The organism is Streptomyces sp. NPDC000404, assembly GCF_040300365.1.
In the GTDB taxonomy this organism is placed as follows: Bacteria; Actinomycetota; Actinomycetes; order Streptomycetales; family Streptomycetaceae; genus Streptomyces; species Streptomyces ramulosus.
Map to the genome: position 1 here is coordinate 1 of NZ_JBEPDN010000014.1, position 113115 is coordinate 113115.

The 113115-nt window shown below is 74.3% G+C and carries 102 protein-coding genes, 1 rRNA gene and 1 pseudogene (1 of these 104 only partly in view); 75 read left to right on the plus strand and 29 right to left on the minus strand.

The annotated features are described in order from the left end of the window. The 3 genes and pseudogenes from rrf to ABT345_RS25605 form a co-directional block, all read left to right on the plus strand. Positions 1 to 85: ribosomal RNA gene (rrf, locus tag ABT345_RS25595) — 5S ribosomal RNA — on the plus strand; the annotation flags it as partial. A 344-nt stretch (positions 86 to 429) separates the two neighbouring features. Beyond that, positions 430 to 927 (plus strand): annotated as a pseudogene (locus ABT345_RS33280) (hypothetical protein); the annotation flags it as partial. Positions 928 to 1329: 402 nt separating this feature from the next. Further along, positions 1330 to 2217, plus strand: coding sequence for a tetratricopeptide repeat protein (locus ABT345_RS25605; protein WP_345093577.1), 888 nt, complete (start codon positions 1330 to 1332; stop codon positions 2215 to 2217). A gap of 294 nt (positions 2218 to 2511) precedes the next feature. Here ABT345_RS25605 and ABT345_RS25610 read toward each other — a convergent pair whose 3' ends face one another. Continuing rightward, the gene (locus tag ABT345_RS25610; protein ID WP_345093538.1) at positions 2512 to 3777 is read right to left on the minus strand and encodes a DUF1015 family protein; all 1266 of its coding nucleotides are present in this window, start codon (positions 3775 to 3777) and stop codon (positions 2512 to 2514) included. A 106-nt stretch (positions 3778 to 3883) separates the two neighbouring features. On the opposite strand from ABT345_RS25610, the gene ABT345_RS25615 reads away from it, so the two are divergent. Beyond that, entirely contained in the window at positions 3884 to 4909 is a 1026-nt protein-coding gene (locus ABT345_RS25615; RefSeq protein ID WP_345093535.1) for an HAD-IIA family hydrolase, read from the plus strand. Between the two features lie 106 nt (positions 4910 to 5015). Here ABT345_RS25615 and ABT345_RS25620 read toward each other — a convergent pair whose 3' ends face one another. Beyond that, positions 5016 to 6041 (minus strand): ABC transporter substrate-binding protein, encoded by a 1026-nt coding sequence (locus tag ABT345_RS25620; protein WP_345093533.1) that lies wholly within the window; start codon positions 6039 to 6041, stop codon positions 5016 to 5018. 70 nt (positions 6042 to 6111) lie between these two features. Between ABT345_RS25620 and ABT345_RS25625 the strand changes: the two genes are divergently transcribed. Genes ABT345_RS25625 through ABT345_RS25635 form a run of 3 tightly spaced genes read left to right on the plus strand, consistent with a single transcriptional unit; the run spans position 6112 to position 9097 of the window. Then, complete coding sequence (locus ABT345_RS25625) at positions 6112 to 7158, plus strand: FecCD family ABC transporter permease (RefSeq protein ID WP_386461286.1); 1047 nt, start codon at positions 6112 to 6114, stop codon at positions 7156 to 7158. Further along, entirely contained in the window at positions 7155 to 8231 is a 1077-nt protein-coding gene (locus tag ABT345_RS25630) for a FecCD family ABC transporter permease (RefSeq protein ID WP_345093528.1), read from the plus strand. The genes ABT345_RS25625 and ABT345_RS25630 overlap by 4 nt, the downstream gene beginning before the upstream one ends. Next, entirely contained in the window at positions 8228 to 9097 is an 870-nt protein-coding gene (locus tag ABT345_RS25635; RefSeq protein WP_345093525.1) for an ABC transporter ATP-binding protein, read from the plus strand. Before ABT345_RS25630 ends, ABT345_RS25635 begins: the two co-directional genes overlap by 4 nt. Here the strand turns inward: ABT345_RS25635 and ABT345_RS25640 are convergent. Then, the gene (locus ABT345_RS25640) at positions 9081 to 9428 is read right to left on the minus strand and encodes a sterol-binding protein (protein WP_345093522.1); all 348 of its coding nucleotides are present in this window, start codon (positions 9426 to 9428) and stop codon (positions 9081 to 9083) included. The genes ABT345_RS25635 and ABT345_RS25640 overlap by 17 nt on opposite strands. Positions 9429 to 9555: 127 nt before the next feature. On the opposite strand from ABT345_RS25640, the gene ABT345_RS25645 reads away from it, so the two are divergent. From ABT345_RS25645 to ABT345_RS25675, 7 genes are all read left to right on the plus strand, one after another. Beyond that, positions 9556 to 9999: a hypothetical protein gene (locus ABT345_RS25645; RefSeq protein ID WP_345093519.1), complete on the plus strand. Its 444-nt coding sequence runs from the start codon at positions 9556 to 9558 to the stop codon at positions 9997 to 9999. Positions 10000 to 10006: 7 nt separating this feature from the next. After that, positions 10007 to 10822: a TlyA family RNA methyltransferase gene (locus tag ABT345_RS25650; protein ID WP_345093515.1), complete on the plus strand. Its 816-nt coding sequence runs from the start codon at positions 10007 to 10009 to the stop codon at positions 10820 to 10822. Then, a complete protein-coding gene (locus ABT345_RS25655; RefSeq protein WP_345093512.1) occupies positions 10819 to 11760 on the plus strand; it encodes an NAD kinase in 942 nt (313 codons plus the stop codon). The genes ABT345_RS25650 and ABT345_RS25655 overlap by 4 nt, the downstream gene beginning before the upstream one ends. A gap of 137 nt (positions 11761 to 11897) precedes the next feature. Next, complete coding sequence (gene recN / locus ABT345_RS25660; protein WP_345093575.1) at positions 11898 to 13625, plus strand: DNA repair protein RecN; 1728 nt, start codon at positions 11898 to 11900, stop codon at positions 13623 to 13625. A gap of 31 nt (positions 13626 to 13656) precedes the next feature. Further along, on the plus strand, positions 13657 to 14439 hold the full coding sequence (locus ABT345_RS25665; protein ID WP_345093509.1) for a hypothetical protein: 783 nt from the start codon (positions 13657 to 13659) through the stop codon (positions 14437 to 14439). Positions 14440 to 14737: 298 nt separating this feature from the next. Further along, a complete protein-coding gene (locus tag ABT345_RS25670; RefSeq protein ID WP_345093506.1) occupies positions 14738 to 15886 on the plus strand; it encodes a glycosyltransferase family 4 protein in 1149 nt (382 codons plus the stop codon). A 71-nt stretch (positions 15887 to 15957) separates the two neighbouring features. Beyond that, positions 15958 to 16611 (plus strand): LysE family translocator, encoded by a 654-nt coding sequence (locus ABT345_RS25675; protein WP_345093503.1) that lies wholly within the window; start codon positions 15958 to 15960, stop codon positions 16609 to 16611. Between the two features lie 188 nt (positions 16612 to 16799). Here the strand turns inward: ABT345_RS25675 and ABT345_RS25680 are convergent, their stop codons facing one another. Beyond that, entirely contained in the window at positions 16800 to 18431 is a 1632-nt protein-coding gene (locus ABT345_RS25680) for a PucR family transcriptional regulator (RefSeq protein WP_345093500.1), read from the minus strand. A gap of 61 nt (positions 18432 to 18492) precedes the next feature. After that, entirely contained in the window at positions 18493 to 19536 is a 1044-nt protein-coding gene (locus tag ABT345_RS25685; protein ID WP_345093497.1) for a LacI family DNA-binding transcriptional regulator, read from the minus strand. 140 nt (positions 19537 to 19676) lie between these two features. Here ABT345_RS25685 and ABT345_RS25690 point away from each other — a divergent pair, with 140 nt between their 5' ends. The 3 genes from ABT345_RS25690 (at position 19677) to ABT345_RS25700 (ending at position 23263) form a co-directional block, all read left to right on the plus strand. Beyond that, positions 19677 to 20618 carry a glycoside hydrolase family 16 protein gene (locus tag ABT345_RS25690; RefSeq protein ID WP_345093494.1) on the plus strand — a complete coding sequence of 314 codons (942 nt, stop codon included), beginning with the start codon at positions 19677 to 19679 and terminating at the stop codon, positions 20616 to 20618. Positions 20619 to 20628: 10 nt separating this feature from the next. Further along, the gene (locus ABT345_RS25695) at positions 20629 to 21789 is read left to right on the plus strand and encodes a beta-1,3-glucanase family protein (RefSeq protein ID WP_345093491.1); all 1161 of its coding nucleotides are present in this window, start codon (positions 20629 to 20631) and stop codon (positions 21787 to 21789) included. A gap of 127 nt (positions 21790 to 21916) precedes the next feature. Next, the gene (locus ABT345_RS25700) at positions 21917 to 23263 is read left to right on the plus strand and encodes an MFS transporter (protein ID WP_345093488.1); all 1347 of its coding nucleotides are present in this window, start codon (positions 21917 to 21919) and stop codon (positions 23261 to 23263) included. A gap of 94 nt (positions 23264 to 23357) precedes the next feature. On the opposite strand, the gene ABT345_RS25705 is transcribed toward ABT345_RS25700, so the two are convergent. After that, positions 23358 to 25169 (minus strand): glycoside hydrolase family 15 protein, encoded by a 1812-nt coding sequence (locus ABT345_RS25705; protein ID WP_345093573.1) that lies wholly within the window; start codon positions 25167 to 25169, stop codon positions 23358 to 23360. Between the two features lie 408 nt (positions 25170 to 25577). Here ABT345_RS25705 and pyrG point away from each other — a divergent pair, with 408 nt between their 5' ends. The 14 genes from pyrG (at position 25578) to der (ending at position 42162) form a co-directional block, all read left to right on the plus strand. Then, complete coding sequence (gene pyrG, locus ABT345_RS25710; protein ID WP_345093570.1) at positions 25578 to 27281, plus strand: CTP synthase; 1704 nt, start codon at positions 25578 to 25580, stop codon at positions 27279 to 27281. 93 nt (positions 27282 to 27374) lie between these two features. Continuing rightward, on the plus strand, positions 27375 to 28001 hold the full coding sequence (locus ABT345_RS25715; RefSeq protein WP_345093486.1) for an NUDIX domain-containing protein: 627 nt from the start codon (positions 27375 to 27377) through the stop codon (positions 27999 to 28001). A 180-nt stretch (positions 28002 to 28181) separates the two neighbouring features. Then, a complete protein-coding gene (locus ABT345_RS25720; protein WP_386461276.1) occupies positions 28182 to 30473 on the plus strand; it encodes a tetratricopeptide repeat protein in 2292 nt (763 codons plus the stop codon). A gap of 158 nt (positions 30474 to 30631) precedes the next feature. Next, positions 30632 to 31756, plus strand: a complete 1125-nt coding sequence (ald, locus tag ABT345_RS25725) for an alanine dehydrogenase (protein WP_345093483.1) — start codon at positions 30632 to 30634, stop codon at positions 31754 to 31756. Between the two features lie 498 nt (positions 31757 to 32254). Next, positions 32255 to 33271 (plus strand): ParA family protein, encoded by a 1017-nt coding sequence (locus ABT345_RS25730; RefSeq protein WP_345093481.1) that lies wholly within the window; start codon positions 32255 to 32257, stop codon positions 33269 to 33271. Further along, the gene (locus ABT345_RS25735; protein ID WP_345093564.1) at positions 33268 to 33810 is read left to right on the plus strand and encodes a hypothetical protein; all 543 of its coding nucleotides are present in this window, start codon (positions 33268 to 33270) and stop codon (positions 33808 to 33810) included. Before ABT345_RS25730 ends, ABT345_RS25735 begins: the two co-directional genes overlap by 4 nt. Before the next feature lie 85 nt (positions 33811 to 33895). Then, on the plus strand, positions 33896 to 34993 hold the full coding sequence (locus tag ABT345_RS25740) for a segregation and condensation protein A (protein WP_345093478.1): 1098 nt from the start codon (positions 33896 to 33898) through the stop codon (positions 34991 to 34993). Next, a complete protein-coding gene (gene scpB, locus ABT345_RS25745) occupies positions 34990 to 35670 on the plus strand; it encodes an SMC-Scp complex subunit ScpB (protein WP_345093475.1) in 681 nt (226 codons plus the stop codon). The genes ABT345_RS25740 and scpB overlap by 4 nt, the downstream gene beginning before the upstream one ends. Then, positions 35670 to 36770, plus strand: a complete 1101-nt coding sequence (locus tag ABT345_RS25750) for a pseudouridine synthase (RefSeq protein WP_345093472.1) — start codon at positions 35670 to 35672, stop codon at positions 36768 to 36770. Before scpB ends, ABT345_RS25750 begins: the two co-directional genes overlap by 1 nt. 67 nt (positions 36771 to 36837) lie before the next feature. Further along, positions 36838 to 37842: an ADP-ribosylglycohydrolase family protein gene (locus ABT345_RS25755; protein ID WP_345093467.1), complete on the plus strand. Its 1005-nt coding sequence runs from the start codon at positions 36838 to 36840 to the stop codon at positions 37840 to 37842. A 206-nt stretch (positions 37843 to 38048) separates the two neighbouring features. Continuing rightward, complete coding sequence (locus ABT345_RS25760) at positions 38049 to 39134, plus strand: prephenate dehydrogenase (protein ID WP_345093464.1); 1086 nt, start codon at positions 38049 to 38051, stop codon at positions 39132 to 39134. A 98-nt stretch (positions 39135 to 39232) separates the two neighbouring features. After that, positions 39233 to 39955, plus strand: coding sequence for a (d)CMP kinase (cmk, locus tag ABT345_RS25765; RefSeq protein WP_345093461.1), 723 nt, complete (start codon positions 39233 to 39235; stop codon positions 39953 to 39955). Continuing rightward, a complete protein-coding gene (locus ABT345_RS25770; RefSeq protein ID WP_345093459.1) occupies positions 39952 to 40608 on the plus strand; it encodes a lysophospholipid acyltransferase family protein in 657 nt (218 codons plus the stop codon). Before cmk ends, ABT345_RS25770 begins: the two co-directional genes overlap by 4 nt. Positions 40609 to 40698: 90 nt before the next feature. Further along, positions 40699 to 42162: a ribosome biogenesis GTPase Der gene (der, locus tag ABT345_RS25775; protein WP_345093456.1), complete on the plus strand. Its 1464-nt coding sequence runs from the start codon at positions 40699 to 40701 to the stop codon at positions 42160 to 42162. Between the two features lie 63 nt (positions 42163 to 42225). On the opposite strand, the gene ABT345_RS25780 is transcribed toward der, so the two are convergent. Continuing rightward, positions 42226 to 42561 carry a hypothetical protein gene (locus ABT345_RS25780; RefSeq protein WP_345093453.1) on the minus strand — a complete coding sequence of 112 codons (336 nt, stop codon included), beginning with the start codon at positions 42559 to 42561 and terminating at the stop codon, positions 42226 to 42228. A 118-nt stretch (positions 42562 to 42679) separates the two neighbouring features. Next, a complete protein-coding gene (locus tag ABT345_RS25785) occupies positions 42680 to 43471 on the minus strand; it encodes a DUF8842 C-terminal domain-containing protein (protein ID WP_345093450.1) in 792 nt (263 codons plus the stop codon). Positions 43472 to 44039: 568 nt separating this feature from the next. Here ABT345_RS25785 and ABT345_RS25790 point away from each other — a divergent pair. Beyond that, complete coding sequence (locus ABT345_RS25790) at positions 44040 to 45296, plus strand: glycosyltransferase family 4 protein (protein WP_345093448.1); 1257 nt, start codon at positions 44040 to 44042, stop codon at positions 45294 to 45296. Beyond that, the gene (locus tag ABT345_RS25795; RefSeq protein ID WP_345093445.1) at positions 45293 to 46189 is read left to right on the plus strand and encodes a hypothetical protein; all 897 of its coding nucleotides are present in this window, start codon (positions 45293 to 45295) and stop codon (positions 46187 to 46189) included. Before ABT345_RS25790 ends, ABT345_RS25795 begins: the two co-directional genes overlap by 4 nt. Positions 46190 to 46196: 7 nt before the next feature. On the opposite strand, the gene ctaD is transcribed toward ABT345_RS25795, so the two are convergent. Next, on the minus strand, positions 46197 to 47879 hold the full coding sequence (gene ctaD, locus ABT345_RS25800) for an aa3-type cytochrome oxidase subunit I (protein WP_345093442.1): 1683 nt from the start codon (positions 47877 to 47879) through the stop codon (positions 46197 to 46199). A gap of 546 nt (positions 47880 to 48425) precedes the next feature. Here ctaD and ABT345_RS25805 point away from each other — a divergent pair. Further along, positions 48426 to 48641: an I78 family peptidase inhibitor gene (locus ABT345_RS25805; RefSeq protein ID WP_345093439.1), complete on the plus strand. Its 216-nt coding sequence runs from the start codon at positions 48426 to 48428 to the stop codon at positions 48639 to 48641. Positions 48642 to 48747: 106 nt separating this feature from the next. On the opposite strand, the gene ABT345_RS25810 is transcribed toward ABT345_RS25805, so the two are convergent. Both ABT345_RS25810 and ABT345_RS25815 read right to left on the minus strand, forming a co-directional pair. Next, the gene (locus tag ABT345_RS25810) at positions 48748 to 49767 is read right to left on the minus strand and encodes a phosphatase PAP2 family protein (RefSeq protein WP_345093436.1); all 1020 of its coding nucleotides are present in this window, start codon (positions 49765 to 49767) and stop codon (positions 48748 to 48750) included. Positions 49768 to 50094: 327 nt separating this feature from the next. Next, positions 50095 to 51285, minus strand: coding sequence for a hypothetical protein (locus ABT345_RS25815; protein ID WP_345093433.1), 1191 nt, complete (start codon positions 51283 to 51285; stop codon positions 50095 to 50097). A 214-nt stretch (positions 51286 to 51499) separates the two neighbouring features. Here ABT345_RS25815 and ABT345_RS25820 point away from each other — a divergent pair, with 214 nt between their 5' ends. Together ABT345_RS25820 and ABT345_RS25825 are read left to right on the plus strand one after the other, a co-directional pair. Then, positions 51500 to 53122 (plus strand): MFS transporter, encoded by a 1623-nt coding sequence (locus ABT345_RS25820; RefSeq protein ID WP_345093430.1) that lies wholly within the window; start codon positions 51500 to 51502, stop codon positions 53120 to 53122. A 137-nt stretch (positions 53123 to 53259) separates the two neighbouring features. Beyond that, positions 53260 to 54456 carry an acyl-CoA dehydrogenase family protein gene (locus tag ABT345_RS25825; RefSeq protein ID WP_345093427.1) on the plus strand — a complete coding sequence of 399 codons (1197 nt, stop codon included), beginning with the start codon at positions 53260 to 53262 and terminating at the stop codon, positions 54454 to 54456. Positions 54457 to 54625: 169 nt separating this feature from the next. Here ABT345_RS25825 and ABT345_RS25830 read toward each other — a convergent pair whose 3' ends face one another. After that, complete coding sequence (locus ABT345_RS25830; RefSeq protein ID WP_345093424.1) at positions 54626 to 55072, minus strand: cell division protein SepF; 447 nt, start codon at positions 55070 to 55072, stop codon at positions 54626 to 54628. A gap of 462 nt (positions 55073 to 55534) precedes the next feature. Here ABT345_RS25830 and ABT345_RS25835 point away from each other — a divergent pair, with 462 nt between their 5' ends. From ABT345_RS25835 to ABT345_RS25850, 4 genes are read left to right on the plus strand one after another with little or no spacing between them, the layout of a single operon-like run. Next, positions 55535 to 58054 (plus strand): sensor histidine kinase, encoded by a 2520-nt coding sequence (locus tag ABT345_RS25835; protein WP_351323439.1) that lies wholly within the window; start codon positions 55535 to 55537, stop codon positions 58052 to 58054. After that, positions 58051 to 58476, plus strand: coding sequence for a roadblock/LC7 domain-containing protein (locus tag ABT345_RS25840; RefSeq protein WP_345093419.1), 426 nt, complete (start codon positions 58051 to 58053; stop codon positions 58474 to 58476). The genes ABT345_RS25835 and ABT345_RS25840 overlap by 4 nt, the downstream gene beginning before the upstream one ends. Further along, positions 58473 to 58811 (plus strand): DUF742 domain-containing protein, encoded by a 339-nt coding sequence (locus ABT345_RS25845; protein WP_345093416.1) that lies wholly within the window; start codon positions 58473 to 58475, stop codon positions 58809 to 58811. Before ABT345_RS25840 ends, ABT345_RS25845 begins: the two co-directional genes overlap by 4 nt. Continuing rightward, on the plus strand, positions 58795 to 59397 hold the full coding sequence (locus ABT345_RS25850) for a GTP-binding protein (RefSeq protein WP_345093413.1): 603 nt from the start codon (positions 58795 to 58797) through the stop codon (positions 59395 to 59397). Before ABT345_RS25845 ends, ABT345_RS25850 begins: the two co-directional genes overlap by 17 nt. Before the next feature lie 101 nt (positions 59398 to 59498). On the opposite strand, the gene ABT345_RS25855 is transcribed toward ABT345_RS25850, so the two are convergent. From ABT345_RS25855 to ABT345_RS25865, 3 genes are read right to left on the minus strand one after another with little or no spacing between them, the layout of a single operon-like run. After that, positions 59499 to 60461 (minus strand): ABC transporter substrate-binding protein, encoded by a 963-nt coding sequence (locus ABT345_RS25855; protein ID WP_345093410.1) that lies wholly within the window; start codon positions 60459 to 60461, stop codon positions 59499 to 59501. Then, positions 60458 to 60955, minus strand: coding sequence for a GNAT family N-acetyltransferase (locus tag ABT345_RS25860; RefSeq protein ID WP_345093407.1), 498 nt, complete (start codon positions 60953 to 60955; stop codon positions 60458 to 60460). The genes ABT345_RS25855 and ABT345_RS25860 overlap by 4 nt, the downstream gene beginning before the upstream one ends. Then, on the minus strand, positions 60952 to 62043 hold the full coding sequence (locus ABT345_RS25865; protein ID WP_345093404.1) for an LLM class flavin-dependent oxidoreductase: 1092 nt from the start codon (positions 62041 to 62043) through the stop codon (positions 60952 to 60954). Before ABT345_RS25865 ends, ABT345_RS25860 begins: the two co-directional genes overlap by 4 nt. 530 nt (positions 62044 to 62573) lie before the next feature. Between ABT345_RS25865 and ABT345_RS25870 the strand changes: the two genes are divergently transcribed. The 11 genes from ABT345_RS25870 (at position 62574) to ABT345_RS25920 (ending at position 75348) form a co-directional block, all read left to right on the plus strand. Then, positions 62574 to 63452 carry an amino acid ABC transporter permease gene (locus ABT345_RS25870; protein ID WP_345093401.1) on the plus strand — a complete coding sequence of 293 codons (879 nt, stop codon included), beginning with the start codon at positions 62574 to 62576 and terminating at the stop codon, positions 63450 to 63452. Continuing rightward, complete coding sequence (locus ABT345_RS25875; RefSeq protein ID WP_345093399.1) at positions 63449 to 65359, plus strand: FAD/NAD(P)-binding protein; 1911 nt, start codon at positions 63449 to 63451, stop codon at positions 65357 to 65359. Before ABT345_RS25870 ends, ABT345_RS25875 begins: the two co-directional genes overlap by 4 nt. After that, a complete protein-coding gene (locus ABT345_RS25880) occupies positions 65343 to 66227 on the plus strand; it encodes an amino acid ABC transporter permease (protein WP_345093395.1) in 885 nt (294 codons plus the stop codon). Before ABT345_RS25875 ends, ABT345_RS25880 begins: the two co-directional genes overlap by 17 nt. Continuing rightward, a complete protein-coding gene (locus tag ABT345_RS25885; protein WP_345093392.1) occupies positions 66224 to 66994 on the plus strand; it encodes an amino acid ABC transporter ATP-binding protein in 771 nt (256 codons plus the stop codon). Before ABT345_RS25880 ends, ABT345_RS25885 begins: the two co-directional genes overlap by 4 nt. A gap of 1 nt (position 66995) precedes the next feature. After that, a complete protein-coding gene (locus ABT345_RS25890; RefSeq protein ID WP_386461264.1) occupies positions 66996 to 68006 on the plus strand; it encodes an ABC transporter substrate-binding protein in 1011 nt (336 codons plus the stop codon). Positions 68007 to 68034: 28 nt separating this feature from the next. Beyond that, entirely contained in the window at positions 68035 to 69093 is a 1059-nt protein-coding gene (locus ABT345_RS25895; protein ID WP_345093386.1) for an LLM class flavin-dependent oxidoreductase, read from the plus strand. Further along, a complete protein-coding gene (locus ABT345_RS25900) occupies positions 69090 to 70466 on the plus strand; it encodes an NtaA/DmoA family FMN-dependent monooxygenase (RefSeq protein ID WP_345093383.1) in 1377 nt (458 codons plus the stop codon). The genes ABT345_RS25895 and ABT345_RS25900 overlap by 4 nt, the downstream gene beginning before the upstream one ends. Continuing rightward, positions 70463 to 71254 (plus strand): DUF1684 domain-containing protein, encoded by a 792-nt coding sequence (locus tag ABT345_RS25905; RefSeq protein ID WP_345093380.1) that lies wholly within the window; start codon positions 70463 to 70465, stop codon positions 71252 to 71254. The genes ABT345_RS25900 and ABT345_RS25905 overlap by 4 nt, the downstream gene beginning before the upstream one ends. Before the next feature lie 301 nt (positions 71255 to 71555). After that, entirely contained in the window at positions 71556 to 72461 is a 906-nt protein-coding gene (locus ABT345_RS25910; RefSeq protein WP_345093377.1) for a S1 family peptidase, read from the plus strand. 223 nt (positions 72462 to 72684) lie between these two features. Next, positions 72685 to 73746 (plus strand): slipin family protein, encoded by a 1062-nt coding sequence (locus tag ABT345_RS25915; protein ID WP_345093561.1) that lies wholly within the window; start codon positions 72685 to 72687, stop codon positions 73744 to 73746. Positions 73747 to 74280: 534 nt separating this feature from the next. Then, the gene (locus tag ABT345_RS25920) at positions 74281 to 75348 is read left to right on the plus strand and encodes a S1 family peptidase (protein ID WP_345093374.1); all 1068 of its coding nucleotides are present in this window, start codon (positions 74281 to 74283) and stop codon (positions 75346 to 75348) included. A gap of 105 nt (positions 75349 to 75453) precedes the next feature. Here the strand turns inward: ABT345_RS25920 and ABT345_RS25925 are convergent, their stop codons facing one another. The 3 genes from ABT345_RS25925 to ABT345_RS25935 form a co-directional block, all read right to left on the minus strand. Beyond that, positions 75454 to 75939, minus strand: coding sequence for a subtilase-type protease inhibitor (locus tag ABT345_RS25925; protein WP_345093371.1), 486 nt, complete (start codon positions 75937 to 75939; stop codon positions 75454 to 75456). 358 nt (positions 75940 to 76297) lie between these two features. Then, positions 76298 to 77359, minus strand: coding sequence for a DUF3533 domain-containing protein (locus tag ABT345_RS25930; RefSeq protein WP_345093368.1), 1062 nt, complete (start codon positions 77357 to 77359; stop codon positions 76298 to 76300). Between the two features lie 128 nt (positions 77360 to 77487). Then, positions 77488 to 78141: a TetR/AcrR family transcriptional regulator gene (locus tag ABT345_RS25935; RefSeq protein WP_345093365.1), complete on the minus strand. Its 654-nt coding sequence runs from the start codon at positions 78139 to 78141 to the stop codon at positions 77488 to 77490. A 123-nt stretch (positions 78142 to 78264) separates the two neighbouring features. Here ABT345_RS25935 and ABT345_RS25940 point away from each other — a divergent pair, with 123 nt between their 5' ends. Next, positions 78265 to 78657 carry a VOC family protein gene (locus tag ABT345_RS25940; protein WP_345093362.1) on the plus strand — a complete coding sequence of 131 codons (393 nt, stop codon included), beginning with the start codon at positions 78265 to 78267 and terminating at the stop codon, positions 78655 to 78657. Positions 78658 to 78723: 66 nt separating this feature from the next. Continuing rightward, a complete protein-coding gene (locus tag ABT345_RS25945) occupies positions 78724 to 79380 on the plus strand; it encodes a CatB-related O-acetyltransferase (protein ID WP_345093360.1) in 657 nt (218 codons plus the stop codon). 49 nt (positions 79381 to 79429) lie between these two features. Here the strand turns inward: ABT345_RS25945 and ABT345_RS25950 are convergent, their stop codons facing one another. Next, positions 79430 to 80713, minus strand: a complete 1284-nt coding sequence (locus tag ABT345_RS25950; protein ID WP_345093357.1) for an APC family permease — start codon at positions 80711 to 80713, stop codon at positions 79430 to 79432. An 81-nt stretch (positions 80714 to 80794) separates the two neighbouring features. Here ABT345_RS25950 and ABT345_RS25955 point away from each other — a divergent pair, with 81 nt between their 5' ends. Beyond that, on the plus strand, positions 80795 to 81262 hold the full coding sequence (locus ABT345_RS25955; RefSeq protein WP_345093354.1) for an Lrp/AsnC family transcriptional regulator: 468 nt from the start codon (positions 80795 to 80797) through the stop codon (positions 81260 to 81262). 46 nt (positions 81263 to 81308) lie between these two features. On the opposite strand, the gene ABT345_RS25960 is transcribed toward ABT345_RS25955, so the two are convergent. Then, on the minus strand, positions 81309 to 82250 hold the full coding sequence (locus ABT345_RS25960; protein WP_345093351.1) for an NADP-dependent oxidoreductase: 942 nt from the start codon (positions 82248 to 82250) through the stop codon (positions 81309 to 81311). Positions 82251 to 82319: 69 nt separating this feature from the next. Here ABT345_RS25960 and ABT345_RS25965 point away from each other — a divergent pair, with 69 nt between their 5' ends. Both ABT345_RS25965 and ABT345_RS25970 read left to right on the plus strand, forming a co-directional pair. Further along, positions 82320 to 83315, plus strand: a complete 996-nt coding sequence (locus tag ABT345_RS25965; RefSeq protein WP_345093348.1) for a GlxA family transcriptional regulator — start codon at positions 82320 to 82322, stop codon at positions 83313 to 83315. A 27-nt stretch (positions 83316 to 83342) separates the two neighbouring features. After that, the gene (locus tag ABT345_RS25970; RefSeq protein ID WP_345093345.1) at positions 83343 to 83819 is read left to right on the plus strand and encodes an NUDIX hydrolase; all 477 of its coding nucleotides are present in this window, start codon (positions 83343 to 83345) and stop codon (positions 83817 to 83819) included. 98 nt (positions 83820 to 83917) lie between these two features. Here the strand turns inward: ABT345_RS25970 and ABT345_RS25975 are convergent, their stop codons facing one another. Next, the gene (locus ABT345_RS25975) at positions 83918 to 84280 is read right to left on the minus strand and encodes a hypothetical protein (protein ID WP_345093342.1); all 363 of its coding nucleotides are present in this window, start codon (positions 84278 to 84280) and stop codon (positions 83918 to 83920) included. Between the two features lie 350 nt (positions 84281 to 84630). Here ABT345_RS25975 and ABT345_RS25980 point away from each other — a divergent pair, with 350 nt between their 5' ends. After that, the gene (locus ABT345_RS25980; protein WP_345093339.1) at positions 84631 to 86850 is read left to right on the plus strand and encodes an NADP-dependent isocitrate dehydrogenase; all 2220 of its coding nucleotides are present in this window, start codon (positions 84631 to 84633) and stop codon (positions 86848 to 86850) included. Positions 86851 to 86950: 100 nt separating this feature from the next. Here ABT345_RS25980 and ABT345_RS25985 read toward each other — a convergent pair whose 3' ends face one another. After that, positions 86951 to 87874, minus strand: coding sequence for a GNAT family N-acetyltransferase (locus ABT345_RS25985; RefSeq protein WP_345093336.1), 924 nt, complete (start codon positions 87872 to 87874; stop codon positions 86951 to 86953). A gap of 235 nt (positions 87875 to 88109) precedes the next feature. Between ABT345_RS25985 and ABT345_RS25990 the strand changes: the two genes are divergently transcribed. The 7 genes from ABT345_RS25990 to ABT345_RS26020 all read left to right on the plus strand — a co-directional run bounded on the left by ABT345_RS25990 (position 88110) and on the right by ABT345_RS26020 (position 95258). Continuing rightward, positions 88110 to 88760 carry a class I SAM-dependent methyltransferase gene (locus ABT345_RS25990; RefSeq protein ID WP_345093334.1) on the plus strand — a complete coding sequence of 217 codons (651 nt, stop codon included), beginning with the start codon at positions 88110 to 88112 and terminating at the stop codon, positions 88758 to 88760. Positions 88761 to 89034: 274 nt separating this feature from the next. Next, a complete protein-coding gene (gene asnB / locus ABT345_RS25995) occupies positions 89035 to 90885 on the plus strand; it encodes an asparagine synthase (glutamine-hydrolyzing) (protein ID WP_345093331.1) in 1851 nt (616 codons plus the stop codon). Between the two features lie 136 nt (positions 90886 to 91021). After that, positions 91022 to 91414 (plus strand): GntR family transcriptional regulator, encoded by a 393-nt coding sequence (locus ABT345_RS26000; RefSeq protein WP_345093328.1) that lies wholly within the window; start codon positions 91022 to 91024, stop codon positions 91412 to 91414. Between the two features lie 83 nt (positions 91415 to 91497). After that, the gene (locus ABT345_RS26005) at positions 91498 to 92460 is read left to right on the plus strand and encodes a pirin family protein (RefSeq protein WP_345093325.1); all 963 of its coding nucleotides are present in this window, start codon (positions 91498 to 91500) and stop codon (positions 92458 to 92460) included. A gap of 140 nt (positions 92461 to 92600) precedes the next feature. Beyond that, positions 92601 to 93116, plus strand: a complete 516-nt coding sequence (locus ABT345_RS26010; RefSeq protein ID WP_345093322.1) for a 2,4'-dihydroxyacetophenone dioxygenase family protein — start codon at positions 92601 to 92603, stop codon at positions 93114 to 93116. A 130-nt stretch (positions 93117 to 93246) separates the two neighbouring features. Then, positions 93247 to 93699: an Rrf2 family transcriptional regulator gene (locus ABT345_RS26015; protein ID WP_345093319.1), complete on the plus strand. Its 453-nt coding sequence runs from the start codon at positions 93247 to 93249 to the stop codon at positions 93697 to 93699. A gap of 86 nt (positions 93700 to 93785) precedes the next feature. Next, on the plus strand, positions 93786 to 95258 hold the full coding sequence (locus ABT345_RS26020; protein ID WP_345093316.1) for an MFS transporter: 1473 nt from the start codon (positions 93786 to 93788) through the stop codon (positions 95256 to 95258). A gap of 118 nt (positions 95259 to 95376) precedes the next feature. Here the strand turns inward: ABT345_RS26020 and ABT345_RS26025 are convergent, their stop codons facing one another. After that, on the minus strand, positions 95377 to 96324 hold the full coding sequence (locus ABT345_RS26025; protein ID WP_345093313.1) for a phosphotransferase family protein: 948 nt from the start codon (positions 96322 to 96324) through the stop codon (positions 95377 to 95379). 199 nt (positions 96325 to 96523) lie between these two features. On the opposite strand from ABT345_RS26025, the gene ABT345_RS26030 reads away from it, so the two are divergent. The 4 genes from ABT345_RS26030 (at position 96524) to ABT345_RS26045 (ending at position 100982) form a co-directional block, all read left to right on the plus strand. After that, positions 96524 to 97324 carry a class I SAM-dependent methyltransferase gene (locus ABT345_RS26030; protein ID WP_345093311.1) on the plus strand — a complete coding sequence of 267 codons (801 nt, stop codon included), beginning with the start codon at positions 96524 to 96526 and terminating at the stop codon, positions 97322 to 97324. 292 nt (positions 97325 to 97616) lie between these two features. Beyond that, positions 97617 to 98195 carry a hypothetical protein gene (locus tag ABT345_RS26035; RefSeq protein ID WP_345093309.1) on the plus strand — a complete coding sequence of 193 codons (579 nt, stop codon included), beginning with the start codon at positions 97617 to 97619 and terminating at the stop codon, positions 98193 to 98195. Positions 98196 to 98421: 226 nt separating this feature from the next. Further along, positions 98422 to 99534, plus strand: coding sequence for a trypsin-like serine peptidase (locus ABT345_RS26040; protein ID WP_345093307.1), 1113 nt, complete (start codon positions 98422 to 98424; stop codon positions 99532 to 99534). 152 nt (positions 99535 to 99686) lie between these two features. Next, positions 99687 to 100982 carry an alpha/beta hydrolase gene (locus tag ABT345_RS26045; protein ID WP_345093305.1) on the plus strand — a complete coding sequence of 432 codons (1296 nt, stop codon included), beginning with the start codon at positions 99687 to 99689 and terminating at the stop codon, positions 100980 to 100982. A 16-nt stretch (positions 100983 to 100998) separates the two neighbouring features. Here ABT345_RS26045 and ABT345_RS26050 read toward each other — a convergent pair whose 3' ends face one another. Further along, a complete protein-coding gene (locus tag ABT345_RS26050) occupies positions 100999 to 101706 on the minus strand; it encodes a nucleotidyltransferase family protein (RefSeq protein WP_345093303.1) in 708 nt (235 codons plus the stop codon). A gap of 186 nt (positions 101707 to 101892) precedes the next feature. Between ABT345_RS26050 and ABT345_RS26055 the strand changes: the two genes are divergently transcribed. Continuing rightward, positions 101893 to 102594 carry a L,D-transpeptidase gene (locus ABT345_RS26055; protein WP_351323460.1) on the plus strand — a complete coding sequence of 234 codons (702 nt, stop codon included), beginning with the start codon at positions 101893 to 101895 and terminating at the stop codon, positions 102592 to 102594. Positions 102595 to 102662: 68 nt separating this feature from the next. On the opposite strand, the gene ABT345_RS26060 is transcribed toward ABT345_RS26055, so the two are convergent. Next, entirely contained in the window at positions 102663 to 104579 is a 1917-nt protein-coding gene (locus ABT345_RS26060) for an N-acetylmuramoyl-L-alanine amidase (RefSeq protein WP_345093298.1), read from the minus strand. A gap of 489 nt (positions 104580 to 105068) precedes the next feature. Between ABT345_RS26060 and ABT345_RS26065 the strand changes: the two genes are divergently transcribed. The 3 genes from ABT345_RS26065 to ABT345_RS26075 all read left to right on the plus strand — a co-directional run bounded on the left by ABT345_RS26065 (position 105069) and on the right by ABT345_RS26075 (position 109023). Beyond that, a complete protein-coding gene (locus tag ABT345_RS26065; protein ID WP_345093295.1) occupies positions 105069 to 106544 on the plus strand; it encodes an amidase in 1476 nt (491 codons plus the stop codon). Positions 106545 to 106624: 80 nt separating this feature from the next. Further along, on the plus strand, positions 106625 to 107299 hold the full coding sequence (locus tag ABT345_RS26070; protein ID WP_345093292.1) for an HAD family hydrolase: 675 nt from the start codon (positions 106625 to 106627) through the stop codon (positions 107297 to 107299). Positions 107300 to 107322: 23 nt separating this feature from the next. Further along, positions 107323 to 109023, plus strand: coding sequence for an MFS transporter (locus ABT345_RS26075; protein ID WP_345093289.1), 1701 nt, complete (start codon positions 107323 to 107325; stop codon positions 109021 to 109023). A 152-nt stretch (positions 109024 to 109175) separates the two neighbouring features. Here the strand turns inward: ABT345_RS26075 and rpsR are convergent, their stop codons facing one another. From rpsR to rpmG, 4 genes are all read right to left on the minus strand, one after another. Beyond that, positions 109176 to 109412 carry a 30S ribosomal protein S18 gene (gene rpsR / locus ABT345_RS26080; protein WP_345093284.1) on the minus strand — a complete coding sequence of 79 codons (237 nt, stop codon included), beginning with the start codon at positions 109410 to 109412 and terminating at the stop codon, positions 109176 to 109178. Positions 109413 to 109861: 449 nt separating this feature from the next. Then, a complete protein-coding gene (locus ABT345_RS26085; RefSeq protein ID WP_345093281.1) occupies positions 109862 to 111028 on the minus strand; it encodes a CobW family GTP-binding protein in 1167 nt (388 codons plus the stop codon). After that, positions 111025 to 111291: a type B 50S ribosomal protein L31 gene (locus ABT345_RS26090; RefSeq protein ID WP_345093277.1), complete on the minus strand. Its 267-nt coding sequence runs from the start codon at positions 111289 to 111291 to the stop codon at positions 111025 to 111027. Before ABT345_RS26090 ends, ABT345_RS26085 begins: the two co-directional genes overlap by 4 nt. A 114-nt stretch (positions 111292 to 111405) precedes the next feature. Beyond that, a complete protein-coding gene (gene rpmG / locus ABT345_RS26095) occupies positions 111406 to 111570 on the minus strand; it encodes a 50S ribosomal protein L33 (protein ID WP_345093274.1) in 165 nt (54 codons plus the stop codon). Positions 111571 to 111634: 64 nt separating this feature from the next. Here rpmG and rpmB point away from each other — a divergent pair, with 64 nt between their 5' ends. From rpmB to ABT345_RS26110, 3 genes are all read left to right on the plus strand, one after another. After that, positions 111635 to 111871: a 50S ribosomal protein L28 gene (gene rpmB / locus ABT345_RS26100; protein WP_345093271.1), complete on the plus strand. Its 237-nt coding sequence runs from the start codon at positions 111635 to 111637 to the stop codon at positions 111869 to 111871. Next, positions 111871 to 112176: a 30S ribosomal protein S14 gene (gene rpsN / locus ABT345_RS26105; protein WP_345093268.1), complete on the plus strand. Its 306-nt coding sequence runs from the start codon at positions 111871 to 111873 to the stop codon at positions 112174 to 112176. Before rpmB ends, rpsN begins: the two co-directional genes overlap by 1 nt. Before the next feature lie 319 nt (positions 112177 to 112495). Further along, a protein-coding gene (locus tag ABT345_RS26110; RefSeq protein ID WP_345093265.1) for an SGNH/GDSL hydrolase family protein crosses the window boundary here: on the plus strand, positions 112496 to 113115 show its 5' portion. Its footprint extends 190 nt past the window's final position; the window shows 620 of its 810 coding nt (coding positions 1-620); its start codon is at positions 112496 to 112498; the stop codon falls past the right edge of the window.

Consider the following 113115-nt stretch of genomic DNA (forward strand, 5'->3'; position numbering starts at 1 on the left):
TTACATTCCGAACCCGGAAGCTAAGCCTTTCAGCGCCGATGGTACTGCAGAGGGGACTCTGTGGGAGAGTAGGACGCCGCCGAACAATTTTTCAGGACCCCTGGTCCCAGCGTTCATGCTGGGACCAGGGGTCCTTTTTGTTTTGCCGAAGCGCGCCGAAGTGGTCGGTGCGTGAGAATGAATGCAGTGCCGAAGACAGGAGTCACGTCGATGTCCACCAACTCTTCCGACGATCGTTCGGAGCGTCGTCCGCAGCGGCGCGACGACGGCGACCGCGGTGGTTTCCGGCGTGACGACCGGGGTCCGCGACGTGACTTCGACCGTGGCGGGCGCCCGTCCGGTGGCGGTTACGGCCGGCGGGACGACCGCTCGTCCGGTGGCGATCGGGGCGGGTTCCGTCGGGACGACCGTCGGGACGACCGTCGGGACGACCGTGGCGGCGACCGCGGTGGGTTCCGCCGCGACGACCGTCGTGATGACCGTGGCGGCTTCCGTCGCGATGACCGTTCGTCCGGGGGCGACCGTGGCGGCTTCCGTCGCGATGACCGCGGGGGCGACCGTGGGGGCTTCCGTCGCGATGACCGTCGCGACGATCGTGGGGGCGATCGTGGCGGGTTCCGTCGGGACGAGCGTCGTGATGACCGTGGCGGCGACCGCGGTGGGTTCCGCCGCGACGACCGTCGTGATGACCGTGGCGGCTTCCGTCGCGATGACCGTTCGTCCGGGGGCGACCGGGGCGGCTTCCGTCGTGATGACCGGCGGGACGATCGTGGTGGCTTCCGTCGGGATGACCGTCCGTCTGGTGGTGACCGGGGCGGGTTCCGCCGCGACGATCGTCGCGACGATCGTGGGGGCGACCGTGGTGGTTTCCGTCGCGACGACCGCGGGGGCTTCCGCCGCGATGACCGTCCGTCGTTCCGTCGGGATGATCGTCCCTCTGGTGGTGACCGGGGCGGGTTCCGTCGCGATGACCGGCGGGATGACCGCGGCGGCGACCGGGGCGGCTTCCGTCGCGACGACCGCCGTGACGAGCGTCGCGACGATCGTGGTGGCGAGCGCGGCGGGTTCCGTCGGGACGACCGTCGTGATGACCGCGGCGGCGAGCGTAGTGGTTTCCGCCGTGACGATCGCCGTGATGACCGTGGTGGCGACCGTGGCGGGTTCCGTCGTGACGATCGGGGCGGCGATCGCGGCGGCTTCCGTCGTGATGACCGTCGCGACGACCGCGGTGGCTTCCGGCGGGAGGATGAGCGTGGGCGGTGGCCTTATGGGGCCGGGCGTGGGCGTGATGAGCGGCGGGATGACCGGCGGGACGAGCGTCGGGAGCCGATCAAGCGGCTGCCGATTCCCGATGACGTCACCGGTGATGAGATCGACAAGGATGTGCGGCAGGAGCTGCTGAGCCTGCCGAAGACGCTTGCCGAGGACGTCGCCAGGAACCTCGTCATGGTGGCGAAGCTGCTGGACGAGGACCCGGAGCGGGCGTACGGGTACTCGCGGGTCGCGCTGCGGCTGGCGTCCCGGGTCGCCGCGGTGCGGGAGGCGGCGGGCTTCGCCGCGTACGCCGTCGGCAAGTACAGCGAGGCGCTGGCGGAGTTCCGGGCGTCGCGGCGGATGACCGGCAGCGTGGAGCTGTGGCCCGTCATGGCGGACTGCGAGCGCGGTCTGGGCCGCCCCGAGAAGGCGATGGCGATGGCCGGCGAGCCCGAGGTGGCGAAGCTGGACAAGGCCGGGCAGGTCGAGATGCGGCTGGTGGCCGCGGGGGCCCGCCGGGACATGGGGCAGGCGGAGGCCGCGGTGGTGACGCTGCAGAGCCCCGAGCTGGCGTCGAGCGCCGTGCACCCGTGGACGGCGCGGCTGCGCTACGCGTACGCCGATGCGCTGCTGGCCGTCGGCCGGGAGGACGAGGCGCGCGACTGGTTCGCCAAGGCGCTGGAGGCCGACCAGGGCGGGACGACCGACGCGTCGGACCGGCTGGCCGAGCTGGACGGCGTGGAGTTCACCGACGCGCTGGACGAGTCGGCGGACGACGACGAGGAGCCCGCGGCCGAGAAGCCCGCGGCGGACCGGGGCGCGGCCGAGGCCGGTGCCGGGGTCGTCGACGCGGCGGTCGACGTGGCGGACGAGGACGCCGGTGAGGTCGTCGAGGCCGGTCGGGACGGTGCCGATGAGGCTCGTCGGGACGGTGCCGAGGGCGGTGAGCCCGAGAAGGGCTGAGCCGGTGCCGCGTCGCGGATGACGTGAAGGACGGAGGGCGGGATCCCGTGGGGGGTCCCGCCCTCCGTGCGTGGTGCGGTCGCCGGGACGCTGCCTGGGACGGGTGGCGCCCCGGCCGCTCGTACGACGCCGGGCCCCCTCTCCCGGTGGGCGCTCGCCCGGGCCCGTATCGGGGCGTCTGCCGGGCGGACGGCATGCGGCGGAGTGCGGAGACGGTGGCCGGCGTGCCTCCGTCCGTGGTCGCGTCCGATGCGGCGGACCGTCCTCGTCAGTCTCGCCGGCGCACCGTCCTCGTCAGTTGCCCGTCGTCGTGTCCAAGGTGCGCAGGACCAGGCCCGTTGCCGGTTTGGGGCCGAAGGAGGTGGACTTGCGGGGCATGGTCACGCCCTGGCGGGCCAGGTCGCGGACGGTTTCCTCGGTGGCGGCGCGCATCAGGACGGCGGTGCCGCCGTGGCGGGCGGCCTGGGCGAGGGCGGCCTCGGTGTGGTGCAGGTAGCTGATGTGGGTCGGGTGGTCGGGGATCTGCCAGACCGTGTCGAGCAGGACGGAGTGCAGGACCGTGGCGTCGAGGGTCCGCCACAGCTCCGGGCGGTCGGCGCGTACCGCTTCCGCCAGCAGTTGCGGGTCGGGCCGGTCCAGGAGGTGGTACGTGCCGGTGCCGTCGGTGAGGACGAAGGCGTTGCCCGGGGTCTTCTCCAGGGTGGCGAGGGCGGCGGCCGCGTCGCCCGGCAGCGGGCGGGCCCGGAAGGCGCCGCCGAGCCGGGCCAGCGCCTCGGCGGGCGTCAGATGCGGCAGCACCCGGTGGATGGCGCGGACCTGGAGCGGATGGCGGGCGGTGTCGACGAGCAGCACCAGTCCGGAGGCCCAGGGGGAGTCGGGGTCGGCACCGGTCTGCTCGTGGAGGCGCTGGTAGGTGGCCCAGCGGTGGTGGCCGTCGGCGATCAGCGCCTGCTGGCCGGAGAGGTCCGCGTCGATCGCGGCGAGCTCGTCCGGGTCGGTGACGGCCCAGAGCCGGTGGGTGAAGCCGTCCTCGGTGGTGGTGGCGAGCAGCGGGGCGCGCCGGACGGCGGTCTCGATGACGGCGGCGGCGCCGGTCACCGAGCCGTCGCCGCGGTAGGCGAGGAGCAGCGGCTCGAAGTTGGCGGCCGCGGCGCGCATCAGCGCGGCCCGGTCCTCGACCACCTCGGGGATGACGTCCTCGTGCGGCAGCACCGGCCCGTCCAGCCGCAGGGTGCCGATCAGCCCGCGCTGGAGGACGTCGCCGCTGCGTTGCTCGTAGACGTAGAGCGCGGGGCGTGGGTCCGTCACCAGGACGCCCTCGGCGCGCCAGCGGGCCAGGGTGGTGGCGGCCCGGCGGTGGCGGGTGGCCGGGTCGGCGGCCTGGGGGAGGATCAGCCGCACGATGTTGTACGGGTCGGCGGTCTCCAGCAGCCGGACGCCGTCGGGCCGGACCACGACGTCGTACGGGGGAGAGGTGACCGCGGTGAGACTGCTGATCCGGTTCGGGGCGTAGCGCAGCCCTCGGAACGGGAGGAGGCGGAGGCCGTCGGTATCGGTCATTGGGGAATGTTACGGCGCTCAACCTGTGAGAGATGATCGGGGGAGAGCCAGGACATGGCTGGATCTTTCGGTGGTCCGCGGCGCGGGCGGTGAGGAGCGGAGCGGCATGACGGAGCGGATGCGCGGGCGGCCCGACGGGTGTGACGGTGCGCTGTGCGCGGAGTACGACACGGCGTTGCTGGATCTGGACGGGGTCGTCTACGCCGGGGGCGTGGCCGTGCCGTACGCCGTCGAGGCGCTCACCGCGGCGCGGGCGGGCGGGATGCATCTGGCGTATGTGACGAACAACGCCGCCCGGACCCCGCAGGCGGTCGCCGCCCAACTGACCGGATTCGGTCTGCCGACCGGTGCCGGGGACGTGATCACCTCGGCGCAGGCGGTGGCCCGGCTGATCGCCGAGCAGGTGCCGCCGGGCTCCCGGGTGCTGGCCGTCGGAGGCGAGGGGCTCCGGGTGGCGCTGCGCGAGCGCGGTCTGGAGCCGGTGGGGTCGGCCGACGACGGTCCGGCGGCGGTGGTCCAGGGCTATGACGCGGGGATCGACTGGGGGCAGCTGGCCGAGGCGGCGTACGCGGTGCAGCGCGGGGTGCCGTGGTTCGCGTCCAACACCGATCTGACGATCCCCCGGGAGCGGGGGATCGCGCCGGGCAATGGTGCGCTGGTCGAGGTGGTGCGGATCGCGGCGGGCGGGGCGCCGCAGGTGGCGGGGAAGCCGCAGCCGCCGATGCACCGCGAGACGGTGCTGCGCACCGGTGCGCGCCGGCCGCTGGTGATCGGCGACCGGCTCGACACGGACATCGAGGGCGCCTTCAACGGCGGTGTGGATGCGCTGCTGGTCCTCACCGGCGTGACCACGCCGGCCGATCTGCTTCTCGCGCCGCCGCCGCACCGGCCCGCCTATGTGGACGCCGACCTGCGCGGACTGCTGGTGGCGCAGCCCGCGGTGGTGCCGGACGGGGACGGGTTCCGGTGCGGCGGTCTGCGGGCGGTGGTGCGCGGCGACCGGCTGGACGTCGAGGGCGACGGCGCGCCGCTGGACGGGCTGCGGGCGCTCTGCGCGGCGGCGTGGACGGCGGCGGGCGACGGTGTCTTTGCGGGGGATGCGGTCAAGGCGCTGCGGACGCTGGGGATGTGAGGGGGCGGGGCCGGCTGCCGCACCGGGCGCCGGGCCCTGCCGCCCGCCCGGGGCGTACCCCGCGTTCCGGCTCGGGCGGGCCCGGCTCCGTCCGTGGCGGTCCCGCTCAGCGCACCTTCTTCGCGTCCCGGATGGCGCGGGTGAGCTGTTCGATGAGCGGGGTGGCGCCCGCGTAGGAGAAGCGGGGCTCGCTGGACCAGGGGGTGATCTGGTCGGCCTTGACGGCGGGGAGCTGGGCCCAGGACGGCTTGGTCGCCAGGTCCTTGGGCTGGAGGGTGGCGGTGCGGTTGTCGAGCAGCAGCACGTCGGCGCGGTACTTGTCGGCGTTCTCCCAGCTCAGGGACTCGAAGTAGCCGCCCTTGTCGAGGTGGTCGGGGACGATCAGGTCGACGCCGAGCGACTTGTAGTACATGAGGTCGGCGTTGATGCCGGGGTTGGACGCGTAGAAGAGGTCGGCGCTGCCGGAGCAGGCGAGGACCTTGACGGGGTTGGCCTTGGCGGCGGCGCGCAGTTCGGCGCTGGCCTTCTCGAAGCGGGCCTTGGCGTCGGTGACGCGCGGGGCCTTCAGGTCGGCGCCGAGGGCTCCGGCCAGCTCCGCGTACCGCTCGATGATCTTCACCAGCGGGGTGCGGGAGGCGGTCAGGGCGACGCTCGGGGCGAGCTGGGCGATCTTGCTCTTGCGGTCGTCGGGCACGAACCAGAGGGCGCCCGGCTCGTACATGTTGGTGATCAGCAGGTCGGGGGAGAGGCTTGCGTACTTCTCGACGTTGAACTGGTTGTAGGCGTTGCCGAGGACGGTGACCTTGTCGACGTCGAGGCCGCCGGCCTGCGGGTCGGGCTTGCCGCTGGGCAGCTTGGTCGGGCCGAAGACGCCGACGATGTGCGTGTCCGCGCCGAAGTCGTGCAGGGCGGCGGCGGTGCCGGTGAACGCGACGATGCGCTGCGGCCGGTGAGCGAGCGACACCTTCTTCCTCCGGTCGTCGGTGAACGCCCAGGCGCCGCCGCCCGCCGACCCGGAGCCCTTGCCGCCGCTGCCGCCGCCGCAGGCGGCGAGGAGCGCGCCGATGCCGACGGCGCCGCCGGTGGCGAGGATGCCGCGTCGGGACGGGGTGAGGGCGGTGAGGGTGCGCATGGGTGGTGCTTCTTCCTGGTAGGGGCGGGGAGCCACGAAGTGTGAGGGTAGGCTAACCTAACTCTTCGTGTTGGTAGACAGTCCCCCCGAAACCCCCACGGATCCGGCGCAGGTGAATCCGTCGCGGCGTCACCTCGTGCGCCTCGCGGGGCTGATCGCCGCCGCCGGTGCGCTCGCCGTCCTCACCGCGCTCGGCCTCGCGGTCGGCGCCAAGCAGATCCCGCTCGACCAGGTCTGGCACGGCCTCGTCCACTACTCCGGCACCGACACCGACGTCATCGTCCGCGACGTCCGGATGCCCCGTACGCTGCTCGGCCTCGCGGTCGGCGCGGCCCTCGGCCTCGGCGGCGCCGTCATGCAGGCGCTGACCCGCAACCCCCTCGCCGACCCGGGACTGCTCGGCATCAACGCCGGTGCCGCGGCCGCCGTCGTCACCGCGATCAGCGTCCTCGGCGTCACCTCGCTCACCGGCTACGTCTGGTTCGCCTTCCTCGGCGCCGCGGTGGTCTCCGCCGCCGTCTACGTCCTCGGCGGCACCCGCGGCGCCACGCCCGTACGGCTCGCGCTCGCCGGTACCGCGCTGACCGCGGTCCTGACCGGTTACACCAACGCCGTCAACCTCCTGGACTCCGCGGCGCTGGACAAGATGCGCTTTTGGACGGTCGGTTCGCTGGCCACCGCCACCCTGCCGACGTTCGCGCACATCGCGCCGTTCCTCGCGGCGGGGGCGGTCCTCGCGCTGCTGCTGGCCCGGCCGCTCAACGCCGTGGCGCTCGGCGACGACCAGGCGCGGGCGCTCGGCGCCCGGCTGACCCGGACCCGGATCCTGGCGATGTGCGCGGTGACCCTGCTGTGCGGCGGCGCCACCGCCGCCTGCGGCCCGATCGTCTACCTCGGCCTGATGGTGCCGCACGCGGTCCGCGCGCTGACCGGCCCCGATCTGCGCTGGATCCTGCCGTACTCCGCGGTGCTCTCGCCGGCGTTGCTGCTCGGCGCGGACATCCTCGGGCGCGTCGCCGCCCGGCCCGGCGAACTCCAGGTCGGCATCGTCACCGCGGTCCTCGGCGGCCCGGTCTTCATCCACCTCGTACGGCGCCGGAGGATGGCCCAGCTGTGAACACCCCCGTGACCCGCGCGCCGCACGCCCCGCGGACCCGGCGCACCACCACCCTCCGCACCCCCGGCGGCCTGTCGCTGCGGCTCGACGTGCGGGCGGTCGCCGCCGGGACGGCGCTGCTCGCGCTCGCCGGCGCCGCGGCCGTCGCGCTCATCGGCTCCGGGGACTTCCCGCTGACACCAGGTGAGGTGCTGCGGGCGCTGACCGGTGGCGGCGAGGCGGGCCAGCGCTTCATCGTGCGCGAACTGCGGCTGCCGCGCGCCTTGGTGGGGCTGCTGGTCGGCGCCGCCTTCGGCATCGCCGGCGCCGTCTTCCAGACCGTCTCGCGCAATCCGCTCGGCAGCCCGGACGTCCTCGGCTTCGGCCAGGGCGCCTCCGTCGGCGCGCTCTTCGTCATCGTGTACCTGCACGGCGGCACCTTCGCGGTCGCCGCCGGAGCGGTCACCGGCGGCGTCGTCACCGGGCTGCTGATCTTCCTGCTGGCCTGGCAGCGCGGCATCCACGGCTACCGCTTCGTCCTCGTCGGCATCGGCGCCGCCGCGATGCTCTACGCCCTCGTCCTCTACCTGCTGACCAAGGCGAACATCGTCGAGGCCACCGGCGCCACCACCTGGATGACCGGCTCGCTCAGCGGCCGCGACTGGGGCCAGGTGTGGCCGCTCGCCGCCGTCTGCGCCGTCCTCGTCCCGCTGACCCTGGCGTACGGGCGGCCGCTGCGGATGCTGGAGATGGGCGAGGACGCGGCCGGCGCGCTCGGCGTCCGCACCGGGCGGGTCCGCGCCGTCACGCTGTCCGCCGCCGTCGTGCTGGTGGCCGCCGCGACCGCCGCCGCCGGGCCGATCGCCTTCGTCGCGCTGACCGCGCCGCAGCTCGCCCGGCGGCTGACCCGGGCGCCCGGCCCCAACCTGCTGCCGTCCGCCGCGATGGGCGCCGCGCTGCTGGTCGGCGCGGACTGGGCCGGGCAGCGGCTCTTCGGCGCCGACCAGCTGCCGGTCGGCGTCCTGACCGGCGCGCTCGGCGGCGCCTACCTCGTCCGGCTGCTGATCACCGAGCGCCGCGGCGGACGGATATGAGCGCCCCGCGCCCGGCCCCCGACCCGAAGACCACCCCCAGGAGCCCTGAAGTGAGCCGTCTCGCGGCCGAGCACCTCACCCTCGCCTACGACCGCCGGGTCATCGCCGACGACCTCTCGGTGGAGATCCCCGACCACTCCTTCACCGTCATCGTCGGCCCCAACGGCTGCGGCAAGTCGACCCTGCTGCGCGCCCTGTCGCGGATGCTGCGGCCCACCGGTGGCCAGGTCCTGCTGGACGGCGCGGCGCTCTCCTCGTACCCGGCGAAGCAGGTGGCGCGCACCCTCGGGCTGCTGCCGCAGTCGTCGGTGGCGCCGGACGGCATCACCGTCGCCGACCTCGTCGCCCGCGGCCGCTATCCGCACCAGGGCGTGCTGCGGCAGTGGTCGCGCGGGGACGAGCGGATCGTGCGGGAGTCGATGGCGGCGACCGGCATCGGCGACCTCGCCGACCGCTACGTCGACGAACTCTCCGGCGGCCAGCGCCAGCGGGTGTGGATCGCGATGGCGCTCGCCCAGCAGACGCCGCTGCTCCTCCTCGACGAGCCCACCACCTACCTCGACATCCAGCACCAGATCGAGGTCCTCGACCTCTGCGCCGCCCTCCACGAGGAACAGGGCCGCACCCTCGTCGCCGTCCTCCACGACCTCAACCACGCCGCCCGCTACGCCAGCCATCTCATCGCGCTGAAGGACGGCCGGGTCGTCGCCGAGGGCGCGCCGGGCGACATCGTCACCGCCGAGCTGGTCGAGTCCGTCTTCGGGCTGCGCTGCCAGGTCATCGACGACCCGCAGACCGGCACCCCGCTGATCGTCCCGGCGGCCCGCGCGGCGCGGCGCCCGGCCGTGCCTACAGCAGCTTCCTGAGCCGCAGCAGATCGAGCACCCCGGCCTCCAGCCGCACCCGGCCCCGGCCCCAGGCACGCGCGAAGTCCAGCCGCCCGTCGACCAGCGCGACCAGATCGTCCCCGGACATCGCCAGCCGGATCTCGGCCCTGTAAGGCGGCGGACCCGGCACGCAGGTCACGTCCTCGATGGTGCCGTGGGCCAGCCGCCCCAGGAACGTGACGTCGAGGTCGGTGAGGCGGCAGCTGAGCGAGCGGTCGAGGGCGGCGGCGCTGCGCACCTCGCCGTCGGCGCCGGACATGTTCCGGGCCAGCCGGTCGAGCGCCGCGCGGCACTGGTCGAGGGTTGCCATCGCCGCCGACGATAGCCCGGCGGTGCGCCGCCACGCCGTCGCCGCGGCGCCCCGGACGGTGGCGTGGCGGCCCCGCCCACCGGCCTGACCGGCGAGCCGTCCGGCCGTACGCGGTAGCGTCGGGGACATGCACCAGCCGACGCCGGGCCCGCCGCCGCACCGCCCGCCCCAGCCCCCGACCGCGGAGACCGGCGGCCCCGCGCCCGACGGGTCCGGTGTGCCCGCCGCACCGGACGGCACCACGGAGCCGGCGGCCGGAACCGGGCCCGCCGCCCTCGCCGCCCCGGAGCCCGGCGCGCCCGAGGAGCCCGCCGCACCGGACGAGGCGGCCGCCCCCGCCGCCCCGCGGCCGCTCGGCGTCGCCGTCACCCCGACCGGCGAGCCCGCCGTCGACACCCCGCTGCGCCGTCTCGCCGACGCCGACCACCTCGCCGTCGGCGCGCACCTCGCGGTGTACGAGGATGTGCACCGTGGGCTGCGTGACGCGCTGGCCGCCCTCGACGGGCAGAGCGGGCCGCCCGCCCCCACGCCGGCCGGACACGGCACGGCGACGAACGACCTCAGGAGCTGAACCACAGGTGGCAGGAGTGGCACGACGCCGACTCGACGCGGAGCTGGTGCGCCGCAAGCTGGCCCGCTCGCGCGAGCACGCCGGTCAGCTGATCGCCGCGGGACGGGTGACCGTCGGCGGCACGACCGCGACCAAGGCCGCCACCCAGGTCGCCACCGGCGCCGCCGTGGTCGTCCGCGAGGACGCGAACGATCCGGACTACGTCTCGCGCGGCGGACACAAGCTCGCCGGCGCCTTCGCGGCGTTCGTCCCCCTCGGGCTGCGCGTCGAGGGGCGCCGCGCCCTCGACGCCGGGGCGTCCACCGGCGGCTTCACCGATGTCCTGCTGCGCGCCGGGGCCGCCCACGTCGTCGCCGTCGACGTCGGCTACGGGCAGCTCGCCTGGTCCCTGCAGAGCGACGAGCGGGTCACCGTCAAGGACCGCACCAACGTCCGCGAGCTGACCCTCGAAGCGATCGACGACGTCCCCGTCGACCTGGTCGTCGGCGATCTCTCCTTCATCCCGCTGGGCCTGGTGCTGCCCGCGCTGACCGCCTGCACCGCGCCCGGCGCCGACCTCGTCCTGATGGTCAAGCCGCAGTTCGAGGTCGGCAAGGAGCGCCTGGGCAGCGGCGGCGTGGTCCGCAGCCCGGAGCTGCGCGCCGAGGCCGTGCGCGCCGTCGCCGCCCGCGCCGCCGAACTGGGCCTGGGCGTCCTCGGCGTGACCGCGAGCCCGCTGCCCGGGCCCTCCGGCAACGTCGAGTACTTTCTGTGGCTCCGCGCCGGGGCGCCCGCACTCGACCCGGCGGATGTCGACCGTGCAGTGGCGGAGGGGCCGCGTTGACCACCACACAGGCAGTTCATCAGAGCGCACCGCACCAGGGCGAGCAGCAGGCACGGACGGTGTTCCTGCTCGCACACACCGGCCGCCCGGCGGCGATCCGCAGCGCCGAACGCGTCGTTTCGGGCCTGCTGCGCCACGGCATCGGCGTCCGCGTCCTCGCCGAGGAGGCCGCCGACCTGCCGTTGCCGGACGCCGTCGAACGCGTCGCCTCCCGGCAGAGCGCCGCGGAGGGCTGCGAACTGCTCGTCGTCCTCGGCGGCGACGGCACGCTGCTGCGCGGCGCCGACTTCGCCCGCACCTCCGGGGTGCCGATGCTCGGCGTCAACCTCGGCCGGGTCGGCTTCCTCGCCGAGGCCGAACGCGACGACCTGGACAAGGTCGTCGACCGCGTCGTCACCCGCTCCTACGAGGTCGAGGAGCGGATGACCCTCGACGTGCTGGTCCGCAACAACGGCAGCGTCGTGCACACCGACTGGGCGCTCAACGAGGCGTCCGTCGAGAAGGCCGCCCGGGAGCGGATGCTGGAGGTCGTCACCGAGGTCGACGGCCGCCCGGTCTCCCGGTTCGGCGGCGACGGCGTCGTCTGCGCCACCCCGACCGGCTCCACCGCGTACGCCTTCTCGGCGGGCGGGCCGGTCGTCTGGCCCGAGGTGGAGGCGCTGCTGATGGTGCCGATCAGCGCCCACGCCCTCTTCGCCAAGCCGCTGGTCACCTCCCCGAAGTCGGTGCTGGCGGTCGAGGTGCAGCCCAAGACGCCGCACGGCGTGCTCTGGTGCGACGGGCGCCGCACCGTGGAGCTGCCCGCCGGGGCGCGCGTCGAGGTCCGCCGCGGCGCCGTCCCGGTCCGGCTGGCCCGGCTGCACCACGCCTCCTTCACCGACCGGCTGGTCGCGAAGTTCGCCCTGCCGGTGGCCGGCTGGCGCGGCGCCCCGCACTGACGGGCCCGGTACCGGGGTGTACCGGGACGATCCCGGGCGCCCCGGGGAGCGGGCGGCCACCCCGGCGGGTGGCGGGGGCGGGAGTCCGTCGCGAGGGGGCCGGTGGACCTCGTAAGGTCGTATCCGTGTTGGAGGAGATGCGGATCCGGTCCCTGGGCGTCATTGACGACGCCGTAGTCGAGCTGTCCCCGGGCTTCACGGCGGTGACGGGCGAGACGGGCGCGGGCAAGACCATGGTCGTCACCAGCCTCGGCCTGCTGCTCGGCGGGCGCGCCGACCCCGCGCTGGTGCGGATCGGCGCCAAGGCGGCGGTCGTCGAGGGCCGCCTGACGATGGACGCGGACGCGCCCGCCGCGGTCCGCGCCCAGGAGGCGGGCGCCGAACTGGACGACGGGGCGCTTTTGATCAGCCGCACCGTCTCCGCCGAGGGCCGCTCCCGCGCCCATGTCGGCGGCCGGTCCGCCCCGGTCGGCCTGCTGGCGGAGCTGGCCGACGAACTGGTCGCCGTGCACGGCCAGACCGACCAGCAGGGGCTGTTGCGCCCGGCCCGTCAGCGCGAGGCCCTGGACCGCTACGCCGGGGAGGCCGTCGCCGCCCCCCTCGCCCGTTACGCCGCCGCCCACCGGCGGCTGCGCGCGGTCGCCACCGAGCTGGACACCCTGACGACGCGGGCCCGCGAACGCGCCCAGGAAGCCGACCTGCTGCGCTTCGGGCTGGACGAGATCGCCGCCGTCGAACCGCAGCCCGGCGAGGACGCCGCGCTCGCCGCCGAGGCCGAACGCCTGGGCCACGCCGAGGCGCTGGCCGCCGCCGCCGGCGTCGCGCACGCCGCGCTGGCCGGCGACCCCGAGGACCCGGAGGGCGTCGACGCCGCCACCCTCGTCGCCGCCGCCCGGCGCGCGCTGGACGCCGTGCGCGGCCACGACCCGCAGCTGGCCGCGCTGGCCGAGCGGGTCGGCGAGATCGGCATCCTGCTGGCGGACGCCGCGGGCGATCTCGCCGGGTACGCCGACGGGCTGGACGCCGATCCGCTGCGGCTCGCCGCCGTCGAGGAGCGCCGCGCCGCGCTGACGCATCTGACCCGCAAGTACGGCGAGGACATCGACGCCGTCCTGGCCTGGTCCCAGGAGAGCGCGGCGCGCCTGGCCGAACTGGACGGCGACGACGACAAGATCGCCGAGCTGACGGCGGAACGCGACGCCCTCCGCACCGAACTGGGCGCCCTGGCCCAGGAGCTGACCGACGCCCGGACCGCCGCCGCCACCCGCTTCGCCGCCGATGTCACCGCGGAGCTGGCCGAACTCGCCATGCCGCACGCCCGGGTGAGTGTCGACATCCGCCAGACCGAGGCCGCCGAGGAGAGTGACGGCATCGAGGTCGGCGGCCGGTCCGTCGCCTACGGGCCGAGCGGCGCCGACGAGGTCGAACTGCTCCTCGCCCCGCACCCGGGCGCCCCGCCCCGCCCGATCTCCAAGGGCGCCTCCGGCGGTGAGCTCTCCCGCGTCATGCTCGCCGTGGAGGTCGTCTTCGCCGGCTCCGACCCCGTCCCGACGTACCTCTTCGACGAGGTCGACGCGGGCGTCGGCGGCAAGGCGGCGGTGGAGGTCGGCCGCCGCCTCGCCCGCCTCGCGCAGTCCGCGCAGGTCGTCGTCGTCACCCACCTCCCGCAGGTCGCGGCCTTCGCCGACCGGCAGCTGCTGGTCGCCAAGACCCACGACGGCTCGGTCACCCGCAGCGGCGTCACCGTCCTGGAGGGCGAGGAGCGCATCCGGGAGCTGTCCCGCATGCTGGCCGGCCAGGAGGATTCGCAGACGGCCCGGGCGCACGCCGAGGAGCTGCTGGAGACGGCCCGTACGGGACGGTGACGCGCGCCACCCGGTGGCGGAGGGGAGCGGGATGAGCGGGGCACACGGGCCTTTCACGGACGGCCGGGCGGCGCTCCTCGCGGGCGCGGCGGTCGCCACCCGCGCCGTGCACGCGGCGCTGCGCCGCAGACCGCCCGGCGGCGCCGCGCGCTGGCGCCGCACCAACCACGCCGGACGCCCGGTGACGCTGTACGCCGGGCCCGCCACCGCCCTCGGCACCGCCTGCGCGGTGGCCGCCGCCCCGGGGACGCCGCGCGCCCGCACCGCCGCGGCGCTGACCGTGCTCGCCGCGGGCGCCTGCGGGGCGTACGACGACCTGCGCGCCGCGGACGACCCGCGGCGCGGCTTCCGGGCCCACCTCACGGCGCTCGCGCACGGTGAGGTGACCTCCGGCACGGTCAAGCTGTTCGGGATCGGCGGCGCCGGGCTCGCCGCGGGGGCGGCGTTGCGGCGGCGGCCGGTCGATGCGCTGCTCGCGGGTGTCGTCGTCGCCGGGAGCGCCCATCTGGTCAACCTTCTCGACCTGCGGCCCGGCCGTGCCGTCGGCGCCGTCCTCGCCCTGGGCGCGCCGGGGCTGCTTGGCGGCGGCGCCGCGGGGCGGGCGGCGGCCGCTCCGGTGGGCGCCGCGGTCGCCGTCCTCGCCGATGACGTCGCCGCCCGCACCATGCTCGGCGACGCCGGCGCGCATGCGCTCGGCGCGGCGCTGGGCCTCTCCGTCGCGGCCCGGTACGGCCGGGCGGGGCTCGCCGCGCACGCCGCCGCGCTGGTGGCGGCGGCGGTGATCGGCGACATCCGGGGCCGGTCGCCGGGGTAGGCCCCGACCGGATGTCGGGGAACGGATGTTCTGTCCCCCATGGGGGTGGTCCAGCCGTCGGGCGGGTGAGACATCCCACCTGAACGGCGGGCGAACGGTGCGGAATTGACGCGTGCGGCCTGGCATCCTGGTGCGCGGTGCCGCGGCGGACGCCGCACACACTCCCCGCGTACGCCCCCGGCGCCCGCAGGCGCCCCGCGCGCCCCTCGGTGTGCAACTCCCCGCGCCCCGCCGGTGTTCGATCTACACGACCGTCCCGCCGTACGGACCTCAGCCCGCCGACCCAGGAGCCCACGCCGTGACCCGTACGCCGCCCCCGCCGCACGGCCAGGCGCCACTGCGCACGGTCCAGGTGCTCGGCCACGGCGCCACGGGCAGCGCCGCCCACGTCCGCTCGCTCACCGCCGGGCTGATCGCCCGCGGTGTGCAGGTCACGGTCTGCGCCCCGCCCCCGGCCGAGGAGGCGCACGGCTTCACCGCGGCCGGGGCCCGCTTCGTCCCGGTGGCGGCCCGCCCGGACCCGGTCGCGCTCGCGGCGCTGCGCGGCGCCTTCCGCGACGCGGACGTGGTCCACGCCCACGGCGTACGGGCCGGGCTGAGCGCCCTGCCGGTGCTGCGCACGGTGCGCGGCCCGCGCGGCGGCCGCCTCCCGCTCGTCGTCACCTGGCACACCGCGGCCCGGGCGGCGGGGGCGCTGGTGCGGCTGCGGGAGCGGCAGTTGGCGCGTGCCGCCGCCGTCGTCCTCGGTGTCTGCGCCGGGCTCGTCGACCGCGCCCGCGAGCGCGGCGCCCGCGACGCCCGGCTGTCCCCGCTCGCCCCGCCGGGCCCCCGCGCCACCGGCGACGGCGCGGCCGACCGTACGTGCCACAAGGTCCGGGCCGAACTGGGCGCGGTGGACCGCCCGTTGGTGCTCGCCGCGGCGCCGCTGGAGGAGCGGCACGAGCACGATCTGCTGCTGGACGCCGCGCACGCCTGGGCCGCGCACGAGCCCCGGCCGCTGCTGGTCGTCGTCGGCGAGGGCAGCCGCCGCGCCGCCCTCCAGCGCCGGATCGACGCCGAGGAGCTGCCCGTCCTCCTCGCCGGGCACCGCACCGACCTGCCCGAACTCCTCGCCGCCGCCGATGTGGTGGCCGTCCCCGGCCGCTGGGAGGCCCGGCCACCGCTCGCCCAGCAGGCCCTCGCCGCCGGGGCGCCGCTGGTCGCCGCCGCCACCGGTGAGCTGCGCGAACTCCTCGGCCCCGCCGCCGAGCTGATCCGTCCCGGCGATGCGGTCCGCCTCGCCCGCGCGGTCCTCGGCCTCCTCGCCGACCCGGCCCGGCGCACCGCGCTGGCCGCCGCCGGTCCGCTCCAGGCCGCCGGCTGGCCGACCGAGGACGCCACGGTCGCCCAGGTCCTGAGCGTCTACGACGAGGTGGCCCGGCCCGGCGGCTGCTCGGCCCCGCTCTGATCCCGCCGCGTCCGGGGCCGCTACGGTGACCCGGACGGCACGGTGCGGGGCGCGGAAGGCGGGCGGACGGTATGACGGCAGCGATGGCGGGTTTCGCGCTCTTCGCCCTGATGATGACGGTGGTGCCCGGGCCGGACACCCTGCTGGTCCTGCGCAACTGCCTGCGCGGCGGCCGCCGGTCGGGCGCGGCCACCGCCCTCGGCGCCGCGGCGGGCTCGCTGGCCTGGGCGGTGGCGGCCGCCTTCGGCCTGGCCGCGGCCCTCCAGCGCTGGGACGCCGCGTTCACCGCCGTACGCCTCCTGGGCGCCGGATATCTGGCGGTGCTGGGCATCCAGGCGCTGTGGGCGTGCCGCCGTGCCGCCGCGCCGGGGACCGGGGCCGCGGGGGCGGAGCCGGCGCCGGCGCCCGAGGCGGCCGCCACCGCGCTGCGCGGCTTCCGGCAGGGCCTGCTGAGCTGTCTGCTCAACCCCAAGGTCGGGATCTTCTTCGTCGCGGTGGTCCCGCAGTTCCTGCCCCAGGGCCGCTCGGTCCTCGGCGCGACGCTGCTGCTCGGCGCCGTCGACGCGGTGATCGCCGCCGGCTGGCTGCTGCTGATCGCCCTCGGCGCCGGCCGCCTCTCCACCTGGCTGCGCCGCCCCCGGGTGCTCCGCGGCCTGGAGGGCACGACCGGCGGCGTCCTCGTCGCGCTCGGGGTGGGGACGGCGGTGGAGACGGCCGCGGGGTGAGGGGGCGGGGGAACGCGGACCGGCTCCCCGCCGCGGTCGGCTTCCGCCGGAAGCGAGCGGACCGGCTTTCGCAGCAAGCGGCTCCAGCAACCGGCTCCCGCCGCAACCGAGCGGGCCGGCTCCCGCCGGAAGCCGGAGCCCCGGCCCCGGCCCCGGCCCGGAGCCCCGGCCCCCGCCCGAAGGCCCGGCTACCCCTTCTCCGCATGCCGTCGCGCCCGCAGCGCCAGCCGCAGTCCCAGCACCGTCTGCGGATCGTCCAGATCGGTGCCGAGGAGATGGGCGATGCGGGCCAGCCGGTCGTAGAGGGTCTGGCGGTTGACGTTGAGGGCGCGGGCCGTCTCCGCCTTGCGGCCGGCGCTCGCCAGGTACGCCTCCAGCGTCGGCAGCAGCGGCTGGCGGGCCGCCTTGTCGTGGTGGAGCAGCGGGCCGATGGCGCGGGTCACGAAGTCCGCGAGGACCTCCTCGCCGCCGTGCTCCCGCAGCCGCCACAGCAGCAGTTCGATGTCGAGGCGCCGCGCGTCGTACCACGGCTGGTGCGGCAGTCCCTGGGCGGCGGCCGCCGCCTGGGCCGCGTGCCGCAGCCCGGGCCCGGCGGCCGCCCACTCGCCCGCCGTGCCGACCACCACCACCGGCCGGGCCGCCGCCGGACGGTCGAGACCGGCCCGCGCCACCCCGGTGTGCAGCGCCTGCGCCACCCGGTCGGCGAGCGCCTCCCGGGCCCGCCCCGCGCGCAGCGCCACCAGCAGCGGCACCCGGCCCTCCACCGGCCGTACGCCCAGCAGCACCGGCACGCCCAGCGCCGTCAGCTCCTCGCGCAGCGCCTGGGCGAGGACCGCCCAGCCGCCGTCCGACACCAGCCCCGACGGCAGCCGCATCACCACCGGCAGCACCGGGTCGCCGCCCGGCCGGAACCCCAGCAGCCGCGCCTGCCCCGGCGCCTCGGCGGCCGACACCCGGCCCTCGGCGAGATCGGCCAGGAAGTCGCCCCGGCCACGCGCCGCCAGCACCTCCTCCTGGCGGGACTGGAGCATCACCACCGCCAGCAGATCGGCCGCCCGCGCCGCGGCGATCCGGTGCACCGGCGCCGCCGGGGAGTTGACCGGCAACAGCACCAGCCGCGCCCGTACCGCGTCCGGCCCCGGACCGCCCCCGGGCACGTCGACGCGGACACCGGTGTCCCGCAGTCCCTCCCAGGCCAGCAGCGGATCGGCGTCCGCGGGCCCGTCACCGCCGCCCTGCGGCCCCGCCGCGTACAGCGGGCCGCCGTCGGCCGACTCCAGGCAGAGCGGGTTGCCGGTGAAGTCGGCCAGCAGCCGCAGCACCTCCGGGGCGCCGCCGCCGCGCAGCAGCGCGTCCGTACAGCGCCGGATGAGGGCGTCGGCGCGGCGCAGCAGCGTGTAGTGGCTGTTGACGATCTCGGTGTGGATCTCCTCGGTGACCGTGACGTACGGGACCTCGCGGTGCAGCTGGATCAGGGTCAGCCCGCACTCGCGGGCCGCGTCGACCAGCGCCGCGGGCAGGGTGGTGAACCGCGCGCCCAGCTCGACCACGAGCGCGGCGATCCGCCGGTCGGCGAGGTCGCGGACGAAGGCGCGCAGCTCGGCGGGGCGGACGCCCAGCCCCAGGCCCGTGGTGAGCAGCAACTCGCCGCCCTTGAGCAGCGAGGCGATGTTCGGCACCTCCCCGGCGTGCACCCAGCGCACCGGACCGTCCAGCCCCTCGGCGCCCGCCACCACCTCCGGCAGACCGCGCCGCAGCGCGGGCAGCTCCAGCGCCCTGCGTACGGTGATCTCCGCTTCGATCGTCGTCTCCGGCCCCATGCGACCGACGGTACCCGCCGCGCGTCGTCCCACGTCACAGCGGTCGAGGCGGCCGCCGCCGTCAGCCCGACGAGGCGCGGACCACCAGTGTGGCCGGGGTGACGACGCACGCCGGGAGCGCGCTTTCCGGATCCGCGGGGCCCGCCACCTCCTGCAGCAGCATCCGCGCCATCAGCCGCCCCATCTCCGTGACGTCCTGCCGCACCGTGGTCAGCGGCGGCTCGGACCGGGCGGCCGGCTCCAGATCGTCGTAGCCGACCACCGCCACGTCCTCGGGCACCCGCCGCCCCCGCGCCCGCAGGGTGCGCAGCGCCCCGGACGCCATCAGGTCCGAGCAGGCGAACACCGCGTCCAGCTCCGGCGCCGCGTCCAGCAGCCGGGCCATCGCCGCCGCGCCGCCGCGCGCGGTGAACCGGCCGTCCGCGACCAGCCGGGGATCGTACGCCCCCGGCGCCAGCGCCTCGCGGTAGCCCGCCAGCCGGTCGGCGGCCGACGTCTGGTCGAGCGGCCCGGTGATGACGGCGACGGTGCGCCGCCCCCGCTCCCGCAGATGCCGTACGGCCTGCCGGGCGCCGTCGCGGTTGTCGGTGTCGACGTACCGCACCCCCGGGTCGTCCGCGGCGCCCGCCCAGCCGGGCCGTCCGCCGTAGACCACCGGCAGCCCGGCGCGCACCGCCACCGACGGCAGCGGATGGCCGTGGTGCAGCGAGAACAGCAGCGCGCCGTCGACGTGTCCGGCGGCCAGATACCGGCCGATCCGCGTCCAGTCCGCGTGGCTCTCCACCAAAAGCAGCAGCAACTGCGTGTCCGCGGCGGCCAGTTCCCGGCCGATGCCGCGCAGCTGCCGTCCGAAGAACGGATCGCTGAAGACCCGCTCCTCCGGTTCGCCGATGACCACCGCGACCGCGCCGGTGCGCCGGGTGACCAGCGAGCGGGCCGCGCTGTTGGGGACGTAGCCCAGCTCGGCCACGGCCCGCGCCACCCGCTCCCGCACCGCGGGCCGCACCCCGGCGCCGCCGTTGACCACCCGCGAGACCGTCGCCCGCGAAACCCCGGCGCGCGCGGCGACCGCCTCCAGGGTCGGCCGCCGTCTGTTCGACTCCATCACCGCACAACTCCTTTTTCTCCAGGGCCTGTTGACGCGGCACCCGCCGAGTCGGCAGGGTGCCAACCACGCATTGAGAGCGCTCTCATGAGCGCAGGCGAAGGCTCCTCCTGTACCCCCACCGTGTCGAGGAGAATGTCATGATCATGAAATTCAGGGCGCGGGCGGTCACGCTCGTCTGCGCCCTGGCGGCCACGGTCCCCTTCTGGGCCGGCTCGCCCACCGCCGCCGCCCGGGAGGCGGCCCCCGCCTTCCAGGAGGTCTGGCGCACGGACTTCGACGGCGCCGCCGGCTCCCGGCCCGCCGCCGACGACTGGATCACCGACACCGGCACCGGCTACCCCGGCGGCCCCGACCGCTGGGGCACCGGCGAGGTCCAGACGTACACCGACGCCCCCGAGAACCTGCAGCTCGACGGCGCCGGACACCTCAAGATCACCGCGCTGAGGAAGGACGGCGGCTGGACCTCCGGCCGCATCGAGACCAAGCGCACCGACTTCGCCGCACCCGAGGGCGGCGCCCTGCGCATCGAGGCGCAGATCAAGCTCCCGGCCGTCACCGGGGACAAGGCCCTCGGCTACTGGCCCGCCTTCTGGACGCTCGGCGCCGACTTCCGCGGCACCTACACCAACTGGCCCGGCATCGGCGAGTTCGACATCCTGGAGAACGTCAATGGCGCCGACACCCTCTGGGGCACCCTGCACTGCGGCGTCAGCCCCGGCGGACCCTGCAACGAGACGCAGGGCAAGGGCAACTCCCGTCCCTGTACCGGCTGCCGGGACGCCTTCCACACCTACGCCCTCGAACTCGACCGCACCGACCCCGCCCACGAGAAGCTGACGTGGTTCCTCGACGGCGCCGCCTACCACACCGTCGCCGCCTCCGACATGGACGCCGACACCTGGGCCCGCGCCACCCACCACGGCCACTTCCTGCTGCTGAACCTCGCGATGGGCGGCGGCTTCCCGGACGGCGTCGCCGGCCGCGCCACCCCCACCGAGACCACCGCGCCCGGCGCCTCTCTGCTGGTCGACAACGTTGCCGTCTCCGTCGCCCGGCCCGCCTTCGCCCGCACCCCGTAAGGAGTCACCCGTGATCAGCCGCCGTACCCTGCTCGGCTCCCTCGCCGCCACCACCGCCGGACTCGCCCTCGCCCCCCGGGCGTTCGCACGGTCCGCGCCGCTCGGCCGGGCCGCCGCCGGGATGCCGCTGCACCTCGTCAACAAGACCGGCGCCTACGACAACGCCTCGATCCGCGTCTACATCGTCGGCAACGACGGCACCCAGCAGGTCCGCGTCACCCCCGACGGCCAACTGGCGCCCGTCGCCCTCGCCGACAACGGCCCGGACGGCTTCACCGACTACGCCATCCCGCTCGCCGGCAGCGGCACCACCACGCTGAACCTGCCGCAGATGTCCGGCCGGATCTACGTCGCGCTCGGCGACCCGCTGAAGTTCAAGGCGGTCGAGGACGGCAACGGCAAGGCGGCGCTCGCCTACCCGGCGGGCTGGGTCGAGGGCGACCCCAACTACCCGGTGCTGCACGACTGCGCCGAGTTCACCTACAACTCCGGCGGCATGTACTGCAACACCACCATGGTCGACATGTTCAGCGTGCCGCTGGAGATCAAGCTGGGCGGCGCGAAGGAGCAGACCACCGGCACCCTCAAGGACGGCGCCCGCGCCAAGGTCTTCGCCGACGTCAAGGCGGCCGACGGCTTCGGCAAGCTGGTCGTCGGCGACAAGCGCGTCATCGCCCCCGGACACGGCCTGGACAGCGGCCTGTTCGCCGCCGACTACCTCGCCCCCGCCATCGACGAGGCGTGGTCCACGTACGCGGGCAAGGACCTCAAGGTCACCACCGACGCCGGGACCTTCACCGGCCGGGTCTCCGGCGGCAAGTTCGCCTTCACCGGTCCCGGCAACGTCTCCTTCGACAAGCCCTCCACCCGTGACGTCCTCTTCTGCGACGGCACCCTCGCCGCCCCCAACGACGGCACCCTCGGCCCGGTCGCCGCGGTCCTCGGCGCCGCCCTCAACCGCTCGATCCTCACCACCGCCGACGCCCAGCCCGGCACCGACCCGGCCACCTTCTACCAACAAAAGCTCACCAACCACTACGCCAAGGCCATGCACGAGGCCACCCGCGACGGCAAGGCGTACGGCTTCGCCTTCGACGACGTCGCCGGGTTCGCCTCGTACATCGAGGACGGCGCCCCGAAGGAGATCACCCTGACCCTCACCGCCTTCTGACGGCCCGCCGGTGGCCGCCCCGCGGACACCGGGCGGCCGCCGCGCCCCGGGTGCCGTTCCGGCCGCCGGCCCGTCCCTGGCCGGAATCGGCTGGGCCGCGCCGCGCCCGCCTCCTACGCTGTGCCGCATGTCAGGTACCGCACACACGTCCGACGGCCCGGCCGACCGCCGCACCCTGTCCGGGCCGTTACCGTCCGGCCCGGACCCCGCCACCGTCGCCACCGCCCAGCGGCGCACCGTCCGGGTCCTGATGTCCGCCCAGGTCGTGGCCGGCATCGGCATCGGCTCGACGCTCTCGGCGGGGGCGCTGCTGATCGGGCGGCTCAGCGGCTCGGAGGCGCTCGCCGGGCTCTCCACCACCTCCGCCACGCTCGGCGCCGCCCTCCTCGGCATCCCGCTCGCCGCGCTCTCCCGCTCCCGGGGCCGCCGCACCGGTCTGGGCACCGGCTGGCTGATCGCCGCCCTCGGCGCGCTCGTCGTGCTCCTCGGCGCCCGCCTCGGCCGCCCCGAACCGGTCCTCCTCGGCACCCTGCTGCTGGGCGCGGGCACCGCCACCAACCTCCAGTCCCGGTACGCCGCCGCCGACCTCGCCGACGACGGCAACCGCGCCCGCTCCCTCTCCCTCGTCGTCTGGTCGACCACCGTCGGCAGCGTCATCGGCCCCAACCTCACCGGCCCGGGCGAGCCCCTCGCCCGCGCGCTGGGCCTGCCCGAGGAGGCCGGGACCTTCCTCTTCTCCACCGTCGCCTTCGTCGGCGGCTGGGCCCTCAACCACTTCCTGCTCCGCCCCGACCCGCTCCGCCTCGCCGCCGAAGTGGCCCGCGCGGAGCGCGGCCGGATACCCGGGGCGGCCGCGGCCACCCCGGACGCGTCCGCCGCCCCGCGCTTCACCGCCCGCTTCGCCGAGGCGCTCCGCGTGGTCCGCGCCGTGCCCGCCGCCCGCCTCGGCCTGGTCACGGTCGTCCTGGGCCACGCGGTCATGGTCTCCGTGATGACGATGACCCCGATCCACCTCGCCCACAACGGCGCCGGCCTGAGCGTCGTCGGCTTCAGCGTCAGCCTGCACATCGCCGGGATGTACGCGCTGTCGCCGCTGGTCGGACGGCTCGCCGACCGGATCGGCCGGATCCGGGTGATCCTGCTGGGCCAGGCGCTCTACCTGCTCACCGCCGCCGTCGCCGGGCTCGCCGGCAGCAGTCACGCCGCCGCCGTCGGGGCCCTGTTCACCCTCGGCCTGGGCTGGTCCTTCGTCACCATCGCCGGATCCACCCTGCTCACCGAGTCGCTGCCGGCCGCACAGCGCTCCGAGATCCAGGGCCTCGCCGACACCCTGATGAACCTCGCGGGCGCGGCCGGCGGCGCCGTCGCCGGCGGGCTCGTCGCCCTCATCGGCTACGGCGGCCTCAACGCGGCCGCCGCCCTCTTGACCCTGCCCGTTCTCGCCCTGGCCCTCGCGCCCCGCACCCGCGCCTGACCACCGTCGACGCACGCGGAAGGGGCCGCCCCACCCGGGACGGCCCCTTCCCTACGCCTGTGACCTGCGGCTCAGCACGTCCGTGACCCGCGGCTCAGCCGCCGCCGTACGCGCCGCTCGCCGTCAGCCGCAGCGCGGTGTCGATCAGCGGGACGTGGCTGAACGCCTGCGGGAAGTTCCCCACCTGCCGTTGATTGGCGGAGTCCCACTCCTCGGCCAGCAGCCCCAGGTCGTTGCGGAGCGCGAGCAGCCGCTCGAAGAGCGTGCGCGCCTCCTCCACCCGCCCGATCATCGCCAGATCGTCCGCCATCCAGAACGAGCAGGCCAAGAACGCGCCCTCGTCGCCCTCCAGACCGTCCACGCCCGCCTCGTCACCGGAGGTCGGGTAGCGCAGGATGAAGCCGTCCTCGGTGGACAGCTCCCGCTGGATCGCCTCGATCGTGCCGATGACGCGCTTGTCGTCCGGCGGCAGAAAGCCCATCTGCGGGATCAGCAGCAGCGAGGCGTCCAGCTCCTGGGAGCCGTAGGACTGCGTGAAGGTGTTGCGCTCCTTGTCGTACCCCTTCTCGCAGACGTCCCGGTGGATCCGCTCGCGCAGGTCCTTCCAGCGCTCCAGCGGGCCCTCGACGTCGCCCGCCTCGATCAGCTTGATGGTGCGGTCCACCGCGACCCACGTCATGACCTTGGAGTGGACGAAGTGCCGGCGCGGCCCGCGGACCTCCCAGATGCCCTCGTCCGGCTCGCTCCAGTGCTTCTCCACCCAGTCGATCAGCTTCAGCTGGAGCAGCGAGGCGTAGTCGTTGCGGGCCAGCCCCGTCATGTGCGCCAGGTGCAGCGCCTCGATGACCTCGCCGTACACGTCCAGCTGGACCTGGCCGGCGGCGCCGTTGCCGACCCGCACCGGCCGGGAGTTCTCATACCCCGGCAGCCAGTCCAGCTCGTTCTCGCCCAGCTCCCGCTCGCCGGCGATGCCGTACATGATCTGGAGGTTCTCCGGATCGCCGGCGACCGCGCGCAGCAGCCACTCGCGCCAGGCGCGGGCCTCCTCGCGGTAGCCGGTGCGCAGCAGCGAGGAGAGCGTGATGGCGGCGTCGCGCAGCCAGGTGAAGCGGTAGTCCCAGTTGCGGGAGCCGCCGAGGTCCTCCGGCAGCGAGGTGGTCGGCGCGGCGACGATCCCGCCGGTCGGCGCGTACGTCAGCGCCTTCAGCGTGATCAGCGACCGGACCACCGCGTCCCGGTAGGGCCCGTGGTACGTGCAGTGCTCGACCCACTCGTGCCAGAACTCCTCGGTGGCGACGAGCGCGTTCTCCGGCTCGGCCACCGCCGGGGGCTGGTGGTGCGAGGGCTGCCAGCTGATCGTGAAGGCGATCCGCTCGCCCGGCGCGACGGTGAAGTCGGAGTAGGTGGTCAGCTCCTCGCCGTACGTCTGCGCCGTCGTGTCCAGCCACACCGAGTCGGGACCGGCCACCGCGACCGTCCGCCCGTCGACCTTGTGCACCCACGGCACCACCCAGCCGTACGCGAACCGCATCCGCAGCTCGGAGCGGACCGGGACGGTGCCGCTGACGCCCTCGACGATGCGGATCAGCTGGGGCGCGCCGTCGCGCGGCGGCATGAAGTCGATCACCCGGACGGTGCCCTGCGGGGTGTCCCACTCCGACTCCAGGACCAGCGAGTCGCCGCGGTAGCGGCGCCGGTCGGCGGGGAGCGGGCGGGTGCCCTCGGAGTGGGCGGGGCCCATCCGCCAGAAGCCGTGTTCCTCGGTGCCCAGCAGCCCGGCGAAGACCGCCGGGGAGTCGAAACGCGGCAGGCAGAGCCAGTCCACCATGCCGTCCCTGCACACGAGTGCGGCGGTTTGCATATCGCCGATGAGTGCGTAGTCCTCGATGCGCCCGGCCACGTGCATCTCCTGTCGAACTGGAGTCACGCCCCCTCGGGACGTGATAGCTGTCCGTCCTGCCCATGAAACGTTGTCGAGCAGCGGGACCGGAAATCGGGCGGGGGTGGTGCCTCACCGGACGGCTCGTAACGAGTGTCCGTGCAGGATACGACGGCCCACGGGGCGCTGCGCGACGCCCACGAAGAGGGGCGTCACTCGTTCGAGTGACGTGGGGCGGAGAGCCCGCGGCGGACGCCGCCGGGCGCGACCATCCCCGGTCGCTGATAGCCTGGTATCCCGTGGACCGGTGGGCCCCACAAATGTCACGGCAGATGTCACGGCACCCCCGAGCCGCAGCGAAGGCACCCCTCGTACCCCGGGGACGGCGCCGCATCGCACCTCTCCACTCGCGACCACGGGAGCCCCCTCTTGGCCATGCCGCCCTCTGCTTCTCGACAGAACGCAGCCACGACGACCAAGCACATCTTCGTCACCGGGGGCGTCGCCTCCTCGCTCGGCAAGGGCCTCACGGCCTCCAGCCTCGGCGCGCTCCTCAAGGCGCGGGGTCTGCGGGTCACCATGCAGAAGCTCGACCCGTACCTGAACGTCGACCCCGGCACGATGAACCCGTTCCAGCACGGTGAGGTCTTCGTCACCAACGACGGAGCCGAGACCGACCTGGACATCGGCCACTACGAGCGCTTCCTCGACGTCGACCTCGACGGCAGCGCCAACGTCACCACCGGCCAGGTCTACTCCACCGTGATCGCCAAGGAGCGCCGCGGCGAGTACCTGGGCGACACCGTGCAGGTCATCCCGCACATCACCAACGAGATCAAGCACCGCATCCGCCGGATGGCGACCGACGACGTCGACGTCGTCATCACCGAGGTCGGCGGCACGGTCGGCGACATCGAGTCGCTGCCGTTCCTGGAGACCGTCCGCCAGGTCCGCCACGAGGTCGGCCGGGACAACGTCTTCGTCGTGCACATCTCGCTGCTGCCCTACATCGGCCCCTCCGGTGAGCTGAAGACCAAGCCGACCCAGCACTCCGTCGCCGCCCTGCGCAACATCGGCATCCAGCCCGACGCGATCGTGCTCCGCGCCGACCGTGAGGTCCCCACCGCCATCAAGCGCAAGATCTCGCTGATGTGCGACGTGGACGACCAGGCCGTGGTCGCCGCGATCGACGCCCCGTCGATCTACGACATCCCCAAGGTGCTGCACGCCGAGGGCCTGGACGCCTACGTCGTCCGCAAGCTGGACCTGCCGTTCCGCGATGTCGACTGGACCCAGTGGGCGGACCTGCTGGAGCGCGTCCACAACCCCGACCACGAGGTCAAGGTCGCGCTGGTCGGCAAGTACATCGACCTGCCGGACGCCTACCTCTCGGTCACCGAGGCGCTGCGCGCGGGCGGCTTCGCCAACAAGACCCGCGTGAAGATCAAGTGGGTCACCTCCGACGACTGCACCACCCCGGCGGGCGCCGCCGAGCAGCTCGGCGACTGCGACGCGGTCTGCATCCCCGGCGGCTTCGGCGACCGCGGCGTGGACGGCAAGGTCGGCGCGATCACCTACGCCCGCGAGCACAAGCTGCCGCTGCTCGGCCTCTGCCTGGGCCTGCAGTGCGTGGTCATCGAGGCGGCCCGCAACCTCGCCGGCATCGAGGGCGCCAACTCCACCGAGTTCGACCCGGCCGCCGCCCACCCGGTCATCTCCACGATGGCCGAGCAGATGGACATCGTCGCCGGTGAGGGCGACATGGGCGGCACGATGCGGCTCGGCATGTACCCGGCCAAGCTCGCCGAGGGCTCGATCGTCCGCGAGACCTACGACGACCAGCCCTACGTCGAGGAGCGCCACCGCCACCGCTACGAGGTCAACAACGCCTACCGCGGTGAGCTGGAGAAGAAGGCCGGTCTGCTCTTCTCCGGCACCTCCCCGGACAACAAGCTCGTCGAGTACGTCGAGTACCCGCGCGAGGTGCACCCCTACCTCGTCGCCACCCAGGCCCACCCGGAGCTGCGCTCCCGCCCGACCCGCCCGCACCCGCTCTTCGCGGGTCTGGTGAAGGCAGCCGTTGCGCAGCAGCAGACGGCGAAGGCGGCCGCGGAGCCGAAGAAGGCCGCCGGTAAGTAAGCGACACCCGGCCGTTACGGTGGACCGGGGCAGGGATCTCGTACGGGATCGCTGCCCCGGTTTCTGCGTTGACCAGGACGATCAGGAGGACGTATGGCGATCGAGGACACCCCCGAGGAGTGGACGGTCACCGCGACCGTGACGCCGTTCACCGGGAACAAGACGAGCGTGCGCACCGACGACGTCGTCATGCCGGACGGCTCCACGGCCCGCCGCGACTACCAGGTCCACCCCGGCTCGGTGGCCGTCCTCGCCCTCGACGACGACGGCCGGGTCCTGGTCCTGCGCCAGTACCGCCACCCCGTGCGCCACAAGCTGTGGGAGATCCCCGCCGGACTGCTCGACGTCCCCGGCGAGAACCCGCTGCACGCCGCCCAGCGCGAGCTGTACGAGGAGGCGCACGTCAAGGCCGACGACTGGCGGGTGCTGACGGACGTCTACACCACGCCGGGCGGCTGCGACGAGGCGGTCCGGGTCTTCCTCGCGCGGGGGCTGGCCGAGGCGGAGGGCGAGCGGTTCGAGGTCTCCGAGGAGGAGATCGACCTGGAGCTGGCGCGGGTGCCGGTCGATGAGCTGGTGCGCGGGGTGCTCGCCGGGGAGCTGCACAACAACTGCCTGGTCGTCGGCGTGCTGTCGCTCGTCGCGGCGCAGCAGGGGCCGGGCCTGGAGTCGCTGCGCCCGGCCGACGCGCCCTGGCCGGCGCGCCCCTTCGGCGCCTGATCCGCCGCCGGTCCGCCGCCGGCCCGCCGCCGGTCCGCCGCGCCGCCGCACCGTCCCGGTCAGATCATCCGCTGATCCGGCGGAGTGACCCGGACGTCAAGCTCCGCGCGGAGCACGGGGCATGACGGGGCGTGAACTACGCTCGGCAGCGTTCCCGTCCGCGACCGGCGGCGGGCTCGTATGCGCAGGTGGACGGGAGAGTGGCCCGTGGCGGACCAGGCGGTGGGTACAGGGCACCTCCCACCGGAGGCGGCGGGATGCGCCGCGCCGGCGGGGGGCGGGCGGGCGCCGGAAGGCGGCGGTGGCGACGCGGCGGCGGGCCCGCAGCCCGTGGCCGCGCCGGCCGTACCGGCTGTGTCGCCCGTACCGGCTGGGTCTTCGGCCACCGCACCGTCACCCGAGGTGCCCGCGCCCGCCGCGCCACCGGCCGCCGCCCCCGTGCCCCGTCCCGTCGCCCCGCCCCGCCCCGCCGCCGACACTCTGCCGTCCCGCGGCCTGCTCGGTCGTTCCCGGGAGCTGAAGGCGCTCCGCGCCGACATCGAGCGGGCCGGTCTCGACACCCTCTCCGGCCGGAAGAGCCCCCGCAGCCGGGTGCTGCTGATCGCCGGGCGGCCCGGCTGCGGCCGCACCGCGCTCGCCGAGGAGCTGCTGCGCACCCTGTCCGGCGCCTACCCGGACGGGGTGCTGCGGGCCCGGCTGTCCAGTCCGGGCGGCACGCCCGTGCCCACCGGCGACGTCGCCCGCGGGCTGCTCACCGCGCTCGGCGCCGCCGTCCCGGCGGGCTCGGACGACGACGAACCGGCCGCGGCGCTGCGCGCGGAGCTGGCGGCCCGCCGCGCGGTCCTCCTCCTCGACGACGCACCCGGCGCCGACCACGTCGATCCGCTGCTGCCCGACGCGCCGGACTGCCTGGTCGTCGTGGTCTCCGAGGGCCCGCTCACCGGCATCCCCGACGTCCGGCCGTGCACCCTGGGCGGGCTGGACGGCGCCGCCGCGGTCGCGCTGCTGGCCCGGTTCGCCGGTCCGGTACGGATCACCGTCGACCCGCGGTCGGCCGACTCCGTCATCGAGGAGTGCGGCGGGCAGCCCGCGGCCCTGGTGCTCGCGGGCGGCTGGCTCGCCGCCCGCCCCAAGGCCTCCGTCTCGGATCTGCGCACGGCGCTGCGCGAGGTGCCGGTCCCGCACGAAATCCCCGTCGGCGAACGGCCGTTGCACCGCGCGTTCCACCTCGCGCACGACGGGCTGGCCCCGTCCGCGGCCCGGATGCTGCGGCTGCTCTCCCTCGCGCCGCCCGGCCTCGTCGACGCGCACACCGCGTCCGCGCTGGCCGGCTGCACGATGGAGACCGCGAAGACGACCCTCGTCGATCTGGCCGCGCTGGGGCTGCTGCACCAGGAGGCGGAGCCGGACGACGGACCGTCCTCCCCGGGCACCGCCACCGGCCCCCGCTACCGGCTCCCCGGCTGCCTCGCCGCCCGGGCCGGGGAGCTGCTGCGGACGCACGAGCGCCCGGCCGAGGTCAAGTTGGCCCGTGCGCGGATGCTGGAGCGCACCGTCCGGCTGCTCCAGTCCTGCCGGGGGAGCGGCGAGCCGGCCGGGTCGCCGGCGCGGGAGCGGGCCGAGGCGCTGCCGTTCGCGCTGCGCTTCCCCTCGCGCGCGGCGGCCGCCGCCTGGCTGCGCCGCCGCCGCGCCGCGCTGCTGGACGCCGCCCGCCTCGCGGTCTGTGACGGTGAACTCGACACGCTGGACCGGCGGTTGATCGCCACCCTGGTCCGCGCGCTGATGGCACACGAGGGCCCGGACGCGGCCGCCGGTGACCTCTACGCCCTGCACGAGATGGTCCTGGAGGTCGCCGAACGCCGGGGCCTGGGGCGGGAGATGGCGGCGGCGCTGCTCAACCTCGCCGATCTGGACGGCGGCGCCGGACGCACCGAGGCGGCGCTCGGCCGCTACCGCGGCGCGCTGGAGGCGGCCCGTTCGGCGGGTGACGCGGTGGCGACCGGCCGCGCCCTGGAGTCGCTCGGCGGTACCTACAGCGAGCTGGGGGACTGGCAGCGCGCCGCCGACTGGTACGGCCGGGCGCTGGAGCTGCGGCTGAGCCGGGGCGAGAGCGCGGACGCGGCGCGGCTGCACGGCCGGATCGGCGGGGCGCACGGCCGGGCCGGACGGTGGCCGGAGGCGCTCAAGGAGTGGCGGGCGGCGGCCCGCACCTCCCGCAGGCTCGGTGATCTCGCAGGTCAGGCGCGTGCGACGGCCGAGGTGGCGCATGTCCAGGAGCGCGTGGGGCGGCCCGGGGAGGCGCTGCGGACGGCCCTGGAGGCCCTGCACACCGCCCGCGGCGCGGGCGACGCGGCGCTGGAGGCGGGGCTGCAGCTGCGGATTGCGGACCTCCTCGACGGGCTCGGCGACCCGGCAGCGGCAAGGCTGCACCGCGCCGCCGGGGAACAACTCCTCCAAGATCACCGCAAGTGACCTACGAAATCGGTGGTGGTCTTCGAAACAATTAATGCTTTGCAAGGCTAGACAAGAGGGGATCCTTCAATAGACTGGGTTCGCCGCGTCGCTCGCGGTCAGTTCCGTCATGTGTCACATGAGGGATAATTCTCCTGTAAGCACTCTTTTCAAGGACCGTGATCGACGTGAAGGTCGGCATCCCCCGCGAGGTCAAGAACAACGAGTTCCGGGTGGCGATCACGCCCGCCGGTGTCAACGAGCTGGTCCGCAACGGCCACCAGGTCGTCATCGAGAAGGACGCCGGTGTCGGCTCCTCCATCCCCGACGCGGAGTACGTGGCCGCCGGCGCGAGCATCCTCGACACCGCCGACGAGGTCTGGGCCACCGCCGACCTGCTCCTGAAGGTCAAGGAGCCGATCGAGGAGGAGTACCACCGCCTCCGCAAGGACCAGACCCTCTTCACGTACCTGCACCTCGCGGCCTCCCGCGAGTGCACCGACGCGCTGCTGGAGTCCGGCACCACCGCCATCGCCTACGAGACCGTCGAGACCGCGAACCGCGCGCTGCCGCTGCTCGCCCCGATGTCCGAGGTCGCGGGCCGGATCGCCCCGCAGGTCGGCGCGTACCACCTGATGCGCCAGGCCGGCGGCCGCGGCGTGCTGCCCGGCGGCGTTCCCGGCGTCCAGGCGGGCAAGGCGGTCGTCATCGGTGGCGGCGTCTCCGGCTGGAACGCCGTGCAGATCGCCGTGGGCCTCGGCTTCCACGTCACCCTGCTCGACAAGGACATCAACAAGCTCCGCGAGGCCGACAAGATCTTCGGCACCAAGGTGCAGACGATCGTCTCCAACGCCTTCGAGCTGGAGAAGGCCGTCGTCGAGGCCGACCTCGTCGTCGGCGCGGTCCTGATCCCCGGCGCCAAGGCCCCCAAGCTCGTCACCAACGAGCTGGTCGCCAAGATGAAGCCCGGAAGTGTCCTTGTCGACATCGCGATCGACCAGGGCGGCTGCTTCGAGGACTCGCACCCCACCACGCACGCCGACCCGACCTTCCGGGTCCACAACTCGGTGTTCTACTGCGTCGCCAACATGCCCGGCGCGGTGCCCAACACCTCCACCTACGCGCTGACCAACGCGACCCTCCCGTACATCGTCTCGCTCGCCAACAACGGCTGGGCCGAGGCGCTGCGCCGGGACGCCGCGCTGGCCAAGGGCCTCAACACCCACGACGGCAAGGTCGTCTACCGCGAGGTCGCCGAGGCCCACGGCCTGGAGTCCGTGGAGCTGAGCGACCTGCTGGGCTGAGCGTCAACTCCGCGCGTCCGTGCGGAACAACCGGCCGGGTCCCGTCTGCGGGACCCGGCCGGTCGCGTGTGGGACGCGCCGGTACCACGCCGTCGGTGCGACGCCGGCACGGGGGCGCGCAACGCGCCTCGTACGTAACCCTTGAGGTGATTCGCGTACCCCCGAAGCCTCATGTGCGCGCGGCTTGCACCCTTGACATGGGCGGGTTTCTTATCCGTCACATCGCGCCGGGTCGGGTGGATTGTGTTGCTGCGGACGCCCGACACGCCATAGAGTCGCCAACCGTCGGCATGGTGTCACGCTGACCTATCGATAAGTTTCCTGGTTCCATCCAAGGAGGTACGACGACTTGTGAATGAGTCGACAATTACTCCCGGAGGTGCTCAGCCAGGAGCAGTTGCGCGGGGCCAGGCCCCCTCGGGGTTCGAGGCTGTCGGCTCCGCAGCGGTCCACACCCCCGCAGTCCACCCGAGCACGACCTCGACAGCCCACCAGAGCATGGACGGCCATTACGTGAACGCCACGGCCGGCGACCGGGGCAGTGGAGATCCCACCCGTCTCGCCGACTACGAAGACCTGCCCCAGGGGCACTTCTACGATCCGGACGCGGAGTACGAGCCGGACCCCGAGTACGCGGCCACGCTCGCGCCGGACGCTGCCCGCCAGCGCCGCGAGCGCGTCGGCCCGACCGGCCGTCCGCTGCCGTACTTCCCGATCCCTGGACCGTTGTCGGAGCACGGCCCCGCCAAGATCATCGCGATGTGCAACCAGAAGGGCGGGGTCGGCAAGACCACCTCGACCATCAATCTGGGCGCCGCGCTCGCCGAGTACGGGCGCCGGGTGCTGCTCGTCGACTTCGACCCGCAGGGCGCCCTCTCGGTCGGCCTCGGCGTCAACCCGATGGAGCTCGACCTGACGGTCTACAACCTGCTCATGGAGCGGGGCATGTCGGCCGACGAGGTGCTGCTCAAGACGGCGGTCCCCAACATGGACCTGCTGCCCAGCAACATCGACCTCTCCGCCGCCGAGGTGCAGCTGGTCAGCGAGGTGGCCCGCGAGTCGACGCTGCAGCGCGCGCTCAAGCCGCTGATGAACGACTACGACTACATCGTCATCGACTGCCAGCCCTCGCTCGGTCTGCTCACCGTCAACGCGCTGACCGCGGCGCACAAGGTCATCGTGCCGCTGGAGTGCGAGTTCTTCGCGCTGCGCGGTGTCGCGCTGCTCACCGAGACGATCGAGAAGGTCCAGGAGCGGCTCAACCCCGAGCTGCAGCTGGACGGCATCCTGGCGACGATGTACGACTCCCGCACCGTGCACAGCCGTGAGGTGCTGGCGCGCGTCGTGGAGGCGTTCGACGACCACGTCTACCACACCGTCATCGGCCGTACGGTCCGCTTCCCCGAGACGACCGTCGCGGGCGAGCCGATCACCACGTACGCCTCCAACTCCGTGGGGGCCGCCGCCTATCGTCAGCTCGCCAGGGAGGTGCTCGCCCGGTGTCACGCCGAGTGAGTCTGCCGGGCGCCGACGAGTTGTTCCGCACCACCGGGGGCACGGGCCTGCAGTCCTCACCGCCCCGTCGCACGGGCGAATCCGGCGACGAGGCGCCCCGGGTGCCGTCGCCGGGCGGTGAGCCGGAGGTGGCGCCTGCCGGTACGGCGGACGCCACCGCGGCGCGCGCCGTCCCCGCCGAGCACGGCGGGCGCGGCGCGGACCAGGAGGCCGCGGGCGGGCACCGCCGGCCGGAGAGCCGCGCGGTGCCGGAGGCGGCCGCCGTGGCCGGGCAGCCCGGCCAGGCGGCCCGGCGCCGCGGGGGCCGGGGCGCCAACCGCCGCCCCAGCGGCCGCGAGCGCCACGACGAGAAGATCACCGTCTATGTCTCCGCCGAGGAGCTGATGGACCTGGAACACGCCCGGCTGGTGCTGCGCGGCGAGCACGGGCTCGCCGTCGACCGCGGCCGGATCGTCCGCGAGGCGGTCGCCGTCGTCCTCGCCGACCTGGAGTCCCGCGGCGACGCCAGCATCCTGGTACGGCGGCTGCGCGGCAGATAGCCGCCCGATAGCCTGCCGCCTACGCGGGCCCGCCGTCCGCGCGCCAGCCCGCCCGCGCGCGGGGCCCGCAGCACCCTGGACCACGATGCCGACGACCCAGCACGACACCGCCTCCCCGCGGCCCCCGCGCCGTTCCCTCGGCCGGGGGCCCGAGGACGGCACGGCGGACCCGGGCGGAGCCGCGGCGGCACCCGGGGCCGGAGCGTCGGAGCCTGGAGCCCCCGAGGCGGCGCCGGAGCCCGCGGCGCCCGGCAGCGGCGAGCGGACCCCCGGGCCCGCCGACGGCGCCCCGGAGCCCAGCGAGGAGTCCGCGGACGCCCCCGGCGACGGCCGCTTCACCGTCCGGCTGGACAACTTCGAGGGCCCCTTCGACCTCCTCCTCCAGCTGATCTCCAAGCACAAGATGGACGTCACCGAGGTCGCGCTCTCGCAGGTCACCGACGAGTTCATGGCGCACATCCGGGCCATGGGCGCGGACTGGGACCTCGACCAGACCACCGAGTTCCTGGTCGTCGCGGCCACCTTGCTGGACCTCAAGGCCGCCCGGCTGCTGCCCGTCGCCGCCGTCGAGGACGAGGCGGATCTGGCCCTGCTGGAGGCCCGTGACCTGCTCTTCGCCCGGCTGCTGCAGTACCGCGCGTACAAGCGGATCGCGGACATCTTCGGCGACCGGCTCGCGGACGAGGCGCGCCGCCACCCGCGCACCGTCGGCCTGGAGCCCGAGCACGCCGAGCTGCTGCCGGAGGTGGTGCTGGGCATCGGCCCGGAGGGGTTCGCGCGGCTGGCCGTCAAGGCGATGCAGCCGCGGGCGCGTCCGCAGGTCTACGTCGACCACATCCACGCACCGCTGGTCAGCGTCGCCGAACAGGCCGAGGTGGTGGCGGCGCTGCTGCGCGAGGCGGGCGCGCGCACCTTCGCCGAGCTGGTGGCCGACGCCCCCGACACCCTCACCGTCGTGGCGCGCTTCCTGGCGCTCCTGGAGCTGTACCGGGAGCGGGCGGTGGCCCTGGACCAGCCGGAGGCCCTGGGCGCCCTCACGGTCCGCTGGACGGGCCCCGATGACGCGACGCCGCAGGTCACCGACGGCTACGAGGGACATCCCGAGCCCGCCGGGAAGGCGGACGAGGGGCTGGAGGAAGCGGCCGGCGAGGCCGACGGGAACGACGAGGGAGAGCGCGCGTGAGCGGGGCCGGCGGGGCGTACGACGTCACGGAGCAGGGCGGGCCCGCGCGGTCCGGGGAGCCGGCCGGGGCGCCCGGCGCGGCGGAGCTGGAGCTGAAGCCCGCGCTGGAGGCCGTCCTCATGGTCGTCGACGCCCCGGCGACCGAGGAACACCTGGCCCGGGTGGTGCAGCGGCCCCGCCGCGCGGTCGCGCTCGCGCTGCGCGAACTGGCCGACGAGTACACCCGCCAGGGCCGCGGCTTCGATCTGCGGCTGGTCGCCGGCGGCTGGCGGTTCTACGCCCGCGCCGCCTACGCGGACGCCGTGGAGAGCTTCGTCCTGGACGGCCAGACGGCCCGGCTGACCCAGGCCGCGTTGGAGACTCTGGCCGTGGTCGCGTACCGTCAGCCGGTCAGCCGTTCCCGGGTCTCCGCCGTACGTGGGGTCAACTGCGACGGCGTGATGCGCACCCTCCTGCAGCGCGGGCTGGTGGAGGAGGCGGGGACGGAACCCGAAACAGGTGCGATCCTGTACAGGACGACGACGTACTTTCTGGAGCGGTTGGGCCTGCGTGGCCTGGACGAGCTCCCGGAGCTCGCACCGTTCCTCCCGGAGGCGGAGGCGGTCGAGCGCGACTCCCCGGAAGGTATCCCGTCGTTCGAAGTGGACGACAGCGGCGACTCTCAGACGGATCATTGATGCGAAGCAGCGGCAGGAACAGCACGGGCAACGGCGGCGGCGGTAGGGGCAACTACCGGGGCGCCGGCAACAAGCGCGACGAGAAGCAGCAGCGCGCGGGCCGGCCCCGTCCCGAGGAGCGCCGCTACGACGTGGGCGAGTCCGGCGAGGGACGCGGGTCCGGCCCCAGGAGCGGTGGCGCCCGGGGCGCCGCGGCCCGGGGCGGCGCCAAGGGCGGCCCCCGCACCGGCGCGAAGCAGGGCGGTGCCAAGGGCGGCCCGCAGCGCGGCCGGGGCCAGGCGCCCTCGCGCCCCCGCGAGCTGGACGCCAAGATCGAGGAGCGCAACCGCGCCCGCCACAACAAGCCGCAGGTCAAGACCCCGAAGACGTTCGGCGAGCAGGAGGGCGAGCGGCTGCAGAAGGTGCTGGCGCGCGCCGGTATGGGCTCGCGGCGGGCCTGCGAGGAGCTGATCGAGCAGGCGCGGGTCGAGGTCAACGGCGAGATCGTCCTGGAACAGGGCGTCCGCGTCGACCCGGAGAAGGACGAGATCAAGGTCGACGGCCTCACCGTCGCCACCCAGTCGTACCTCTTCTTCGCGCTGAACAAGCCCGCCGGCGTCGTCTCCACGATGGAGGACCCGGACGGCCGCCAGTGCCTCGGCGACTACGTCACCAACCGTGAGACGCGGCTCTTCCACGTCGGGCGGCTGGACACCGAGACCGAGGGCATCATCCTGCTCACCAATCACGGCGAGCTGGCCCACCGCCTCACGCACCCGCGCTACGGCGTCCAGAAGACCTACCTCGCCGCGATCCAGGGTCCGCTGCCGCGCGAGATCGGCCGGATGCTCAAGGACGGCATCCAGCTGGAGGACGGCTACGCCCGCGCGGACCACTTCCGCGTCGTGCAGCAGACCGGCAAGAACTACCTGGTCGAGGTCACCCTGCACGAGGGCCGCAAGCACATCGTGCGGCGGATGCTGGCCGAGGCGGGCTTCCCCGTCGACAAGCTGGTGCGCACCGCGTTCGGCCCGATCGCCCTGGGCGACCAGAAGTCCGGCTGGCTGCGCCGCCTGACCAACACCGAGGTCGGCATGTTGATGCGCGAGGTCGACCTGTAACGGACACCGCTTGCCGGTCGTGATCACCACCCCTTATTGTCATCATGACGATTAAGGGGTGGTTTTCATGGGGTCCGCAGCGACCGGCGCACTGATGGGGCTCGCACTGGGGGACGCGCTCGGCTATCCGACCGAGTTCCAGGGCGTACCGGAGATCGTGGCCGCACACGGCGACTGGCGCGGTCTCCCGCTGCCGGAGCCCGCGCTCATCACCGACGACACCCAGATGACGCTGGCCCTGGGGAAGGCCCTGGAGAGCGCGCGCCGGGCCGGGCCGCTCACCGTCCGGACCCTGGAGCCCCCGGCCCGCGCCGAGTACATCGCCTGGTGGCGCTCCCCGGAGAACAACCGCGCCCCCGGCACCACCTGCCTCACCGCCTGCGCCCGGCTCGCCGAACCGGGGACGCACTGGAGCGAGGCCGCGCCGATGCGCTCCAAGGGGTGCGGCGCCAACATGCGGGTCGCGCCCGTCGGCCTCGTCCCGGGCCTCACCCCGGACCAGCGCTCCGGCGCCGCACAGTTCCAGGCCGCCCTCACCCACGGCCACCCCACCGCGCTCGCCGCCTCCGACCTCACCGCGTACGCCGTGCGGGCCCTCGCCGATGGCGCGCGTCCGCACGAGCTGACCGCCCTGCTGCGCGCCTACGCCCACGCCTCCCGCACCGTCTACCGGGAGGACTGGCTCGGCGACCTGTGGCGGCGCTCCGCGGACGCCGGGCCGCAGGCGTACCTCGCCCGCGGCTGGGACGACTGCCTGGCCGCCCTGGACCGGCTGGACGCCGCGCTGCGCACCCCGGACCGCGAGGCCGACCCCTGCGAGGCCACCGGCGCCGGATGGATCGCCGAGGAGGCGCTCGCCACCGCCCTGTACTGCTTCCTGCTCTTCCCCGACGAGCCGGTCACCGCGGTGCGCCGGGCCGCCGTCAGCTCCGGCGACTCCGACTCCCTGGCCTGCCTCGCCGGCGCGTTCGCCGGGGCCCGCCTCGGCGCCGGGGCCTGGCCGCAGGAGTGGACCGGCCGCATCGAGCACCGCGCAGTCCTGCTGGCCCTGGGCTCCGCCTGGGACGCCTGACCCGCCGGCGGCCGTCCGCCGGGCGGTCGCCGCACACGGCTGCCGGTGGTCCTGGCTACCCTTGATCGTGTGCGTACGGGGTGTACGCACCGAGGCAGGCAGCAGGAAGTGGGCGGACGGGCGGCCGGTGGGGCCGCCGGTGCCGGCCCCGGCGCCGCGCCTGTGCACCACGGCGCCGCCGCGGCGCCGCGAAAGGACATCGCCCAGTGAGATCCGCACTCGTCATCGGCACGGGCCTGATCGGCACCTCCGTCGCGCTCGCCCTCCGGGCCCGCGGCGTGCAGGTGTACCTGGAAGACCACGACCCGACGCAGGCCCGCACGGCCGCGGCGCTCGGCGCGGGCGTCACCGAGGAGCCGCCGGGCCCGGTCGACCTCGCCGTCGTCGCGGTCCCGCCCGCGCACGTCGCGGACACCCTCGCCGGGGTGCTCGGCCGCGGCGCCGCCCGCGCCTGCATAGACGTCGCCAGCGTCAAGGGCGGCCCGCACCGCCGGCTCCGGGAACTGGGCTGCGATCTGACCGCCTACCTCGGTACGCACCCGATGGCCGGCCGGGAGCGCTCCGGCCCGCTCGCGGCCACCGCCGACCTCTTCGAGGGGCGGCCCTGGGTGCTGACCCCGTCCCCGGGCGGCGACACCGAGGTCCTCAACCTCGCGCTGGAGCTGGTCGCGCTCTGCCGCGCCGTCCCGGTGGTGATGGACGCCGATGCGCACGACCGCGCGGTCGCCCTCGTCTCGCACACCCCGCAGCTGGTCTCCAGCCTCGTCGCCGCCCGCCTCAAGGACGCCGACGAGACCGCGGTGCGCCTGTGCGGCCAGGGCATCCGGGACGTCACCCGCATCGCCGCCTCCGACCCGGCGATGTGGCTCGACATCCTCTCCGCCAACCCCGGCCCGGTCGCCGACATCCTCGCCGACCTCGCCGCCGACCTGGACGGCACGGTCCGGGCGCTGCGGGTCCTCCAGTCCGCGGACGCGCAGCAGCGGGCCGACGGCGCGGAGGGCGTCGAGGACGTGCTGCGCCGCGGCAACGCCGGACGCGAGCGGGTCCCCGGCAAGCACGGCTCCGCCCCCGCCGCGTACGAGGTCGTCGCCGTCCACATCGGTGACCAGCCCGGTGAGCTGGCCCGGATCTTCGCCGACGCTGGCCGCGCCGGGGTCAACATCGAGGACGTCCGCATCGAGCACGCCACCGGCCAGCAGGCCGGTTTCATCCAGCTCACCGTGGAGCCGGGCGCGGTGCCGCAGCTCACCGCGGAGCTGAAGGAACGGGGCTGGTCGATCCGCCGCTGACACCGTGGACCACGGGCCGCGGGGGAGCCAGTAACCTTGACGGAGGCCACTCGGCCCGTGGACCCCCGCCCCGTGTAACCAGAAAGGTGTTCACCACCGTGGAAACCGCCGCCCGGACCGCCCCGGCTGCAGTGATTGTCGCCATCGACGGCCCCGCTGGCACGGGCAAGTCCAGCACGTCCAAGGCGGTCGCCGCCAAGCTCGGCCTCGGCTACCTCGACACCGGCGCCCAGTACCGCGCGATCACCTGGTGGATGCTGAGCAACGGCATCGACGTGAACGACGCCACCGCCGTCGCTGAGGCCAGTGGCAAGCCCGCCATCGTCTCCGGCACCGACCCGGCCGCCCCGACCATCTCCGTCGACGGCCTCGACGCGGCCGGCCCGATCCGCACCCAGGAGGTCACCTCCGCGGTCAGCGCCGTCAGCGCCGTGCCCGAGGTGCGCTCCCGGATCACCGAGCTGCAGCGCACCATCGCCGCCGAGGCGCCGCACGGCATCGTCGTGGAGGGCCGCGACATCGGCATCACGGTGCTGCCCGACGCCGACCTCAAGGTCTTCCTCACCGCCTCCGCCGAGGCGCGCGCCGCCCGCCGCAGCGGTGAGCTGAAGGGCAAGGAGGCCGGCGACCTGGCGGCCACCCGCGAGGCCCTGATCAAGCGCGACGCCGCCGACTCCTCCCGTAAGACCTCCCCGCTGGCCAAGGCCGACGACGCCGTCGAGGTGGACACCACCGAGCTGACGCTGGAGCAGGTCATCGAGTGCGTCGTCACCCTCATCGAGGGCGCGGGCGCCGCGAAGGCGGGGCGGGACGCCCGGTGACCACCAGCGACGCGGCCCCGAGCGAGTCGGGTGCCGCGGTCGGCCGGCGGATCGGCATCGGCCTGATGTACGGCCTGTGGCGGCCGCGGGTGCTGGGCGCCTGGCGGGTGCCGTCGGCCGGCCCGGTGATCCTCGCGGTCAACCACGCGCACGGCCTCGACGGCCCGATGCTGATGGGCACGGCGCCCCGGCCGGTGCACTTCCTGATCAAGAAGGAAGCATTCGTCGGCCCGCTGGATCCGTTCCTGCGCGGCATCGGCCAGCTGAAGGTGGACCGCGCCACCACCGACCGCAGGGCGATCACCGACGCCCTCGCGGTGCTGGAGCACGGCGGCGTGCTCGGGATCTTCCCGGAGGGCACCCGGGGCGAGGGCGACTTCGCCTCGCTGCGGGCCGGTCTCGCATACTTCGCGGTGCGCTCCGGCGCGCCGGTCGTCCCGGTGGCGGTGCTCGGCTCCGCCGACCGCCGCAGCCGCCTCGCCCCGGCGGTGCCGCCGCTGCGCTCCCGCGTCGACGTCGTCTTCGGCGACGCCTTCGAGGCGGGGGACGGCTCGGGGCGGCGCACCCGCAAGGCGCTGGACGAGGCGACCGTGCGGATCCAGGGCCGGCTCACCGCCCACCTGGAAAACGCCAGGCGCCTGACCGGGCGCTGACCGACACTTGAGCGGCGGACCGATGCGGCCCGCCGATGACGAAGCCATGCGGCCCACGCCGCGCTGTGAGCAGGACGAGGAACGGACTTCATGAACGACCAGATCGACACCGGCGACGAGCACGGTGCGCTTGGCGACGCCGAGTACGCGGAGTTCATGGAGCTCGCCGCGCAGGAGGGCTTCGACCCCGAGGAGGTCGGCGGGGACATCGCGGCGGCCGGGCACGGCCCGCTGCCCGTCCTCGCCGTCGTCGGCCGCCCCAACGTCGGCAAGTCGACGCTGGTGAACCGCATCATCGGCCGCCGCGAGGCGGTCGTCGAGGACCGGCCGGGCGTCACCCGCGACCGCGTCACCTACGAGGCCGACTGGAACGGCCGCCGCTTCAAGGTCGTCGACACCGGCGGCTGGGAGCAGGACGTCCTCGGCATCGACGCCTCCGTCGCGATGCAGGCCGAGTTCGCCATCGAGGCGGCCGACGCGGTCATCTTCGTCGTCGACTCCAAGGTCGGCGCGACCGACACCGACGAGGCCGTCGTCAAGCTGCTGCGCCGCGCCGGCAAGCCCGTCGTGCTCGTCGCCAACAAGGTCGACGGCCCCTCCGGCGAGGCCGACGCCGCGATGCTCTGGTCGCTGGGCCTGGGCGAGCCGCACCCCGTCTCCGCGCTGCACGGCCGCGGCACCGGCGACATGCTGGACGCCGCCCTCGACGCGCTGCCCGAGGCGCCCGCGCAGACCTTCGGCACCGCGCTGGGCGGCCCCCGCCGCATCGCCCTGATCGGCCGCCCGAACGTCGGCAAGTCCTCGCTGCTCAACAAGGTCGCCGGGGAGGAGCGCGTGGTCGTCAACGAACTCGCCGGCACCACCCGCGACCCGGTCGACGAGCTGATCGAGCTGGGCGGCACCACCTGGAAGTTCGTCGACACCGCCGGTATCCGCCGCCGGGTCCACCTCCAGGAGGGCGCCGACTACTACGCCTCGCTGCGCACCGCCGCCGCCGTCGAGAAGGCCGAGGTCGCCGTCGTCCTGATCGACGCCAGCGAGTCGATCAGCGTGCAGGACCAGCGCATCGTCACCATGGCCGTGGAGGCCGGGCGCGCCCTGGTCATCGCGTACAACAAGTGGGACACCCTCGACGAGGAGCGCCGTTTCTACCTGGAGCGGGAGATCGAGCGGGATCTCGTGCAGGTGCCGTGGGCGATGCGGGTGAACGTCTCCGCGCGCACCGGCCGCCACATGGAGAAGCTGGTCCCGGCGATCGAGACGGCGCTGGCCGGCTGGGAGACCCGCATCCCCACCGGCCGGCTGAACGCCTTCCTCGGCGAGATCGTGGCCGCCCACCCGCACCCGATCCGCGGCGGCAAGCAGCCCCGCATCCTCTTCGGCACGCAGGCGGGCACGAAGCCGCCGCGGTTCGTGCTTTTCGCCTCCGGCTTCCTGGAGGCGGGCTACCGCCGCTTCGTCGAGCGCCGCCTGCGCGAGGAGTTCGGGTTCGAGGGCACCCCGATCCACATCTCCGTCCGGGTGCGCGAGAAGCGCAACCAGAAGAAGAAGTGACGGCGGGGGCCGGGCCGCACCGCGGTCCGGCCCCGGTCCGGGCCCGGCGCCCGGTCGCACGGATCAGTGATCGTGCGGCCGGGCGCCGCGCGTTCCCGGCGGCAGCGCGGGCAGCGCGCCGCGCGGCCGGTAGGGCTGGCGGGCGACGCGCTCCCACTGGCCGGGCGAGGCCGCGGCACGGCTCCAGCTGCTGCTGCCGTGCCCCGGAGCCGGGCCCTCCTCCTCACCGGTCCGGTCGCCGGGCAACGCCCGGAACGCCCGCCGGTACTCGGCGTAGAGCGCGTCGTAGATCGGGGTGGCCGAACGGCCGGTCGTGGCGGCCCCGGGATCCTGCGACGGGCGCATACCGGGGATCTGCTGCGGAGGGCGGGAGCGGGAGAAGGGGTCATATGGGTGCACGTCTGCACCAACGAACCCGAAACGCCGGGGATGCGGCTTGGGTCCGGAAATGACGGATCGCGGGGGCGTTCCCGTGCGGTGCGGCGGGAACACCCCCGCGATCGCGGGGTTTTGGGGCTCAGGTGCCGGCCAGCGGCATCTCGCCGGCGACCAGCACGCCCTGGGCCGCGGCCTTCTCCATCGCCTGGCGCATCAGGTCCTCCCGCGGCTGATGGCCGATGGCGCCGGACGGCGCGGCGTACATCAGCACCGACTGCGACTTGCCGGCGGCGGCGCGCCAGCCGTCGGACACGGCCAGCGGCTGGTGCGCCTGCCACCAGGCGGCCTGGCTGCCGGTGTTGCCCGGCTGCAGCACGGCGTGCAGCTTGCCCATGGCCAGCAGCGCCGACCAGCCCGGGTTGGGCGCGGGCAGCACGTCCACATCGGTGACCCGGTGGAAGCCCTGCTCCAGCAGGAGCGGCAGGAAGTCGTCGTCCAGGCTGACCGAACCGGGGCGGGCGATCGGGCCGTCGGGCTCGACGACCAGCGCCGCCCGCAGCTCACCGGCCACCAGCACCAGCCCGCAGGTGATCCCGAGCGTCGCCTGACGCTCGCTCACCGGGACCGGGCGGGTGGGCGCCGTCCCGGACTGCTGGGCGGCGTTGATGGACTGGACGGCGCCCTTGAGCTGCTCCTCCGAGACCGATACGACCTGCGAGGGGATGCAGGTGGCGTGGGCGAAGGCGAGCACCGCGGTCTCCTCGCCGACGAACAGGACGGTGCTGGTGCGCTCCTGCTCGCTGTCGCCCGGGGTGCGGCAGGAGGTGCAGTCGTAGTTGCCGGGGGCGTCTCCACCGGCCAGCAGGCGGTCGGCCTCTTCGTCGCCGATCTCGGCGCGAACGTCGTTGCTGACGTCGAGCATGCGCGGCACGGGTGGCTCCTCGATCTGTCTGTGGGTGCCGGGGGACCCCGGCTCGTACGGGGCCGGGTGTCGTCCCGGCTCGCCGACATGGACAACGGGTGAGCGGTGGCCGGAGTCACGCGCGGACCGGCACGGAATCGAACCGATCACCGCACACGGGAATGGAGTACCGAAAACGGTCGCCGGGCGCCAGCCCTCCGGCCTGTTGAGGTGCCCCGGGGCGGGACGGGAGCGCCGTGCCCGCCCTGCCGCGGGCGCCCCCGGAGCCGAGGTGCGTCCCCGTGGCCATCCCGGACCGCGACCCCCGGAGATGCGGAATCCGCGCCGCAGGTTCCGTCATATCGCTACCGATGGCCTAACTTTCGCGGAACAAGTTGGCATAAGCCCTCAACCCGGAACCGTTCCGCTCGGTCCAACCGTTCAGGAGTCGGATGCACGACGACCTCCTGAAGGATGCGCGGGCCCCGGTGCCCGGGCGGGAGCGTCGCCGTGGCGGTGCCGCCCGCCCGGTGGGGCGGGACCCTCGACGACACGATCAGGCACAAGGGCGACCGGGAAGCCAGGGGATACGGGACGGATGCAGATCTCATTCCTGATTCACAACGCGTACGGCATCGGCGGCACGATCCGCACGACGTTCAACCTCGCCCACGCCCTCTCCGCGCGCCATGACGTCGAGATCGTCTCCGTCCTGCGCCACCGCGACACCCCCGTCCTCGGCCTCGGCCCCGGCGTCCGGCTGCGCCATCTCGTGGACCTCCGCGAGGACAGCCCCGCCTACGACGGCAAGGACCCGGCCTTCGCCCGGGCGGCCAAGGTCTTCCCCGCCGCCGAGGGCCGCTTCGGCCAGTACAGCGAGCTGACCGACCGGCGGATCGCCCGGCATCTGCGCCGGATCGAGGCGGACCTCGTCGTCGGCACCCGCCCCGGTCTCAACGTCCACATCGCCCGGCAGACCCGCCGCGGCGTGGTCCGCGTCGGCCAGGAGCACCTCACGCTCGACTCCCACAGCCGGGCGCTGCGCCTCGCGCTGCGCGGCGTCTACCCGCGCCTGGACGCGCTCACCACCGTCACCGAGGCGGACGCCGCCGCCTACCGCCGCCTGCGGCTGCCCGGCGTCCGCGTCGAGGCCGTGCCCAACAGCGTGCCCGCGCCCGGTCTCGCGCCGGCCGACGCGAGTGGCAAGTGGGTCGTGGCGGCCGGGCGGCTGGCCCGCGTCAAGCGGTACGACGTGCTGATCCGCGCGTTCGCCGAGGTCGCGGCCGCCCGCCCGGACTGGCGGCTGCGGATCTACGGCGGCGGCTCCGAGAAGGCCGCGCTGCGCGCGCTCATCGACGAGCTGGGCCTCTACAACCACGTCTTCCTGATGGGCCCGGCCAACCCCCTGGAGACGGAGTGGGCCAAGGGCTCGATCGCCGCGGTCTCCTCCAGCCTGGAGTCCTTCGGCATGACGATCGTCGAGGCGATGCGCTGCGGTCTGCCCGTCGTCGCCACCGACTGCCCGCACGGCCCCGGCGAGATCATCGACGACGGCGTGGACGGCAGACTCGTCCCGGTGGGCGACCCCGGCGCGCTGGCCGGGGCCCTGCTCTCCCTGATCAACGACGACGCCGGGCGCCGCCGGATGGGCCGCGCCGCGCTCACCGCCGCCGCCCGCTTCGACCCCGCCCGGATCGCCGCGCGCTACGAAACCCTCTTCGGGCAGCTGCTGGAGGAGAAGCGGAGCAACCGCCTGCGCTGCGCGCTGCACCGGACCCGCGGCGCCCTGCTGAGCGGCGCCTACGCCACCAAGGACGCGGCGAGCGCCGCGCTGAGAGGGGTGCGGACGGTATGAACACCTCGACGCGACCGCCCGCCGCGGGCTCCGGCCGTCCGCCGGCGGCCTCCGGCACCGACGACGCCCCGCCCGGGCTGACCGCCGACTGCATCGCCGACTCCGCGGGCGGCCTGACCTTCGATCTGGCCGCCCCGCCGGACGTCCGCACCACCTGGAGCGCGGCGCTGGTGCTGCGGCTGCGCGGCGCGGACGCCGAGGAGGTGCGGCTGCCGCTCGGGCCGGACGGCGCGGGCGGGCTGCGCGCCGTCCTCCCCAGCACCGTCGCGCTCGCCGAGGGCCGCTGGCAGGTCTACGCCGACCTCGGCGACGGCCACGCCCCGCGCCGCCTGCTGCCCGGTCTGAACGATCTGCGCTCCCTGGTGGACCGCCGCCCGCTCGCCGGCATCGGCCGCCTCGGCGTCCGCATCCCGTACACCACCAAGCTCGGCAATCTGGCGCTGCGCAGCTGGCTGCGCGGGCCGCACGCCGAGGCCGGGGACATCCTGGTGGAGCGCGCGGGCATGACCGTCGAGGGGCGGCTCTACGGCGCGCTGCCCGGTGCGGGCGCCCATGTGGAGGCCCGGGCCCGCCGCACCGCGGGCCCGGGCGCCACCGTCACCGTCCCGCTCACCGCCGACGGCGCCCGCTTCTCCTTCACGCTGGACTACGCCGGCCCCGCCGGACACTGGCGCGGCGGCGCCGAGCCGTGGGATCTGTGGCTGGTGCCCGCCGAGGGCGCGCCGCCGGTGCGGATCGGCCGGTTGCTGGACGACGTCGCGGACAAGAAGCAGATCTTCGCCTACCCCGCGAAGCCGGTCCCGGTGGCCGGCACGGAGGTCCACGTCGGCCCGTACTACACGCTCGACAACGATCTGGCGCTGCGGGTCGCGGGCCCGGAGACCACCGACTGACGCTGCGTCAGGCCTCGGTCCCGCCGTGCCGGGCCGGGTCCCGCCGGGCGGCTTCGGCGGCCACCTCCGGGTGGTGCAGGTCGAAGGCGGGCGACTCCGAGCGGATGCGCGGCAGGGTGGTGAAGTTGTGCCGCGGCGGCGGGCAGGACGTCGCCCACTCCAGGGAGCGCCCGAAGCCCCACGGGTCGTCCAGCGCGGTGCGGGTGCCGTAGCGGGCGGTGTGCCAGACGTTGTAGAGAAACGGCAGCGTGGAGGCGCCGAGCAGGAACGAGCCGATGCTGGAGAGCGTGTTGAGGGCGGTGAAGCCGTCGGCCGCGAGGTAGTCGGCGTAGCGGCGCGGCATGCCCTCGGCGCCCAGCCAGTGCTGGACGAGGAAGGTGAGGTGGAAGCCGGTGAAGAGCGTCCAGAAGTGGATCTTCCCGAGCCGTTCGTCCAGCAGCTTGCCGGTGAACTTCGGCCACCAGAAGTAGAAGCCGGCGAACGTCGCGAACGCCACCGTCCCGAAGACCACGTAGTGGAAGTGGGCGACGACGAAGTAGGTGTCGGTGACGTGGAAGTCCAGCGGCGGCGAGGCGAGGATGACGCCGGTCAGCCCGCCGAAGAGGAAGCTCACCAGGAACCCGGCCGACCAGAGCATCGGCGTCTCGAACGACAGCGAGCCGTGCCACATGGTGCCGATCCAGTTGAAGAACTTCACCCCCGTCGGCGCCGCGATCAGGAACGACATCAGCGAGAAGAACGGCAGCAACGCCGCGCCGGTGGCGAACATGTGGTGCGCCCAGACCATCACCGACAGCGCGGTGATCGCCATGGTGGCGCCGATCAGCATGACGTAGCCGAAGACCGGCTTGCGGGAGAAGACCGGGATGATCTCGGTGATGATGCCGAAGAACGGCAGCGCGATGATGTAGACCTCCGGGTGCCCGAAGAACCAGAAGAGGTGCTGCCACAGCAGCGCCCCGCCCCACTGCGGCTCGAAGACGACCGCCCCGAAGCGCCGGTCCGCCTCCAGCACCAGCAGCGCCGCCGCCAGCACCGGGAACGCCATCAGCGCCAGCACCGACGTGAAGAGGATGTTCCAGGTGAACACCGGCATCCGGAACATCGTCATGCCCGGCGCCCGCAGCATGATGATCGTGGTGATGAAGTTGACCGAGCCCAAAATCGTCCCGAACCCGGCCAGCGCCAGCCCCATCACCCACAGGTCGGGACCGACGCCGGGGGAGTGGAAGGCGGAGTTCAGCGGCGCGTACGCGGTCCAGCCGAAGGCCGGGCCGCCGTCCGGCGTGAGGAACGCGCCGAGCACCATCAGCCCGCCGAAGAGGTAGAACCAGTACGCCAGCGCGTTCAGCCGGGGGAAGGCGACGTCCGGCGCGCCGATCTGGAGCGGCATGATCTCGTTGGCGAAGCCCGCGAACGCCGGGGTGGCGAAGAGCAGCAGCATGATCGTGCCGTGCATGGTGAACGCCTGGTTGTACTGCTCGGCGCTGATCAGCTGGAGCCCCGGGCGGGCCAGCTCGGCGCGCATCACCAGCGCCAGCACCCCGCCTACCAGGAAGAACCCGAACGACGTGATCAGGTAGAGATGCCCGATCTTCTTGTGGTCCGTCGTCGACAGCCAATCGGCCAGCACCCGCCCGCGGTGCCGCGCCGGGATCTGCGGGAGCGCGGCTGCGGTGTCGGTTCCCATGCGCGGCACCTCGTTCGTCGGGGCGGACCGGAGCCGGACGGCGGCCGGACCGGGAGACCGCCACATGATGCGCGCGGGGTCCGGGCGGAGCGAGGGGGCGCTCCGGTCCGCTCCGGGCGATTCACCCGCTTCCCCGTGCCGCCGCCGGGGCCGGCACGGGAGGGACGGACGGTCCGCCGGCCGCCGGAGCGACCGATGTGCGAAAACTGTGTGTGGAATGTGTCTCATTTCCCGGCCGGGCGCGGCCGGGAAATTCGTCCGGCTGCCGGGAATCCACGGCGCGGACCAGGGGTAATTCCGACCGGCTTCACCCTTCCGGGTAAAGGGTGTGCGCGGGGTGTCCGGAATTCGCGCCCGGCGCAATGGCGGATGCTTTGTTTTCCACCCGGATGCGCCGGTGTACGGCGCGAAAGAGTGACGGACGTTACCGCAAACGCCGAGACCTTGGCCGTGACACAAGTGTGACCAATGAAAGACCGTGAGGAGACCGGAGCGCGGAACCGAACACCCTTCCGTGTGCCGCCGCGGGCGCCTACCGTGACCCCCATGGCACCCGAACCACAGCTTTCGAACGAACCCGACGACGACCCTGAGGCCTACGTCGGCCTCGCCCGGCAGGAGGCCGAGGAGCGCGCCGGCGGCCGCGGCTGGAGCACCGTCCGCTCGCTGCCGCCGGGCGCGCTGATCACCATGGAGTACCGCGCCGGACGGCTCAATTTCGAGGTCGAGGACGGCCGGGTGCGGCGCAGCTGGCGGGGGTGAGGAGCCGCCCGCGGACGACGAAGGCCCCGGCCGCTCACGGGAGCGGCCGGGGCCTTCGGTGCGGGGCTGCGGGATGTGCGTACCGGCCCCGCGGACGGGCGGCGGCTCAGCCGCCCGGGCCGCGCCCGGTGACCGGGCTCAGCGGCGTGGTGCGGGGCAGACGGTCGGCGTGCGGCGGCCGGCGGCTGCCCGCCGGGGTGACCGGCGCCCGCTCCGCGCGGGAGGCGTGCGGCCGCGCCGGGTGGTGCGTGCGTCCGTCCGGCGTGCGGGGGGCGCCGCTGCGTGCCGTCGGGCCGGCGGGGACGGCATCGTGCCGTACCGCCTCGCCCTCGGGGGTGACGCGCTGCGGCGAGAGCCCGGCGGGGGCCGGGAGCGGGCCGCGCAGCGAATCGGGGCGCAGCCGCAGCCACAGCCGCAGGATGATCCCCATCAGGCGGTCCTCCACCCAGATGATCCCCGGCTCGATCCAGGGCAGCGCCAGCAGCACCAGCAGCCCGGCGGCCCAGCCCAGCAGCACGTCGCTGACCCAGTGCGTACCGAGGTAGACGGTCGTCATGCCGACGCCCAGCGCGCCCAGCGCGGCGATCACCGACAGGGTCCGGCGGCGCAGCGACGTGGTCGCCAGATACGCCAGCACCCCCCAGGTGACCACGGCGTTCGCGGTGTGCCCGGACGGAAATATATCGCCGCCGAGCCACATCTCGTTGGAGCCGACGGCCGTCGCGTAGTGCGGTCCCAGGCGGCCCATGCCGATCTTCGCGGCGCCCACCGTCATGTTCAGCAGCAGCAGCGAGGCGCCGAGGACCAGCAGCGGGTGGAGGTTGCGCTGGCGCCAGCAGCGCCAGCCCAGCCATGCCGCCACGGCCACCGCCGTGGGGCCGCGCTGGCCCAGCACGACGAAGTAGTCGAGGAAGGCATGGATCGACGGCCACTGCTTGTAGGGCCGGAAGAACATGACCTGCCAGTCGAAGGTGACCAGCCATGTGGAGGCCAGCACCCCGGCCACGATCACGAGATACACCGCCAGCGTGCCCCAGAACAGCCATTGGCGGGTCGGGGTCATGCGTGGTCGGGCGCGATCGGGCGGGTGCCCCTCCCTCTGGTCCAGCTTGTCATCGGTACGCACTCAATCGACGTTACCGCGTGTGATGTAGGCACCTGGTCAGACCGTGCGCTTTGTAATGACGATGTGATGTGGAATGCGCGCGGTAAGTCGCCGGGCGGCGGGGAATCGGAACCGAATTAACGGAGAATCGGATTCCCGTCCGATCCGCTTCGCCACACTCCGTCCAGGGCTTTATCTGCTTTTCGTCACGGCTGTTTATCTCCGTGCGGCACGGACGTCGCCCGCCGTTTCCCGGCGCCGGACCGGTCACGGAGCGGGTCCGTCCGGTCACGGAGGGCCGGTGCGGGCGGCCGCGTCCCTCGCTCGCGCTCCTCGCCCGCGGGCCGCTCACGGGGGGCCGGTGCCGTTGAGCCAGAACGCCCCGTAGAGCGCCGAGCCCACCGCCACCGCGCCGATCAGCAGCCCGGCCCGCAGCGGACGCCACCGGGCGAGGCCCGCGGCGAGCGGCAGCAGCAGCGGGTACGCCGGGAGCATCAGCCGCGGCTTGGAGCCGAAGAAGCCCTTCGCGGTCAGCGCCAGGAACACCACCACCCCGCAGTAGGTGAGCAGCGGCAGCGGCTGCCCCCGGCGCACCCCCGCCGCGTAGAGGACGAGGACGAGCGCGACCCCGGCGGTCAGCCCGAGGCCGCCGGCCCAGCCGGGGCCGGACAGCAGACCCCACAGGAAGCGGCCGAAGGCGTAGCCGCCGTCGAAGCCGTTGCCCCAGGCGCCCTGGACGTCGAGATAGCCGGTGAGGCTGTGCTGCTGCGCGCCGACCCACAGGAAGTAGCCGCACCAGCCGAGCGGCGCCAGCAGCACGCCGGTCACCAGCCCGCGGCGCCGCGCCAGGCTCGACCGCAGCGTGGCGCCGCCCGCCCGGTCTGCCAGCAGCGCCGCCCCGGCGGTCAGCCACACGGCCGCGACCACGGCGACGCCGACCGGCCGGGTCAGCCCGGCCAGCGACGCCAGCGCCCCGGCCCACACCCACCGCCCGGTCCACGCCGCGTAGACGCCCCATGCCGCGAGGGCGGTGAACAGCGACTCGGAGTACGCCATCGACTGCACGATGCCGATCGGCAGCGCACCCCACAGCGCGGCCAGCGCGACCCCGGCCCGCGGCCCGTACAGCCGCTCGCCCGTCGCGTAGAGCGCCCACGCGGCGGCGAGGGAGGAGAGCCAGGCGACGGCCATCCCGGCATCGGCGGGGGAGAGCGGGGTGAGCGCCGAGCCCAGCCGCTCCAGCCACGGCAGCAGCGGGAAGAAGGCGAGGTTGGAGTGGGTGCCGCCGTCGGGGAGCGCCACGGTGTAGCCGTAGCCCAGCTCCGCGACGCGGGTGTACCAGAGCGAGTCCCAGCGGGCGGTGAGCAGCGTGTGCCAGCTCGTGCCCCGCGCGGCGGACCAGACGGCGAGGACCGCCCAGCCCAGCAGCCGGATCGCCGCGAAGGCCGCGAGCCCCGGCAGCGCGCGGCGCAGCGCGGCCCGGACGGCGGGGCGGCACAGCGTCCGACCGGGGGCGGCGGCCGAGGCGAGATCGTTCATCCGGACGATTATCCAGGTGCCCGGCGGGCGCCGCGTCGCCCCCGGGGAGGCAACTGCGGGCGCTGCGATACGCGTCTCATCAGGAGGTGAGCCTCACGGCACCGCTGCCCACTCGCGTAGTCTGACGTCTCAACTCGCCCGTGCCGCCGGTTCGACCCGGGGCTTTTTCGTGCCCCGGTCCGCGGCCGCGAGTGCCTGACAGGGAGGTACGTGCATGACCGGGACGAGCCCGTCCGGCACGGGACGGACGGCCGGCGTTCCCCGGCTCCCCGGTGGGGGCGCGAACCGCTGGACCGTGCTGATCGTGCTCTGCGTCAGCCTGCTGTTCGTCGCGCTGGACACCACGATCCTGTACGTGGCCGTGCCCTCCGTCACCGAGGACCTGCGTCCCGGGCCGGTGGAGCTGCTGTGGATCGTCGACGTCTATCCGCTGATCGCGGCGTCGCTGCTGATCCTCTTCGGCACGCTCGGCGACCGGGTCGGGCGGCGCCGGATCCTGCTGCTGGGCTACGGCCTGTTCGGCGCGGCATCGGCGCTCGCGGCGCTGGCGCCCAATCCGCAGGTGCTGATGACGGCGCGGGCGCTGCTCGGCATCGGCGGCGCCATGATCATGCCGGCCACGCTGTCGATCCTGCGGCAGGTCTTCCCCGACCGCCGGGAGCGGGCCGTCGCCATCGGGGTGTGGAGCGCGGTCGCCGCGGTGGGCGCGGCGGTCGGACCGGTCCTCGGCGGCTTCCTCGTCGAGAACTTCTGGTGGGGCTCGGTCTTCCTGATCAACGTCCCGATGATGCTGGTCATGCTGTTGATCGGCCGCTGGCTGCTGCCCGAGTCCCGGGGCGAGCGCAACGGCCCCTGGGACGTGGTCGGCGCGGTGATCGCGGCGCTCGGCGTCCTCGGTGTCGTCCTCGGCGTCAAGCGGATCGGCGGCGGCACCGCCGTCCTCGGGGCGACCACCCTCGGCCCGATCGTGCTGGGCCTGCTGCTGCTGGTGCTCTTCGTCCGGCGGCAACACCGCCGGGAGCATCCGCTGATCGACATGCGGCTCTTCGCCCGGTCGGCGTTCGGCACCTCCGTCGGCTGCATCGTGCTGGCGATGCTGGCGCTGGTCGGCCTCCAGCTGATAGCCGTGCAGTACCTCCAGCTCGTCCTCGGACTCTCGCCGCTGCAGACCGGACTGCGGATGCTCCCGCTGGTCTTCGCGGCGATGGCGGCGGGCCTGACCGGCTCCCGGATCCTCCAGGTCCTCGGCCCGCGCACGATGGTCTCCTGCGGTTTCGTGCTCACCGCCGGTGCGGTGCTCTGCCTGACCGCGATGAGCTCCCACGACCGCTTCTGGCTGCTCTCCGCCTGCTTCGTCCTCCTCGGCTTCGGCTTCCAGGCGACGCTGTTCGGCGCGTACGAGTCGATGCTCAGCGAGGCGCCCCCGGAGCAGGCGGGCGGCGCGGCGGCCATCGGCGAGACGTCCTACCAGCTCGGCGCGGGCATCGGCGTCGCGCTGCTGGGCAGCGTGATGAACGCCGCCTACGCCCCCGGCATCGGCCATGTCGCCGGGGTGTCCGCGCGGGAGGCGTCGTCCGCCTCGCACTCGCTCGGTGAGGCGTACAAGGTGGCGGCCGCGCTCGACGGTCCGGCCGGGGCGGCGCTGCGCGTGGTGGCGCGCGACGCCTTCGTGCGCGGACTGCACATCACGCTCGTCGCCAGCGCGGTGCTGCTGCTGGCCGGTGCGGCCATCGCCCTGCGGCTGCCGCGCCGCGCCGCGGACTCCGCGGAGCGCGCCGAAGGCGTGGGCGCCACCGGTCTGGAGAGCGAGCCCGCCGCCGCCCGCAGCCACGGCTGACGGCCCGTCCCGCCTCCCCTCTTCCCCGACACCCCGTCGCACGGTGGCTCTTGCCCGCGCGGCGGGGTGCGCCGTACCGTCGGACCGCGCCGTAACTACCACTGCTAGTTTTCCGCCGATCTGCCGGAGGCCCCGCCATGTCCGCCACGCCCTCCTCGCCGCTCCCGCCCTTCGACGCGGGTGACCCGCTGGGCCTCGACGACCTGCTCACCGACGAGGACCGCGCGGTCCGCGACACCGTCCGCCGCTGGGCCGCCGACCGCGTCCTGCCGCACATCGCCGGCTGGTACGAGCGCGGCGAACTCCCCGGCATCCGCGACCTCGCCCGCGAACTGGGCTCCCTCGGCGCCCTCGGCATGTCCCTGACCGGCTACGGCTGCGCCGGCGCCTCCGCCGTCCAGTACGGCCTGGCCTGCCTGGAGCTGGAGGCCGCCGACTCCGGCATCCGCTCCCTCGTCTCCGTCCAGGGCTCGCTCGCCATGTACGCGATCCACCGGTTCGGCTCCGAGGAGCAGAAGCGGCAGTGGCTGCCGCGGATGGCGTCCGGCGAGGTCATCGGCTGCTTCGGCCTCACCGAACCGGACCACGGCTCCGACCCCGCCGGGATGCGCACCCACGCCCGCCGCGACGGGTCCGACTGGATCCTGAACGGCCGCAAGATGTGGATCACCAACGGCTCGGTCGCCGGCGTCGCCGTCGTCTGGGCCGCCACCGACGACGGCGTCCGCGGCTTCGTGGTCCCCACCGACACCCCCGGCTTCGCCGCCCCCGAGATCCACCACAAGTGGTCGCTGCGCGCCTCGGTCACCAGCGAACTGGTGCTGGACGACGTCCGCCTCCCGGCCGACGCGGCGTTGCCCGAGGTCCGCGGACTGCGCGGCCCGCTCAGCTGCCTGAGCCACGCCCGCTACGGCATCGTCTGGGGCTCCATGGGCGCCGCCCGCGCCAGCTTCGAGGCGGCGCTGGAGTACAGCCGCACCCGCGAGCAGTTCGGCAAGCCCATCGGCGGCTTCCAGCTCACCCAGGCCAAGCTCGCCGACATGGCCGTCGAGCTGCACAAGGGCATCCTCCTCGCCCACCACCTCGGGCAGCGGATGGACGCCGGACGGCTCCGCCCGGAGCAGGTCAGCTTCGGCAAGCTCAACAACGTCCGCGAGGCCATCGAGATCTGCCGCACCGCCCGCACCATCCTGGGCGCCAACGGCATCTCCTTGGAGTACCCGGTCATGCGGCACGCCACCAACCTGGAGTCGGTGCTCACCTACGAGGGCACCGTCGAGATGCACCAACTGGTGCTGGGCAAGGCGCTCACCGGGCTGGACGCCTTCCGCTGAGCCGGGCCGAGCGGGGCGGGGCGGGGCGGACGCGGGCACGGGCCTGGCGTCCGCCCCGTCCGCACCGTGCCCGCCCCGCGCCCGTCCACGGCCCGGACAGCAAGAAGCGGAGGGTGGGGCGGTCCCTGCCGCCTTCCCCTCCGCCGGACGGAACCGGGCCCGCGCCCGGTCAGCTCTGGTTGAAGAACCCGCCGTTGCGGTCCCGCGTCTCCCCGCTGACGACGCGGTAGTCGGCCGGGGTGAGGAGGAAGACCCGGGTGGCGACCCGCTCGATCGAGCCGCGCAGCCCGAAGGCGAGACCGGCGGCGAAGTCCACCACACGCTTGGCGTCGCCCGACTCCATCGCGGTGAGGTTGACGATCACCGGGACGCCGCCGCGGAACAGCTCACCGATGCCGCGGGCGTCGCCGAAGCCGTCCGGGGTGACCGTGGCGATGCGGGTGCTGTGGTCCTCGGCGGGCGCCTCGGCCACCCGCAGACCCGGGTCGGTCACCCAGGAGCCGGTCCCCTGGGTCCCGTGCTCCGGCCCCTCGGCATAGTCGTCGTCGTAGTAACGCTCGTCATCGTTGTCGTCGACGAGGCCAAGCCAGGCACTCGCCTTGCGCACCGATCCCATGGACGCCTCCTCTCACCCGCGGTGTCAGTATGTCCGCCCCCCTATGGTCCTTCATGAGGCGGAGGGTGTGCCAAGTGGATAGCCGCCGCACGGGGGGTTCGTGACAGATCTGGTGCAGAGCGGGTGGCGGCTTGTCAGCTTCCGCGGGCGGGACGGGAACTGACGTGGTGACGGAAGTCACGATAGGCCCGGCCGGCGGACGGTGTCGACATGTGGCCCGGGGGAAGCCTCTTCGACCGCCCGGTAGGTTCCGGCGGGGGACCAGGGCATATGTCCCTGGCCCGGGAAAACGCCCCGGAGCCGGGCAGATGATCGGGTGACCGACACATCGGAAGGTCGTTGACACGGCAGCAGATTCCGTCTGCTGTCCGAACCACACACCTTCGAAAGTCACTCCCAGTGGAAACACAGACCACGGAAGCCGGATCCGCGCGCTTCCGGCGGGCGTTCACGGCAGCCGTCGTGGCGCCACGCACCATCCGCGCCAAGCTCATCCGCATCCTCTGCGTCGCGCTCGCGATACTCCTGGCGCTGCTCGGCTTCTCCGCCGCCCACCAGATCGGCGACTACGAGAACGCCAGCGCCACCGCGTCCGACGCCCATCTCGCCGACGCCCTCCAGGGCTTCCTCCACGAACACCAGAAGGAACGCGGACTGACCACCGGCTACGTCGGCGGGATCGCGGAGTTCCACACCGGCATGCTGGCGCAGCGCAAGCTCACCGACGCCGCGCGCGCCGAGGTCGACGACGAGCTGGCCGGCCGCACCGATCCCGCCGCCGGCTCCGTCCGCACCGCGCTCCACCGCGCCGACGCCCTCAAGGACATCCGCGCCGCCGCCGACAACGGCACCGGCGTCGTCGCCCGCACCTACGACTACTTCACCGGCACCGACGAGGCCCTCGGCCGGCTCGACCTCGGTCTCGTCCACGTCCGCGACGCCCGGCTGCGCGCCGACTACCAGGCGTTCCAGGTGGTGGGCCGGATGAAGGAGCTGCTGGGCCAGGAACGCGCCGTCGTGCTGGGCTCGCTGCACCGCGGGGCGTTCCGCGGCGACGACTACACCCGCTTCCTGACCGCCCGCGCCGGACGCCTGTCGGCCACGGCCACCTTCCCGGAGTGGGCCACCGGACCCCAGCAGCAGGAGCTGAAGGAGGCGCTCGCGACCCCCGCCGCGCAGCAGCTGCTCGGCTACGTCCAGCAGATCGTCGCCGGTCACGGCCGACTGCCCGCCCGGATCCCGGCCACCGCCTGGTACGAGTCGGCGACCTCCACCATCAACGGCCTGCGCACCGTGCAGCTCTCGCTGGGCAAGGACATCACGGCCCGCGCCGGTGAGCTGGAGTCCGACGCCACCCGCACGCTGGTCTTCTTCGCCGTGCTGGCCCTCGGCTCGATCGCCGCGCTCGCCGCCCTCGCGATCGGCGCCGCCCGCTCGGTCTCCGGGCCGCTCGGCGCGCTGACCCGGCAGGCGCGCGACGTGGCGGGCAACCGGCTGCCCGCCGCCGTCGCCCGGGTCCAGAAGGAGTCCGGCGCGCCCGAACCGCTCGGCCCGCTGTCCGTACCGAGCGGCTCCGGCACCGAGATCCGGCAGATGGCCGACGCCTTCGACCAGATGCAGAAGGTCGCCTACGACCTCGCCACCGAGCAGGCCGTGCTGCGCCGCAACGCCACCGAGTCGCTGGTCAACCTCGGCCGCCGCAACCAGAACCTGGTCCGCCGGCAGATCAGCTTCATCAACAAGCTGGAGCACGAGGACGCCGACCCCGCGACCCTCGCCAACCTCTTCGAGCTGGACCACCTCGCGACCCGCATGCGCCGCAACGCCGAGAGCCTGCTGGTGCTCGCCGGTGAGGCCAGCCCGCGGACCTGGGCCACCCCGCTGTCGGTGACCGACGTCATCCGCGCGGCCCTCTCCGAGGTGGAGGAGTACCGCCGGGTCAGCCTGCGCCGGGTGGACGCCGCGTTCGTCAGCGGCACCGTCGTCTCCGAGATCGCGCATCTGCTGGCCGAACTGGTCGAGAACGCGCTCAGCTTCTCCCCGCCGGACACCGACGTCGAGGTCGAGGGCCGCCGCACCAGCGCCGGGTACCTCGTCGCCATCGTCGACCACGGCACCGGCATGGCCGCCCCGGCGATGGCCGAGGCGAACGTCCGGCTCTCCGGGGCCGCCAGCTTCATGGCCGAACCCACCCGGTTCCTCGGCCACTTCGTCGTCGGCGCGCTGGCCCGCAAGTGCGGGATCGAGGTCCGCCTCGGCGAGGCACCGGCCGCCGGAACCGTCGCCCGGGTGCTCATCCCGGCGACCTTGCTGACCGACTCCGCGGCCGCGCCGGCCGTCCCCGACGTCCCGGCCGTGCGCGGGAAGAAGGAGGAGGAGAAGGTGTCCGACGAGCAGAGGCCCCCGGCGGACGCGAAGGACCGGCGGCCGGCCCGGCCGGCGGCCGCCGCCCCGGCCGGGGCGGACCGCGACGCGGCGCCCCGCCCCGACGGCGGCACCGAGGCGCTGCCCCGGCCGCGCGCCGCCCAGGGCGACGCCGCCCGCGACGCCGAGGAGGGCGCGGCGGCCCCGGCCGGTCCGCGCGGCTCCTCCGCGGCCCGTACCCGTAACGGCCTGGTCAAGCGGGCGAAGCGGAGCGCCATCCGGTCCGCGGTGGACGAGACGGGGGCGCCGCGCTGGCAGCAGCAGGCCGCGCCGACGCCGGAGCGCTCGCCCGACGAGGTCTCCGGGATGCTCGCCGGGCTGCGCAGCGCCCATATGCGCGGGGCGATCAGCGTCGAGAAGGAGAAGGAGCGGCAGGCGCAGCGGGAGCGGAACGAGGAGCGGGCGCGCGAGCGGGCGGCGCGCCGGGAGCCGGGGGCCGCCGCCCCGGCCGGGCCCGGGCCGGACGCGGCCCCGGCCGGGCGCCGGGCCGAGCAGGCGCCGCAGCAGCAGAAGGAGCCGGAGCACACGGCCGCCGAGGGGAAGGGTGACCACAAGTGAGCGTCGACCTGCACAACGACTCCCAGACGTTCAATTGGCTGCTGGCCAATTTCGTCCGCCGCACCGACGGCGTCCGCGATGCCGTCGCGGTCTCCTCGGACGGCCTGCTGATCGCCGTCTCCGACGGCCTGGGCCGCACCGACGCCGACCATCTGGCGGCGGTCGTCTCCGGCCTGTCCAGCCTGGCGCGGAGCGCCTCGCGGCGCTACGAGTTCGACGGCGTCAAGCTCATCATGATCGAGATGGGCCGCGGCTTCCTGCTGGTCTCCGCGATCCGCGACGGCAGCTGCCTGGGCGTACTGGCCGACAGCAGCGGCGAACTCGGCCTGGTCGGCTACGAGATGGCCGTCCTCGCCGAGCGGGCCGGCGATCTGCTGACCCCGGCGCTCATCGCCGATCTGCGGCAGGTCCTGCCCCGATGAGCGAGGAGCTGGAGGACGCGCTGTTCGTCCGGCCGTTCATCATGACCGGCGGGCGCGTCGAGCCGACCCACGCCGATCTGCGGCTGGAGACGCTGGTCGTGGCCGTGCCCGAGGCGCCGCTGGGCTCGCTGGAGTTCGAGCGGCGCCGGATCGTGGCGCTCTGCGCGCAGCCGACGATGGTCGCCGAGGTGGCCGAGAAGATCGGCGTGCCGCTGGGGGTGGCCAAGGTGCTCATCTCCGATCTCGTCGTCGGTGGCCTGCTGGTCTGTCAACAACCCACGGAGCTGCCGCTCCATGTCCTGGAGAGGATCAGGGACCATGTCCGGGCGCTCTGACAAAGCCGCACCGCTCGCCGTGAAGATCGTGATCAGCGGCGGTCTGGGGGTGGGCAAGACGACGTTCATCGGCGCGGTCTCGGAGATCGAACCGCTGGACACCGAAGCCGCGATCACCCAGGTCTCGGTCGGGGTGGACTCGCTGGTCGGGGTGGAGAACAAGACCACCACGACGGTCGCGCTGGACTTCGGCCGGATCACGCTCGATCCGTCGATCGTGCTCTATCTGTTCGGCACGCCGGGCCAGGACCGGTTCTCGTTCCTCTGGGACGACCTGGTGGAGGGCGCGCTGGGCTCGATCGTGCTGGTGGACACCCGGCGGATCGAGGACTCCTTCCCCGCGCTCGACTACTTCGAGGAGCGCGGGACGCCGTTCGTCCTGGCGGTCAACCGCTTCGACGGGGCGCAGCTCTTCGCGCTGGACGAGGTCCGCGAGGCGCTCGGCATCGGCCCGGAGGTGCCGGTCCTCACCTGCGACGCGCGCGAGCGGTCCGCGGTCCGCGATGTGCTGGCCGCGCTGATGGACCGGGTCGTGCACCAGCACGTCACCGGGGGGCCGGCGAAGGCGGGTGCGGCCGCGCGGTAGGCGGCGCATCCGGCGGTGCGGGGCACGGGCGGTCCGGTAGGGCGGCCCGTGCCCCGCGTGTGTCAGCGGATCTCCGCAGGGCGGCCCGTGCCCCGCGCGTGTCAGCGGATCTCCGGAGGGCTGATCCGCGAGGTGGCCAGCGCCGAGTCCGCGGTGCCCCACTTCTTGAGGATCTTGCGGTAATCACCGGTCTCGATCAGGTGGTTGACGGCGGCGCGGAAGGCCGGTGCGAGCGGGCTGCCCTTTTTGAGGGCGAAGCCGACGTCCAGCCGCTTGTAGGCGCCCAGGAACCGCAGTCCGGGCTGGCGGCTGACGGCGTACCGCAGTCCGTTGACGGTGCTCATCACCACATCGGTACGGCCCTGCTGGAGCGAGGCGTACAGCGCGGACACCTCGGCGTACGTCTTGACGTCGTACGGCTTCTTCCCGGCGGCGGTGCACTGCCGGCGCTCCTTCTGCAGCGTCGCCTCGAAGGTGGTCCCGGCGCCGGTGGCGACGGTCAGTCCGCACAGCTGCGTCAGCGCGGTGACCTTCTTCAGCGCGCTGTCCTCGCGGACGGCGAAGCCCTGGCCGTCGTTGATGTAGGTGACGAAGTCGAGGGTCTTGCGGCGGGCGTCGGTGACGCCGAAGTTGCCGGTGCCGACGTCGTAGCGGCCGCTGCCGAGGGCGGGCAGGATCGCCTCGAAGCTCGCCGGCTCCCGCTTCAGCCGCAGGCCCAGGGTCTTGCCGACGGCGTCCGCGAGGTCGATGTCCTCCCCGGCGACGGTCTTGCCGTCCGGCAGATAGACGGCGCCGGGCAGCGAGCTGATGCTGGAGGCGAGGGCGAGCGTGCCGCGGGCGCGGACGGCGTCGGGCAGCAGCGCGGCGGCGGCCGGGTCCTTCGCGATGCCGGAGACGACATCGGCGGTGGGGACGGCGGAGGCGGCGGCGCCCGGGGCGTCCTTGCCGGTGGCCGCCGGTTCGGCGCACCCGGCGAGGGTCAGCGCGGCGGCGGCGAGGAAGGCGGCGGTGCGCGGCACGGCGGTGCGCTTCCCGGTCCGGGCGGGGGAGCTGGGTCCGGTCATGGGCGGCGGGTCTCCAGGTGTTTCTCGAACGGCAGCGGGCCGATCGACTCCGGTGGTGCGGTCAGGTCGAAGAGCGGGCGGTAGCCCGCCGCGAGGTACAGGCCCCGGGCCTCCGGCTGGCGGGGGCCGGTGGTCAGCCAGAGGCGGGTGTAGCCGTGGGCGGCGGCCTCCTGCTCCAGGGCCCGCAGCACCCGGCGGGCCAGCCCGCGGCGGCGGTGCGCGGAGTGCGTCCAGATGCGTTTCAGCTCGGCGGTGCGGGCGTCGCGGCGGCGGTAGGCGCCCCCGGCGACCGGCTCGCCGCCCTCCAGGAGCAGCAGGAACGCGCCGTGCGGCGGGGCGAACTCCGCCGCCGGGTACTCCTTGCCGAGGTCGACGGGTCCGCCGTAGCGGGCGGTGTACTCGTGGGTGAGTTCGTCGAGCAGCGGCCGGGCGAGCGGGTCGGTGACGGTGGTGTGCAGCACGGTGGGGCCGTCGGCGCGGCGGACGGCGCTCACCGCACCGGCTCCGCGGCGGGCGCCGCGGCGGCGCCGGTCTCCGTCGGGTCCGGCCAGTCCAGCGGGTCGGGCAGGGCGTGGCGGAGCTGCGGCAGCACCTCGGCGGCGGTCAGCCGCAGCACCTCGGCCCGCCGGGCGAAGGGCAGCCCGGCGGTGTCGACGGAGAAGAACTGCAGGGCGTGCCCGTAGGCCCGGTGCTGTTCGGCGATCTTGTCGGCGATCCGGGCGGGGGAGCCGATGAACGCCGGCCCCAGGTCGGCGGCTTCGTCGACGGTCCGGAAGGGGGTGTTGTTGCCGGGGACGTCGCGGGCGGCGACGGCCGTCTCGTAGTACGGCGCGAACTGCCGGCGCGCGGTGCGGTCGTCGGCCGCGGCGTACAGCGTGCCGCCGGAGCCGACGAGGGCGGCGGCCGGATCGTGGCCGTACGCCTCCCAGCGGGTGCGGTAGCGGTCGATGAGGGCGGCGTAGTTGGCCACCGGCTGGATCGCGTTGGCGGCGAAGAGCGGGTCGCCCCACAGGGCGGCCAGCTCCACGGAGCGTTCGCTGGTGGCGCTGCCGTGCCAGACGGTGGGCGGCTGCTGGTGGGGGCGGGGCAGGGTGGTCGCATCGGTGAGCGGCGGGCGGAAGGAGCCGGACCAGGTGACCTTCTCCTCGCTCCACAGCCGCCGCAGCAGTTCGTAGTTCTCCTCCTGGAGGGCGTACTGCGCCGAGCTGTCGCGGCCGAAGAGCGCCCAGGGTTCGGGGGCGTTGCCCTTGCCGATGGTGAGTTCCAGCCGGCCGCCGGAGAGCTGGTCGACGGTGGCGTAGTCCTCGGCGACGCGGACCGGGTCGAGCGTGGAGAGCACGGTGACGGTGGTGAACAGCCGGATCCGGTGGGTGCGGGCGGCGATCGCGCCGAGCACCGCGGGCGGGGAGCTGGAGAGGAACGGCGGGCCGTGCCGCTCGCCGACCCCGAAGGCGTCGAAGCCCGACTCCTCGGCGAGGACGGCGAGTTCGACGACTTCGCGGAAGCGTTCGGTGGGGGAGACGAGGCGCCCGGAGCGGGCGTCCGGGACGTGGTCGATGAGAGTCATGACGCCGAAGCGCATATCGGCCCTTCTTCGAGCGTGCCGAAGGAACGCGGAGGTCAAAGCGGGGGTCCGCGCACGTCCGGGCGCGCCGGCGGACGGCGGGCACGGGAGGGCGCGGCTGACGGGTGGTGCGGTGGAGCCGGGGCGGCGGGCGCCCGGGGTCCGGGAAGCGCGAGGGGAAGGTGTGCCGGCGGGCGGCACGGTGTGAAGGCGCGGTGGCGGGAAGCCGGAACCGCGGATCGGCCCGCCGGGCGAAGGCGGCGGGCCTCAGGGCAGGGCGTCAGCTCAACAGGACGACGACCACACGCGACCGAAGTCGATGTGGTCGCGGGTGACCAGCCGCTGCCATGCGTTCATGCGGCTAAGTGGAACAGGCATCCGGTTGTGCGTCAACCGCTCCGTGACGCACCGCTCACAGTGTGGACAGCCTTGACAGAACGGCGTGTTGACCCCATAGCCTCACACCACGGCCGTGCTGAGGGGCGCGACCGCCTTGCCTGTGAAGGCGCATCTCCCGTGTTCGATCACCGCATCCACGGAGCCTTCGCATGCCCTCCGGCACTCTCCATACCTCCGCCGTCCCCCCGTCCGCCCCGCCGCCCGCAGGCGGCCGCCCCGCGAGCGCCGCGCCGCCGCGCATCGTCGCCCGCCGCCCGCTCGGCCAGTGGGCGGCCGCCGCAGCCGTCCTCGTCCTGCTGGCGCTCGTCCTCCGCTCCGTCGCCGGGAACGACGCCTTCCGGTGGGACCTCGTCGCCGCCTACTTCCTCACCACCCCGGTCCTGAACGGCCTGCTGCTCACGCTCGGGCTGACCGCCGCCGTGATGGTCCTCGGCTTCGCGCTGGGCACCCTGCTCGCGACCATGCGGCTGTCCGCCAACCCCGTGCTGCGCGGCGTCGGTTCGGGCTACGTCTGGCTCTTCCGGTCGATGCCGATCCTGGTCCAGCTGCTGTTCTGGTTCAACATCGGCGCGCTCTACCCGACGATCCTCGGGGTCAAGACGGTGCATCTGCTGGCGCCGCCCGCCATCGCCGTCCTCGGACTGACCCTCCACGAGGCCGCGTACGCCGCCGAGGTGGTGCGGGCCGGGATCCTCTCCGTGGACCGGGGCCAGACGGAGGCGGCGCAGTCGCTGGGGCTCGGGCGGTGGCGGCGGCTGCGGCGGATCGTGCTGCCGCAGGCCATGCGGTCGATCGTGCCGCCCGCCGGGAACATGCTGATCGGCACGCTCAAGGGCACCTCGGTCGTCTCCATGATCGCCGTCAACGACCTGCTCTACTCCGTGCAGCTCATCTACCACCGCACCTACCAGGTCATCCCGATGCTGATGGTCGCCACCGTCTGGTACGTGATCATCACCTCGCTGCTCTCGGTCGGCCAGCACTACGTCGAGCGGCGCTACGCCCGCGGAACGGCCGGTGCCCGGTGAACGCCGCGCCGCGCCGGACCGGGCGCCCCGCCGTGGTGATCGTCGGCGCCGGGCCCCGCGCCACCGGCCTGATCGAGCGGATCGCCGCCAACGCCCCCGAGCTGTACGGCGACGCCCCGCTCGACCTGCACCTCGTCGACCCGTACCCGCCGGGCGGCGGCCGGATCTGGCGCCGTGACCAGTCGCCGCTGCTGTGGATGAACTCGCTGCCCGAGGACTCCACCCTCTTCACCGACGACACCGTGGAGATGGCCGGTCCGGTGCGCCGGGGGCCGTCGCTCGCCCAGTGGTGCGCCGCGGTCCGCTCCGGCGGCATCCGCACCACCCCGGACATCGCCGCGGCCGTCGCCGCCCTCGGCCCGCTCGACTTCCCCGGCCGCCGGCTCCAGAGCGCCTATCTGACCTGGGCGTACGAGCGTGCGGTGGCCGCGCTGCCGCCGCGGGTCGCGGTCCATGAGCACCGCCGCCGCGCGGTCCGCCTCGCCGGGCCCGCCGACGGCCGCCAGCAGGTCTGGCTGGAGGGCTGCCCGGCGCCGCTCACCGCCGACGCCGTGGTGCTCGCCCTCGGGCACCTGGACGCCGAACCGGACGCGGGGCAGCGGGAGCTGGCCCGCTTCGCCGAGCGCCACCGGCTGACGTACCTGCCGCCGGGCTTCACCGCCGACGCCGATCTGGGCGGGCTGCGGCCCGGCGAGCCGGCGCTGGTCCGCGGGTTCGGCCTCGCCTTCATCGACCTGATGGTGCTGGTCACCGAGGGGCGCGGCGGCCGGTACACCGAGGAGGCCGACGGACGGCTGACGTACCACCCCTCGGGCCGCGAGCCGGTGCTGCACGTCGGCTCGCGACGCGGCGTCCCCTACCGCTCCAAGATCGGCTACGAACCGGACGCGGCCCGCCCGCCGCTGCCGCGCTTCCTCGGCCCCGCCGAGGTCGACGCGCTGCTCGCCCGGCCCGGCGGCTTCTCCTTCGACGCCGACGTCCGCCCGCTGATCGACAAGGAGCTGGGCTTCGCCCACTACCACCGCCTCTTCACCGCCCACCCCGAACGCACCCGGCTGCCCTGGCCGGCCTTCGAGCGCCGGTACGCCGCCGGGGACGCGGCGGCCCGCCGGGCGCTGGCGAAGGAGGCGGTGCCCGATCCGGCCGACCGCCTCGACCTCACCGCCCTCGACCACCCGCTGGCCGGGCTGCGCCTCCCCGACGGCGAGGCGCTCCAGGACGCCCTGCGCGCCCACATCGAGGCCGACCTGACCCGCCGCCACGACCCCGCGTACAGCCCCGACCAGGCCGTCTTCCTCGCGCTGCTCTCCGTCTACGGCCAGCTGATCCGGATCGGCGACCGCGGCCCCTGGTGGCACGGCTTCTTCAGCTACCTCGCCTCCGGGCCGCCCGGCCCCCGGCTGCGCCAGCTGCTCGCCCTCTCCCGCGCCGGGCTGGTCCGCTTCCTCGGCGCCGGCACCACCGTCACCGCCGATCCGGTCACCGGCCTGTTCACGGCCCGGTCGGCGACCGTACCGGGCGCCGAGACGCGGGCCCGCACACTGGTCGAGGCGCGGCTGCCGGAGCCGACCGTGGCCCGCTCCGCCGATGCGCTGCTGCGCGCCCTGCACGCCGACGGCGCCGCCGAGACGCCCGCCGGACTGCTCGCCGTGGACCCCGCCGACGGCCGCGTCCTCGACCGCGCGGGCCGCCCGCACCCGCGCCGTTTCGCCCTCGGCCCGCACACCGACGCCCGCTCCGGCGGCGCCTTCACCCGCCCCCGTACCAACGCCCCCGCCTTCCGGCAGAACGACGCGAGCGCGCGGGCGCTGCTCACCTTCCTGACGGAGCGCGCGGCGCCGCCCGCCGCGCGGCCCCGCACCGCCCGCACCGCCACCCGCGAGGACCGCCATGCCGCTGACCGCTGAACCCCCCGCCGCCACCGCGGCACCGCCCGACGCGGGCGGCCCGGAAACGCTGCGGGTGGTGCCGGTGCGCCACCCCTGGCGCTGGGCCGCCGTCGCCGTGACCGCGGTGCTCCTCGCCCAGTTCGTCCACGGTCTGGCCACCAACCCGGCCTGGGAATGGGGGGTGTTCGCGCAGTACGTCACCGCGCCCGCGGTGCTGCACGCCGTCGGCACCACCCTTCAGCTCACCGCCTACGGCACCGTGCTGGGCTTCGCCCTCGGCATCGTGCTGGCCCTGCTGCGGCTGTCCGCCAGCCCGTTCCTGCGCGCCGTCGCCCACGGCTACGTCTGGGTGTTCCGCTCCGTCCCGCTCATCGTCCAGCTGCTGTTCTGGTTCAACTTCGCCTACCTCTACCGCCGCATCGACCTCGGCGTCCCCTTCGGCCCCGGCTTCTTCTCGTTCGCCACGATGGACCTGGTCGGCGCGATGGGCGCGGCGGTCCTCGGCCTCGCCCTGCACCAGGCCGCGTACGCCGCCGAGATCGTCCGCGGCGGCATCCTCGCCGTCGACGCCGGGCAGCAGGAGGCGGCCGCCGCCCTCGGCATCCCGCGCCTGCGCCGGCTGCGCCGGATCGTGCTGCCGCAGGCCATGCGCGCCCTCGCGCCCAACGCCGCCAACGAGGTCATCTCGCTCTTCAAGGGCACCTCGATCGTCTCCGTCATGGCGATCGGCGAACTCTTCTACCAGGTCCAGGTCATCTACGGCCGCACCGGCCGCGTCGTCCCGCTGCTGATGGTCGCCACCGTCTGGTACCTGCTGCTGACCGGCGCGCTCTCCGTCCTCCAGCACCACGTCGAACGCCACTTCGCCAAGGGAGCCACCCGATGAGTCCACAGCCCGCGATGGTCGAGGTCCGCGCCGTCCGCAAGAGCTTCGGCCCGCTCGACGTGCTCAAGGGGGTGGATCTGCGGGTCGCCGCCGGTGAGGTCACCGTCGTCATCGGCCCGTCCGGCTCCGGCAAGTCCACGCTGCTGCGCACCCTCAACCACCTGGAGAAGGTCGACAGCGGCACCGTCGCCGTCGACGGCACCCTCATCGGCTACCGCCGCTCCGGCGACAAGCTGTACGAGCTGCGCGAACGGGAGATCCTGCGGCAGCGCACCCACATCGGCTTCGTCTTCCAGGACTTCCACCTCTTCCCGCACCTGACGGTGGTGGAGAACGTCACCGAGGCGCCCGTGGCGGCGCTCGGCCGCTCCCGCAAGGACGCCACCGCCACCGCGCTGGCCCTCCTCGAACGGGTCGGGCTGGCCGGCAAGGCCGACGCCTATCCGCGTCAGCTCTCCGGCGGCCAGCAGCAGCGCGTCGCCATCGCCCGCGCCCTCGCCCTGGAACCCAAGCTCCTCCTCTTCGACGAGCCGACCTCCGCCCTCGACCCGGAGCTGGTCGGCGAGGTCCTGGACGTCATCAAGGATCTGGCGGCCCGGGGCACCACGATGATCATCGTCACCCACGAGATCGGCTTCGCCCGGGAGGTCGCCGACACCGTCGTCTTCATGGACGACGGCCGGATCGTCGAACAGGGCCCGCCCGCCCAGGTGCTCGACGCGCCGCGCGAGGCCCGCACCCGGGCCTTCCTCTCCAAGGTCCTGTGACATGCCCGGACCCCGAGAATCCGCCCCGAGGAGCCCCGCCGTGAACCGCCGCCGCGCCCTGACCGCCGTCCTCGCCCTCGCCGCCGGGCCGGCGCTGCTCGCCGCCTGCGGTTCCGGCGCCGCCGTCGAGGACACCGCGCCGGTCGGCGCGGCGGACGGGCCGAAGATCAACATCGGCCCGGACCAGCACCGCGTCCGCGCCGCGAAGAACGCGAAGGCGGCGGCGCTTCTCCCGGCCCGCGTCCGCGCCACCGGCGAACTGCGGGTCGGCGTCGCCGCCGAGAGCTCCCCGCCGCTGACCTTCTACGCCACCGACGACCGCACCCTCATCGGCGTCGAGACCGACCTCGCCACCCTGGTCGCCGACGCCCTCGGCCTGCGGCTGCGCCTGGAACCGCTGTCCTGGGAGAACCTCTTCGTCGGCCTGGACAGCGGCAAACTCGACGCCGTCTTCTCCAACGTCACGGTGACCGAGGAGCGCAAGGAGAAGTACGACTTCGCCACCTACCGCCGCGACGAACTGGCGGTGGAGGCGCGCAAGGGCACCGCCTGGCGGGTCCGCGGGGCCGCGGACGTCGCGGGGAGGACCATCGCCGTCGGCACCGCCACCAACCAGGAGAAGATCCTCCTGGAATGGAGCGCGGAGAACGTCAAGGCCGGCCGCAGGCCCGTCGACATCCGCTACTACCCCAAGACCTCCGACACCTACCTGGCCCTCCAATCGGGCCGTATCGACGCCTACTTCGGCCCCAACCCGTCCGTCGTGTACCACGTGAACACGGCGGGGCGGACGCAGAGCATCGGGCGGTTCTCCGGGGGCGGCGACGCCGTCCAGGGGAAGATCGCCGCCACCACGAAGAAGGGCAGCGGACTGGTCGGCGCCTACGCCGCCGCGCTGCGCGCCGTCATCGCCGACGGCAGCTACCGCACGGTCCTCGACCGCTGGGGACTGGGCGCCGAAGCCCTCACCACCTCGCAGATCAACCCGCCCGGCTTGCCCCGGACGCACTGACCCGCACCCCTTTCGGAAGGCAACCCCCATGGCCTCACCCGCACCGCAGCGGCGCCCGATCCCGCTCGCCGTCGCCCTCGACGGCCCCCCGGACGGCGGCCGCCCGGCCGCACCGGAACGCTTCGACGCGGCCGGCTACCTCCGGCTGGTCCGCCTCGCCGAGCGCGGCACCCTCGACTTCGTCACCCTCGGCGACGCCTTCGGCCGGCCGGGCCCCGACGCGCTCGCCGTGCTCTCCCGCGTCGCCCCGGCCACCTCACGCATCGGCCTGGTCCCCACCGTCACCACCACCCACACCGAGCCCTTCCACGTCGCCACCTCGATCGCCACCCTCGACTGGGTCAGCTCCGGCCGGGCGGGCTGGCGGCCCGACGTCTCGCTCACCGCGGCCGAGGCGGCGCTCTTCGGCCGCCGCCCGGCGCCCGCGCCCGACGCGGCGTGGCGGGAGGCGGGCGAGGTCGCGGAGGTCGCCGCCCTGCTCTGGGACAGCTGGGAGGACGACGCCGAGATCCGCGACCGGGCGAGTGGCCGCTTCATCGACCGCGACAGGCTCCATTACACCGACTACGCCGGCGAGTTCTTCTCGGTCCGCGGCCCGTCCATCGTGCCCCGGCCCCCGCAGGGCCGCCCACCCGTCGTCCTCGACGCCACCGGCACCGGTCCGGGCGGTGCGACCGTACGGCAGGTGGCCGCCGCGCACGCCGATGTCGCGCTGGTCCGCGCCGAGGACCCGGCCACCGCCTTCGCCGCCCGCGACGATCTGCGCGCCCGCGCCCGCGCGCTGGGCCGCGACCCGGACCGGCTGCTGGTCCTCGCCTCGCTCGCGATCGAGCTGTACGCCTCCGGGGACGCCGTCGCGCTCGCCGACCGGATCGGCGACTGGTACGCGGACGGCGCGGCCGACGGCTTCCATCTGCGGCCCGCCGATCCGGCCCGTGACCTGGGCCTTCTCGTCGACGGCACCGTCCCGGTCCTCCAGCACCGCTGCCTGCTCCGCCGCTTCTACCCGGGCGCCACGCTCCGCGAGCACCTGGGCCTGCCCCGCCCCGCCAACCGCCACGCCCGCGCCCGAGAGGTCTCGCGATGACCACCGCCCCGCACCCGTCTGACCCGTCCGCGCCCCGGCAGCTCCATCTGGCCGCGCACTTCCCCGGTGTCAACAACACCACCGTCTGGGACGACGCCCCGCCCGCCACGGGCCGGGGCGCGGGCCGCCATCCCTCGCTCGGCAGCCAGATCCGCTTCGACTCCTTCGTCCACCTCGCCCGGACCGCCGAGCGCGGGCTCTTCGACTTCTTCTTCCTCGCCGAGGGGCTGCGGCTGCGCGAACACAAGGGCCGCATCCACGACCTCGACGTCGTCGGCCGCCCCGAGTCGCTGACCGTGCTGACCGCGCTCGCCGCCGTCACCGACCGGCTGGGCCTGGCCGCCACCGTCAACGCGACCTTCAACGAACCGTACGAACTGGCCCGCCGGCTCTCCTCGCTCGACCACCTCAGCGACGGCCGGGCCGCCTGGAACGTCGTCACCACCTCCGACGCCTTCACCGGCGAGAACTTCCGCCGCGGCGGCTACCTCGACCGCGCCGACCGGTACACCCGCGCCGCCGAGTTCGTCGCCGCCGCCCGGCGGCTGTGGGACTCCTGGCGCGGTCCGGCGCCCGAACCGGTCCGCCACCGCGGCGCCCACTTCGACCTCGCCGGACCGTTCACCCTGCCGCGCTCCCCGCAGGGCCACCCGGTCATCATCCAGGCCGGGGACTCGCCCGAGGGCCGCGACTTCGCCGCCGCCACCGCCGACGTGATCTTCACCCGGCACAGCGGACTCGACGCGGGCCGGGCGTTCTACGCCGACGTCAAGGGGCGGCTCGCGGCCCACGGGCGGCGCCCGGACGACCTCAAGATCATGCCGGGGGTGACCTTCGTCCTCGGCGACACCGCCGCCGAGGCCCAGGAGCACGCCGCCGAGATCCGCCGCCGCCAGATCTCCCCGCAGAACGCCCTGCTCGCCGCCGAGCAGCTCTGGGGCGTCGACCTCTCCGCGTACGACCCGGACGGGCCGCTGCCGGACATCGACCCGGACCCGCACTCGGAGCTGGCCCAGGGCCGCGTGAAGATCGCCGACCCGGCGGCGGTGGTCGCCAAGTGGCGGGCGTTGTCGCAGGCCAAGGGGTTGTCGCTGCGCGAGACGGTGATCGAGACCACCGGCCGGCAGTCGTTCGTCGGCACCCCGCGGACGGTCGCCGCCGAGATGACCGAGTTCGTCCGCGCCCGGGCGGCCGACGGCTTCATCCTCGTCCCGCATCTGACGCCCGACGGGCTCGACCCGTTCGTCGACCGGGTCGTCCCGCTGCTCCAGGAGCGCGGCGTCTTCCGCACCGAGTACGCCGGCGGCACCCTCCGCTCCCACCTCGGTCTTCCGGAAGCAGTTACTCCGGTATGGCAGGGTGAGGCGTCATGAGCACCGGTACGGACGCCTACGCGGCATGGCTGACCTGGCGTGAGCGCCGCACCGCCGACATCTCCCGCCCCTACGGGCCACTGGCCCTGACCGGCACCTTCTGGCTCGCCGACCACGCCGACGGCCGGATCCCCGGGCTGCCGGGCCGCTGGACGGACGACGGCGACGCGGTCGTCCTGCACGCCACCCCCGCCGACGGCCTCACCGCCGACGGCGCCCCGCTCGGCGGCGAGATCCGCCTCCAGCCGGACGCCGGAGCGGAGTCCGCCCGGATCGCCCACGGCGCGCGGCGGCTGCCGGTGCTGCGCCGCGAGGGCCTGTGGGCGGTCCGCGACTTCGACCCCGCCGCCCCCGCCCGCCGCGACTTCACCGGCATCGACGCCTACGACCACGACCCGCGCCGGACGGTCCCGGGCCGCTTTCGCCCGTACGGCGAGAGCCGCGCGGTGCGGGTGCCCAACGCCGACGGCGTACGGCGGGAGTTGGGGCTCGCCGGGGAGCTGACGTTCACCGTGGACGGCGCCGAGCACGCGCTCCAGGTCGCGGTCGAGGGCGACGGCTCGCTGTGGGCGGTCCTCGCGGACGCCACCAGCGGCACCGAGAGCTATCGCTTCCGCTTCCTGCGGACCCCGGCGCCCGCCGCGGACGGCACCGTCACCGTCGACCTCAACCGCACGCTGCTGCCGCCGTGCGCCTTCGCCGACCACTTCATCTGCCCGTTCCCGCCGCCCGGCAACACCCTGCCCATCGCCCTGCGGGCGGGGGAGCGGAACCGTTCCGGCACCTGATCCGTCACACCCCCGACCGAGGGGGTCAACCGCCGTCCCGGCGCACCCGAGAGGGCCTGCCGGGGCGGCGAACTCCGCGCTGCCCGGAGGCGGTTGACGGCGGTCTGTCACCCACTCCCGCCTCACGGCCCCCTTGCGCGGCGGCCCGATCCATCCGACACTCCCGTCAGCGCTTGTCAGGGGCACGCAAAAACGATCGTGCGGAAGGCGCGGATTCCGTATGCGGAAATCCGCGGCGTGCCCCTCGACTGCGCCTCACGGGCCGCCACAGGCGGCCCACCGATCCCCTCGGAGGAATCACGTGAGGAACGAGCGCACCAATCCCCGCAGCGGCGTCGCGAGACGCACCCGACTGCTCGCCGTGGCGACCGGACTGCTGGCCGTGGGGGCCATCGCAGTGCCCACCGCCTCCGCGCAGAACTCCGCAGCCGCCCCGAAGTACAGCGCCGCCCAGCTCTCCGCGGCCAGCTCCGCCATCCGCTCCGCGGATGTCGCCGGCACCGCCTGGGCGATCGACCCGGCCACCAACGAGGTGGTCGTCACCGCCGACAGCACCGTCTCCCGGGCCGACCTCGCCAAGGTCGAGCGCGCGGCGGGCAGCAACGCCGGTGCGGTCCGCGTCGAGCGGACGTCCGGCACCCTGCGCAAGCTGATCTCCGGCGGCGACGCCATCTACGCGCCGAGCTGGCGCTGCTCGCTCGGCTTCAACGTCCGCAGCGGCACCACGTACTACTTCCTGACGGCCGGTCACTGCACCGACGGCAACCCGCCCTGGTACACCAACTCCTCGGGCACCACGAGCATCGGGCCGACCGCCGGGTCCAGCTTCCCCGGCAACGACTACGGCATCGTGAAGTACACCGGGTCGGTCAGCCACGAGGGCACCGTCGGCAGCCAGGACATCACCAGCGCCGGCACCCCGTCGGTCGGCCAGACCGTCACCCGCCGCGGCTCCACCACCGGCACCCACAGCGGCAAGGTCACCGCCTTGAACGCGACGGTGAACTACGGCGGCGGCGACATCGTCTCCGGCCTCATCCAGACCACCGTCTGCGCCGAGCCCGGCGACAGCGGTGGCCCGCTCTACTCCGGGACCACGGCCCTCGGCCTGACCTCGGGCGGGAGCGGCGACTGCACCTCGGGCGGCACGACGTTCTTCCAGCCCGTCACCGAGGCGCTCAGCGCCTACGGCGTGAGCGTCTACTGATCTCCCCGGGGCGGCCTTGCTCACCGCCCCTGATCCGCTGATATCGGCGCAAGGCCGGACGACGGTCCGGTCCGGGCCGGGACCCTGCCCGCCGGCGGGCAGGGTCCCGGCCTCCCGCCTTCCCCGGCCCCGCACGCCGGGGCCCGGCCCGCCGCTCGGGCATACCATGGCATAAGAGCGCAAACCGGTTAGAGCGGCAGAGGCCAGTCAGGGGGCCGTGATGCTGGCGGAAGAGCTGGTGACCAGCGGGGTCGCCCTCGCCTCGGCGGGCGTCGTCTATCTCCTCGCGGCGGCGCGCGTGGTCAAGCAGTACGAACGCGGAGTGGTCCTGCGGCTGGGCCGGCTGAAGTCCGCCGTCCGCGGCCCCGGCTTCACCATGATCGTCCCGGGTGTGGACCGGATGCGTAAGGTCAACATGCAGATCGTGACGATGCCGGTGCCCGCGCAGGAGGGCATCACCCGCGACAACGTCACCGTCCGCGTCGACGCCGTCGTCTACTTCAAGGTCGTGGACGCCGCCGACGCCGTCATCGCCGTCGAGGACTACCGCTTCGCGGTCTCCCAGGTCGCCCAGACCTCCCTCCGCTCCATCATCGGCAAGAGCGATCTCGACGATCTGCTCTCCAACCGCGAGAAGCTCAACCAGGGCCTCGCCGTGATGATCGACAGCCCCGCGCTGGGCTGGGGCGTCCAGATCGACCGGGTGGAGATCAAGGACGTGTCGCTGCCGGAGACCATGAAGCGGTCGATGGCCCGCCAGGCGGAGGCCACCCGGGACCGGCGCGCCCGGGTCATCAACGCCGACGCCGAACTCCAGGCGTCGAAGAAGCTGGCCGAGGCCGCCCAGGCGATGTCCGACCAGCCGGCCGCCCTCCAACTGCGGCTGCTGCAGACCGTGGTGGCCGTCGCCGCCGAGAAGAACTCCACGCTGGTGCTGCCCTTCCCCGTGGAGCTGCTGCGCTTCCTGGAGCGCTCGGGTCTCCAGGCCCAGGCCGAAACGGCCCGCACCGAGGCCGAGACCGGCGCCTTCGGCCGGGTCCCGCCCGCGTCGTCCGGCGCGGGCGCCGACGGCTCCCACCCCGGCCTCGGCCCGGACCCGGCACACCGCCCCGGCCACTACCTCGACGAGCCGGACGAGCCGGGCGCCGAGGAGTTGGGGCCGGTCGCGCCCGTCGAGGACGTGGGCCGCATCGAGGACGTCGACGCGGCCGTCGAGGACATCGGACGGACCGAGGACGGCGGGACGGGGAGCGGCGACGGCGGCAGCCGGGGCACGGGCATCTGACGCCCGGCACCGGAGCCGCGCCACCCCGGGGCGGGCCTCCGGGCGACGGCGGCGAGATTCCGTCGTGAGACGCCACAACAGGCCGACAGGGACGGGTGGTTCACCGTCCGGCTGAGGGGAAACCCCCCCGCACGGGCCCCGCGGCACACGCGCCGCGGGGCCCTCGTATGCCCGGTCCGCGGGCGGTTCCGGCGGGTTTCCCGAGGTGTGGAGCGAAGCGTTTCGGCCAGAGGGTGGCGCGCTCCGGGCGGCGACGCGCCGGGGGCAGGGGGCGGGCGGAAGTGTCCGTACTCGGGACGGACGTGCGCGGATATCGGTGTGACCGACAGGCGGGGAAGCGGTGAACTCCCGGCGGCGAGACCGGAACTCGGTCTTGTGCACGGGTGAGACGGGTGGGAATACTCGGCGGCGCACGTTGGCATGGACGCGACTTCCCGGTGTCGTACGGGGAGCCGTCCGTCCGTGACCTGTTCCCCCACACTCTCGGGTCCGTGTCCCCCCTCGCGGGCCCTTCCCCCCACGGGAGGTACCGAGTTGAAGCACCGTCGCATACCCCAGCGCCGCGCGGTCCTGGCCGGCGCGGGAGCCCTGGCTCTCGCCGCCACCGCCACGCTCACTCTGAACAGCGCCAACGCAGCAACCGTCCCGCAGCCCGCGAAGCTCTCCCCGGCGGCGGCGACCACCCTCGCCTCGCAGGTCAACTCGGCGGGCACCGCCGGTTCGTACTACGACGCCCAGGCCAAGAAGCTCGTGGTCAACGTCGTGAACGACGCGGCGGCCAAGTCCGTCCGGGCCAAGGGCGCCGAGGCCAGAATGGTCAAGTACTCGATGGCCCAGCTGGACTCCGCGCGGAGCACGCTGAAGGCCGACGCCACCATCCCCGGCACCTCCTGGGGCGTCGACCCGCGGACCAACAAGGTCGTGGTGACCGCCGACCGCACGGTCAAGGGCGACGCGCTCGCCAAGATCACCAAGGTCACCAAGGGCCTTGGCGACAAGGTGACGTTCCGCCGGACCCAGGGTGAGCTGAAGCCGCTGATCGCCGGCGGCGACGCGATCTGGGGCAGCGGCGCCCGCTGCTCGCTCGGCTTCAACGTCGTCAAGGACGGCCAGCCGTACTTCCTGACCGCCGGCCACTGCGGCAACGCGGTCCAGAGCTGGTCCGACCAGCAGGGCGGCCAGGAGATCGCCACCACCGAGGACTCCACCTTCCCGGGCAACGACTTCGCGATCGCCAAGTACACGGGCGACACCGAGCACCCCAGCGAGGTCGACCTCTACAGCGGCAGCCCGCAGAAGATCACCAAGGCCGCGGAGGCGACCGTCGGTGAGAAGGTGCAGCGCAGCGGCAGCACCACCCAGGTGCACGACGGCACGGTCAAGGCGCTCAACGCCACCGTCAACTACCAGGAGGGTTCGGTCGAAGGGCTGATCCAGACCGACGTCTGCGCCGAGCCCGGCGACAGCGGCGGCGCCCTCTTCGACGGTGAGTCCGCGCTCGGCCTCACCTCCGGCGGCAGCGGCGACTGCTCGCAGGGCGGCGAGACCTACTTCCAGCCGGTCCCCGCGGCCCTGCAGAAGTTCGGCGCCGAGATCGGCTGACGCCTCATCGGGCCGTACGCCCGCCGGACCTCCGGCGCGGTGCGACGGTGACCCCGGCCCCCGGACGTGTACGGCGTCCGGGGGCCGGGGCGCGTCCGGGCCCGGTCAGAAGGCGAAGACGGTGTTCGCGGCGGAGCGCAGCTCGCAGGAGTTGGCGAAGGTGTGGGCGTACGCGACGCGCCTGCCCTGCCAGACGCCGTCGGCCGTCACCACGACCGGGTCCCACTCGCGGGTGCACACGGTGGTGCCGTCGGTGCGCGTCACCCGGTCGAACTCGCCGCCCACCGCGCGCAGCCGGTTGCAGGCCGTCCCGGGCAGCGGGTGGGTGCCGGACGCCGTCGGCGCACAGCTCAGCGTCACGGCGCGCTGCACCGCGGCGTCCGCGCGGTGCTCCCCCTGGCCGACCGTCAGGACGAGGGCGGTCGGGGCGTAGAGCCCGGCGGACCGGGCCGGGGCGTGGTCGGCGGCCGGGGTGACGACCGCGACCGGGGAGGCGGTGGTGACCGGCGGGGTGGTGGCCTGCGCGGTGGTGGCGAGCGCACCGGTGACCACTGCCGTGCCGAGCGCGACGACCCCAACGATGTACCGCATTGCGAACACTCCTTTGCCCGTAGGTGCAGATACCGGACGGGAGTCTGGCCCAGCCGCCGGGCGTCCGCATCTTCGTCGCTCACTTCGAGTCGATGGATGAAAGCCGTGGGTAGTGGCGCGAAGGTTGTGGTGGAGATGTGGAGATCTAGCGGCGGACCGGTGCCTTCGCTGCTGGCGCGGGGTGCGCGGCCGGAGCCCGTCGGAACGGGCCCCGCGGCGGGCGGGGCAATCCGGCCGCGGCCCCCGGTGATGACCTTCGCCCGGCGCTCCCCGAATGGCCCGAAGGCGGTGCGTACGGGGAGGTGAGGCGGCCCGGACGCGATGCTTCCGGGGCCCCGGCGGCGGCCGCTCCGCCCGCTCAGACACGCGGGGTCACCGGTGCCAGGGTGTTGTTGCGGCGGTCGCGGTCGCGGAGCGCCGCGAGGACGATGCTGAGCAGCACGCCGCCCACCGCCCAGGCGCCGAGGATCAGCAGCGCCGAGGTCAGGCCGTTGCCGCCGAAGTAGGCGATCGAGCGCGACGCCCAGGTGCCCGCGCCCGGCGGCAACGCGGGGCCGATCGCCCGCCAGAAGGGCGGCAGCAGCGGATACGGATACGCGCCGCCCGCGCTCGGGTTGCCGAACACCACGATCACCAAGATCGCCAGCCCGATGCCGATGACCCCCAGCAGCGTCTGGAACGCCAGGGTGGTCGCCCCCACCGCGAAGACGATCAGCGCGCCCAGCCCCCACAGCCCGAACAGGCTGCCGGGCAGCGCGTTCAGCACCGGGCCGATCACCACCGCCCCGGCGAGCCCCGCGACGATCGAGTAGACCGCGAGGGCGCCCAGCCGGATCACCGCGCGGTGGGTGTTCGCCGGGCGGGCGCCCGCGCTGATCGCCAGGATCGCGGCGCACAGATACCCGCCCACGCACCACCCCACGACCAGGTAGAACGACGACAGGCTGCGCGAGTCGCCGCTCGCCGCGGGCCGTACGTCCTCGGTGCGCACGGTGCGCCCCTCGGCCTTCAGCGCCGCCCCGACGACCGCCTCCGTCGCCTGCGACAGCGCCGCCCCGCCGCCGCTCGCGACCAGCAACCGGTCGGTGGTCGAGCGCGGGTCGACCACCAGCGCCGCGTCGATCTTCCGGTCCCGCAGCTGCCCGAGCGCCGCCTCCCGCGACGGCAGCGCGCGCGGGTCCAGGGGGGAGCCGGGCAGCCGGCCGAGCTTGGTCACCAGCTCGCCGCGGGCCTGTGCGGGCGCGACCACGCCGAGCGCGACATCGGTCGGCTTCGGTGCGTGGAAGGCGCCGGCGTAGGAGGTGATGAACGCGACCATCAGGCCCAGGACGCCGGTGACCAGCAGCGCGGCGCGGGCGCTGACCGCGCTGCGCACCTCCTGGCGGAAGGTCGTCCGGGTGGAGTCGTCGGTCGTGGCCATGGGCCGCTCCTCGCCGTGTCGCGCCGGTGCCCGTACCCGGCGGTGCTCCCACATCCTCCAATCGGCGCAGCCATCGCGCAGAGCGGACGGGGCCGAATGACGGAGGCGGGGCGGCGGCAGCGGACGGGTCAGGCGATGGCGTAGTGGGCGAGGGCCGGCTCCAGCAGGCCGAAGGCGGCGGCCGCCTCCGCGGTGACGGTGGCGGCGATCTCGTCGTCGGGGCGTCCGGCCAGGGTGAGGGTCTGGATGCGGTCGAACAGGATGCGGTGGACGGCGGCGAGCAGCCCGGCGGCGGTCGTGACGGTGATGTCGTCCGGCGCCGCGCCGACGGCGTCCGCGAGCGCCCGGGCCAGGGCGTGTTCGCGCCGGTCGTGCAGGGCGCGCAGGCAGGCCGTCAGGGTGGGGCTGCCGGCGACCATGCGGGCGAAGCCGGGGCCGGAGAAGCCGGCGACCGGATCCGCGGCCGCGGCGGCTTCGGTGAAGGCGCGGTGCAGCGCCGCCAGGGCGGATTCGCCGGGCCGCCGTTCGGCCACCGCGCGCGCCAGGGAGGCGGCGAACTCCTCCTGGTGGTCCAGGGCCAGATCCTCCTTGCGCGCGAAGTAGTTGGTCACCGTCTTCTTGGCGACCCGCGCCGCGTCGGCGATCTCGGCGATGGTGGTCCGCTCGAAGCCCCGGTCGAGGAAGAGCCGGGTGGCGTGGTCGGAGATGAGCTGCCGGGTCTCCTGTTTCTTGGACGCGCGCAGGCCGGCGGGGCGCGCGGACGAACTGCTGTCGGTAGCCATGGAGAAAACCTTACCCTCGTAGCATTTTTACGTTGACACCCATGAATCCCGCGGGCTAATTTTACGCCCGTCGTAAATTTGTGCGGCGGAATCACGCCGCGGCCGGCCATGAGGAGAACCGTCGTGCAGATCACCGCGTCCACCGTCGTGCTCACCGTCGAGGACGTCGCCGCCTCCCAGCGGTTCTTCACCACCCACCTCGGCTACGCCGAGCAGCTCGCCGCCGAGGGATTCGTCTCGCTCTCGCGCGAGGACGCCGCGATGAACATCGTCCTGCTCGCCCGCGGCCACGAGGTGCTGCCGGCCGAGCAGCGCGACCGGTGCGCCTCCGGCGTGATCATCGCCTTCACCACCACCGGGATCGCACGCGAGGAACAGCGGCTGGCCGCCGAGGGCGTCGAGATCACCATGCCGCTGCGCGAGGAGCCCTGGGGCGAACGCCTCTTCCAGGTCACCGACCCCAACGGCGTGATCGTCGAGTTCGTCGAATGGGCCACCGACGGGGACGCCGCCTGACCGCTCCGCACGAAGCCCCGCGCACCGCCCGCACACCACACGCCCGAGACCGCGAAGGACCGTACGTTGTCACCTGACCCCCAGGCCGTTCACCCGCTGCCCGAGCACGAGCGGGTGGTGTTCCTCCAACCGCTGATCACCTCGCCGAAGATCGTCGTCGGCGCGTACACCTACTACGACGACCCGGACGGGGCGACCGCGTTCGAGGAGCGCAACGTCCTGTACGCCTACGGGCCCGAACGGCTGATCATCGGCAGGTACTGCGCGATCGCCACGGGGACCAGGTTCCTCATGGCGGGGGCGGAACATCCGACGGCGGGGGTGTCCACGTTCCCGTTCACGATGTTCGGCGGCCGCTGGGCCGAGCGGACCCTGGAGATCGTCACCGCCATGCCCAGCCGCGGCGACACGGTCGTCGGCAACGACGTCTGGTTCGGCCGTGAGGTGACCGTCATGCCCGGCGTCCGCATCGGCGACGGCGCGATCATCGCGACCGGTGCCGTCGTCACCGCCGACGTCCCGCCGTACACGATCGTCGGCGGCAACCCGGCCCGGCCGATCCGGCAGCGGTTCACCGACGCCGAGGTGGCGCAGCTGCAGCGCGCCGCGTGGTGGGACTGGCCCGACGATCTCGTCGCCGACCACGCCCACACCCTGATGGCCGGAACCCCGGCCGACATCGCCCGCATCGCCGCCGACCACGGCCTGGAGAAGCCGCTGTGACCTGACCGCGTGGGGCCCGGCCCACACCCGGCCGGGCCCGCGCCGCCATTCAGGCCCGCAACCGTCGCACCGTCAGGAAGAGGAACGACGCCAGCGCCAGGGCCAGCGGCAGGAGCAGCAGCGCGCCCGAGAAGGCCAGCACGCCCAGGGTCAGGGCGGCGGAGCCGAGGACGCCCCACCACAGCCAGGTGCGCCGCTCCAGCAGCACCAGCGCCGCACCGAGACCGGCCAGCGTCACCGCCGCCAGGCAGGTGGCGGTCGCCCGCATCAGCAGGTCCAGGTCGGCGCCGCCGAACCCGGCGGCCACGCCCAGCAGCGCGCAGGCGCAGCCCAGCACCGCCAGCGACCGGCGCGGCACCTCGCCGGGACCGCACCCCTTGGCCAGCGCCCGCGGCGCGGCCCCGTCCCGGCCGAGCGCCGCACCGAGCCGGGAGGCGCCCGCCAGATACGAGTTGACCGCGCCGAAGGTGAGGAAGAGCGCGGCCACCGCGGCGACCGGCCGCGCCGCGGTGCCCACGCTCCGGGTGAGCAGCGCCGTCAGCGGGGTGTCGGTGTCCGCGGCCGCCGGGCCCAGCACGCCGAGGGTGACGACCGCGAGGCCGAGGTAGAGCACCGTGATGGTCAGCAGGGTGTTGCGGGTGACCTTCGGCAGGTCGCGGGCCGGGTCGGCGAACTCCCCGGACAGATGGCTCGCCGCCTCCCACCCGGCGAACGCGAAGAACAGCACCGACGCCGCCGAACCCACCGACGACCAGCCGCCCGGCAGGAACGGGGTGAAGTGCGCGGCGCTCACCCGCGGCGCCGAGAGCAGCACCGTGCACAGCAGCACCGCGGCAAGACCCGCGCCGAGCAGCAGCTGCACCCGGCCCGACATCCGCAGCCCGACCGCGTTGGACGCCAGCGCCCCGGCGATGACCAGACCGCCGACGACGGCGGCGCCCGCCTCGCCCCAGCCGGCCGCGTCCGCCACGTACTTGCCGCCGATCCAGGCGGCCGACACCACCCCGATCGGCACCGCCCCGTAGAACCACCAGCCCACGGTGGCCGCGGCGCGCGGGCCCATCGCGCGGTGCACGAAGGTGGCGACCCCGCCGCCGTCCGGATGGCGGGCGCCGAGCACCGCGAACGACGCGGCCACCGGCACGCAGAGGGCGAGGAGCAGGAGCCAGGCGAGGAGCGAGGCGGGGCCGGCGGCCGCCGCGGCCAGCGACGGCAGGGTCAGCACCCCCGGCCCGAGCACGGCACCGGCGCACAGCGCGGTGCCGCCACCGACGCCCAGCCGCCGTACATGCGGCGGCCGGACGGCGGAAAGCGATGTCTGTTGTACGGTCACGGAGGGGGAAGTTATCCGGCTGAATGATCCAAAGAAGGGTCAGCCGAACGAAATTCGGTACAGGGTCCATCATGGGGCGTCATGGACGACATTGATTCGGCGATTGTCCGGGAACTGCAGCGCGATGCGCGGCAGACCAACCGCGACCTCGCCCGCACCCTGCGCATCGCCCCCTCCACCTGCCTGGAGCGGGTCCGCGCGCTCCGCGCCCGCGGCGTGATCACCGGCTATCGCGCCACCGTCGATCTGCGCGCCCTGAACCGTCCCGTCCAGGCGCTGCTGACGGTCCGTATCCGGCCGATGAACCGCGAGGTCATCGAGCGGTTCAAGGCGTTCTTGACCGGGCTGCCCGAGGTCTTGAGCGTCTATGTGGTCGCGGGCGGCGACGACTTCCTGGTGCATGTCGCCGTACCGGACGTCGACCGGCTGCACGCCCTCCTCATGGACCAGGTCTTCAAGCGCCGCGAGGTCGTCGACTGCCGCAGCTCGGTGATCTACCAGCACGTCACCAACGGCGTCGTCGAGCCGCTGCCGCCCGCCGCGTCCTGACCCGCCGCGGGCCCGGGCGGTGCGCCCGGGCCCGCGGGGCGGTGTCTCACACGGTCAGGACGATCTTCCCGGCGGTGCGCCCGGTCTCGCCCAGCTCATGGGCCCGGGCCGCCTCCGCCAGCGGGAACGTCGCGGCGATCTCCGCGCGCAGCCGCCCGGCCGCCGCTAGCTCCGCGATCGCCCGCATGCCCTGCTGGTCGTGCTCGACGACCATGCCCGCCGCCCGCACGCCGAGCCGCGCGGCCTCGGCGCGCACCGCGTCGTCGGCGCCCAGGATGCTCACGTACGCCCCGCCGGGACGCAGCGTGCGCAGCGACCGCGGGCCGTACTCCCCGGCGATGGGGTCCAGGACGACGTCCACGTCGCGCACCGCCTCGGCGAAGTCCACCGCGTGGTAGTCGATCATCTCGTCGGCGCCCAGACCGCGGACGAAGGCGTGCTTCGGCGCGCTCGCGGTGCCGATCACATACGCGCCGCGCGCCTTGGCGATCTGCACCGCCAGATGCCCGACGCCGCCCGCCGCCGCATGGATCAGCACCCGCTGCCCCGCGCCGAGCCCGGCGGTGTCCACCAGCGCCTGCCAGGCGGTGAGCGCCGCCAGCGGCAGGGCGCCGGCCTGGACGTGGTCGATCCCCGCCGGCTTGGCGACCAGTGCCCGCGCGGGGGCCAGCACGTACTCGGCGAAGGCGCCGACGCCGTCCGGGTAGGGCAGCATCCCGAACACCTCGTCGCCCACCTCGTGCAGCGTCACGCCCCAGCCGACCTGCTCGACCACGCCGGACACGTCCCAGCCGAGCACCAGCGGCAGCGGCCGGGAGACGGTGGTCCGGTGCTGCCGGTTCTTCCAGTCGGTCGGGTTCAGCCCGGCGGCGCGCACCCGCACCAGCACCTGGCCGATGCCCGGCACCGGCCGCTCCCGTTCGGTCTCCGTCAGCACCTCGGGGCCGCCGAAGGTGTCCTGGCTGATCACTCGCATCGTGTTCGTCATGGCTCCACGGTGCCCGCTGGGACCGATCAAGAAAATGGCAGGATTGCCATCCTCCGCTAGGATCGTGCCATGTCCGTCTCCGAGCCCGCCCCGGCCGCCGCCCCGCACCGCGTCGTCGTCCTCGCGCTCGACGGCGTCTATCCCTTCGAACTCGGCATCCCCGCCCGGATCTTCGGCTGCCTGCCCGACCGGTACACCGTTCTCACCTGCAGCGCGGACGGCCGCCCGGTCCGCACCCGGGCCGACTTCACGATCACCGCGGACCACGGACCCGAGGTCCTGGAATCCGCCGACACGGTGGTGATCCCGCCGTCCGCGGTCACCGAGGCACCGGACGCGCTGGCTCGGGTCCGCCCCGGCACCCGCCTCGTCTCCATCTGCACCGGCGCCCACATCCTGGCCGCCGCCGGAATCCTCGACGGCCGCCCGGCCACCACGCACTGGTTCGAGGCGGCGGAGTTCGCCCGCCGCCACCCCCGCATCCGGGTCGACCCCGATGTGCTCTTCGTCGACGACGGCGACGTGCTCACCTCGGCGGGCGCCGCCTCCGGGGTGGACCTCTGCCTGCACCTCGTCCGCCGGGACCACGGCAGCGAGATCGCCAACCGAGTGGCCCGCGCCTGCGTCGTCCCCGCCTGGCGTGACGGCGGTCAGGCCCAGTACATCGAGCGCCCGGTGCCCTCGCCCGCCGCCGAGAGCACCGCGGCGGCCCGCGCCTGGGCCCTCGACCACCTCCATCTGCCGCTCACCCTCGCCGATCTGGCCGGCCGGGCGCGGATGAGCGGACGGACCTTCGCCCGCCGCTTCCAGCAGGAGCTGGGGATGAGCCCCGGCCGCTGGCTGATCCAGCAGCGGGTGGACCGCGCCCGCCGGCTGCTGGAATCCAGCGACCTCTCCGTCGACCGGATCGCCGGCGAGGTCGGCTTCGCCACCGCGGCGTCCCTGCGCCAGCACCTCCAGACGGCGGTCGGCGTCTCCCCGCTCGCCTACCGCCGCACCTTCCGCGGCGGCCCGGCGCGCCCGCCCGGCGCGGACGCGGACCGCCCGGCAGCCGCGCGGGCCTGAGCCGCGGCGGGCGCGCAGACTGACACCGTGGCCGCGAAACGCAGCGCCGGACTGCTGCTCTTCCGCCGCGCCGGCGGCAGTGCCGTCGAGGTGCTGCTGGCGCACCTGGGCGGGCCGCTGTGGGCGCGCCGCGAGGCCGGCGCCTGGTCGGTGCCCAAGGGCGAGTACGCACCGCCGGAGGAGGCCCGGGACGCGGCCGAGCGGGAGTTCGCCGAGGAGCTGGGACTGCCGCCGCCGCGGGGGAGCCGCCTCCCGCTGGGCGAGGTCCGGCAGGCCGGCGGCAAGACCGTGACGGTCTGGGCGGTCGAGGCGGACCTCGACCCGGACGCGATCCGGCCGGGCACCTTCGAGATGATCTGGCCGCCCCGCTCCGGCACCGTGCGCGCCTTCCCGGAGATCGACCGCGTCGCCTGGTGCACCCCCGACGAGGCCCGCACCCGTCTGGTGGCGGCCCAGCGCGCCTTCCTCGACCGGCTCGCGGAGCGTCTGGCGGCGGGGGAGTGAGTTCCCCGGACGGCTCCCCGAGTGGCTCCCCGCATGGCTCCCTGAGTGGCTCCCCTCCTGGCTCGCGTCCGGGAGCTCCCGCGGTACGCGGCCGCTGCTCAGGCCCGGCCGCGTACCGCCTTGTGGTGCTGGCGGGCGAAGAGGAAGGCGGCGCCGGTGGCCAGCAGCGCCATACCGCCGAGGGCCGGCGGCCCCGCCTCCCCCTTGCCTTCCGTCCCGTGCCCGGCATCCCGCCCGTGCGCCGCCTCGTGTGCCGCGCCGTGCGGGAGAGCGGCATCCCGTACGGCGGGGCGCGGGCCCGGGGCGTCCCGCACGACGGCGGGGCGCGGCTCCGGGGCGTGTGCGGCGGCGGGCGTGGTGCAGGCGAGGGTCCCGGTGAGCGCGGCCAGTGCGGCGAGCGCGAGCGGGACCGGCCGGACGGAGCGCACCGGCGTGCGGGAGGCCGTGCGGAGTACGGGCATGAAGCCTCCTTGTCGCGCCGGTGGCGAGGCGGGTGCGGTGGGGGACCGGGTGGTGAACGGCAATACCCTCCCCGGCATGCCGGCCGCCGACCCGCGCACCCGCCTCGTCATCGACGACGCTAGCCAACTCGCGCCGCCGATCAGGCGCCGAAGCGGCTCCCGGCGCGATCCATAAGGCTCTCTTAAGGTCCGGCTAAGCGCCGGCTCAGGTTCCGCGGGCCGCCGGGGCCCGGCGTCTCACAGGGTGGATGACGGCTCGGGGAAAACCTGTTCCAGGGCGCTGTCGAGAAGGGGCCCGCCACGAGATATCTTGATGTCAAGCAATGTTGCAGACGTGGAGCGGAGCACCGGTGACTGACTCGACCATCATCTACACCCACACCGACGAGGCGCCGGCACTGGCGACCTACTCGTTCCTGCCGGTCGTGGAGGCGTACGCCTCGACCGCGGGCGTCGCCGTGGAGACCCGTGACATCTCCCTCGCGGGCCGGATCATCGCGAGCTTCCCCGAGCGCCTGCGGGAGGACCAGCGCATCGACGACGCCCTCGCCGAGCTGGGCAAGCTCGCGAAGACGCCGGGCGCCAACATCATCAAGCTGCCGAACATCTCGGCGTCCATCCCGCAGCTCAAGGCCGCCATCGCCGAGCTGCAGGAGCAGGGCTACGCGCTGCCGGACTACCCGGACGACCCGAAGACCGACGAGGACAAGGACGTCCGCGCCCGCTACGACAAGGTCAAGGGCAGCGCCGTCAACCCGGTCCTGCGCGAGGGCAACTCCGACCGCCGCGCCCCCGCGTCGGTCAAGAACTACGCCAAGGCCCACCCGCACCGCATGGGCAAGTGGACCGCCGACTCGAAGACCAACGTCGCCACCATGGGCGTGGACGACTTCCGCTCCACCGAGAAGTCCGCGGTCATCGCCGAGGACGGTGCGCTGCGCATCGAGCTGACCGGCGACGACGGCTCCACCACCGTGCTGCGCGAGTCGGTGCCGGTGCTCAAGGGCGAGGTCGTCGACGCCTCCGTGATGCGCGTCGCCGCGCTGCGCGAGTTCTTCACCGCGCAGATCGCCCGCGCCAAGGCCGAGGGCGTCCTCTTCTCGCTGCACCTCAAGGCCACGATGATGAAGGTCTCCGACCCGATCATCTTCGGTCACGCCGTGCGCGCCTTCTTCCCGAAGACCTTCGCCGAGTACGGCGACGTCCTGGCCGCCGCGGGCCTGACCCCGAACGACGGTCTCGGCGGCATCCTCAAGGGCGCCGAGGCGCTGCCCGAGGGCGCGGCCATCAAGGCGTCCTTCGAGGCGGAGCTGGCCGAGGGCCCCGAGATGGCGATGGTCGACTCCGACCGCGGCATCACCAACCTGCACGTGCCGTCCGACGTCATCGTCGACGCGTCCATGCCGGCCATGATCCGCACCTCCGGCCACATGTGGGGCCCCGACGGCCAGGAGCACGACACCCTCGCCGTCCTCCCCGACAGCAGCTACGCCGGCGTCTACCAGGTCGTCATCGACGACTGCCGCGCCAACGGCGCCTTCGACCCGGCCACCATGGGCTCGGTGCCCAACGTCGGCCTGATGGCGCAGAAGGCCGAGGAGTACGGCAGCCACGACAAGACCTTCGAGATCCCCGCCACCGGCACGGTGCGCGTCCTCGACGGCAACGGCGACGTCGTCCTGGAGCAGGCCGTCGGCGCCGGCGACATCTTCCGCATGTGCCAGGCCAAGGACCTGCCGATCCAGGACTGGGTCAAGCTGGCCGTCACCCGCGCCCGCGCCACCGGCGCCCCGGCGGTCTTCTGGCTCGACGAGGACCGCGCCCACGACGCGCAGCTGATCGCCAAGGTCAAGACCTACCTCGCCGACCACGACACCGACGGTCTGCAGATCGAGATCATGTCGCCGGAGGCGGCCACCGCCTTCTCCCTGGAGCGCATCCGCCGCGGCGAGGACACCATCTCCGTCACCGGCAACGTCCTGCGCGACTACCTGACGGACCTCTTCCCCATCCTGGAGCTGGGCACCAGCGCCAAGATGCTCTCCGTCGTCCCGCTGATGAGCGGCGGTGGCCTCTTCGAGACCGGCGCCGGCGGCTCGGCCCCCAAGCACGTCCAGCAGCTGGTCAAGGAGAACTACCTGCGCTGGGACAGCCTGGGTGAGTTCTTCGCCCTCGCCGCCAGCTTCGAGCACCTGGCGTCGACCACCGGCAACGCCCGCGCCCAGGTCCTGGCCGACACCCTCGACCGCGCGACCGGCACCTTCCTCAACGAGGACAAGTCGCCCAGCCGCAAGCTCGGCGGCATCGACAACCGCGGCAGCCACTTCTACCTGGCCCTGTACTGGGCCCAGGAGCTGGCCAAGCAGACCGACGACGCGCAGCTCGCCGAGGCGTTCGCGGCGCTCGCCGAGACGCTGACCGCCCAGGAGCAGAAGATCGTCGACGAGCTGGTCGCGGTCCAGGGCTCCCCGGTCGACCTCGGCGGCTACTACCAGCCCGCCGCCGCCAAGGCCGCCGCGGTCATGCGCCCGTCGGCCACCTTCAACCAGGCGCTGGCCGACCTGAGCTGATCCACGGCCCGGGGCGTGCCCGACGCCTCACCGTTCCGCCCCGTCCGGCACACCGCCGGGCGGGGCGGGCGCGTTGGGGCGCCGGCCCCGCGCCCGGCGCTCACCCCTGGTCCAGCTCCCGCACGCAGCGCCACTCGGAGCCGTACGGGCGGTACCCCAGGGCGTGGTTGACCGCGATCATCGGGGCGTTGGCGGCGTCGTTGCCGGTGAACGCCTCGGTGCAGCCCGCCTCCCGGGCCCGCCGCAGCGACGCCGCCTTGGCCAGACGGGCCAGGCCGCGGCCGCGGTACGCCCGCCGGGTGCCGGTCATGGAGGAGGAGTAGCGGCCCAGGCCGTCGGTGGCGGCCAGGGTGAAGGCCGCGACCTCGCCGCCGGCGGTCACCACCGTCGACAGCCGCGGATCGTGGTCGGGGTGCTCCCAGATCTGCCGCAGCCAGTGCGGATACGTCATCGCGTCGCACGGCACATCGCCCGGCTCGTCCGCCGCCGTCTCGGCGTCCGCGGCGAACACCGGCGCCGGGTCCGCGGCGAAGTCGGCGCCGGTGTGCAGCGCCACACCCGGCGGCAGCGCTCCGGGCGGCGGCGCCGCGTCCGCCAGCGCGAGCCGGAGGAAGTGGGCCGGGCGGGTGGGGCGGTAGCCGCGCCGTTCCGCGAAGGCGAGCGGACCCGGTGCGTCGTCCACCCAGGCGAAGATCCGTGCCGCGCCGGCCGCCGCGAGATGGTCCTCGGCGGCGCTCAGCAGCGCGGCGCCCGCCCCGTACCACCGGTGATCGGGGTGCACATGGGGCGTCGCGGAGCCCTGCCCCGGGACGCTGCTGTCGTGCACCAGATGGGCGGTGACGGCGCCGATCACCCGGCCCTCGCGCTCCGCGACGAGGCACCGCAGCCGCTGCTCGGGAGCGGCGGTGGCGAGCTGCCGAACGAGGCCCTGCGGGGTGGAGACGACGGCGGGGAGAGCGGCGCGCCGCAGGTCGGCGACGGCCTGGGCGTCCGAGGGGCGGAAATCGCGCACGGTAGGACTCATGGCCGCGGACGGTACGCCACGGCCGGCGCCGGCCGCCTCCGGTTTTCCCGGGCCGCCCGCCGACCCGGAACGCCCCCGCGCCCTCCCGAACAGCCCTGCCGGGCCCGGCCGTTCCGCCTCCCCTCACCCGTCCCGGTGACGCCGCCACCGGGAGGCCCGACCGGCCGCGCCGTGGCGGGGCCCGGGCGGTGCCCGCCGTGGCGCCGTTGTCAGTGGTCGCCGTCACCATGGGTACATGACCACCGACGCAGCAGCACCGCCCGGTCCGCCCGCCGACGGCCGCTCCGCCGCGTACTGGGAAGCCGCGGCGGCCACCTTCGACGACGCCCCCGACCACGGTCTGCGGGACCCCGCGGTCCGTGCCGCCTGGGCCGCCCGGCTGCGCGGTTGGCTGCCCACGCCACCCGCCGCCCTTCTCGACCTCGGCTGCGGCACCGGCAGCCTGTCCCTGCTCGCGGCCGAGGCGGGCCACCGCGTGCTGGGTGTCGACCACGCGCCCGCCATGATCGCGCGCGCCCGCACCAAGCTCGCCGGGCACGATGCCCGCTTCCTGCCCGGCGACGCGGCGCGCCCGCCGGTGGGGGAGGAGCGGTTCGACACCGTCCTGGTGCGCCATGTCCTGTGGGCGCTGCCCGATCCGCGGGCCGCACTGGAGCACTGGTCGGGGTTGCTGGCTCCCGGCGGCCGGCTGGTCCTGGTCGAGGGCCGCTGGGGCGAGTCCTGGCCGGTGGGCATCGGCGCCTGCGAACTCCGCGCAGGGATACGGGAGTCGGCCCGCGGTTTCCGCGTCCGTGTGGAGGACCTGTCCGGCGATCCGCAGCTGTGGGGGAGGGAGGTGTCCGACGAGCGGTACGCCCTGATCGCCGGGTTGCCCGGGGACGCCTGACCGGTGCCGAGGTGCGGCGCGGGGCCGATTGCGCGACCGTCGGGAGGGGGCCGGCACCGAGTCGGGGCCGCCGGTGGCCACGGTTGCCCCGAGCCCCTTACCGCCCGGAGCGCACACGGTCCGCCCGCGGTCCGCACCGGTCACCGGATCCGCCCTGGCTCATTCCGGACAGTCCGGAACCTGCATAGGTGGTAGGTACAGCTATCCCGGCGTACCGTGATCAACGTGGGCCGCTGCCGGGATGCGGCGGTCCGCCGCCGACGAAGGAGCCGAGATGTGTGGAATCACCGGATGGATCTCCTACGACCGTAACCTCACCACCGAGCGTCCCACCCTTGAGGCGATGACCGAGACCATGGCCTGCCGTGGTCCGGACGCCGCCGGGATCTGGCTCGACACCCACGCCGCGTTCGGCCACCGCCGCCTCGCCGTCATCGACCTCGACGGCGGCAAGCAGCCCATGGCCGTCGAGCGCGACGGCCGCACCCTGCTCGTCACCACCTACAGCGGCGAGGTCTACAACTACCGCGAGCTGAAGGCCGAGCTGACGGCCCTGGGCCACACCTTCCGCACGCAGAGCGACACCGAGGTCGTGCTCCACGCCTACCTGGAGTGGGGCGAGGCCTTCACCGAGCGCCTCAACGGCATGTACGCCTTCGCGCTCTGGGACCCGCGGACCGAGGAACTCCTCCTGGTCCGCGACCGGATGGGCATCAAGCCGCTCTACTACCAGCCCACCGCGCACGGTGTGCTCTTCGGCTCCGAGCCCAAGGCGATCAACGCCCACCCCGAGGTACGGCCCGCCGTCGACGCCGAGGGCCTGGCCGAGCTGATCACCTTCACCAAGACCCCCGGCCACGGCGTCTTCAAGGGCATGCACGAGGTCCGCCCCGGCCACACCGTCCGCGTCACCCGCGACGGGCTGACCACCCGCTGCTACTGGGCGCTCCAGGCGCGCGAGCACACCGACGACCTCGACACCACCGTCGGCCACATCCGCGGACTGCTCGACGACATCGTCGCCCGCCAGCTCATCGCCGACGTCCCGCTGTGCACCCTGCTCTCCGGCGGCCTCGACTCGTCCGCGATCACCGCGCTCTCCGCCGGCGCGCTGGCCGCGCAGGGCAGCGGCCCGGTCCGCTCCTTCGCCGTCGACTTCACCGGGTACACCGAGAACTTCACCCCCGACGACCTGCGCGGCACCCCCGACGGCCCGTACGCCCACGCCCTCGCCGAGCACGTCGCCTCCGACCACCACGACATCGTGCTGGACACCGCCGCGCTGATGGACCCGGCGCACCGCGCCGCCGTCCTCGCCGCCCGCGACCTGCCCAACGGCTTCGGCGACGGCGACACCTCCCTCTACCTCCTCTTCAAGGCGGTACGCGAACAGTCCACGGTCGCGCTGTCCGGCGAGTCGGCCGACGAGATCTTCGGCGGCTACCTCTGGTTCCACGACCCCGAGGCCGTGCACGCCGACACCTTCCCCTGGATAGCCGCCGGCGTCTCGGGCCGCTTCTCCGGCGGCAACGCCGTCCGCGAGGCGCTCCTCGACCGCGGGCTCCTCAAACGCCTCGACCTCAAGGGCTACGAGGACCGCCGCTACCGCGAGGCGCTGGCCGAGGTCCCCTACCTGGACAGCGACGCCGGGCTCCAGCGCCGGATGCGCGAGGTCAGCTATCTGCATCTGACCCGCTTCGTACAGATCCTCCTCGACCGCAAGGACCGCGCCTCGATGGCCGTCGGCCTGGAGGTCCGCGTCCCCTTCTGCGACCACCGCCTCGTCGAGTACGTCTTCAACACCCCCTGGGCGATGAAGACGTTCGACGGCCGCGAGAAGTCGCTGCTGCGCGCCGCCGTCCGCGACGTGCTGCCCGCCTCCGTCGCCGACCGGGTCAAGAGCCCGTACCCCAGCACCCAGGACCCGGGGTACAACGAGGCGCTCCGCGGCGAGCTGCGCGAGGTCGCCGCCGACCGGAACGCCCCGGTCCAGCCGCTGCTGGACTCCGCCGCCGCCGCGGAGGCCACCGCCGACGGCGCGAGCGGCGACATCCGCCCCGGCGCCGAGCTGATGCTCGGCCTCAACGCCTGGCTCCGCACCACGGGCACCAGCCTGGACCTGTGAACCGGACCGCCCCGGGGAGCGCGCCCCCGCTCCCCGGGGCGAGCCGCGGACGTATCTGACGCACAATGGGGCGCGAACCCACGCGTCACGGCCCGTCCGCGGGCCGGTACCCGCCCGCACCCCAGGAGCGCCCGCCGTGTCCTCGCCGCAGCACCTCCGGATCACCCTCGACCCCCGGTCCGCCGACGCCCCGTTCGAGCAGGTCCGCGCCCGGATCGCCGACCAGGCCCGGTCCGGGGCCCTGCCGGTGGGATTCCGGCTGCCCACCGTCCGCGCTCTCGCCGGCGAACTGGGCATCGCCGCCAACACCGTCGCCAAGGCCTACCGCGCCCTGGAGGCCGACGGGGTGATCGAGACCCGCGGCCGCAACGGCAGCTTCGTCGCCGCGGCAGGTGAGGCCGCCGACAAGGAGGCCGCCACCGCCGCCGCCGACTACGCCCGCCGCGCCCACCGCCTCGGCCTGGACCACGACGCCGCCCTCGCCGCCGTCCGCGACGCGCTCCGCGCCACGTACGGCACCGGCGGCTGACCGGCCGTCGGCCCCGCCGGGCGGGACATGCCCACCCGCACGGCTGCCCGAATCGGGCGCCGCGCCCGGCCTATCGTGACGGCATGAGCAACCTCGACATCCGCCCCCTGGCCAAGAGCTGCGGGGGCAACGGCCGCACCGGCCCGGTCCGCGACGTCCAGCCCGGCAGGCAGGTGCCGCTCGGCGAGAGCACCCTCGTCCGCCGGCTGCTCCCCAACCTCGGCCGCCGGATGGTCGGCGCCTGGTGCTTCGTCGACCACTACGGCCCCGACGACATCGCCGGCGAGCCCGGTATGCAGGTGCCGCCGCATCCGCACATGGGTCTGCAGACCGTCAGCTGGCTGCACGACGGCGAGGTGCTGCACCGCGACAGCCTGGGCAGCCTGCAGACCGTCCGCCCGCGCGAGCTGGGCCTGATGACCTCGGGCCGGGCCATCTCGCACTCCGAGGAATCGCCGCGCGATCATCCCCGGCTGCTGCACGGCGCGCAGCTGTGGGTCGCCCTGCCCGGCGAACACCGCCACACCGACCCGTCGTTCGAGCACCACGACGACCTGCCCGTCGTCACCGGTGCCGGCGGCCTGACCGCCACCGTCATCCTCGGCGAACTGGCCGGAGCCGCCTCCCCCGGCACCACGTACTCCCCGCTCGTCGGCGCCGACCTCGCCCTCACCGCCGGCACCGACACCCGGCTGCCGATCGACCCGGACTTCGAGTACGCGGCCCTGACCATCTCCGGCGAGAGCGAGGTCGCGGGCGTCCGCCTCGCCCCAGGCTCCCTCCTCTACCTCGGCTGCGGCCGCACCGAACTCCCACTCCGCGCCCCCACCGACTGCGCCCTGCTCCTCCTCGGCGGCGAACCCTTCGAGGAGAAGCTCGTGATGTGGTGGAACTTCGTCGGGCGCACCCAGGAGGACATCGCACAGGCCCGCGCCGATTGGGTGATGGGCGACCGCTTCGGCACCGTCCACGGCTACGACGGCGCCCCACTGCCCGCCCCCGAACTGCCCGCGACACCGCTGAAACCGCGGGGACGGGCGCACTGAGCTGGGTAGATGCTCCCGGGACACGGTCTCGGCGAGGGCGGCGCACCGGCGGGGCGGTGGGAGTGGCGCCGCCGCGTCGGGAGAGCCGGACACGGGTATGACTGCGAGTCCGCACCGGCGTCAGCAGGAAGGCCTCAGCCATGACGAGCAACCCGCCCCCGGAGCCGGACGGTCCGGCCGCGAGCGAAGCGAGGATCGACCAGGTCCGGGACCGGTACGCGCTGCCCGAAGGGCACATCGCGGCGGCGGACTCGCCGTGGCTCCCCTTCGTGCCGCAGGTGATGATCAAGCATCTGACGTTCGACATCCGCGGCAACTCCGCCGCCAACGTGCTGTGGGTGCGGGCCGGCGCCTCGCTGGGCCGGCACCGCCACCGCGGTCCCGTCTCCGGCTATGTGCTGGAGGGCAGCTGGCGCTATCTGGAGTACGACTGGGTCGGCCGGCCCGGTGACTTCATCCGGGAGAGTCCGGGCCGCACCCACACCCTCTTCTCCGACGAGGGGATGAAGACCGTCTTCTGGCTGAACGGGCCGGTGGAGTTCCTCGACGAGCACGACCGGGTGGCCGAGGTGATGGACGTCTTCCGGCTCATCGACCACTACGAACGCGGCTGCCGGGAGCGGGGCGTCCCGGTCAACAGGGCGCTGTACCTGTGAGGCCGGCCGCGGGGGAGCGCGGGGCGGACGGTCCCCGTACGGCCATGCGTTGACACGTCCGTCGAACTGCTACTAGCGTCGTTGCAGTTCGGTCGGCGGGCGCGGTGCCGCGTCGGCGGGGAGGGGTGCCGTGAGTGTCAGCAGCCGGAGCGCGGTCGCGATTCATGCGCTCACCATGCTGGGGCGCTGGAATCGCTCACTGACCTCCGCGGAGATGGCGGAGAGCCTGGCGAGCAACCCGGTGCTGGTGCGGCGGATCCTCGGCAGCCTGCGGGACGCCGGCCTCGTCTCGTCCAGCGAGGGGCGCAACGGCGGCTGGACGCTCGCCCGCCCCGCCCGCGAGATCACGCTGTACGACGCCTACGCGGCCGTCGAGGCGGGCCCCGTCCTCTCCCGGTATCCGCACCCGCCGAGCAACGGCTGCGAGGTCGGGCGCCATATGCAGCGCCTGCTGGACGTGGAGTTCCGGGAGGCGGAGCGGGCCATGGAGGAGCGGCTCGGCCGGACGACGATCGCCTTTCTGGTCGGGCAGGTGCTGGCCTGTGAGCGAGAACGCGACCGGCGCGCACCGGAGTTGAGCTGACCTGCGGCGGAGGTGCCCCCTCCGCCTTTTCGTCCCCCAAAATGTAACCACTATGGTGGCAGTAAGCCGCCCTGAGGACGTGTCATATGAGTTCCCCCTCGACGACGACCGGGCGTACCGGTCCCGGAACGGCCTTACTCGCGGTGGTGATGCCGGCGGTGCTCGTCACCGTCGCCGCCAGCGACATGGTCAATCTGATGCTGCCGCGGATCCAGGCCGACTTCGGCGCCTCCGAGGCCGAACTGGCCTGGGTCGTCACCGGATTCCTGCTGGTGTTCTCGGTCGGCATCCCGCTCTACGGCCGCCTCTCGGACCGGGTGGCTCTGCGGCGCCTCTTCGCCTTCGCGCTGCTGGCCTACGCCGCCGGAAACCTGATCTGCGCCATCGCGCCGAGCCTGCCGGTGCTGGTGGCCGGGCGGATCGTGACGGGGGCCGGCGGGGCCGGTGTTCCGGTGCTCTCGGTCATCGCCGTCACCAGGCTCCTCCCCGCGGAGCGGCGCGGCGCCGGGATCGGGGTCGCCTCCGCGGGGGCGGGCATCGGCGCCGCCGTCGGCCCGGCCCTCGGCGGCTGGCTCGGCCAGTGGCTCGGCTGGCCCTCGCTGTTCCGGCTGCTGTGCGTGGCCGCGCTGGTGCTGCTCCCCGCGGCCTGGCGGGTCCTGCCCGACGAGCGGCCCGTGGGCGAGGGGCGGCTCGATCTGCCCGGCGGCCTCCTCCTCGGCGCCGGCACCGGGCTCGCGCTGTTCGGCATGACCCGGGCGCAGGTCGCCGGCTTCGGCGCGCCCACGGCCTGGGGCGCCCTGCTGGCCGGGGGCGTCACGCTGGCGTTCTTCGGGTGGCGGACCGGCCGCGTCGAGCAGCCCTTCGTCCCGCCCGCGCTGCTTCGCGACCGGACCTACCGGACCGCCGTCCTCGTCGTCGTCCTCGCCATGGCCGTCAACCTGGGCGGCCTGGTCTTCGTCCCGCTGGTCCTCGTCGAGGTCAACGGCCTCACCCCGGGCGAGGGCGCCTTCGTCATGATTCCGGCCGGGGTCGCCGTCGCCCTGGTATCGCCGCTGATCGGCCGCCTGTCCGGCCGCGTCGGCGCCCGCGGCCCGGTGCTCACCGGGATCGCGCTGATGGGGACGTCCGCACTGGCCCTGTCGGCCTTCACCGGCGGCGCCTCGGCGCTCCCCGCCGGGGCCGGGATCCTCGGGATCGGCCTCGGCTTCATCCTCGTGATCACCACCGTCATTGGCGCCGTCGCGAGCCATCTGCCCGCCGAGCGGACGGGGGCCGGTATCGGCATCCTCCAGGGGGCGCAGTTCCTCGGCGCCGGGGCCGGGCCCGCCGTGTTCGGGGTGCTGGTCGCCGCGCGCCGGCAGAGCGGCGCGGCGGCGCTCAACCCGCTCTTCTCCGGCCACCACGGCGCCGCGTACTCCGACGTCTTCCTGGCCATGGCCGCGGTCGCCCTCCTCACCCTGCTCCTCGCGTCCCGGCTGCGCCCCGCGGCGGCCTCCGCGCCCGCACCGCAGACGGCTTCCCCGCGGGCCTCGTCGCCGCGCCGCGCCGGGAGCCGCTGAGCGTCTTCGGGCGGGGCCGGCCGCTCGGCCTCCGGCGGGTGCGCCTCGGCGCCGGCATCCGGGAGCCGCTGCCGGAGAGACCGCGCCGACCTGGGGAGACGCCCCGGTCGTCCTCCGCTCACCCGTTCCGCAGCAGCCACTCGCCGGCCTGCCGGGCGTACTGCGGTGCCCACTGCGGGCTCCACCGCCGGAAGTAGACGTGCATGGCGAGCGCGTGCAGCAGTTGGCCGAGGGCGTGGCGCCGCTCCCAGTCGCCGGGCAGCGGGCAGGCCGCGGCATAGGCGGCCAGGAAGGTGCCGCGGCCCTCCGGGAACGCGTCGAAGAGGTGCTCGTCGAGCTTGCCGAAGTCGCGGAAGCGGTCGGCCCAGGCGGCGTGTTCGAAGTCGAGGACGCAGCTGATCCGGCCGTCCCGGACGAGGATGTTCGGCAGCCACAGGTCGCCGTGGGTGAGGACGGGGACGTTCGCCGTGCCGTCCAGCCCGGCCACGGTGGCACGGACCGCCGACCGCAGGGCCTCGGCATCGCCGATCAGGGTGAGGTCGGCCTGCGGGAGCAGCGCCGCGACCTCGGCGTCGACCGCTTCCGGCAGCGAGGGCGCCGTGGGGCCGCCGGCCACGTCCCCGTAGTGCGGGCCCTTGACCGCGTGCAGCCGTCCGACGAGGTCGCCGAGGTCGTGGAGCAGCGTCAGCCGCCGGCCTCGGTCGAGGCCTTCCCACACCTCGTCCGCGGCGTCGCCCTCCTCGTACTCCTGGATGAGCAACGGGCCGCCCAGGGAGGGCTCGTGGGGCAGCAGCCGCCGGTAGCGGACCACGGGGATGCCGTGTGCGGCGGCGATCCGCGCGGCGGACGTGAGCCGCCGCAGCTGCGCGACGGACGGTTCCCGCTGCGGCGCCTTGACCAGCAGACGGCCCTCGCCGGTGTCGGCCACCCACTGCTTGCTGGTGTAGCCCTTGTCGAGGTGGCGGACGGCGGTCACCTCGGTCCCCGGGAACTCCCGGTGCAGCAGGGCCCGGACGGCGCGGAGCGCGTCCACGGGGGCGGTGGGTGTCGCGGGGCCGGTCGGCATGGGGATCACCTGTACTTCCGGTTGTGCACGGGGCGTTCTTCGGGTGCGGGATGTTCCGCAGGGGGCCTGGGGGCGGGGCGCGGTCCAGGGACCCCAGGGCAACCTAGGGCATACGCCGCGCACCACCTCCCGATGTCGCCAGAGGCTCTCCGTGCCCTCCGCCCGGGGGCGGGGCGACGGCCGGTGCGAGGATGACGAGATGGGATCTGAGGACGGATATCTGCTCGACAACCGCCGCCGCGAGGCGGGGCGCCGCTTCGACGCGTTCGCGGAGCTCTTCGACCCGTGGACGTTCACCCACCTCGACCGGCTGGGGCTCGGCGCGGGGTGGCGCTGCTGGGAGGTCGGCGCGGGCGGGCCCTCGGTGCCCGCCGGGCTCGCCGGGCGTGTCGGGCCGGCCGGCCGGGTCTGGGCGACGGACCTCGACACCTCGTGGCTGACCGGCTCCGGCACCGCCACGACGGAGGTGCTGCAGCACGACGTGGTCCGGGACGCGCCGCCCGCCACCGGCCTCGACCTGGTCCACGCCCGGCTCGTCCTGGTGCATCTGCCCGACCGGGCGGCGGTCCTTCAGCGGCTGGCCTCGGCGCTGCGGCCCGGCGGCTGGCTGATGGTGGAGGACGCCGATCCGGCGCTCCAGCCCCTCGCCTGCCCGGCCGAGGAGGGGCCGGAGGGGGAGCGGGCCGAGCGCATCCGCCGTGGATTTCGCGCGTTGCTCGCCCGGCGGGGCGCGGATCTGGCGTTCGGCCGTTCGCTGCCGGGGCTGCTGCGCGGCGCGGGCCTCGCGGACGTGCAGGCCGAGGCGTACTTCCCGGTCACCTCGCCCGCCTGCCGGGAACTGGAGGCGGCGACGGTGCGGCAGCTGCGCGGCGAGCTGACCGGGTCGGGGGCCGCGACGGACGCGGAGATCGACGCGCACCTGACCTGGCTGGCCGAGACGGACGCCGCGGTCACCCCGGCGCCCCTGATCACCTGCTGGGGGCGGCGCGGCGACGCCTGACGGAACGCCCGTCGCCGCCGGGGCGCCAAGCACCGTCGCGGTGCCGGGAGTTCACGAATGGCCGGAATCGTTCTCCGGTACGTGATCCCGGGGCGCGGCCGCCCTCGGTGCCCCTCGATCTCGCCGTGACCCGGATCGCTCCGGCCCGTGCGGATCTTCGGGAAACGTGCGGCAACCGGGGTGCCCGCCGCACGTCTCACGCTGTGGAGGCCCCATTCGGGAGCCCGGTGTCCGCGCGGGAATCCGGCGCGGACACCGGCCCTCCGTTCATCGTGAGAGAGCGAAGGTGCACATGTCCGCACGCCCTGCCCCGACGTCCGCACGCCCTGCCTCGACGTCCGCGCGCCGTCCCCGGCGGCTGCGCATCCTGGTGGGCGCGTCCGTCCTCGGCGCAGTCCTGGGCGGCGGCGCGGCCGTGACCGCCCACGCCGCCGACGGCGCCCAGGTGCCGCGCCCCGTCCCCGCCCCGGCCGCCGCCTCGGCGCGGTCCGGCCCGGCGCCCGCCCGCGACGCCGAGGTGGCCCGGCCGGTCCCGGCCACCGAGGGCCGCCCCGCGCACCGGGCGGCGCAGCCCGTTCCGGCCGGGAAGGGCGAGGCCCCGCGCCCCGCCCCGGCCCGCGGCTCCGTGGCGCAGCCCGTTCCGGCCCGTGGCTCCGTCGCGCGCCCCGCTCCGGCGGAGGAGAGCCGCCCCGCGCACCGGGCGGCGCAGCCCGTTCCGGCCGGGAAGGGCCGTCCGGCGCACCACGACGCCGCCGCTCCGGCCCCGTACCCGGCCGCCGGCGGCGAGGCCGCCCGGCCCGCCCCGGCGCCCGCCGCGGCCTCGGGTAGGAGCGGGGACGGCGTCCCGGCGCCGGTGGCTCCCCGGGGCTGACCGGCCGGCTGCGGGCCGCACCGCCCTGCCGTGCGCGGTGGCGGCACGGCCCGGTGTGGGGCGTGATCCGGGGCCGTTACGGCCGGCCCCGCTCGGCGCGAGCACACCCGCACCACGGACTCCGGCACACCGCCCCGGAGTCCCGTACTCCCATACCTCCCTCCCCCCCCCCCGGATTCCGGCGCCTTTCCCGCGGAATCCCGCACCCCTCACGGAAGTAGGACCCATGCGCGACACCCATGCCCGTACCGGCGCACCCAGCGTGACGCACGCCCCCGTACGCACCTCCGCGCCGCGGCGTCGGGCCGTCGTGCGCCGGGCGGCGGTGGCGTCGGCCGTTGCGTGCGCGCTCACCGCGGCGTTCGCGCCGGGAGTGGTGGCCGCCCCGGCGCCCGGCGGCGCCCCGGCCGAGGGCAAAGTGCTGACCCATGCGGCGGCGGCCACCGCGAAGGACGAGCAGCAGGTGCGCGCCTACTGGACGCCCGAGCGCATCGCCGCACTGAACACGCAGGTCAAGGACGTCCCGCCGCGCTCCGGGAAGGACGGTGCGCCCTGGGAGGGGGCCACCGCCACCACCGTGGGGCGGCTGTTCTTCACCGACCACGGGGAGGACGCCAGTTGCACGGCGACGGCGGTGAAGAGTGCGAACGGCAGCACCGTCGTGACCGCCGGCCACTGCCTCAACGCCACCGACCTCATCGGTGAGAACAACCAGTGGCAGACCCACGTCCTGTACGTCCCCGGGTACCACGACGGCAAGGCGCCCCTGGGGACGTTCGTCGTGCGCTGGTCGGTGGTCAACTCCGTCTGGCTGGAGAACGATCAGATCCACGCCCGGTTCGACGCCCATGACCAGGCCTTCGCCGTCGTCGGCCGCAACGAGCGCGGGCAGACCCTCCAGCAGGCCACCGGCGCCGCCCAGGCAATCGCCTACGACGCGCCCGGTGACCGTGCGGCCGTCCAGTTCGGCTACCCCCGGGCCGCCTCCGATCCGGCCCGCGAGGGGCTGCCCGAGTACACCGGGCGGGAGTTGGCCTACTGCCAGGGCACGCCCTGGCAGTACCCGGGCACCCCGGATCACACCGAGCCCGCCGGCATGTGGGGCGCGGCGTGCGTGATGGGTGGCGGCGCGAGCGGCGGCCCCCGCCTCGGCGGCTTCTCCGCCGCCACCGGGCGGGGCGAGGTCGTCGGCGTGAACACCCAGTCCGCCTTCATGGACGCCGCCGGCAAGGTGTGCCAGGAGTCGGCCGGGTCCGGATGCGTACGGCACCTGGTCGGGCCGCAGTTCACCACCGCGCTGACAAAGCCGCTCCACGACAGGGCCGAGCAGCTGAACTGACCCGCCGCCGAAGGGGCGGCGCCCGCCCCGCCACCGGGCGCCGCCCCTCGCGCCGCCGGCCGCCGCACCACCCGCCACCGGGCAGCGCGCTCTTCCGGGCCCGGCCGTGCGGCGCCCCGGCCACCCCCGTAGAGCACAAGGAGACAGGTTCCATGAAGAAAACCACCGTCCGCCGCGGTCTCCTCCTGGCGGCGCTGGGCTGCGCCCTGGGCACCGCCGCGATCGCCGCGCCGGTGCAGGCCACCCCCGCGCTGTCCGTCGCACCGGCCGCGAGCACCGTGCGCCAGGCCCGGTACGACCTCGGTGACCAGGCGTTCACGCCCCCGGCCGCCCTCGGCTACAAAGGGCGCAGCGAACTCGCCGGCACCGTGTACTACCCGGCGCGGCTCGGCACCGGGCGGCACCCGGTGGTCCTGATGCAGCACGGCCACTGGGAGACCTGCGCGGACGCGGGCGCGCAGGACCGCCACGCCGCCGCGCAGAAGGCCCGCGACCGGGCGCTGGAGCGCGGCGACAAGGCCGAGGCCGCCCGGCAGGAGGCCCTGATGGAGAAGGCCGCCGCGGCGCTCTGGGCCTGGCCCTGCGCCCGGGGGACCGCACCGATCCCCAGCAGCACGGGCTACGACTACCTCGGCCGCGCCCTGGCCGCCCGCGGCTTCGTGGTCGTCTCCGTCGGCACCAACGGCATCAACGCGACCGACAGCGGCCAGGCCGACACCGTCTACCGGGCACGCGCCGCCCTCATCGAGCACCATCTGCGGCTCTGGCAGCAGCTGTCCGCCTCGGGCGGCGGTCCGCTGCGCACCGCGCTCACCGACGCACGCGACGGCTCTCCCGTACGCGCCGACTTCCGCGACCGGCTCGACCTGGGGCGGGTCGGGCTCCTCGGCCACTCCATGGGCGGGGGCGGGGTGATGCAGGAGATCGCCGACCCGCACCGCGCCGACCTGCCCGCCGGCATCGGCATCAAGGCCGCCTTCGCCCTCGCGCCCACCGCCACCTGGGACGGCGAGCCGGTCACCAAAACGCCGTTCGCCGTCATGTGGGGCACCTGCGACGCCGTCAACACCGGTGAGTTCTTCGAGCGGAACCGCGCCGCGACCCGGGTGCCGCTCTTCAAGTACACGCTGACCGGCGGCAACCACGACTTCTTCAACCGCCAGTGGTCGCCCTCCAGCGGTCAGGTGGCGGCCCGCGACGACGCCGCACCGGGCGGGCGGCCCGGCACCTGCCGCACGCAGTTCCTCGACCGCGACACCCCGCAGCGGGACGACGCGGCGCTCTCGGAGGAGCAGCAGCGGCGCATCACCGGCGACCGGGTGACCGCCTTCTTCCAGCGGTTCCTCCAGGGCCGCACGGACCGGATGCCGTATCTGACCGGCGAGCGGCCCTTCCCGGGGGAGCCGAAGGACGCCGTCACGACCTCCGTCGCGGGGCAGGGGAAGTAGCGGGCGGCCGCCCTCATCAGGGCTGCCGCGGCTGTGCGACGTCGTACTCCCGCAGCTCCCCGCCGACCTCCCGCAGCGTGGCGCGCGCGGCCTGCGCGAGTGCGGCCGGGTCGCCCGCGGCGGCGGTGAGGCGGGCGGCCAGATCCGGCCGTGCGGTGCGCAGCTCGCGCAGCAGCCACTTGCCGTTGCCCTGCCAGTGCCGGGCGGTCAGCAGCGCCAGTTGGGCCGTCTTCGTCAGGACCCGGGCGGCGACGAAGGCGGCCTCGCCCGCGTCGTCGGTGCCCGCGAGGTCGTCGAGGAGGTCGGTGAGTTCGTAGCGGAGCGCGTCGGTCTCGGCGGCGGTCGCCGGGGCCGGGCCGTCGGCCAGCCGCTGCCGCATCTCCGTCCGGAGCCGGGCCCCGAGCCCGTCCTCGTCCACCAGGATTTCGCCCTGGGCCAGCAGCCGGGGGATGCCCGGCCAGCGTCGGCGGAAGCCGTCCGCGCAGTGGGCGGCGAGCGTCCGTTCGTCGTGGACGAGCAGCTCGACGGGCCAGCCCCGCCGGCGCAGCGCGCGGTGGCGGGGCGCCGTCACCCGGGGGAGCACCGCCACCATGTCGAGGTCGGACATCGGGGTGCCAAGGGCGGTCAGCACGCTGCCGCCGACCACCACCAGCCGTGCCCGGGGCAGGAGATGGCGGGCCACCGCTGCCGCCGCCACGACCGGTTCCTCGCGCGGGAGAGTCATCTCCCCGTCCTACCCGGCGCATGGCCGACAAGTCGCCCGTTCCTCCACCGCGCCCCGGTCCAGCATTTAATCTGACTTTAGGCGGAGGAGGGGGCGGCGCGTCCGCCCCGCGACCGCACACAGCGCCGAAAGAGGCGACAGCGGAGCCGAGTTGAGGTGGGGATCGGACATATGGCGAGATTCAGCATGAACCGTCGCGGCCGGACCGTCGCGTACACGATGGCGGGCACGGTGCTCGCCCCCCTGCTGGCCGGTCTCGGGGCCGCGCCCGCCCAGGCCGCGTCCGGCTCCTGGTGCGGCGGCGCCCGGGGGCCGTACCAGAAGCAGGCCGAGAAGTTCCTGGGCCGCAAGGCCGACGGCAAGCAGTCCCAGGGCGACTGCCGGGCGATCCGCGCGTTCCAGGTCAGCCACGCCATCCACCCGCAGTACGGCTACGCGGGCCCCGTGACGTGGAAGATGATGAAGGTCGTCAAGCCGCAGCGGGACGCCCGCAACAACCCCAACCGCGCCGGCCGCTGCCCCACCAACCGGGGCCGCATCGCCTGCGTGGACCTGACCCGGCAGATCAGCTGGATCCAGGACGGCCGGCACCTCGTGAAGCGCCCGGTGCCCGTCCGCACCGGCCGCAACGGCAACGAGACCCGCACCGGTCTGCACCGGATCTTCTGGAAGCACAAGAACCACGTGTCGTCGCTGTACCACGTCTCGATGCCGTACTCGCAGTTCTTCGACGGCGGCGAGGCGTTCCACGCGATCAGCGGCAGCGTCTGGTCCGCCCCCGGCTCGCACGGCTGCGTCAACATGCGCACCGCCGACGCCAAGGCGTACTGGAAGCTCCTGTCCACCGGTGACGACGTCTTCGTCTACGGACGCAAGCCCGGCACCTGATCCGGCGCACCGCACACGACGGCGCCCGGGACCGCGACGGTCCCGGGCGCCCGTGTGTGCCGGCGGTGTCAGCGCCCCGCGGGGGCGGCGGTGACCTCCGCGGCGTCCACCAGGACGTACCGGTGGTTGAACTGCACGGTGTAGTACCGCTTCGCGCCGTGCACCACCGTGCCGCCGGCCGGCGAGAAGTCCGCCGCCGCCTCCGGCTCCCCGCTGGTGACATACGCCTGACCTGCACGGATGTCATAGTTCTTGGCGGTCAGCGGCGTCTGCTGCGACGGCTTCACCTCCGCCGGGTACTCGGACTGCTCCGGGTACGCCGTGCCGTACACGTGCGCCGCGCCCGTCCCGGCGGGCCGCACGATCCGCACACCCGTGGCCGGAGTGGTGTTCCGCCCGCCGGGGTTGTGGATCCAGCCCTTCCGGCCGCCGAACCAGATGGCCGTCCAGTCACCCCGCCGGTCCGCCACCACGAACTGCTGCCCGGCCTGGACGGTGGTGCTCCAGTCCGCGATGCCGTCGGTGCCGGCCTCGTCGTCCTCGCCCGTGTGGACGACCGGGTCGAGCAGCAGCGGCGCGTCCTCGGCGGGCGCGCTGCGCACGAACAGGGCGCTGGACGGCCCGCTCCGCGGCCCGCACCCGGTGACCTCGCCGGACGGGTCGTCCGCCGGACAGGCGGTGTACGTCTGGCGGTTCCCGTCGAAGCCCGGCGTGATCGTCACCGCGGAGCCGACCGGACCGACACCCCGCGCGCCCTCGTCGAAGGGCGCGCCGAGCAGCCGCATGAAGCGCGTCCAGTCCCAGCCGTTGCCCGGATCCCAGTGCATTCCCGCGAGGGTGTCGTCCGAGGGGCCGGGGACGTTGTCGTGCCCGATGATGTGACGGCGGTCCAGCGGGATGCCGTACTTGGCCGCCAGCCACTTCACCAGCTCCGCGGTCTTCTCGTACACGACCGGCGTGTACCAGTCCGCACCGTGCGCCGAGAAGCCCTCGTGCTCGATCTGGACGGCGTGGAGGTTGCTGTCGTAGTTGCCGTCCCCGAACGCGACGTCCTTGTCCGCCACCATCTGCGTGACCGCGCCGTCGGAGGCGCGCATGACGTACTGCGCCGAGGCGCCGCCCGCCTTCTGGAACGTCTCGACGGCGTTGTCGTACGAGCCCTCCGTGGTGTGGAGGACGATCTGCGTGATCTTGACGCCGTTGGCCGGGCGGTCGGAGACCTGCCCGTTGGCGGCCGCAGCCGGGACGAACGTGCAGGTCAGCGTCGGGGGGCACTCGGTCTGCGGCGCCGGGGTGTCGGTCAACCGCAGCTTGCCGAACTGCTTGACGGCCGGCTTGGCGGACGGCACCGCCCGGAGGGAGACGGCCCCGCCGCGCGCCGACTGCCGCTGCGCACCGGAGTTGATCGCGGCGAACACGGAGGTGACGTAGGAGGTCGCCGCCTTCTTGTCCGTCAGCCGGCTGTACCGGGCCACCGCCGCGGTCCACTGCGACGGATCGCCGGACACCTCGCCCGTCAACTGCTTCTGGTACGAGGCGAGCAGCGCGGCGCCGCCCCGGATGTTCTCCGCGGAGCTGCTGCGCAGCAGCTCGGCCGGTGTCCCGGTCAGCCGGGCGGCGGCCCGCAGCGTGTGCAGCTCCGGATGGCCGGCGAACGACGTGAGGTCGGAGCGGCCGGCGGCACCGGCGGCGCCCCGGGCGACCATCTCCGGCGTCACATCGGTGAGGTTCATCAGACCCCAGCCGCCGCTCTGGCTGTAGCCGGAGTGCTGCTGCCAGCCGGACTCCTGCCGGGCCACGCCCAGCAGCACCGGCAGCGGTACGCGGAACTCCTTGGCGGCCGCGGTGAATTCGGCCTGCAAGGAGGGTGACGGGGCGTCGTTCTGTGCCTGCGCCAGGGTGGGCAGGAAGGCGAAGGCGCCTGCCGCCAGTGTCCCGCCGAGGACCGCGGCGGGAAGCCAACGCTTGGTTTTGCGCTTGTGCACACCATTCCCTTCGGAGCAACGGCGCACCGGGCGGTACGGGGGAACACCGGGAGAAAGGCCGTGACCTCGCAGGCGGCACGCCGAGTGGGGGCGGCGCGGAACCACGCGGGCACACCACGGGCGGGCAACTCGCCGCGGCGGCGGGTGGTTTCGGCGCCGTACGCCATGAGATCAGAAAAACGTTCCGGTTCCCAGGGCGGTAGCCGATCGTGACCTCACCTTCAGCGGCCCGTTGTCCGGCGTTCGCCGTGGACAGCGGCCCGGGGCAGCGGCGGACGCGGCGCCCCGCACGGCCCGCGGCCCGCGTTCCGCGACCGGCATCCGGACCGGTGCAACCAACCCGCGCCCCGCGGTGTTTCCCGAACGAAGACAACGCCGCCCGGCATCCGGACGGGGGAGCGCGGCGGCGTCTTCCGCACCGCCGGTGACCACCGGCGGGGTGCACAGCGAACACACCACACACACGGTGTGAGGTGAGGAGAGGCAGCCATGGAAGAGTTCGCGGCCTTAACGGCGACGGAGCTCGCCGCCCGCATCCGCGAGGGGAGCGTCTCACCCGTCGAGGCGGTCCGCGCGAGCCTGGAGCGGATCGAGCGGCTCAACCCCTCGGTCAACGCATTCGTCACCGTCTGCGCCGACGAGGCGCTCGCCCGCGCCCGGGAGGCCGAGCGCGCGGTGGCGGCGGGAGCGCAGCTGGGCCCGCTGCACGGCGTCCCCATCGGGGTGAAGGACCTCGACCCCGTAGCCGGCGTCCGCACCACCCGCGGCTCCCACGTCTTCGCCGAGGACGTCCCGGCCGACACCATCCTCTGCGTCGACCGGCTGGAACGCGCCGGGGCCATCGTCGTCGGCAAGACCAACACCCCGGAATTCGGCTTCAAGGCCACCACCGACAGCGCCCTGCTGGGCCCCGCGTCCACCCCCTTCAACCTCGCGATGAACGCCGGCGGTTCCTCCGGCGGCAGCGCCGCCGCCGTCGCCACCGGCATGGTCCCGCTCGCCCAGGGCTCGGACGCCGGCGGCTCCCTGCGGGTGCCCGGCGCGTTCTGCGGCGTCTTCACGATGATGACCACCTTCGGCCGGGTCGCCGTCCCCGCCCGTCCCAACGCCTTCCGCCGCCTCAACCCGATGGTCTGCTACGCCCCACTGGCCCGCACCGTCGAGGACGCCGTCCTCGGCCTGGACCTCATGTCGGGCCCGCACCCCCGCGACCCCTACTCCTTCCCGGTGACCGAGCCGCTCGCCGACGCCCTCTCCCCGTCGCTGGCCGGCATGCGCATCGCCTACCTCCCCGACCTCGGCGGCTATCCGGTCGAGCCCGAGGTGGAGGCCGCCGTACGGGCCGCACTGCCGGCGCTGAAGGAGGCGGGCGCGGAGGTGACCGAGGTCGACGACTTCCGCCTGCCGCTCCCGCACGCCGAGCTGACCGCCCGCTGGCGCCGCTATCTCTCCCTCTGCCACGCCGAATCCGCCGAGGTCAGCAAGGAGCAGGGCATCGACCTGCTGGGCGAGCAGGGCCGGGAGGTCGATCCGGCCTACCTCCAGAGCGTCCGCACCGGCGCCGCCCTCGACGCCGTGCAGTTCCGCCTCGGCGACCTCGTCCGCACCCGCGTCCTGGACACCTTCGAGGACCTCTTCGACGCCTACGACCTCCTCGTCAGCCCCGTCAACTGCATCGCCGGCATCGCCAACGACACCACCCGCACCACCGTCGGCCCCAGCGAGGTCGCCGGGCAGCCCGTCGATCCGTTCGTCGGCTGGTCGATGACGAGCCCCTTCAACCTCATCGGCAGCCCCGCCGCCACCGTGCCGGTGGGCCGCGCGGCCAACGGCGTGCCCATCGGCCTGCAGTTCGCCGCCCGCCGCCATCACGACGCGGCCGTCGTGCGTGGCGCGGCCGCCTGCCAGGAACACCTGCCCTGGAAACACCTCTACGAGGACCTGGACCCGGCCCTCACCGCCTGATGACCGCCCCCGGTGCCCCCGGCACCCCCGACAGCTCCTGCCCCACCGCACCTCGCACACCGAACAAGGACTCCCCTGAGATGACCGACCTCTCCTCCTCCCCGGCACCACTCCACGCCGCCCTCTTCGACCTCGACGGCACCCTGATCGCCACCGAACACCGCAGCCGTGCCGCCTGGACCCGCCTCTTCCACGTCCACGGACTGGAGGTCGACGACGCACTGCTGGCGACCTTCGTCGGACGGCGCGGCCAGGAGGCGCTGGCCGATCACGTCCACCGCTTCCCCGGCAGCACCGTCGCCGACCTCTTCGACGAGGCCGTCGGCTACCTCAACGGCCCGGACATCCCCCCGCCCCACCCCGTTCCGGGCGCCGCCGCACTGGTGCGGAGCCTGCACGAGGCGGGCGTCCCGATGGCGGTCGTCACCTCCGGACTCCGCGAGCACGCCGGGGCGATGCTGGACCACATCGGCGGCGCCGGGCTCTTCACCACGATGATCACCGCCGAGGACGTGACCCGCGGCAAGCCCCACCCCGAAGGGTTCCTCGCCGGCTGTGAGGCCCTGGGCGTCACCCCCGGCCGTGCGGTGGCGTTCGAGGACGCCCCCGCGGGCATCGCCGCGGCCAAGGCCGCCGGGCTGTCCTGTGTGGCCCTGACCACCACTCATGACGCCGAGGCGCTGCACGCCGCCGACCTCGTCGTCCCCGACCTCAGCGACATCACCTGGCCGCCGCTCTCCCTGAGCGCGGCCTGACCACCGGACGGAGGGATCCCACCATGCGGCCCCAGCCGCCCGACCCGGGGAGCGCCGCCCCGGAACACCTCACCACGGCGCGGCCCGGGGCCGCGGGCGGGTCCCCCCGTCCGGACGTCCACCGGTGGCGGCTGCTCGCCGTGCTTCTGGCCGCCCAGTTCATGGCCAACATCGACACCGCCATCGCCAACATCGCCGCACCCGCCGTCCAGCGCGATCTCGGCGCCTCGGGCGGTGAGGCGGGCCTGGTGGTCTCCGGCTATGTCGTGGCCTACGCCGTCCTGCTCGTGGCGGGCGCCCGGCTCGGCGGCAGCCGCGGCCACCGCCGGATCTTCCTCGCGGGCATGGTGCTCTTCACCGCGGCGTCCCTCGCCTGCGCCCTGGCGTTCGATCCGGCGGTGCTGATCGCCTCCCGGATCGCCCAGGGCGCGGGCGCGGCGCTGATGGTGCCGCAGGTCCTGAGCGGCATTCAGCTCCATTTCACCGGCCGGCAGCGGATCAAGGCCCTGGGGTACTACGCCATCGCCCTCTCGGGCGGCGCCGTGGCGGGCCAGGCCCTCGGCGGCGTGCTGATCGCCGCCGACATCCTCGGCACCGGCTGGCGCCCGATCTTCCTCATCAACGTCCCGGCCGGGCTGCTGCTCCTGTGGGCGGCGCTGCGGGTGATGCCGGCCGACCCCGGCACGGAGAGCTCCCACCCCGGGCCCGCCGGCACGCAGAAGACCGCTGATCCTGACGGGCACTCACCGGCACCTAGCCCCGGCCCCGCCTCCGCCCCCGGCCCTGACGTCGGCTCCGGACCCGGAGCCGTCACGGCAGCACCCGTACCGGACGACGTCGACGTCCGCGGCATGGCGCTGCTGGCCACCACGGTGCTGCTGCTCATCGTGCCGCTGCTGCTGGGCACCGACGCGGGATGGCCCTGGTGGATGTGGGTCTGTCTGGCGGCCGCGGTGCCGATGGGTGCGGCGTTCCGGCGCAGCCAACGCCGCCGCGCCGCGCAGGGCGGGCGGCCGCTGATCGCCGAGGAGGTGATCCGCGAACCGGCGATCCGCTGGTCCCTGGCCGCACACGGCGCCACCACCATGACGTACTTCGCCCTCCTCTTCGTCCTCGCCGTGTACCTCCAGGAGGGCCTGGGCCGCGGCCCCGCCTATGCGGGCATGGCGATGATCTCCTGGGTCGCCGCCTTCGGTCTGGCCGGTCCGCTGCTGGCCCGGGTGCCGTCCCGGTACGCCGCCGCGATGCCCGCGGTGGGCTGCGCGGTCCTGGCCGGCGGCTACACCGCGGTGTGGCTCTACCTCGTGACGGGTCATCGCACCGGCCCCGCGCTCTTCCTGCTGCTGGGCATCGGCGGCCTCGGCCTGGGCATCAGCTCCAACTCCCTGATCGCCCGGATGACGTTCGTGCTGCCGGACCGCTACGCCGCCGACCTGTCCGGCGTCATCAGCACCAACGCGCAGCTGTGCGGTGCGCTCGGCGTCGCGACACTGGGCGGCGGCTACCTCCACCTCACCGACGGCGGTTCGGCCTCCGCCGCCGCCTCGGCCCACGGCCTCCAGACCGTACTGGCCGCCTCCGCCGCCTTGGCGGTGCTCTCCGCACTGGCCTCCCACCGCGGCGCCCGCCCCCACCCCGCGGAGGCCGCCCCCACGGCCTCCGCGGCCCCCGGCCCAACCCCTACCGCAACCACCACGACCAGCCCCGAGCGGGACGACCCCTAGCGACGCCCCGAAGCGACGCCCGGTATCCCGGGCGAGGAGGAGGCGGGGCGGGTGGGCTGGGGGAGGGGGAGAGGGAAAGGAGAAGTCGGGAACCCGAGAACCCAAGAACCCGGCCCCTCCAAGAACAGCCCAGCCCAAGCCCCCCGCTCTCCCTACCGCAACGCATAAGGCAGCAGTGCCATCTCCCGGGCGTTCTTGATCGCGCGAGTCAGCTGCCGCTGCTGCTGTGCGGTGACACGGGTGATCCGGCGACTGCGGATCTTGCCGCGGTCCGAGAGGAAGGTCCGGAGCAAGTCGGTGTCCTTGTAGTCGATGTACGTGATGCCCGCCCGGTCAAGGGGGTTGGGCCGGGGCCGGGAACCCTCGCAGGGAGCGGGACGGCGAGCCATGGCAGAACCTTTCGACGAAGTCGGTGGTAGCAGGGAGACAACAAGTTCGGGGGAAGGACCGGGGCGCCAGGGAAGCAGCGGGGCTCGGAGGAAGCAGCGGGACCCAGGGCAAACACAGGCGCTCAGAGAAAGGGCCGGAGCAGCTTCAGGGTGGAAGAGACCCGGAACACCCCCAGGCGACGAGCCGGGAGCACCCTCCGGAGAAGCGCCGAGGACATTCCCGAGAGGAGAGACCGAGAGCATCCCCGGAGACGAGAGGAGAGACCAGGAGCATCCCCCGGCGAAGAGCCCGGGACATCCCCGAGAGGAGATAGAGGAGATAGAGGAGATGGAGGAGAGAAGCGCCAGGGACACCCCGAAAGAAGATCCGGAAGACCCGGACGGGCACCCGGACGGGCACCCGGACGGGCAACCTCAGGCAAGGGCCCAAGGCATCCATCCCACCCCCATCACGACGCGCGCTCCAACAACCCGTCGAACGCCCCCGGGCGTCGCTTCCACGCCGCGCGGCCCCAGGCGCACTCCGCGTCCGTCAGCAGGCAGGAGTCGAGCAGGTGCGTCAAGCCGTCGCGGTCGAGGCCGGGGGCGGTGAAGACCAGGTGCTGGCAGCGGTCGCCGTGCTCGGGGTGCCAGTCCAGGGCGGCGGCCGCGCGGCGGAGTGGTGGCACCAGTTCCCAGGCGGCGTCCGGCAGTGAGGCAAGCCAGGGGCCGGCGCTCTCCACGCACAGCGCGCCCCCGGCGGCGTCCCAGGACAGCAGGGCGTCGGGCCGGTCGGCGAGCCAGAACCGACCGCGGCTGCGGGCCGCGGCGCACGCCAGGTCCTCCAGCGCGTCGTGGAGCCGCTCCGGGTGGAAGGGGCGGTGGCGGCGCCACACCAGGGTCGTGACGCCGGACTCGTCGGCCTCCTGCGGCAGCAGCGCGCACGCCGGATCCTGGGCCGCCGCCGCGGCGGCCACGTCGAACGGCCCGTCCGCGCCGAGCACGGCCCGCACCAGCAGCCCGGACGCCGCCGGGAGATGCCGGGCCGTCGGATGCAGCTGGGCCAGCAGCGCGCGGTCCGCGTCGTCGGCGTCCGGGCTGTCGACGACGGCGAGGACCGGCGCGTACTCCAGCTGCCGCGCCCAGGTGTCGCCGACCGTGCGCTGATCGGTGGCGGCCGCGGCGAGCCCGGCCTCGGCGAGGTCGTCGCCGTTGGACAGGACGGGCAGGACGAGCGCCGGATCGACGGCGGTGACGACGGTGGTCAGGCGCAGTCCGTCCCCGCCGTGGGCCGCGATGACCTCGGCCATCGCGCGCGGTTCCACGGAGTCCCACAGCTCCACGAGGGCCAGCCGGTGCAGCCCGCTGTCGGCCAGCCGCCGGAGTTCGGGGACCAGATCCTCCCGCAGCGCACAGCAGGCACAGTCGTTGACCAGCGGCGTTTCGCCGCACGACAGTTCGCCGACGGCGTCGCGGAGGGTGCGCAGCACGGTGCCGTCGGCCGCGGCACCGAGATCGTGATGGAGGGCGACGGCGTCCGGCACCGCGGTCAGGAGCCGCCGGACCACCTCCTGCCGGGCGTCGGCGTGCAGCCCGCCGACGAGGGCGACGGGAAGGCGGTGATCGGCGCCGCTCATCGGTCGTCCCGCCGCTCGTCCCGTCGGCCGTAGCGGCGCTCGAAGCGTTCGACGCGTCCGGCGGTGTCGAGGACGCGCGTCTGCCCGGTGTAGAAGGGGTGGCTGCGCGAGGAGATCTCGACGTCGATGACGGGGTAGGTGCGGCCGTCCTCCCACTCGACGGTGGTGTCGGAGGTCGCGGTGGAGCGGGTGAGGAAGGCGAATCCGGCGGCCTTGTCGCGGAAGACGACGGGGCCGTAGGCGGGGTGGATTCCGGGCTTCATGAAGGGAGCCTGCCTGTTCTGTCGGGGCTGGTTCTTCGGTGTGCGGTGGTCTTCGGGGCGTGCGGTGGTGCGCGCCGTCCGTCACGGCGTCGGGCGCTCGGCCCGGCGGCCCGCTCAGCGTTCCTCGCGGAAGTCGACATGGCGGCCGACGACCGGGTCGTACTTGCGCAGGACGAGGCGGTCGGGGTCGTTCCGGCGGTTCTTGCGGGTCACGTAGGTGTAGCCGGTCCCGGCGGTGGAGCGGAGCTTGACGACCGGGCGGAGTTCGTTGCGAGCCATGCCGCTACTATATGGGAATGGTTTTCATTTTCGACAACCGTCATCGGGAAAGGTGAGGTCTCTCATGTCCGCCCACTGCCAACTGACCGGAGCGCGGCCCGGCTTCGGCAATGCGATCTCCCACTCGCATCGCCGCACCTCGCGCCGCTTCGACCCGAACATCCAGCGCAAGCGCTACTGGCTGCCGAGTGAGGGGCGGTATGTCCGCCTCACGCTCAGCGCCCGGGCGATCAAGACGGTGGACGTCATCGGCATCGAGGCGGCGGTGGCGAGGATCCGCGCACGAGGAGGGAGGGTCTGATGGCCAAGCGGAGCAAGATCGCGAAGAACGAACGGCGCAAGGCCGTTGTCGCCCGCTACGGGGCCCGGCGCGCCGAGCTGAAGGAGATCATCCGGCGTCCGTCCTCCGGCGATGCCGAACGCGCCGCCGCCCTCGCCGAGTTGCGCCGTCAGCCGCGCGACGCCAGTGCGACCCGGGTGCGCAACCGCGACAGCGTCGACGGACGCCCCCGCGGTCATCTGCGGAAGTTCGGGATGTCCCGCGTGCGGATGCGGCAGCAGGCGCACGCCGGATTCCTCCCCGGGGTCACCAAGTCGTCCTGGTGACCCTCCGGCGCCGGGCCGCGTGCCCGGCGGACGCGGTGCCGTGCCCCATTGGGTGCGGCACCGCGGCGCGTCCGGCCCCCTACAGGAGCAGTCGCGAACTCCGGGCGCACAACGGCGCTTTACGGACACGCGCCGGGTGTCGATATGCATGGGGCACTTGAGGTTGGCGTGGCGTGGGTCATGTCCTCGGGCGAACAACTCGCCCAACAAATCGGGGCACTTGCCGTGAACTCTCTACGAGTTTTGACATGAGCACTTCCGGTTACCCACGAGTCCTGCTACTAACAAGTCGGCAGAGATCCTGCCCCAGGGAGGTTCCATGAGACTGTCCCGCGTCGCCAAGGCGACGTCCGCCCTCTTCGCCACCATGGCGCTCGTGCTCACCGGCGCGAGCGCCGCCACCGCCGCCGAACGGCCGCTGGCCGCCACCGGCTACGTGGCGCTCGGCGACTCCTACTCGGCCGGCGTCGGCGCCGGCAGTTACGACAGCGCCAGCGGCTCCTGCAAACGCAGCACGAAGTCCTATCCCGCGCTGTGGGCGGCCGCCAACTCGCCCTCGTCCTTCGACTTCACCGCCTGCTCCGGCGCCAAGACGGGCGATGTGCTGAACGGGCAGCTCGCCCCGCTGAGCTCGTCGACCGGCCTGGTCAGCATCAGCATCGGCGGCAACGACGCCGGCTTCGCCGACACCATGACCACCTGTGCCCTCCAGGGCGAGAGCGCCTGCCTGGCGGCCGTCTCGAAGGCCGTCGGCTACATCGACAACACGCTCCCGGGGCAGCTCGACGGCGTGTACAGCGCGATATCCCAGAAGGCGCCGTCCGCCCGCGTGGTGGTCCTCGGCTACCCGCACTTCTACAAGATCGGCGGCAGCTGCATCGCGGGGCTGTCCGACAAGTCCCGGGCGGCGATAAACGGTGCCGCCGACGAGATCAACAG

What these genes read in the sequence shown, in the direction of transcription:
- ABT345_RS25960 (WP_345093351.1), bottom strand. Translation starts at nt 82,250, where the DNA reads ATGACGAACACGATGCGAGTGATCAGCCAGGACACCTTCGGCGGCCCC.
- ABT345_RS25955 (WP_345093354.1), top strand. Translation starts at nt 80,795, where the DNA reads ATGGACGACATTGATTCGGCGATTGTCCGGGAACTGCAGCGCGATGCG.
- ABT345_RS26085 (WP_345093281.1), bottom strand. Translation starts at nt 111,028, where the DNA reads ATGAGCGGCGCCGATCACCGCCTTCCCGTCGCCCTCGTCGGCGGGCTG.
- ABT345_RS26005 (WP_345093325.1), top strand. Translation starts at nt 91,498, where the DNA reads ATGAGCAACCTCGACATCCGCCCCCTGGCCAAGAGCTGCGGGGGCAAC.
- ABT345_RS25885 (WP_345093392.1), top strand. Translation starts at nt 66,224, where the DNA reads ATGAGTCCACAGCCCGCGATGGTCGAGGTCCGCGCCGTCCGCAAGAGC.
- ABT345_RS25855 (WP_345093410.1), bottom strand. Translation starts at nt 60,461, where the DNA reads ATGACCGGACCCAGCTCCCCCGCCCGGACCGGGAAGCGCACCGCCGTG.
- ABT345_RS25965 (WP_345093348.1), top strand. Translation starts at nt 82,320, where the DNA reads ATGTCCGTCTCCGAGCCCGCCCCGGCCGCCGCCCCGCACCGCGTCGTC.
- ABT345_RS25645 (WP_345093519.1), top strand. Translation starts at nt 9,556, where the DNA reads ATGCACCAGCCGACGCCGGGCCCGCCGCCGCACCGCCCGCCCCAGCCC.
- ABT345_RS26030 (WP_345093311.1), top strand. Translation starts at nt 96,524, where the DNA reads ATGGGATCTGAGGACGGATATCTGCTCGACAACCGCCGCCGCGAGGCG.
- ABT345_RS25805 (WP_345093439.1), top strand. Translation starts at nt 48,426, where the DNA reads ATGGCACCCGAACCACAGCTTTCGAACGAACCCGACGACGACCCTGAG.
- ABT345_RS26035 (WP_345093309.1), top strand. Translation starts at nt 97,617, where the DNA reads ATGTCCGCACGCCCTGCCCCGACGTCCGCACGCCCTGCCTCGACGTCC.
- ABT345_RS25755 (WP_345093467.1), top strand. Translation starts at nt 36,838, where the DNA reads ATGGGGTCCGCAGCGACCGGCGCACTGATGGGGCTCGCACTGGGGGAC.
- ABT345_RS25730 (WP_345093481.1), top strand. Translation starts at nt 32,255, where the DNA reads ATGGACGGCCATTACGTGAACGCCACGGCCGGCGACCGGGGCAGTGGA.
- rpmB (WP_345093271.1), top strand. Translation starts at nt 111,635, where the DNA reads ATGTCCGCCCACTGCCAACTGACCGGAGCGCGGCCCGGCTTCGGCAAT.
- ABT345_RS25815 (WP_345093433.1), bottom strand. Translation starts at nt 51,285, where the DNA reads ATGAACGATCTCGCCTCGGCCGCCGCCCCCGGTCGGACGCTGTGCCGC.
- der (WP_345093456.1), top strand. Translation starts at nt 40,699, where the DNA reads ATGAACGACCAGATCGACACCGGCGACGAGCACGGTGCGCTTGGCGAC.
- ABT345_RS25890 (WP_386461264.1), top strand. Translation starts at nt 66,996, where the DNA reads ATGCCCGGACCCCGAGAATCCGCCCCGAGGAGCCCCGCCGTGAACCGC.
- ABT345_RS25985 (WP_345093336.1), bottom strand. Translation starts at nt 87,874, where the DNA reads ATGAGTCCTACCGTGCGCGATTTCCGCCCCTCGGACGCCCAGGCCGTC.
- ABT345_RS25935 (WP_345093365.1), bottom strand. Translation starts at nt 78,141, where the DNA reads ATGGCTACCGACAGCAGTTCGTCCGCGCGCCCCGCCGGCCTGCGCGCG.
- pyrG (WP_345093570.1), top strand. Translation starts at nt 25,578, where the DNA reads ATGCCGCCCTCTGCTTCTCGACAGAACGCAGCCACGACGACCAAGCAC.
- rpsN (WP_345093268.1), top strand. Translation starts at nt 111,871, where the DNA reads ATGGCCAAGCGGAGCAAGATCGCGAAGAACGAACGGCGCAAGGCCGTT.
- ABT345_RS25900 (WP_345093383.1), top strand. Translation starts at nt 69,090, where the DNA reads ATGACCACCGCCCCGCACCCGTCTGACCCGTCCGCGCCCCGGCAGCTC.
- ABT345_RS26050 (WP_345093303.1), bottom strand. Translation starts at nt 101,706, where the DNA reads ATGACTCTCCCGCGCGAGGAACCGGTCGTGGCGGCGGCAGCGGTGGCC.
- ABT345_RS25720 (WP_386461276.1), top strand. Translation starts at nt 28,182, where the DNA reads ATGCGCAGGTGGACGGGAGAGTGGCCCGTGGCGGACCAGGCGGTGGGT.
- ABT345_RS25850 (WP_345093413.1), top strand. Translation starts at nt 58,795, where the DNA reads ATGTCCGGGCGCTCTGACAAAGCCGCACCGCTCGCCGTGAAGATCGTG.
- ABT345_RS26020 (WP_345093316.1), top strand. Translation starts at nt 93,786, where the DNA reads ATGAGTTCCCCCTCGACGACGACCGGGCGTACCGGTCCCGGAACGGCC.
- ABT345_RS25895 (WP_345093386.1), top strand. Translation starts at nt 68,035, where the DNA reads ATGGCCTCACCCGCACCGCAGCGGCGCCCGATCCCGCTCGCCGTCGCC.
- ABT345_RS25865 (WP_345093404.1), bottom strand. Translation starts at nt 62,043, where the DNA reads ATGCGCTTCGGCGTCATGACTCTCATCGACCACGTCCCGGACGCCCGC.
- ABT345_RS25795 (WP_345093445.1), top strand. Translation starts at nt 45,293, where the DNA reads ATGAACACCTCGACGCGACCGCCCGCCGCGGGCTCCGGCCGTCCGCCG.
- ABT345_RS25820 (WP_345093430.1), top strand. Translation starts at nt 51,500, where the DNA reads ATGACCGGGACGAGCCCGTCCGGCACGGGACGGACGGCCGGCGTTCCC.
- ABT345_RS25620 (WP_345093533.1), bottom strand. Translation starts at nt 6,041, where the DNA reads ATGCGCACCCTCACCGCCCTCACCCCGTCCCGACGCGGCATCCTCGCC.
- rpsR (WP_345093284.1), bottom strand. Translation starts at nt 109,412, where the DNA reads ATGGCTCGCCGTCCCGCTCCCTGCGAGGGTTCCCGGCCCCGGCCCAAC.
- ABT345_RS25715 (WP_345093486.1), top strand. Translation starts at nt 27,375, where the DNA reads ATGGCGATCGAGGACACCCCCGAGGAGTGGACGGTCACCGCGACCGTG.
- ABT345_RS25640 (WP_345093522.1), bottom strand. Translation starts at nt 9,428, where the DNA reads ATGGCAACCCTCGACCAGTGCCGCGCGGCGCTCGACCGGCTGGCCCGG.
- ABT345_RS25700 (WP_345093488.1), top strand. Translation starts at nt 21,917, where the DNA reads ATGTCAGGTACCGCACACACGTCCGACGGCCCGGCCGACCGCCGCACC.
- ABT345_RS25675 (WP_345093503.1), top strand. Translation starts at nt 15,958, where the DNA reads ATGACGGCAGCGATGGCGGGTTTCGCGCTCTTCGCCCTGATGATGACG.
- ABT345_RS25930 (WP_345093368.1), bottom strand. Translation starts at nt 77,359, where the DNA reads ATGGCCACGACCGACGACTCCACCCGGACGACCTTCCGCCAGGAGGTG.
- ABT345_RS25905 (WP_345093380.1), top strand. Translation starts at nt 70,463, where the DNA reads ATGAGCACCGGTACGGACGCCTACGCGGCATGGCTGACCTGGCGTGAG.
- recN (WP_345093575.1), top strand. Translation starts at nt 11,898, where the DNA reads ATGCGGATCCGGTCCCTGGGCGTCATTGACGACGCCGTAGTCGAGCTG.
- ABT345_RS25615 (WP_345093535.1), top strand. Translation starts at nt 3,884, where the DNA reads ATGACGGAGCGGATGCGCGGGCGGCCCGACGGGTGTGACGGTGCGCTG.
- ABT345_RS25990 (WP_345093334.1), top strand. Translation starts at nt 88,110, where the DNA reads ATGACCACCGACGCAGCAGCACCGCCCGGTCCGCCCGCCGACGGCCGC.
- ABT345_RS26075 (WP_345093289.1), top strand. Translation starts at nt 107,323, where the DNA reads ATGCGGCCCCAGCCGCCCGACCCGGGGAGCGCCGCCCCGGAACACCTC.
- ABT345_RS25925 (WP_345093371.1), bottom strand. Translation starts at nt 75,939, where the DNA reads ATGCGGTACATCGTTGGGGTCGTCGCGCTCGGCACGGCAGTGGTCACC.
- ABT345_RS25790 (WP_345093448.1), top strand. Translation starts at nt 44,040, where the DNA reads ATGCAGATCTCATTCCTGATTCACAACGCGTACGGCATCGGCGGCACG.
- ABT345_RS26040 (WP_345093307.1), top strand. Translation starts at nt 98,422, where the DNA reads ATGCGCGACACCCATGCCCGTACCGGCGCACCCAGCGTGACGCACGCC.
- ABT345_RS25975 (WP_345093342.1), bottom strand. Translation starts at nt 84,280, where the DNA reads ATGCCCGTACTCCGCACGGCCTCCCGCACGCCGGTGCGCTCCGTCCGG.
- ABT345_RS25690 (WP_345093494.1), top strand. Translation starts at nt 19,677, where the DNA reads ATGATCATGAAATTCAGGGCGCGGGCGGTCACGCTCGTCTGCGCCCTG.
- ctaD (WP_345093442.1), bottom strand. Translation starts at nt 47,879, where the DNA reads ATGGGAACCGACACCGCAGCCGCGCTCCCGCAGATCCCGGCGCGGCAC.
- ABT345_RS25825 (WP_345093427.1), top strand. Translation starts at nt 53,260, where the DNA reads ATGTCCGCCACGCCCTCCTCGCCGCTCCCGCCCTTCGACGCGGGTGAC.
- ABT345_RS25610 (WP_345093538.1), bottom strand. Translation starts at nt 3,777, where the DNA reads ATGACCGATACCGACGGCCTCCGCCTCCTCCCGTTCCGAGGGCTGCGC.
- asnB (WP_345093331.1), top strand. Translation starts at nt 89,035, where the DNA reads ATGTGTGGAATCACCGGATGGATCTCCTACGACCGTAACCTCACCACC.
- ABT345_RS25680 (WP_345093500.1), bottom strand. Translation starts at nt 18,431, where the DNA reads ATGGGGCCGGAGACGACGATCGAAGCGGAGATCACCGTACGCAGGGCG.
- ABT345_RS25635 (WP_345093525.1), top strand. Translation starts at nt 8,228, where the DNA reads ATGAGCGCCCCGCGCCCGGCCCCCGACCCGAAGACCACCCCCAGGAGC.
- ABT345_RS25880 (WP_345093395.1), top strand. Translation starts at nt 65,343, where the DNA reads ATGCCGCTGACCGCTGAACCCCCCGCCGCCACCGCGGCACCGCCCGAC.
- ABT345_RS25705 (WP_345093573.1), bottom strand. Translation starts at nt 25,169, where the DNA reads ATGCACGTGGCCGGGCGCATCGAGGACTACGCACTCATCGGCGATATG.
- ABT345_RS25830 (WP_345093424.1), bottom strand. Translation starts at nt 55,072, where the DNA reads ATGGGATCGGTGCGCAAGGCGAGTGCCTGGCTTGGCCTCGTCGACGAC.
- ABT345_RS25685 (WP_345093497.1), bottom strand. Translation starts at nt 19,536, where the DNA reads ATGGAGTCGAACAGACGGCGGCCGACCCTGGAGGCGGTCGCCGCGCGC.
- ABT345_RS26010 (WP_345093322.1), top strand. Translation starts at nt 92,601, where the DNA reads ATGACGAGCAACCCGCCCCCGGAGCCGGACGGTCCGGCCGCGAGCGAA.
- ABT345_RS26055 (WP_351323460.1), top strand. Translation starts at nt 101,893, where the DNA reads ATGAACCGTCGCGGCCGGACCGTCGCGTACACGATGGCGGGCACGGTG.
- rpmG (WP_345093274.1), bottom strand. Translation starts at nt 111,570, where the DNA reads ATGGCTCGCAACGAACTCCGCCCGGTCGTCAAGCTCCGCTCCACCGCC.
- ABT345_RS26065 (WP_345093295.1), top strand. Translation starts at nt 105,069, where the DNA reads ATGGAAGAGTTCGCGGCCTTAACGGCGACGGAGCTCGCCGCCCGCATC.
- ABT345_RS25750 (WP_345093472.1), top strand. Translation starts at nt 35,670, where the DNA reads ATGCGAAGCAGCGGCAGGAACAGCACGGGCAACGGCGGCGGCGGTAGG.
- ABT345_RS26025 (WP_345093313.1), bottom strand. Translation starts at nt 96,324, where the DNA reads ATGCCGACCGGCCCCGCGACACCCACCGCCCCCGTGGACGCGCTCCGC.
- ABT345_RS25665 (WP_345093509.1), top strand. Translation starts at nt 13,657, where the DNA reads ATGAGCGGGGCACACGGGCCTTTCACGGACGGCCGGGCGGCGCTCCTC.
- ABT345_RS26090 (WP_345093277.1), bottom strand. Translation starts at nt 111,291, where the DNA reads ATGAAGCCCGGAATCCACCCCGCCTACGGCCCCGTCGTCTTCCGCGAC.
- ABT345_RS26045 (WP_345093305.1), top strand. Translation starts at nt 99,687, where the DNA reads ATGAAGAAAACCACCGTCCGCCGCGGTCTCCTCCTGGCGGCGCTGGGC.
- ABT345_RS25740 (WP_345093478.1), top strand. Translation starts at nt 33,896, where the DNA reads ATGCCGACGACCCAGCACGACACCGCCTCCCCGCGGCCCCCGCGCCGT.
- ABT345_RS26070 (WP_345093292.1), top strand. Translation starts at nt 106,625, where the DNA reads ATGACCGACCTCTCCTCCTCCCCGGCACCACTCCACGCCGCCCTCTTC.
- ABT345_RS25845 (WP_345093416.1), top strand. Translation starts at nt 58,473, where the DNA reads ATGAGCGAGGAGCTGGAGGACGCGCTGTTCGTCCGGCCGTTCATCATG.
- ABT345_RS25870 (WP_345093401.1), top strand. Translation starts at nt 62,574, where the DNA reads ATGCCCTCCGGCACTCTCCATACCTCCGCCGTCCCCCCGTCCGCCCCG.